The sequence below is a fragment of the Paenibacillus sp. FSL H7-0331 genome, assembly GCF_001956045.1.
Genome location: NZ_MRTH01000018.1, coordinates 1 through 115,343 on the forward strand (window position 1 = coordinate 1; position 115,343 = coordinate 115,343).

Annotated in this window: 104 protein-coding genes, 2 pseudogenes and 1 riboswitch; of the genes and pseudogenes, 27 read left to right on the forward strand and 79 right to left on the reverse strand. The window is 45.7% G+C overall.

Translation table 11 applies throughout. The annotated features are described in order from the left end of the window. The 4 genes and pseudogenes from BK127_RS44870 to zwf all read right to left on the reverse strand — a co-directional run. A pseudogene (locus tag BK127_RS44870) lies at positions 1-75 on the reverse strand (cell wall hydrolase); the annotation flags it as partial. 467 nt (positions 76-542) lie between these two features. Continuing rightward, positions 543-1,205, reverse strand: a complete 663-nt coding sequence (gene fsa, locus BK127_RS24020) for a fructose-6-phosphate aldolase (RefSeq protein ID WP_076234069.1) — start codon at positions 1,203-1,205, stop codon at positions 543-545. A 111-nt stretch (positions 1,206-1,316) separates the two neighbouring features. Continuing rightward, entirely contained in the window at positions 1,317-3,302 is a 1,986-nt protein-coding gene (tkt, locus tag BK127_RS24025) for a transketolase (protein WP_076234191.1), read from the reverse strand. Next, positions 3,286-4,809, reverse strand: coding sequence for a glucose-6-phosphate dehydrogenase (gene zwf / locus BK127_RS24030; protein ID WP_076234070.1), 1,524 nt, complete (start codon positions 4,807-4,809; stop codon positions 3,286-3,288). Before zwf ends, tkt begins: the two co-directional genes overlap by 17 nt. A gap of 125 nt (positions 4,810-4,934) precedes the next feature. On the opposite strand from zwf, the gene BK127_RS24035 reads away from it, so the two are divergent. The 7 genes from BK127_RS24035 to BK127_RS24065 all read left to right on the forward strand — a co-directional run bounded on the left by BK127_RS24035 (position 4,935) and on the right by BK127_RS24065 (position 15,164). Beyond that, positions 4,935-5,810: a LysR family transcriptional regulator gene (locus BK127_RS24035; protein WP_076234071.1), complete on the forward strand. Its 876-nt coding sequence runs from the start codon at positions 4,935-4,937 to the stop codon at positions 5,808-5,810. Positions 5,811-6,140: 330 nt separating this feature from the next. Further along, complete coding sequence (locus tag BK127_RS24040) at positions 6,141-9,761, forward strand: AAA family ATPase (protein ID WP_076234072.1); 3,621 nt, start codon at positions 6,141-6,143, stop codon at positions 9,759-9,761. Next, positions 9,762-10,802, forward strand: coding sequence for a hypothetical protein (locus tag BK127_RS24045; protein WP_076234073.1), 1,041 nt, complete (start codon positions 9,762-9,764; stop codon positions 10,800-10,802). Positions 10,803-10,851: 49 nt separating this feature from the next. Further along, complete coding sequence (locus BK127_RS24050) at positions 10,852-11,898, forward strand: hypothetical protein (RefSeq protein ID WP_076234074.1); 1,047 nt, start codon at positions 10,852-10,854, stop codon at positions 11,896-11,898. Between the two features lie 45 nt (positions 11,899-11,943). Continuing rightward, on the forward strand, positions 11,944-12,615 hold the full coding sequence (locus BK127_RS24055) for a hypothetical protein (protein WP_076234075.1): 672 nt from the start codon (positions 11,944-11,946) through the stop codon (positions 12,613-12,615). Positions 12,616-12,758: 143 nt separating this feature from the next. Continuing rightward, a complete protein-coding gene (locus tag BK127_RS24060) occupies positions 12,759-14,060 on the forward strand; it encodes an FkbM family methyltransferase (RefSeq protein ID WP_076234076.1) in 1,302 nt (433 codons plus the stop codon). Positions 14,061-14,084: 24 nt separating this feature from the next. Further along, positions 14,085-15,164 (forward strand): glycosyltransferase, encoded by a 1,080-nt coding sequence (locus BK127_RS24065; RefSeq protein WP_083689532.1) that lies wholly within the window; start codon positions 14,085-14,087, stop codon positions 15,162-15,164. Here the strand turns inward: BK127_RS24065 and BK127_RS24070 are convergent. The 27 genes and pseudogenes from BK127_RS24070 to BK127_RS24205 all read right to left on the reverse strand — a co-directional run bounded on the left by BK127_RS24070 (position 15,155) and on the right by BK127_RS24205 (position 43,821). After that, complete coding sequence (locus BK127_RS24070; protein WP_083689533.1) at positions 15,155-15,586, reverse strand: GNAT family N-acetyltransferase; 432 nt, start codon at positions 15,584-15,586, stop codon at positions 15,155-15,157. The two genes, BK127_RS24065 and BK127_RS24070, sit on opposite strands and share 10 nt — an antisense overlap. A gap of 75 nt (positions 15,587-15,661) precedes the next feature. Continuing rightward, positions 15,662-16,996, reverse strand: a complete 1,335-nt coding sequence (locus BK127_RS24075; protein WP_076234077.1) for an amidohydrolase family protein — start codon at positions 16,994-16,996, stop codon at positions 15,662-15,664. Beyond that, positions 16,993-18,363: an LLM class flavin-dependent oxidoreductase gene (locus BK127_RS24080; RefSeq protein ID WP_076234078.1), complete on the reverse strand. Its 1,371-nt coding sequence runs from the start codon at positions 18,361-18,363 to the stop codon at positions 16,993-16,995. The genes BK127_RS24075 and BK127_RS24080 overlap by 4 nt, the downstream gene beginning before the upstream one ends. A gap of 52 nt (positions 18,364-18,415) precedes the next feature. Further along, positions 18,416-18,697, reverse strand: a complete 282-nt coding sequence (locus BK127_RS24085; RefSeq protein ID WP_076234079.1) for a YciI family protein — start codon at positions 18,695-18,697, stop codon at positions 18,416-18,418. A gap of 51 nt (positions 18,698-18,748) precedes the next feature. Then, positions 18,749-20,119: an LLM class flavin-dependent oxidoreductase gene (locus BK127_RS24090; RefSeq protein ID WP_076234080.1), complete on the reverse strand. Its 1,371-nt coding sequence runs from the start codon at positions 20,117-20,119 to the stop codon at positions 18,749-18,751. Between the two features lie 59 nt (positions 20,120-20,178). After that, positions 20,179-20,763, reverse strand: a complete 585-nt coding sequence (locus BK127_RS45565; protein ID WP_083689534.1) for a rhodanese-like domain-containing protein — start codon at positions 20,761-20,763, stop codon at positions 20,179-20,181. A 45-nt stretch (positions 20,764-20,808) separates the two neighbouring features. Then, the gene (locus BK127_RS24105; protein ID WP_076234081.1) at positions 20,809-22,182 is read right to left on the reverse strand and encodes an LLM class flavin-dependent oxidoreductase; all 1,374 of its coding nucleotides are present in this window, start codon (positions 22,180-22,182) and stop codon (positions 20,809-20,811) included. 20 nt (positions 22,183-22,202) lie between these two features. Next, positions 22,203-23,279, reverse strand: a complete 1,077-nt coding sequence (locus BK127_RS24110; protein ID WP_076234082.1) for an ABC transporter substrate-binding protein — start codon at positions 23,277-23,279, stop codon at positions 22,203-22,205. Positions 23,280-23,305: 26 nt separating this feature from the next. Then, positions 23,306-24,094 carry an ABC transporter permease gene (locus BK127_RS24115; RefSeq protein ID WP_076234083.1) on the reverse strand — a complete coding sequence of 263 codons (789 nt, stop codon included), beginning with the start codon at positions 24,092-24,094 and terminating at the stop codon, positions 23,306-23,308. Positions 24,095-24,118: 24 nt separating this feature from the next. After that, positions 24,119-24,928 carry an ABC transporter ATP-binding protein gene (locus BK127_RS24120; protein WP_076234084.1) on the reverse strand — a complete coding sequence of 270 codons (810 nt, stop codon included), beginning with the start codon at positions 24,926-24,928 and terminating at the stop codon, positions 24,119-24,121. An 86-nt stretch (positions 24,929-25,014) separates the two neighbouring features. Next, a complete protein-coding gene (locus BK127_RS24125; RefSeq protein ID WP_076234085.1) occupies positions 25,015-26,310 on the reverse strand; it encodes a homocysteine synthase in 1,296 nt (431 codons plus the stop codon). Positions 26,311-26,363: 53 nt separating this feature from the next. After that, on the reverse strand, positions 26,364-27,686 hold the full coding sequence (locus BK127_RS24130) for an LLM class flavin-dependent oxidoreductase (protein ID WP_076234086.1): 1,323 nt from the start codon (positions 27,684-27,686) through the stop codon (positions 26,364-26,366). A gap of 160 nt (positions 27,687-27,846) precedes the next feature. Further along, positions 27,847-29,217 (reverse strand): LLM class flavin-dependent oxidoreductase, encoded by a 1,371-nt coding sequence (locus BK127_RS24135; protein ID WP_076234087.1) that lies wholly within the window; start codon positions 29,215-29,217, stop codon positions 27,847-27,849. 160 nt (positions 29,218-29,377) lie between these two features. Next, a complete protein-coding gene (locus BK127_RS24140; RefSeq protein ID WP_076234088.1) occupies positions 29,378-29,974 on the reverse strand; it encodes a TetR/AcrR family transcriptional regulator in 597 nt (198 codons plus the stop codon). A 163-nt stretch (positions 29,975-30,137) separates the two neighbouring features. Then, complete coding sequence (gene ilvD, locus BK127_RS24145; RefSeq protein ID WP_076234089.1) at positions 30,138-31,829, reverse strand: dihydroxy-acid dehydratase; 1,692 nt, start codon at positions 31,827-31,829, stop codon at positions 30,138-30,140. A gap of 20 nt (positions 31,830-31,849) precedes the next feature. After that, the gene (locus BK127_RS24150) at positions 31,850-32,515 is read right to left on the reverse strand and encodes a GntR family transcriptional regulator (protein ID WP_076234090.1); all 666 of its coding nucleotides are present in this window, start codon (positions 32,513-32,515) and stop codon (positions 31,850-31,852) included. A gap of 149 nt (positions 32,516-32,664) precedes the next feature. Then, positions 32,665-32,909 (reverse strand): annotated as a pseudogene (locus tag BK127_RS24155) (Tn3 family transposase); the annotation flags it as partial. Between the two features lie 321 nt (positions 32,910-33,230). Then, the gene (locus tag BK127_RS24160) at positions 33,231-34,124 is read right to left on the reverse strand and encodes a class I SAM-dependent methyltransferase (protein WP_083689536.1); all 894 of its coding nucleotides are present in this window, start codon (positions 34,122-34,124) and stop codon (positions 33,231-33,233) included. A 70-nt stretch (positions 34,125-34,194) separates the two neighbouring features. Further along, positions 34,195-35,595, reverse strand: coding sequence for an MDR family MFS transporter (locus BK127_RS24165; RefSeq protein WP_372237375.1), 1,401 nt, complete (start codon positions 35,593-35,595; stop codon positions 34,195-34,197). Positions 35,596-35,781: 186 nt separating this feature from the next. After that, positions 35,782-36,708, reverse strand: coding sequence for an NAD(P)/FAD-dependent oxidoreductase (locus BK127_RS24170; RefSeq protein ID WP_076234196.1), 927 nt, complete (start codon positions 36,706-36,708; stop codon positions 35,782-35,784). Between the two features lie 57 nt (positions 36,709-36,765). Next, complete coding sequence (locus BK127_RS24175) at positions 36,766-37,251, reverse strand: RrF2 family transcriptional regulator (RefSeq protein WP_076234092.1); 486 nt, start codon at positions 37,249-37,251, stop codon at positions 36,766-36,768. A gap of 182 nt (positions 37,252-37,433) precedes the next feature. Beyond that, on the reverse strand, positions 37,434-38,441 hold the full coding sequence (locus BK127_RS24180) for an acetylxylan esterase (RefSeq protein ID WP_076234093.1): 1,008 nt from the start codon (positions 38,439-38,441) through the stop codon (positions 37,434-37,436). A 155-nt stretch (positions 38,442-38,596) separates the two neighbouring features. Continuing rightward, a complete protein-coding gene (gene bacA, locus BK127_RS24185; protein ID WP_076234094.1) occupies positions 38,597-39,397 on the reverse strand; it encodes an undecaprenyl-diphosphate phosphatase in 801 nt (266 codons plus the stop codon). A 168-nt stretch (positions 39,398-39,565) separates the two neighbouring features. Then, entirely contained in the window at positions 39,566-40,429 is an 864-nt protein-coding gene (locus tag BK127_RS24190; protein WP_076234095.1) for an aldo/keto reductase, read from the reverse strand. A gap of 159 nt (positions 40,430-40,588) precedes the next feature. After that, positions 40,589-42,421 (reverse strand): UbiD family decarboxylase, encoded by a 1,833-nt coding sequence (locus BK127_RS24195; RefSeq protein WP_076234096.1) that lies wholly within the window; start codon positions 42,419-42,421, stop codon positions 40,589-40,591. Positions 42,422-42,729: 308 nt separating this feature from the next. Continuing rightward, positions 42,730-42,942 carry a hypothetical protein gene (locus tag BK127_RS24200; protein WP_256711425.1) on the reverse strand — a complete coding sequence of 71 codons (213 nt, stop codon included), beginning with the start codon at positions 42,940-42,942 and terminating at the stop codon, positions 42,730-42,732. A 105-nt stretch (positions 42,943-43,047) separates the two neighbouring features. Beyond that, a complete protein-coding gene (locus tag BK127_RS24205) occupies positions 43,048-43,821 on the reverse strand; it encodes an alpha/beta hydrolase family protein (protein WP_076234098.1) in 774 nt (257 codons plus the stop codon). Positions 43,822-44,167: 346 nt separating this feature from the next. Between BK127_RS24205 and BK127_RS24210 the strand changes: the two genes are divergently transcribed. Beyond that, positions 44,168-44,779: a nitroreductase family protein gene (locus tag BK127_RS24210; protein ID WP_076234099.1), complete on the forward strand. Its 612-nt coding sequence runs from the start codon at positions 44,168-44,170 to the stop codon at positions 44,777-44,779. 267 nt (positions 44,780-45,046) lie between these two features. On the opposite strand, the gene BK127_RS24215 is transcribed toward BK127_RS24210, so the two are convergent. Next, entirely contained in the window at positions 45,047-46,426 is a 1,380-nt protein-coding gene (locus BK127_RS24215) for an MFS transporter (protein WP_083689537.1), read from the reverse strand. Positions 46,427-46,538: 112 nt separating this feature from the next. Here BK127_RS24215 and BK127_RS24220 point away from each other — a divergent pair, with 112 nt between their 5' ends. Further along, entirely contained in the window at positions 46,539-46,874 is a 336-nt protein-coding gene (locus tag BK127_RS24220; protein ID WP_076234100.1) for an ArsR/SmtB family transcription factor, read from the forward strand. Positions 46,875-47,101: 227 nt separating this feature from the next. Here BK127_RS24220 and BK127_RS24225 read toward each other — a convergent pair whose 3' ends face one another. Next, the gene (locus BK127_RS24225; protein ID WP_076234101.1) at positions 47,102-48,058 is read right to left on the reverse strand and encodes a 3'-5' exoribonuclease YhaM family protein; all 957 of its coding nucleotides are present in this window, start codon (positions 48,056-48,058) and stop codon (positions 47,102-47,104) included. Between the two features lie 60 nt (positions 48,059-48,118). Next, on the reverse strand, positions 48,119-48,613 hold the full coding sequence (locus BK127_RS24230; protein ID WP_076234102.1) for a CYTH domain-containing protein: 495 nt from the start codon (positions 48,611-48,613) through the stop codon (positions 48,119-48,121). 192 nt (positions 48,614-48,805) lie between these two features. Between BK127_RS24230 and BK127_RS24235 the strand changes: the two genes are divergently transcribed. Next, positions 48,806-49,285, forward strand: coding sequence for a ferritin family protein (locus BK127_RS24235; protein ID WP_076234103.1), 480 nt, complete (start codon positions 48,806-48,808; stop codon positions 49,283-49,285). A gap of 94 nt (positions 49,286-49,379) precedes the next feature. Here the strand turns inward: BK127_RS24235 and BK127_RS24240 are convergent, their stop codons facing one another. The 3 genes from BK127_RS24240 to coaW form a co-directional block, all read right to left on the reverse strand. Continuing rightward, positions 49,380-50,354, reverse strand: a complete 975-nt coding sequence (locus BK127_RS24240; protein ID WP_076234104.1) for a ring-cleaving dioxygenase — start codon at positions 50,352-50,354, stop codon at positions 49,380-49,382. 13 nt (positions 50,355-50,367) lie between these two features. Beyond that, positions 50,368-50,793, reverse strand: coding sequence for a MarR family winged helix-turn-helix transcriptional regulator (locus tag BK127_RS24245; RefSeq protein ID WP_076234198.1), 426 nt, complete (start codon positions 50,791-50,793; stop codon positions 50,368-50,370). Positions 50,794-50,929: 136 nt separating this feature from the next. Next, positions 50,930-51,736: a type II pantothenate kinase gene (gene coaW / locus BK127_RS24250; RefSeq protein WP_076234105.1), complete on the reverse strand. Its 807-nt coding sequence runs from the start codon at positions 51,734-51,736 to the stop codon at positions 50,930-50,932. Between the two features lie 388 nt (positions 51,737-52,124). Between coaW and BK127_RS24255 the strand changes: the two genes are divergently transcribed. The 5 genes from BK127_RS24255 to BK127_RS24275 all read left to right on the forward strand — a co-directional run bounded on the left by BK127_RS24255 (position 52,125) and on the right by BK127_RS24275 (position 57,335). Next, positions 52,125-53,654: an MDR family MFS transporter gene (locus BK127_RS24255; RefSeq protein ID WP_076234199.1), complete on the forward strand. Its 1,530-nt coding sequence runs from the start codon at positions 52,125-52,127 to the stop codon at positions 53,652-53,654. A gap of 86 nt (positions 53,655-53,740) precedes the next feature. Continuing rightward, positions 53,741-54,712, forward strand: coding sequence for a helix-turn-helix transcriptional regulator (locus BK127_RS24260; protein ID WP_083689538.1), 972 nt, complete (start codon positions 53,741-53,743; stop codon positions 54,710-54,712). Positions 54,713-54,757: 45 nt separating this feature from the next. Beyond that, complete coding sequence (locus tag BK127_RS24265) at positions 54,758-55,507, forward strand: SDR family NAD(P)-dependent oxidoreductase (protein WP_076234107.1); 750 nt, start codon at positions 54,758-54,760, stop codon at positions 55,505-55,507. 189 nt (positions 55,508-55,696) lie between these two features. Then, positions 55,697-55,915 carry a hypothetical protein gene (locus tag BK127_RS24270; protein ID WP_256711426.1) on the forward strand — a complete coding sequence of 73 codons (219 nt, stop codon included), beginning with the start codon at positions 55,697-55,699 and terminating at the stop codon, positions 55,913-55,915. A 235-nt stretch (positions 55,916-56,150) separates the two neighbouring features. Continuing rightward, on the forward strand, positions 56,151-57,335 hold the full coding sequence (locus tag BK127_RS24275) for a ParB/RepB/Spo0J family partition protein (protein ID WP_076234109.1): 1,185 nt from the start codon (positions 56,151-56,153) through the stop codon (positions 57,333-57,335). A gap of 100 nt (positions 57,336-57,435) precedes the next feature. Here BK127_RS24275 and BK127_RS24280 read toward each other — a convergent pair whose 3' ends face one another. Further along, positions 57,436-58,191 carry an RNA polymerase sigma factor gene (locus BK127_RS24280; RefSeq protein WP_076234110.1) on the reverse strand — a complete coding sequence of 252 codons (756 nt, stop codon included), beginning with the start codon at positions 58,189-58,191 and terminating at the stop codon, positions 57,436-57,438. Positions 58,192-58,368: 177 nt separating this feature from the next. Between BK127_RS24280 and clpP the strand changes: the two genes are divergently transcribed. Then, a complete protein-coding gene (gene clpP, locus BK127_RS24285; RefSeq protein WP_076234111.1) occupies positions 58,369-58,956 on the forward strand; it encodes an ATP-dependent Clp endopeptidase proteolytic subunit ClpP in 588 nt (195 codons plus the stop codon). A 147-nt stretch (positions 58,957-59,103) separates the two neighbouring features. On the opposite strand, the gene BK127_RS24290 is transcribed toward clpP, so the two are convergent. The 3 genes from BK127_RS24290 to BK127_RS24300 are packed head-to-tail and all read right to left on the reverse strand — an operon-like array spanning position 59,104 to position 61,425. After that, positions 59,104-59,775 (reverse strand): GNAT family acetyltransferase, encoded by a 672-nt coding sequence (locus BK127_RS24290; protein WP_076234112.1) that lies wholly within the window; start codon positions 59,773-59,775, stop codon positions 59,104-59,106. Positions 59,776-59,825: 50 nt separating this feature from the next. Then, entirely contained in the window at positions 59,826-60,512 is a 687-nt protein-coding gene (locus tag BK127_RS24295) for a GNAT family N-acetyltransferase (protein WP_076234200.1), read from the reverse strand. A 55-nt stretch (positions 60,513-60,567) separates the two neighbouring features. Next, on the reverse strand, positions 60,568-61,425 hold the full coding sequence (locus tag BK127_RS24300) for a carbon-nitrogen hydrolase family protein (protein WP_076234201.1): 858 nt from the start codon (positions 61,423-61,425) through the stop codon (positions 60,568-60,570). Positions 61,426-61,636: 211 nt separating this feature from the next. Between BK127_RS24300 and BK127_RS24305 the strand changes: the two genes are divergently transcribed. Further along, entirely contained in the window at positions 61,637-62,323 is a 687-nt protein-coding gene (locus tag BK127_RS24305) for a FadR/GntR family transcriptional regulator (protein WP_076234113.1), read from the forward strand. Continuing rightward, positions 62,324-63,538: a CynX/NimT family MFS transporter gene (locus BK127_RS24310; protein WP_076234114.1), complete on the forward strand. Its 1,215-nt coding sequence runs from the start codon at positions 62,324-62,326 to the stop codon at positions 63,536-63,538. Positions 63,539-63,544: 6 nt separating this feature from the next. Here BK127_RS24310 and BK127_RS24315 read toward each other — a convergent pair whose 3' ends face one another. Both BK127_RS24315 and BK127_RS24320 read right to left on the reverse strand, forming a co-directional pair. Further along, the gene (locus BK127_RS24315; protein ID WP_076234115.1) at positions 63,545-64,477 is read right to left on the reverse strand and encodes a tyrosine-type recombinase/integrase; all 933 of its coding nucleotides are present in this window, start codon (positions 64,475-64,477) and stop codon (positions 63,545-63,547) included. Between the two features lie 143 nt (positions 64,478-64,620). After that, positions 64,621-65,679 carry an MBL fold metallo-hydrolase gene (locus BK127_RS24320; protein WP_076234116.1) on the reverse strand — a complete coding sequence of 353 codons (1,059 nt, stop codon included), beginning with the start codon at positions 65,677-65,679 and terminating at the stop codon, positions 64,621-64,623. Positions 65,680-65,989: 310 nt separating this feature from the next. Between BK127_RS24320 and BK127_RS24325 the strand changes: the two genes are divergently transcribed. Then, the gene (locus BK127_RS24325; RefSeq protein WP_076234117.1) at positions 65,990-66,970 is read left to right on the forward strand and encodes a carbohydrate deacetylase; all 981 of its coding nucleotides are present in this window, start codon (positions 65,990-65,992) and stop codon (positions 66,968-66,970) included. Between the two features lie 144 nt (positions 66,971-67,114). On the opposite strand, the gene BK127_RS24330 is transcribed toward BK127_RS24325, so the two are convergent. The 3 genes from BK127_RS24330 to BK127_RS24340 all read right to left on the reverse strand — a co-directional run bounded on the left by BK127_RS24330 (position 67,115) and on the right by BK127_RS24340 (position 69,164). Next, positions 67,115-67,981: an SDR family oxidoreductase gene (locus tag BK127_RS24330; RefSeq protein WP_076234118.1), complete on the reverse strand. Its 867-nt coding sequence runs from the start codon at positions 67,979-67,981 to the stop codon at positions 67,115-67,117. After that, complete coding sequence (locus tag BK127_RS24335; RefSeq protein WP_305954321.1) at positions 67,978-68,388, reverse strand: hypothetical protein; 411 nt, start codon at positions 68,386-68,388, stop codon at positions 67,978-67,980. The genes BK127_RS24330 and BK127_RS24335 overlap by 4 nt, the downstream gene beginning before the upstream one ends. Before the next feature lie 212 nt (positions 68,389-68,600). Next, positions 68,601-69,164 (reverse strand): MarR family winged helix-turn-helix transcriptional regulator, encoded by a 564-nt coding sequence (locus BK127_RS24340; RefSeq protein ID WP_076234202.1) that lies wholly within the window; start codon positions 69,162-69,164, stop codon positions 68,601-68,603. 200 nt (positions 69,165-69,364) lie between these two features. Between BK127_RS24340 and BK127_RS24345 the strand changes: the two genes are divergently transcribed. Beyond that, entirely contained in the window at positions 69,365-70,354 is a 990-nt protein-coding gene (locus tag BK127_RS24345) for an aldo/keto reductase family protein (RefSeq protein ID WP_076234120.1), read from the forward strand. A 2-nt stretch (positions 70,355-70,356) separates the two neighbouring features. Here BK127_RS24345 and BK127_RS24350 read toward each other — a convergent pair whose 3' ends face one another. From BK127_RS24350 to queF, 10 genes are all read right to left on the reverse strand, one after another. Beyond that, positions 70,357-71,268, reverse strand: coding sequence for a LysR substrate-binding domain-containing protein (locus tag BK127_RS24350; protein ID WP_076234121.1), 912 nt, complete (start codon positions 71,266-71,268; stop codon positions 70,357-70,359). A 214-nt stretch (positions 71,269-71,482) separates the two neighbouring features. Continuing rightward, positions 71,483-72,460: an aldo/keto reductase gene (locus tag BK127_RS24355; protein ID WP_076234122.1), complete on the reverse strand. Its 978-nt coding sequence runs from the start codon at positions 72,458-72,460 to the stop codon at positions 71,483-71,485. Positions 72,461-72,637: 177 nt separating this feature from the next. Then, positions 72,638-73,642, reverse strand: a complete 1,005-nt coding sequence (locus BK127_RS24360) for a glycoside hydrolase family 130 protein (protein WP_076234123.1) — start codon at positions 73,640-73,642, stop codon at positions 72,638-72,640. Positions 73,643-73,679: 37 nt separating this feature from the next. Then, positions 73,680-74,501 (reverse strand): carbohydrate ABC transporter permease, encoded by an 822-nt coding sequence (locus BK127_RS24365; protein WP_076234203.1) that lies wholly within the window; start codon positions 74,499-74,501, stop codon positions 73,680-73,682. A gap of 162 nt (positions 74,502-74,663) precedes the next feature. Beyond that, a complete protein-coding gene (locus BK127_RS24370) occupies positions 74,664-75,560 on the reverse strand; it encodes a carbohydrate ABC transporter permease (RefSeq protein WP_076234124.1) in 897 nt (298 codons plus the stop codon). 81 nt (positions 75,561-75,641) lie between these two features. Then, the gene (locus BK127_RS24375; protein WP_076234125.1) at positions 75,642-77,045 is read right to left on the reverse strand and encodes an ABC transporter substrate-binding protein; all 1,404 of its coding nucleotides are present in this window, start codon (positions 77,043-77,045) and stop codon (positions 75,642-75,644) included. A gap of 124 nt (positions 77,046-77,169) precedes the next feature. Continuing rightward, entirely contained in the window at positions 77,170-78,798 is a 1,629-nt protein-coding gene (locus tag BK127_RS24380) for a response regulator (RefSeq protein ID WP_076234126.1), read from the reverse strand. 1 nt (position 78,799) lies between these two features. After that, the gene (locus BK127_RS24385) at positions 78,800-80,608 is read right to left on the reverse strand and encodes a cache domain-containing sensor histidine kinase (protein ID WP_076234127.1); all 1,809 of its coding nucleotides are present in this window, start codon (positions 80,606-80,608) and stop codon (positions 78,800-78,802) included. Positions 80,609-80,900: 292 nt separating this feature from the next. Further along, positions 80,901-82,250 (reverse strand): NAD(P)/FAD-dependent oxidoreductase, encoded by a 1,350-nt coding sequence (locus BK127_RS24390; protein WP_076234128.1) that lies wholly within the window; start codon positions 82,248-82,250, stop codon positions 80,901-80,903. A gap of 53 nt (positions 82,251-82,303) precedes the next feature. Then, positions 82,304-82,834: a preQ(1) synthase gene (gene queF, locus BK127_RS24395; RefSeq protein ID WP_076234129.1), complete on the reverse strand. Its 531-nt coding sequence runs from the start codon at positions 82,832-82,834 to the stop codon at positions 82,304-82,306. Between the two features lie 158 nt (positions 82,835-82,992). Next, positions 82,993-83,036, forward strand: a riboswitch (PreQ1 riboswitch). Positions 83,037-83,135: 99 nt separating this feature from the next. Between queF and queC the strand changes: the two genes are divergently transcribed. The 3 genes from queC to queE are packed head-to-tail and all read left to right on the forward strand — an operon-like array spanning position 83,136 to position 84,959. Continuing rightward, entirely contained in the window at positions 83,136-83,798 is a 663-nt protein-coding gene (gene queC, locus BK127_RS24400; RefSeq protein WP_076234130.1) for a 7-cyano-7-deazaguanine synthase QueC, read from the forward strand. Next, on the forward strand, positions 83,798-84,241 hold the full coding sequence (gene queD, locus BK127_RS24405; protein ID WP_076234131.1) for a 6-carboxytetrahydropterin synthase QueD: 444 nt from the start codon (positions 83,798-83,800) through the stop codon (positions 84,239-84,241). Before queC ends, queD begins: the two co-directional genes overlap by 1 nt. Further along, complete coding sequence (gene queE, locus BK127_RS24410) at positions 84,231-84,959, forward strand: 7-carboxy-7-deazaguanine synthase QueE (RefSeq protein ID WP_076234132.1); 729 nt, start codon at positions 84,231-84,233, stop codon at positions 84,957-84,959. Before queD ends, queE begins: the two co-directional genes overlap by 11 nt. Before the next feature lie 85 nt (positions 84,960-85,044). Here the strand turns inward: queE and BK127_RS24415 are convergent, their stop codons facing one another. The 6 genes from BK127_RS24415 to BK127_RS24440 all read right to left on the reverse strand — a co-directional run bounded on the left by BK127_RS24415 (position 85,045) and on the right by BK127_RS24440 (position 91,313). Continuing rightward, positions 85,045-85,803, reverse strand: coding sequence for a hypothetical protein (locus BK127_RS24415; RefSeq protein WP_076234133.1), 759 nt, complete (start codon positions 85,801-85,803; stop codon positions 85,045-85,047). Then, the gene (locus tag BK127_RS24420) at positions 85,796-86,371 is read right to left on the reverse strand and encodes a sigma-70 family RNA polymerase sigma factor (protein ID WP_076234204.1); all 576 of its coding nucleotides are present in this window, start codon (positions 86,369-86,371) and stop codon (positions 85,796-85,798) included. The genes BK127_RS24415 and BK127_RS24420 overlap by 8 nt, the downstream gene beginning before the upstream one ends. Before the next feature lie 387 nt (positions 86,372-86,758). Then, a complete protein-coding gene (locus tag BK127_RS24425; RefSeq protein ID WP_256711427.1) occupies positions 86,759-87,394 on the reverse strand; it encodes a metallophosphoesterase in 636 nt (211 codons plus the stop codon). After that, positions 87,381-88,469: an ABC transporter ATP-binding protein gene (locus tag BK127_RS24430; protein ID WP_076234134.1), complete on the reverse strand. Its 1,089-nt coding sequence runs from the start codon at positions 88,467-88,469 to the stop codon at positions 87,381-87,383. Before BK127_RS24430 ends, BK127_RS24425 begins: the two co-directional genes overlap by 14 nt. Before the next feature lie 45 nt (positions 88,470-88,514). Then, positions 88,515-90,224 (reverse strand): ABC transporter permease, encoded by a 1,710-nt coding sequence (locus BK127_RS24435; RefSeq protein ID WP_076234135.1) that lies wholly within the window; start codon positions 90,222-90,224, stop codon positions 88,515-88,517. Positions 90,225-90,236: 12 nt separating this feature from the next. Further along, a complete protein-coding gene (locus tag BK127_RS24440) occupies positions 90,237-91,313 on the reverse strand; it encodes an ABC transporter substrate-binding protein (protein WP_076234136.1) in 1,077 nt (358 codons plus the stop codon). A 171-nt stretch (positions 91,314-91,484) separates the two neighbouring features. Between BK127_RS24440 and BK127_RS24445 the strand changes: the two genes are divergently transcribed. Continuing rightward, positions 91,485-92,393, forward strand: coding sequence for a LysR family transcriptional regulator (locus BK127_RS24445; RefSeq protein ID WP_076234137.1), 909 nt, complete (start codon positions 91,485-91,487; stop codon positions 92,391-92,393). A gap of 83 nt (positions 92,394-92,476) precedes the next feature. On the opposite strand, the gene arsC is transcribed toward BK127_RS24445, so the two are convergent. The 12 genes from arsC to BK127_RS24505 all read right to left on the reverse strand — a co-directional run bounded on the left by arsC (position 92,477) and on the right by BK127_RS24505 (position 108,551). After that, positions 92,477-92,899: an arsenate reductase (thioredoxin) gene (gene arsC, locus BK127_RS24450; RefSeq protein ID WP_076234138.1), complete on the reverse strand. Its 423-nt coding sequence runs from the start codon at positions 92,897-92,899 to the stop codon at positions 92,477-92,479. Between the two features lie 24 nt (positions 92,900-92,923). Next, positions 92,924-94,216 (reverse strand): arsenic transporter, encoded by a 1,293-nt coding sequence (locus tag BK127_RS24455; RefSeq protein ID WP_076234139.1) that lies wholly within the window; start codon positions 94,214-94,216, stop codon positions 92,924-92,926. Between the two features lie 14 nt (positions 94,217-94,230). Then, positions 94,231-94,554, reverse strand: coding sequence for an ArsR/SmtB family transcription factor (locus tag BK127_RS24460; RefSeq protein WP_076234140.1), 324 nt, complete (start codon positions 94,552-94,554; stop codon positions 94,231-94,233). A gap of 53 nt (positions 94,555-94,607) precedes the next feature. After that, positions 94,608-94,718, reverse strand: coding sequence for an arsenate reductase/protein-tyrosine-phosphatase family protein (locus tag BK127_RS45710; protein WP_076234141.1), 111 nt, complete (start codon positions 94,716-94,718; stop codon positions 94,608-94,610). A gap of 189 nt (positions 94,719-94,907) precedes the next feature. Then, the gene (locus tag BK127_RS24470; RefSeq protein ID WP_076234142.1) at positions 94,908-98,612 is read right to left on the reverse strand and encodes a glycoside hydrolase family 2; all 3,705 of its coding nucleotides are present in this window, start codon (positions 98,610-98,612) and stop codon (positions 94,908-94,910) included. A gap of 160 nt (positions 98,613-98,772) precedes the next feature. Continuing rightward, positions 98,773-100,773, reverse strand: a complete 2,001-nt coding sequence (locus BK127_RS24475) for an alginate lyase family protein (RefSeq protein ID WP_076234143.1) — start codon at positions 100,771-100,773, stop codon at positions 98,773-98,775. 62 nt (positions 100,774-100,835) lie between these two features. Continuing rightward, a complete protein-coding gene (locus tag BK127_RS24480) occupies positions 100,836-101,717 on the reverse strand; it encodes a carbohydrate ABC transporter permease (RefSeq protein ID WP_083689541.1) in 882 nt (293 codons plus the stop codon). Between the two features lie 15 nt (positions 101,718-101,732). After that, positions 101,733-102,635, reverse strand: coding sequence for a carbohydrate ABC transporter permease (locus tag BK127_RS24485; RefSeq protein ID WP_076234144.1), 903 nt, complete (start codon positions 102,633-102,635; stop codon positions 101,733-101,735). A gap of 18 nt (positions 102,636-102,653) precedes the next feature. Further along, a complete protein-coding gene (locus tag BK127_RS24490) occupies positions 102,654-104,051 on the reverse strand; it encodes an ABC transporter substrate-binding protein (RefSeq protein WP_076234145.1) in 1,398 nt (465 codons plus the stop codon). A 103-nt stretch (positions 104,052-104,154) separates the two neighbouring features. Beyond that, positions 104,155-105,768, reverse strand: coding sequence for a response regulator (locus BK127_RS24495; protein WP_076234146.1), 1,614 nt, complete (start codon positions 105,766-105,768; stop codon positions 104,155-104,157). Beyond that, positions 105,765-107,555 carry a sensor histidine kinase gene (locus tag BK127_RS24500; protein WP_179097587.1) on the reverse strand — a complete coding sequence of 597 codons (1,791 nt, stop codon included), beginning with the start codon at positions 107,553-107,555 and terminating at the stop codon, positions 105,765-105,767. The genes BK127_RS24495 and BK127_RS24500 overlap by 4 nt, the downstream gene beginning before the upstream one ends. Positions 107,556-107,768: 213 nt before the next feature. Then, a complete protein-coding gene (locus BK127_RS24505; RefSeq protein ID WP_076234147.1) occupies positions 107,769-108,551 on the reverse strand; it encodes a class I SAM-dependent methyltransferase in 783 nt (260 codons plus the stop codon). 270 nt (positions 108,552-108,821) lie between these two features. On the opposite strand from BK127_RS24505, the gene BK127_RS24510 reads away from it, so the two are divergent. Then, positions 108,822-109,703 carry an AraC family transcriptional regulator gene (locus BK127_RS24510; RefSeq protein ID WP_083689544.1) on the forward strand — a complete coding sequence of 294 codons (882 nt, stop codon included), beginning with the start codon at positions 108,822-108,824 and terminating at the stop codon, positions 109,701-109,703. 61 nt (positions 109,704-109,764) lie between these two features. After that, positions 109,765-110,187 carry a VOC family protein gene (locus tag BK127_RS24515; RefSeq protein WP_076234148.1) on the forward strand — a complete coding sequence of 141 codons (423 nt, stop codon included), beginning with the start codon at positions 109,765-109,767 and terminating at the stop codon, positions 110,185-110,187. Between the two features lie 80 nt (positions 110,188-110,267). Here BK127_RS24515 and BK127_RS24520 read toward each other — a convergent pair whose 3' ends face one another. The 5 genes from BK127_RS24520 to BK127_RS24540 form a co-directional block, all read right to left on the reverse strand. Continuing rightward, positions 110,268-111,056 carry a DUF3891 family protein gene (locus tag BK127_RS24520; protein WP_076234149.1) on the reverse strand — a complete coding sequence of 263 codons (789 nt, stop codon included), beginning with the start codon at positions 111,054-111,056 and terminating at the stop codon, positions 110,268-110,270. 22 nt (positions 111,057-111,078) lie between these two features. Next, positions 111,079-111,435, reverse strand: coding sequence for a hypothetical protein (locus tag BK127_RS24525; RefSeq protein ID WP_076234150.1), 357 nt, complete (start codon positions 111,433-111,435; stop codon positions 111,079-111,081). Positions 111,436-111,483: 48 nt separating this feature from the next. Then, positions 111,484-112,011: a helix-turn-helix domain-containing protein gene (locus BK127_RS24530; protein WP_076234151.1), complete on the reverse strand. Its 528-nt coding sequence runs from the start codon at positions 112,009-112,011 to the stop codon at positions 111,484-111,486. 208 nt (positions 112,012-112,219) lie between these two features. Then, complete coding sequence (locus BK127_RS24535; RefSeq protein ID WP_076234152.1) at positions 112,220-113,212, reverse strand: alcohol dehydrogenase catalytic domain-containing protein; 993 nt, start codon at positions 113,210-113,212, stop codon at positions 112,220-112,222. Next, complete coding sequence (locus BK127_RS24540; RefSeq protein WP_076234153.1) at positions 113,209-114,213, reverse strand: zinc-dependent alcohol dehydrogenase; 1,005 nt, start codon at positions 114,211-114,213, stop codon at positions 113,209-113,211. The genes BK127_RS24535 and BK127_RS24540 overlap by 4 nt, the downstream gene beginning before the upstream one ends. A 266-nt stretch (positions 114,214-114,479) precedes the next feature. On the opposite strand from BK127_RS24540, the gene BK127_RS24545 reads away from it, so the two are divergent. Then, positions 114,480-115,316: an AraC family transcriptional regulator gene (locus BK127_RS24545; protein ID WP_076234154.1), complete on the forward strand. Its 837-nt coding sequence runs from the start codon at positions 114,480-114,482 to the stop codon at positions 115,314-115,316. Positions 115,317-115,343 lie beyond the last annotated feature (27 nt).

Consider the following 115,343-nt stretch of genomic DNA (forward strand, 5'->3'; position numbering starts at 1 on the left):
TTCGGTCTCAGCTTCAGCTCGAAGCAACCTTGCCAACATATCAATATCCTGTTTCCTGGCTTTTACGACTGCCATTGGCTCACCTCTTTAGATTCCTATACACATCATATTGTAGGTGAAGCGGATGTGTTACTCTGGCAAAATAGTGAGCGATAATAAATAGCCGTTCCACCACACTCTTCTGCCCAGATAGCTTAACGAGTACAGACAACAAAAGTTTGCATAATAATTATTATGTAAATCTATCGGGAATGTAATAATGTTGTTGACTTCCGACAATGATGCTCGCCGATGGCATAGACGTCAAGGCCGACTTGATCTGACAAATGTATCTCTTCTATCGCTTGGCGCAGCCTCTCGGCGTGGGCACGGTATTATTTTCTTGACTATAGATAATTATTTCCGAGTCACTTTAGGTGTACCGCGGTCAAGTTCAAAGTTAAGAAAGAAAATCATTACCAAGATTTTACGTGTGCAAAACAAAAAGAGAAACCCATGTCCATAATAAGGACCGGGTTTCTCGATAAGCTGAGTGCAACCTATTACACTGATTTTTTCCAATCGGCAGCGAATTTCTCCATGCCTTGATCCGTTAGAGGATGTTTGGTCAATTGTTCAATGACTGAGAAAGGAACGGTTGCGATGTGCGCGCCAGCCATAGCTACACGTGTTACGTGATCCGGGTTACGGACAGATGCCGCGATGATTTGTGCATCCAGCTTATGCGTGCGGAACAATTCAGCGATTTTTGTAACGAGTAGAACGCCATCTTCCGAAATATCATCCAAGCGGCCCAGGAACGGAGATACATAAGTCGCGCCAGCGCGGGCAGCCAATAGTGCTTGGTTCACAGTGAAGATCAGTGTTACGTTTGTTTTTACGCCTTTTTTCGTCAGGTAACGGCATGCTTCTAAACCTGCCAATGTCATCGGAAGCTTAATGGTGATGTTTTTGTCGTTGTTGTTTATTTTGATAAGTTCATTCGCTTGGGCGATCATGTCCTCAGCTGTTTCTGCTTCTGGTGTTACTTCCGCCGAAACGGATTCAACCTCAGGTACTTCGCGCAAAATTTCAGCGATACGATCTTCGAATTTAACGCCTTCTTTGGCAACTAGGGATGGGTTAGTCGTAACACCGGACAAGATGCCTACTTTGTAAGCCTTTTTGATATCTACCAGGTTTGCAGTGTCGATAAAGAATTTCATTGTTATTACCTCCGGTTATATGGTTATATTTTAAATGACTTGCACAATCCGGCATAATCTCCAAAAATATTCCAACTATGCACGGACTGCTGTTCTATTCCTACTATATTACTATAACAACTCTTTCGTCAAACGAACCACGTTATCCACAGAGAATCCAAAGAATTGCAAGACCTCAGCTCCTGGTCCTGAAGCACCGAAGGTATCGATTGATAATATATTGCCACTTGGTCCGGTGTAACGCTCCCAGCCGAGTGAAATACCGGCTTCAATAGCTAAACGCTTCGTGACAGCCGCAGGTAATACCGACTGCTTATAAGCTTCGGATTGGCGGTTGAACAGCTCACGGCTCGGCATGGCCACAACGCGAACAGAGATATTATCCTTCTCAAGCTCAGCTTTGGCGTTCACGGCCAAGGAAACTTCGGAACCGGTAGCGATCAGGATGACATCCGGCTGAGTGTTGGTTTCCGTCAGAACGTACGCTCCTTTGACTACCCCTTCCACATTGCCTTTGGTTGCATCGTAGATAGGCAGGTTCTGTCTGCTCAGAACTAGAGCGACCGGACCTTCATTTTGCTGCAAAGCATAAGCCCATGCACTTGCTGTTTCGTTGGCATCCGTAGGACGAATGACCGTAAGTCCCGGAATAGTACGCAGCGCTGCCAAGTGCTCAACGGGCTCATGCGTAGGTCCATCTTCGCCGACAGCCACTGAATCATGCGTGAATACGTAAATAACAGGCAGCTTCTGCAGTGCAGCCAGTCGAATCGACGGACGCAGGTAATCGCTGAATACGAAGAACGTGCTTACGAATGGTTTAACACCTCCGTGCAGCGCCATACCGTTGCCAGCCGCGCCCATTGCATGCTCGCGGACGCCGAAGTAGATGTTGCGTCCAGCATAGGATTCAACGGCAAATACTTGCTCTCCGCTAATATCCGTCATCGTTGAATGGGACAAGTCCGCGCTGCCGCCAAAAATCGAAGGAACTGATTTAACGAAATGATTGATCGCTTGACCGCTTGCTACACGAGTTGAAATTGTCTTTGAAGAATCGAAGGTCAGGATGTCAGCGGCATCGATCACGACCGAACCATCGATGACTTGTTCAAACTCCGTACCCAGCGCTGGATGCTGATTTTTATATGATGAGACCAATTGGTTCCACGCTGCTTCTTTGGCCTCCCCATTTTGTTTAAGCTGTGCAAAATGGTCTTTGACTTCTGCCGGAACCGTGAATTCTTCCTCGTACTTCCAACCATATGCTTCCTTGGTTGCCTTTGCTTCTTCTTTGCCAAGCGGATTGCCATGCGCCTTATTCGTTCCCGCAACTATACTTCCGTATCCAATAATGGTCCGGATTTCGATAATCGTCGGTTGGGAATCATTTAACTTGGCGGTTTCGATCGCTTTAGCAATTTGCTCGATATCGTTGCCGTCTTCAACTCTTAAATACTGCCAATGAGCGGATTCTGCTCTTTTTTGAATGTTCTCTCCGAAGGAAAGATTGAGGTCCCCATCCAAGGAAATGTCGTTGGAATCGTACAATACAACCAATTTGTTCAGTTTCATATGTCCGGCCATGGACATGGCCTCGTACGAGATCCCTTCCATCAAGCAGCCATCTCCGACTAGCGCATACGTATAATGATCGACGACCGGGAACCCGCTTTGGTTGAATTTCGAAGCCAGATGCGCTTCAGCCATCGCCATACCTACAGCCATAGCAATACCTTGTCCCAGAGGACCGGTTGTAGCATCTACGCCATCTGTGTGGCCAAATTCAGGATGTCCAGGTGTTTTGCTGTTCAGCTTGCGGAACTGCTTCACATCTTCTATAGAAAGATTATAACCAGACAAATGCAAAAGGCTGTACAGCAAAGCAGAGCCGTGCCCTGCAGATAATACGAAACGATCGCGGTTAAACCATTTTGCATGGGCCGGATTGTGATTGAGGTGTTTGCCCCAAAGCGCATACGCCATAGGCGCTGCACCCATCGGCAGTCCTGGATGTCCGGAATTAGCCGCGTTTGTGGCATCTATCGATAACGTACGGATCGTATCGATAGCTAGTTGATCAATTGTTTGTGTGATAGGCATATTGTTCTCCTTTTATGGATTCGATTTCTGTTTCCGACTTGTCATCGAACCACCAGTGATAGCCGTCCTGCTCCAACAGCTCATCGGACTCGGCAGGACCGTAGGTGCCAGCTGCATAAAGACGAAGCGGCACCAGGTTCTCTTTGTATGCATCTAAGATAGGTTGAACCCATTGCCATGACAATTCGACCTCGTCCCAATGGGCGAAGAACGTAGAATCTCCGTGCAAAGCGTCGCGAATCAAATTCTCGTAAGCCTCGGGCACATGATCCCGATTCTCATGAAAGTCGATATGCATGGGCTTGAACTTCCCTTTATTCAAAGGATCTCTTGTATTTAATTGAAGCGAAATGCCTTCGTGGGGACTGATTTCAATTACGAGCAGATTAGGCGTTTTGTTGTCATCATTTGTGCCAGATTGCTTTAACGGTTCTTTGAACTCGATCACGAGTCGTGTTGATTTATCCTTCATTCTTTTACCTGTGCGAATGTAAAATGGAACGCCGCGCCAAAAATAATCGTCGATTTGCAGCTTAGCCGCGATGAATGTATCATTACTTGAGGTTGAGGCAATATTGGGTTCGGATGTATAACCGACGACGGATTTTCCTTGGATTGTTCCTGCTCCGTATTGTCCGCGGACAACATGAGAGCTTACATCCTCTTTTTGCAGCTTCTCCAGGGAATCCATCACCAGCTTCTTTTTGTAACGGATATTCTCAGAAGTACTGTTGTTTGGGAGATGGATCGTCAGCATCATGAGCAATTGCAGCATATGGTTTTGGAACATGTCTCTTACAGCACCAACATGATCGTAATAGCCAGCTCGTTCTTCAACACCGACGATTTCGTTTGCCGTTATTTGAACGTTAGCAATGTAACGGTTGTTCCATAGTGCCTGAAGAACAGGATTGCTCTGCTGCAAAACCTCAAGCTTCTGTACCATTGGCTTGCCAAGATAATGATCAACTCGAAAGATCTCATCTTCTTTAAAAACTTTGCTCAGATTATGATTCAAATCCCGAGCGGATTGCAAATCATGACCGAAAGGCTTTTCGATCACCAAACGCTTCCAGCCATTCGCTGAACCAAGTCCGCTTTCATGGATGTTAGCTGTGATCGGTTCAAAAAATTCAGGCCCTACGGACAAATAAAACATCCGATTTGGCTCCATGCGTTGCTCTTCTTCCTGCTGTTCAATCAGCTTCAGCAGCTTCTGATAATCTTCCTTGCGGCCAACATCGAGAACGCTATAGCGGAATGCCCGCAGGAACTTTTTCATAACATCGGGATCATTCGCCTCGCGCCTGGAAAACATATGGAGTGATTGCTCGACATTTGCTTGAAAGGCTTGATCGGATAGTTCTCGTCTACCCAAACCGATCACAGAGAAGGACTCAGGTAGTTTCTGATCGACGAACAAGTTATACAACGCAGGATAAATTTTTCTTTTGGCTAAATCCCCAGTCGCTCCGAATAAGACGAACGTGGTAGCTTCCATTTCTCTCTCTCCTTCCAGCAGGGCCTTCTTCGTTAGCTCTGGATTCTATTTCCTAAATCCACTATAATACGAATATCACCTATACAGGTAATTAATATATTTTACAGGAGCTATAGACCACGTCTATGATCAATTACGAACTATACAAGGTTTTTTATTGGGCCGCGAAGACAGGTAGCTTATCCAAGGCAGCCAAATCATTGTTCATCACCCAGCCAAGCGTCAGCCACGCTATCAAGCAGCTCGAGGACAGCTTCGGCATCACCTTGTTTTACCGAAATTCCAAAGGCGTTGCCTTAACGCAAGAGGGCGTCACCCTTTATTCCTATATCGAGAAGTCTCAGATCCTAATCGCCTTGGCAGAGGAAAAGATGGCGGCGCTTAAAAATCTGGACAGCGGCGAGCTGCGGATCGGCGGCAGCGATTCGTTGTTCAAGCACTATATGCTTCCTTATCTGGAAACCTATCATCAGAAGCATCCCGGCATCAAATTGCATCTGAATCATGGAACGACACCGGAAACCATCGCTTTTTTGAAAGAGGGAAAAATCGATTTGGGTGTCGTTCGTATGCCCATTGTCGATTCCCAGCTTGAAGTGATGAAGGGTATTCAACTGCAGGATTGCTTTGTAGCGGGAGCTCATTATGCCGAGCTTAAGGACAGAGTACTCTCACTCGAGCTGCTGCTACAGTATCCCATCATCCTGTTCTCGCGTAATAGCCGGGTACGGATGGCCATCACAGAACTATTTGAAAGCTACGGTTATGAGATCAAACCTGAAATTGAGGTAGGAAGCGTGGATCTTCTAATCGAGTTCGCACGGAAGGGACTTGGCATCTCTTATATAACCAAAGAATTCATTTCCAAGGAACTGGAAGACGGCTCTCTCTTTGAAATTCAATTAGATATCAAGATGCCACCTTCCCAGGTGGGATTCATGATTATGCGCAACATGCCACTTTCCAACGCAGCAAGCAAGTTTATTGAGCTCGTGAAATAGCACCAAAGGGAATCATATAAGTAATCAACAAAAGCATCCGCAAATCGGTTGAAACCGGCTGGGATGCTTTTCTTGTTACCACGCTTAGAACATAAGAACAAGGCTCTTGAACAGGTCCTTCGGATTCGAATCGTTAGAAACGGCCGCCCGCAGCAGAGCCTTTTGGTGAGATGCGTATGCAGGCCGCAGCATCTGCACAGAATCTATGGTACTAAGTGAATAAACTCAAAAATCTCTTAACAGCAGGAAAACATTTGTGTAATGTGGAATATCTTTACTATTGATAATACATAATTCGATACGTTTCGAGTTGGCTTGGAGGGCAGCTGAATGAGTTTTAAAAAATGGATAAGGATCGTTTTTCCTGAAATCCAATTGTTTGACTTTTTGAAAGAACACAAAGCAGCCGCTCGTATGAGAAGCTCTGCAAATTTATCCAGTACGAACCGTGGACAAGACGATAGTCCTCCCTCCACTGTAACTCATACTTCAACATCGCTACCCGGTACAGCTCCACTCGGTCCCAATTCTGCTTCTCCGGTCCGTGAGGTATTGGCCGATGTAAAGCGTGGAGTGAAGCAGCTTGGGATTGATCAGTCTCCCCTGGAGTTGGATGACAAATTTGCCGACATCATCAGAGAACTCAATGAGAGGATATGGGCGCAGCACAGCTATATCGAGCAGCTTACAGCTGCCTTTAAGAAAGCTTTTTTTGCCAATGAAAAAGGGAAGGTCAAAAATGTTATCCTCATCTCCGGCCCTGCTGGGACAGGCAAAAAGACATCTCTCGGCTTGCTTATCCAATTACTAAATAAAAAAAATCTAATTCCCTATAAGCGTTACTATGAATTCGATTTAAGCCGCTATAGCGAGGTAGATGTCAAAAGCAACTTTATTGTCGACTGCTCAGCTACCTTCCAAGATGGCTTGGGAACGGTCTGCTTTACCGGAATGAAGAACGCGCATTCTGAGGTTCTGAACTACATCTCCCAGTTGATCAGCACAGGCAGCTTCCGAACACCTGAAGGCACCCAAGTAAATGCTGGCGATTATTTTATCATTTTTGAAATGGATCAATGGGTCAAGGAAAAGCATGTATATAATGCACTGCCAGCCGTTATAGCCTCACAAATTCCGCCAGTTATTCTCAAGAGTATACGATCCTACGCCATATCTGCACCATTAAATGTGGAAACGGTTGAGCGGCTCGTCCAGCAGAAATTCACTAAGGCTGCTACAACACTAGCCTATCAAACCCAGCTGAATATCTTCTATGAAGCAAATGTGTTTCATCGGCTTGCGGAAATCTTTGTGGAAAGTAAGCGTTATGGACAGGCTATCGATGAGTGGAGTCAAAAGGAATTTGTGGATCGTATTCTCGATCTGCGCTCCAAGGGCGAGCTCCAGGCCAAAGAGCAAGTAACCATACGTTGTGTTGATCAGGAGATCGTAGTGGTTACGTCTACTCAAAGCTTTGTCCTTAAACGCATGTCGATTATTAAGGAAGAAACGCTTGAGGATATTATGCTGGAGCTGGATAGGCTAACAGGCTTGAATCAGGTCAAAGCCTTTATCCACGAGCTGCTGGAGACGGTTAACGCACAGAAAAAACGCGAGCAATCGGGACAAAAAAACACGGCGATGTCGCTTCATATGGTTTTCTCCGGTAATCCGGGCACGGGTAAAACAACTGTAGCCAGACTTGTTTCGCGTATTTTGAAAGCATTGGGATTATTAGGTCAAGGGCAGCTCATTGAGGTAACAAGGCAGGACCTGGTTGGCGAATATGTCGGATCAACCGCACCCAAAACCTCTGCGCAGATTGAAGCGGCTATGGGCGGCGTCTTGTTTATCGATGAGGCTTACACATTAGCTCGGAGCCGCAATGATATCTTTGGACTTGAAGCGATCGACACTCTCGTCAAAGGCATGGAGGACAATCGCGAGAACATGGTTGTCGTGCTTGCAGGCTATACGAACGAGATGGAAACCTTTCTGAAATCAAACCCCGGGCTGCGTTCACGCTTTCCTTTTATCGTAGAATTTCCAGACTACACACCCGATGATATGTTGGAAATTATGGAACGGACCGCTTTAAGCCGCGATTATCAGATTGATCCCAGCGCCGGCCCTCGTATGCTTGAGCTATTCAAGACCAAGCAAATTCCCGGTAGAAACGACAGCGGCAATGGACGTTTGGTGAGAAACCTGCTGGAGGAAGCGATCCGCAAGCAATCGGTACGACTAAGCAAACAAGAGCTTGCTACAGCTGTGGATTGGAAGCTCCTTGTTCTTGAGGATTTTGGCTTGGGTCAAAAAGAAGCCTTTAATATTGAAACAGCACTGGTTGGCATTATCGGACTGGACAATGTGAAGACGTTCATCCGAACCTTGGAGAAGCAAATCATCGTTAACCATCGTCGACAGGAAGCCGGGATTATCGTTGACACCAACCAAAGTCTGAATATGGTCTTTTCAGGAAATCCGGGAACCGGCAAAACGACCATTGCCCGCCTGATTGCACAGATGATGAAATCGATGGGGATATTGAAGATGGGGCATCTCGTTGAGGTCGACCGCTCCCATTTGGTCGCTGAATATATGGGCCAAACCGCAACCAAGACCAAGGAGCTGGTAGAGTCAGCTTTGGGCGGTGTTCTATTCATTGACGAGGCGTATGCCCTCGCTGAGGAAGGTATCCAGGGTGGTGGATTTGGCAAGGAAGCCGTAGATACTTTAGTCAGATTGATTGAGCTGCACAAGGACAATTTGATCGTCATTTTGGCAGGCTATACGGGAGAAATGAGGAGCTTCCTGAAAATAAATCCCGGCTTATCCTCCCGCTTTCCATTGATGATCGAGTTTCCTGACTATAGCGCCGAGCAGTTGGAACAGATCACTTTGAAAATGGCAGAGTCTCGTGGCTTCACCATAGAAACGGATATTCGCGAGGGGCTTATGGCTTATTATGAGAAAAAACAGATTCCCGGCAAAAACGACAGCGGCAACGGCCGATTAGCTCGGAATACGCTGGAGGAAGCAATCCGCAACCAATCGATTCGTATCGCTGATCAACCAGACCTGCCTGTGCACCAGCTTAACCTTCTCAATAAAGCGGATTTCAATATTATCCCCGCTTCCGACAAACGTGAGAATCATAATGCGCTGCACGAGCTTGAGGAAGTGATTGGATTAATTGAGGTTAAGGATTTTGTAAAAGGTATCTCTGCGCAAATCGAAATGGGTAATCGCCGCAAAGCAATGGGCTTGCCTGTGGAAGGAACGCAAACGCTACATATGATTTTCAAAGGCAATCCAGGAACAGGTAAAACCAAAATCGCACGTATAATCGCCAAACGGCTCAAGGAGCTGGGCGCGGTTAAATCCGATTCCGTTATTGAAACGGATCGTTCAGGCCTTGTAGCCGGATATTTGGGACAAACTGCACTAAAAACAAAGGATGTTATCGACCAGGCTTTAGGCGGAGTATTGTTCATTGATGAGGCCTATGCTTTGGCTAGCGGCCAGGATGACTTTGGTAAAGAAGCCATTGATACACTTGTTAAAGCAATGGATGATTACAGAGACCGACTGGTCGTCATTCTGGCTGGCTATGAGCAGGATATGGACGATTTCATTGCCAGTAATGCAGGCTTGAAATCTCGTTTTCCGAACATCATCTCGTTTCCCGATTATTCTCCTGAGGAAATGCTGCAGATTAGCCGTTTAATCTTCAAATCCAAAGGCTATCAAGCTGCCGCGGGTGCGGATACGGCATTATTAGGTCTCTTCCTGCAATATATTGGCGATCCTACAGCCGGAAATGGACGATTGGTTAGAAATATATGTGAAAAGGCTATTCGCAATCACGCTGTTAGGCTAAGCGGTAATCCTATGGCAACGGTCGAAGAATTATCTACTATCATTTATGAAGATATTGGAAGGTTATAAATGAAAAATTCCAATTCAAACTCAGCTGCAGGCTTAGGGTGCTTACTGGTGCCTTTAATTATTGTTTTAAGTCCGATATTGTTCTTCATTTATATGATTGATACATACAAGAAAGAGATTTTTTTTGGACCCTTGTACATTATTTATGCTTCGATTAAAGTGTTGGTACTGGAGGTACCAGCCTCTAATTTTCCATATGGCGTCCTATTGTTCTTAGGAGTCATACTTTACGGTTCTATGATGATTCCAAAGATCCGGAGCCTTTATGATGAACTGCCTGTCCTGATTCCTTTTCTTCAAATGTGCTTTCTTATGCTTATTGCTTCGATTATCGGTTTTTATATCCTAAACGCTTGGGCAGATAACCAAACGTACGCAAAAGCAGAAGCTGTTTTATTAACCGTTACCACATTTGTGCTGATGCGTCTGTTCATGTCTTATTGGTACTACAGCTTTCCAATTAGCACCTTGATTACCCGTGAGGAAGAGCAAGATATTCAGGCCATACAGGTAAATGGCGGCTCTGTCAGTCAATCATCGCTTCCCCATGGATCGATGCATAAGAACCTTGTCCTGTTTGCTCTGATATTTGTTTTTTTCCTTACGATGTTTTTTCTTGCTAACATCCCTCCAACTTTAGACACAAATAAGTTGATGAAAGAGCAAATAAGCAGAGAAGCAGCGGCTGGCGCTATATTGTTCTATGGAGAAGAAAAAAATGGTATTCAAGCTAAAAACTTTGAAGTTCCAGGTCTCACCAGGAGCGTCTCTACAAGAATGTTAATATGGGACTATAACTTAGAGGACAACGATAAAGTGCAAATTTTAGTGGATGGAAAGCCTATACATGATTCAATAGTGTTGACCAATACGCCTGTAGCTTTCACTGTTCCTGTTCCAAGCGTAATTACTATTAAAGGCATTCAAGACCAGGGAGGTGGGCTCACATACGCAGTCAAATTTCCGCAAACCAAATATACTTTCTTCAATATCGTCGCTGTGAATGGTGTGAATACGTACACATTGATGCCTACACCTTAGGTAACAACATAAAAGGCTCTTCCCTTTTGAAGATGTTGGGGGGCAGCAGATGAAAAATTCCAATCAAAATTCTGATGCAGGCTTCGGCCTCTTCTTGGTGCCTATCTTAATCTTTATTCTTTTAAGTCTATCTTTGATAATCAAGTATATTCTTAATAATTACCCGGAAAAGGTTATTTTTGGACCCCTATATTTTATTTTTGTATCAATTAAGGTGTTTGTCTTGGAGGTTCCACTCGCGAATTTTACATTTAACATACTCTTTTTGATAGGAATACTATTTTACGCTTCTATGGTCATTCCGAAGATCCGGACCATTTATGATGGGCTACCTGTCCTGATCCCTTTTTTTCAAATGTGTTTTTTAATGCTTATAGCTTCTGTCTTCGGACTCGAATTCCTGAACTCGTGGGCAGATAATCAGATGCTCTCAAAAGCAGGAGCTGTTTTATCTGCGATTATTACGTATGTATTGATACGTCTCTTAATGTCCTACTGGTACTATAAATTCCCAATCAGCTCCATGATCACTCGTGAAGACAAGCTAAATAATCAGACAGTTTCCGCAGTTGCCAGCTCTGCCAATACATTAATGCTGCCCAATGGAAGGATGCATAAGAACCTTGTCCTGTTTGCTCTGATCTTTCTTTTTTTTCTTTTTATTGCTTCTTGTACAAATATCCCCACACCATTAGACAGTAATAAACTTATGAAAGAGCAATTCAGCCGAGAACCAGCAGCTGGCACTAAATTATTCAACAAAGAAGAGCACAATGGTATTCAAGCTAGAGATTTCAATATTTCTGGCTTAACACGGGGTGTCTCAACAAGAATGTTAATATGGGACTTTAACTCAGAGGATCACGATATTGTGCAAATTCTGGTGGATGGAAAAATTATTCAAGATTCAATTGTACTGACCAATACGCCTGTAGCTTTCACTGTTCCGGTCCCTGGTGTAATTACCATTAAGGGCATTCAAGATCAAGGAGGCGGACTCGCGTATGCAGTCAAGTTTCCGCAAACCAGATTCACTTGTTTTAACATCGTCGCTGTGAATGGTGTGAATACATATACCTTATTGCCTAAACTATAAATTACGCTTACCAAACGAGTTAAATTTGAATAGGAGGATATTGCAATGGACCCAAGAAAGAATGTAAGAAATAAAGAGGCCCCTCAATCCGTACCTCAGAGAGCAGGTATCGCTTCTCAAGCTCCATTAGTTCCTCTTGAGGAAGAGTTAAATAGTGAGGAAACCCTGGTTCCGAGTAGCCCTATTCCAAATCCTGCCCCTTCTGAACCCCCAAAAAAACCTAATAAATGGCTGAATTCAATCCTGATCCTGCTTGGAGTAGGTTTGCTTTTTCTTACTATCAACTATGCTTTTAATGAGAGTACCCCCACCTTAGGAAGTAACGTGATTAATAAAGAGCAAATCAGCAGCCAGGTCGCGGCGGGTACCGTATTGTTCAATAAAGAAGAAAATCCGGGACTTCAAGCTAAAGACTTCAAAGTTAATGAATTGAAGCAAGGCGGGCCTGCCAAATTGGTCATATGGGATTTTAACGTACAGGATTACGATGAAGTGCAGATTTTTGTGGATGGCAAGCCTATTCATAATTCTGTTGTATTGACCCATACACCTGCTGAATTCAGTGTCCCGGTACCTAGTGTTGTTACCATAAAAGGTATAAGTGACAAAGGGGGCGGAATTACATATGCAGTTAAGTTTCCAACCAATAATTTAACTTATTTTAATGTCGCCAATGTGAATGAGATCAATACATATACCTTGGTACCAGGTCCTTAAATCCGAGAAAGCTGTTCGAGTTCGATTTGAAAATGACATCTATCACATCAAGGAATACAAATTTGTTTTGCAGCATAAGGATTGTTACGTAGCTCTAATATTTTCCAAATTCTCTGCCTAGCTGGAAAGGTGGTAGTTGAAGTATGTCTGATGAGTTAATCTTACTGGAAAGAACATTAAAAGAAAGCTTGATTTACAATATACATGATGTGGATGTCCTGCTGAAGCTGGGTGAGATCTACCATTCGAGTGGTCGGCAAACCTTAGCAAAACTCTGTTTTTCAGCAATTCTCGGCATTTCCAAAGACATCTCTGTAAAAGAAAAAGCGAGGGCTCTTTTATTCCAATCCGAACGACTTGTTCAAACCTATCCAAATCAGGCTCAAACTACTGAGTTTTTAGATTTACTTATCCAAAAGCTGCTCGCTCATTCAGCGAATGATTATTACTACAATATTGATATGGAACTTTTTGAGCTCATGTCTGTACCGATTCCTCTGGATCCAATTGTAGTTAATACCGAAAGCGAGAAAAAGGAAATTCTTAAACATTTACAAGGAATTATTGAAATGTATGATCATCTGGAAGATCAGCCTTCTCGGGATTTGTTGATAACTGTGTTGGCTTTTCGATTATTGAGCAATAAGAAAATAAAGCTTCCTTTAAATACGAATGAATATTGGAATCAGAGGCAATCCCTACACAATCTTATTCGTGCCACTGAGACCATTAAGACTAAATATCATGGATGGAGCCTTCCCCTTTTTGATTTAAAAGAAATTGGATACGATCTCCGGCTGTTCTGTATTTCCATTGGAGTCAGCGCTACTTTTATGGACCGCCAGTATGAGTACGATAAGCTTGCACCCATTATTAAAGCTAGAGAATCCGACGTTGTTATCGATGCAGGTGGGTGTTTCGGAGACACTGCACTATACTTTGCTCATGAGGTTGGCGAGACTGGGCACGTATACACATTCGAATTCATACCGAGTAATTTGGAGATTATGAGGAAAAATCTGGACCTGAATGAACAACTTAAACAGCATATTACGATTGTTGAACGCCCTCTTTGGCATGTATCCAATGAATTACTGTATTACACGGATCGAGGAGCTGCGAGCTCGGTTTCTTTCTCCAAAACGAACGAATCCAATGATCAAGTCTTAACGATTACTATTGATGATTTGGTCAACGAAAGGAACATAACCCAAATCGATTTCATTAAAATGGATATAGAAGGAGCAGAAATGAATGCGTTGAGAGGCGCTATTCAAGCCATTCAAACCTTTCGTCCGATACTGGCCATTGCTATCTATCATCAAATCGAGGATTTTACTGCTGTCGTAAATTTCATAGCACAATTAAACTTGGACTACACATTTTATTTAGGCCACTACACCATATATGCTCAGGAAACGATTCTTTATGCGGTCCCGAAGTAAGAATGGGAGGAGTTTATATGAGCTATGATAAATGAGCCTTTGGCTGGCAAGACACGTCGCCTTGCGATAATCGATACTACATTTCCATGGAAACAAAGTGGTTTTCGTTATTGGGAAAATATGGAATTTTATAATCAAAAGCCTGATACGCTTTTTTTTGCTACAAACATGTATACAGATGAATTTCCGGCACAAGTTTATCCATTCGAATCATTTGCAGCACTCGCACAAAAAGAGGGAATTACGGATATCTATTGTGTGTTTCTAAATTTGGTTTTGAGTCTGCAAGGGCGGTGTTATCTCCCTGATGGTACCTATATGCCTGGATCTAATCCTGGTTTGAACATCATGCCACTTCTACAAGAGCATGGTATTAACCTCCACACGACACTATACCCGGGAGGTGGCTTGGGTCCCTCCACTTCTGATGAATTTCTCCGTATAGCTTCCCATCATTGCTCAACCATATTTACGAACATTGCTGAAGTATTAAATGTCATTCCCAATAGCATTTATTCTCCGGTAGTGATCAATACAGACTTTTACACTTATACTCCTAAATCCACAGTAAAACCCATACAAATAACTTTTTCCGCTCATCGTGCCGAGCGTAAAGGGTTTCCATTATTGGTACAAGTTTTTAATCAGCTTGATGACCAATATCATCTAAATATCATAGGCGATTGGGAACATGATCTCCATCTACTAACCAATACAAACTATACTTTTTGGGGCCTTCTAAATCCTGAAACGATTAAGATGATTTATGAGCAATCTCATGTATTCATTTACAGTGGTACTTATGATCAGTTTGCTCTTGATGGGTTTCCTACAACAGCAGCTGTTGATGCGATGGCAACTGGTTGTATCTTGGTTTCCACCAATCCTCGTAATGACCACTTTGTACTCGAAAAAAATGTGGACTATCTTGAGGTGGAAGCGGACATAAAATCAATAACAGATACTTTGTTCTGGATTAAGGAAAACTTTCAGCAAGCTTTGGAAATCGGCATTAATGGTGCAACCAAAGTCAAAAATCGATTTGATTCAAAGGTTATTGTGCAATCGAAATTATCACATATGTTCAAAACCTCTCACTCTTGAGATAAGGTCTTCTTGAAATATACCGCGGAATCATCATAACCTATGGCCTTGTAAAAGCTGCCGGCTCTTCTGGTAGCTAGGGCAACCAGTTTTGAATTGCGCTGGTAAGCCTTCTCTTCAACAAGTTCCATTAACTTCTTACCGATCTTCTTTCCCCTGAACTCTTCTATAACAAATAATTCCTCTACCCAGCTTATGACTCCATTTGCATAAAAAGTTGAGTGATGAAATACTAAAACATATCCAATCAATCTGGCATCCGTTTCTGCAATGATGATATCTGCATTTTTATCACTTAAGAGATCTTTGAATATTGTAGAGTAATCTTTCATATTAGGTTTATAGCTTGTCGCAAGACTTGCTGCTAAGCCGAATAGTTCCTCTTCGTCCTGGAGAACGGCTTCTCTGTAATTTATACTCATTGAACCACTCCTCCTATCATTACAGTAAATTATAAACATTTTTCAATATTTTGGAAATGAAAAAGAGGGGTTGATTTAAAAACCAACCTCCTCAGTATGTTGAATCCATTCCGACAATTGACGGCTGTGATATAACCAACGCGTATCGCGATATATCCATCGGTTCGTGGGCAGCTCAGCGAAAAGCTCGAATGGTGATTGTGCATCAAATACGATGAAACGAGCTGGTAAACCGGGCTTTATCCCGTACTGCTTCAGACCGATTAATGACGCTGGGATCGTAGACAGCATACGAAGGAGCGTATGCGCATCATCAGCGCTTCCCATTTGAACGGCGTAGCCGGTTAGCAGCCCAATCTGCAGCAAGTCACCGCTTCCGTAGGGATGAAACGGATCCTGCACATTATCCGATGCGGTCGCAACAGGAATACCTGCGGCCATCAGCTCCTTAACTCGCGTTACACCGCGACGTACTAAACCTTTATCCCCCCTGCCCTGCAGGTATAAATTGGTGGCAGGCAGCGTAATGACCTTCAGCTGAGCCAAAGCCATATTATCGATAATCGCTGCTGCACGACTCTCCTCTATGGCGCTCAATGAGCACAAATGACCGACCACCACTCTGCCCCGATAATCATTACGTATGGTAGCAGCCGCAATCGCTGATACGGTCTGTACCTGAGGGTCATCCGTCTCATCTGCATGCAGATCGACGTCTTTGTTATATTTCCTGGCAATAGCAAAAAGCCGCTCTAGATATGCCTCCGGTTCATCAGCAATGTGCGGCGCACCTCCAACTGCATCCATCCCCGCCTGCATGGCTTCGTCGACAGCTTCCCACATGGCGGGTGTGTGTCCCCGGCTTGGAACGAACAGAACATACTGGATATCGACGATTCCGCTCAAAAGCTCCCTCGCCTCCAGAGCCGCATGAACCAGGCGAAAAGCGGCTTCCCGACCATGCTCGAACGGGAAATGAACATGCGAGCGAATGGCTGTCGCACCACCCGCAGCAGCACGCAAAGCGGCTTTATGGATTCGGGCTACAAGCACCTCACGCGTAAATTGTGGAATTGCAGCACTATAGTTACGAATTGCTTCACCGAGTGTACCTGAGTCATTTCTGACAATTCCTGATGTAAACGCCTTGTCAAGATGCGCGTGAGCCTCAACAAGTCCGGGCAGCAGCATTTTCCCGCCAAGATCTATGGTACGTGAAGCTGAGGTGCTGCAAGCCAGCTGTATATCCTCTAGAGGGATACTGCCATGATCCTGAATTATCCCTTGCTGCTGCTGCGGAGTCACTGACTGCCAGAACCCTTTGGCAGCCCTTAATTCATATAGCTGCGCTGGAGATCCTTCAGCCAAAGGCAATCGTGCATTAATTAGATGCAAGCTGCCCAGACTCATGCTCTGACACCCAGTACTGACCGTGTACGTCCGGGATGCTGGTCAGGCAGATTTGGTCCCTTACCGAATAGCTTGTCACGCAGCACGCCATCGCTGTAATGCTCCTGTACAAGCCCCCTCCGCCTCAGCTCGGGAACAACAAGCTCGACGAAATCGCGAATAGTGCCGGGGCGTGTAATATACGAAATATTGAATCCGTCAGCACCGGTTTGCTCTATATAACGCTCCATGGCATCGGCAATCTGTTCAGGAGAGCCGATTGTCAGCGAAGTTGTTCCGAAAGCATAAATATTCGCCAATTCATCTACAGTCCAATGCTTATCGGGATGATCATTCAAATACTCGATGATCGAACGGTTGTTGCTATTTTTGGCAAACTGCAGAAGCCTCTCAGGTCCATAATCGGCAAAATCGATACCCGACCAGCCACCAAGCAGTGCAAGCAACCCCTCGGTGCTGGAATACTTCAAATAATCCAGATACTTGCGCTGCGCTTCTTCCTCTGTACGCCCGACAATGACAGTCAATTTCGGGAAAAACAGCAGGTCCTCCGGTAGGCGTCCTGCAGCTTGTGCCTTGCTGCGAATATCGTCGATGATGGCCTTCGTCGCCTCGGGTGTAGGCGTATTCAGAAACACACCTTCGGCATGTGCTGCTGCAAATGCCCTCCCCCGCGTCGATGCTCCTGCCTGATAAATGACCGGTGTACGCTGCGGTGAGGGTTCGCATAGATGAATGCCAGGAACCTTGAACCGGGCTCCTTCGTGTCCGATATCATGGACCTTCGATGGGTCCGTATAGATGCGAGCCTCACGGTCCTGAACTACCGCATCCGCCTCCCAACTCGATTCCCACAGCTTATAGCAGACGTCAAGGTATTCCTCGCCAATCTCATAGCGTTCTTCCGCAGTGAGCTGATCCTCCAAGCCATAATTACGGGCTGCGCTTTTCAGAAAGGAGGTAACCACATTCCAGCCTATACGTCCCTTGGTCAAATGATCGAGTGTGGACATTTTGCGAGCTAATGCATAAGGATGCTCATAGGTCGTAGAGCAGGTGACGGCAAAGCCGAGATGCTTCGTCACAGCGGCCATCGCCGGAATTACATACGTCGGATCATTGATCGGGGCCTGGATTGCCTGCTCCAGACATGTATCACGGCTTTTCTTGTACACATCATATTGTCCCAGCACATCAGGGAAAAATACTGTATCAAAGCCTCCGCTTTCCAATAGCTGAGCAAGCTCCGTCCAATAACTAAGGTCCTTATAGCGATGCCCTTCGTCCTCGGGATGAGCCCATAGCCCTGGCGTATCCGTTGGGCAGCTTTTCTCTATTGCATTTAAATAGATTCGTTTTTTAGCCATAACGTACACATCCTCTCAGTTGTTCATGAAATCAGCTGTAGTTGATTTTGATTTAAGCAATCGTCACACCAGGAGCCAGCTTTAGATCCCATTCATGAACTTCAGCGCTTCTGATGCCTTCTATAATAAAGGGATCTTTGTTTACCAGTTCCTGTACCTCATCGATAGATTCAGCTCGATATACCGCTACGCCGCCCCAACCGTCCAGTAATCGACCGTTCGCGATCACCGTTCCTGCTTCTCTTAAAGCAATCATGTAGGCCATATGTGCTGGTGCCACGGTAGGCGCAATTTCCGGTTTGAGCAATTTGGCAAATACGATAAAATAACGCATATCTTCCCGTATCCTCCTCAATTTATTTCAGCCGTTCCTGCATCCGCTGCATCAATCAATCCTCACCTGTGACGCAGGATGATCCGATGGTGTATGCGGACCGTGATTGAATAGATTATCGCGTAAGGTTCCCGGTTTATAGGAGGTTTGTATACTTCCCCGGCGCTGCAGCTCAGGAACGACCTCATCAATAAATTCACAGATGCTTTTTCCGCGAACCGCATAGGCCAAGTTAAATCCATCGACACCGGTGCTTTCAACGAATGCTTCCATATAATCGGCAATCTGCTGGGGTGAGCCGACGGTTACATTACCCGCTCCGCCAAACGCATACAACTCCGCCAGCTCTTCTGTTGTCCAGCGTTTGCCTTCATCTAAACGCCGCAAATAATCCGCTATGTACTGGCTGCCATTGCTTTTCTTTCTGATATAAGCAAGCAGCTCATCCGGGGTATAGGCAGATAAATCAATGCCGGACCATGAGGACAATAGAGCAAGCGTGCCTTCTGTACTGACATAACGTACATATTCAGCAAACTTCGTTTTCGCTTCCGCTTCAGTAGGCGCCACAACAGGTACAAACCGCGGGAAGAAACGAAGCTGCTGTGGGTCACGTCCTGCTGCTTCTGCTTTATTTCGAATATCTTGCACGAGAAAGCGTGTTTCCTCCACCGTCATCGCATTCAGGAAGATGCATTCCGCATGCTGCGCCGCAAACTGACGACCACGGGTCGAAGAACCCGCTTGGAACAGTACAGGCGTTCGCTGCGGCGAAGGCTCGCACAAATGAATGCCTGGTTCCTTGAAGAAAGTGCCTTTATGCCGAATCTCGTGTATTTTGGCTGGATCGGTGTACACCCGGTTTATCCTATCGCGTACAACCGCATCAGACTCCCAGCTGCATTGCCACAGCTTGTAGCATACATTCAGGAATTCGTCCCCACGATCGTAACGCGTATCGTGCTCCATCTGCTCAGTTAAGCTGAAATTCAATGCTGCACTATTTAAATTCGAAGTCACGATGTTCCAGCCAATACGACCGTTCGTTAGATGGTCAAGCGTGGACATCTTACGCGCTAATGCATAAGGATGATCGTAGGTAATTGAAGAGGTGACGACAAAACCCAAATGCTCGGTCACCGCAGCCATCGCCGGGATCAGATAGGAAGGATCGTTGATGGGCAAGCTCATTCCTTCGCTGACCGCCGTATCTCTGCTGTTCTTATAAGTACTGAATGTCCCCAGTGCATCAGCGAAAAATATGGCATCAAACCTGCCCCTCTCCAGCAGCTGTGCAAGCTCAGTCCAATAGGACAGCTCCTTGTAATCGGAGGCTCTGCTGTCGGGATGCGTCCACAATCCGATATTATCGACCGTCGGACAATTTTTTTCAATAAAATTGAGACCGATTCGTTTACTCATGCTGATATCCTACTTTCCATGAGGAATAACAATCTTCATTGGTATAAAAAGGATTGGAACTAACGCAGCTCTTTCCAAGCGGTCATCCCGCCAGCTACGTTCACCAATCCCGTGTAGTCGTTGGACAGCAGCCATTCGCATGCTTTCAGGCTTCTACGGCCGCCTCTGCATACGAAGAATAACTCGCCAGCCGGTTGAATTTCCGTATGTCTATGCTCCAGATCGCCAAGACGGATGTGTATGGCACCTGGTATTGTACCTTCAGCAACCTCATGGTCCTCACGGACATCGAAGATCGTCAGCTTCTCGCCGTTCTCTATGCGTTCCTGCAGGTGAGCGGCAGTAATCTCACGAATACCTCCAAGCCCCGTATGAGGAGCCCATCTGACGTCCCAATGATAAAATTCATATGCTCTAACACCATGTACGACAAATGGATCCTTCTCGATCAGCGCTTGCACTTCGTCTGAGGAATTACCTCGATAAATAACGAGTCCACCCCCAGCCGGGCCGTTTAACAAACGTCCGTTGCCACTTACCTTGCCTTCCAGACGCAGCTGACTTAAATACTCAATATGCGCTTCCAGATAAACCGGTGCCAATTCCTGATTAGCCGGCTTCATCCATACAGCATAATACGCCATCCTATCTCCTCCAAACCTAATATTCAAAACAAGCCCATGCTCAGCTTACTTTTTTGTACCTACAGCTTCAGCAAGTTGCCGACCTGGATGATCGTCTCGCAGGTAAGGTCCTTCGCCGAAAATTTTCTCCCGATACGTCCCATCCCCATACTCCCTCTGCACAAGTCCTCTGCGCTGAAGCTCGGGTACGACCAAATCGACAAATGCATTAATCGTTCCCGGTTGGATAATGTGACCGATATTAAACCCGTCGACACCGGTCTGTGCGATAAAATCCTCAATCGTATCGGCGATTTGCTCCGGGCTCCCGATAGTTAATGAACTCGTACCGAAGGCGAAGAAATTGGCCAGTTCCTCTGCGGACCACTTCTTGTCCGGATCGGACCGTTTCCACGTCTCAATAATACCGCGATTGTCGCGCTTCTCGACAAATTCAAGCAGCTTGTCATCGCCAAGCTTGAAGAAATCGATTCCTGACCATGCCCCTAACAGTGCAAATATGCCCTCAGTGCTGGAATATTGAAGAAAGCTCTCATAACGACTTTGCGCTTCAGTTTCGGTACGTCCTACAATCGGCGTGAGCTTTGGAAAAAACAATACCTTAGCAGGATCGCGTCCCTGCTTCTCAGCCCGTTCACGTATATCCTGCACGATGAAGCGGGTAGCCTCGATCGTAGGCGTATTCAGAAAAATGCATTCCGCATGCTTGGCGGCAAATTCTCTGCCCCTTGCTGAATTACCAGCCTGAAACAACATCGGAGTCCGTTGAGGCGACGGCTCGCTGAGATGAATGCCTTGAACCTGAAAAAACGTTCCTTGATGATTGATATCGTGCACTTTGGAGGGATCGGTATAGATGCGTCGCTCCTTGTCCTGCACGACCGCGTCTTTCTCCCAGCTTGCTTCCCACAGCTTGTAGACGACATCCATATATTCATCCCCGCGATCATAGCGCTCTATCAGACCAAGCTGCTCTTCCAAACCGTAGTTTTTGGCAGCACTGTCCAGATTCGAGGTGACAATATTCCAGCCAACCCTGCCTTTAGTCAAATGATCCAGCGTGGACAGCTTGCGTGCCAATGCATAGGGATGCTCATACGTTGTGGAGAAGGTAGCCGCAAAGCCAAGATGCTTGGTCGCTGCGGCCATCGCCGGGATCAAATAACTGGGGTCATTTAAAGGAACCTGGATCGCTTGACGGATCGCAGTGTCCATATTGCCCTGATAAACATCATACACACCGAGCATATCAGCAAAAAAGATTGCATCGAACTTGCCTCGTTCCAAGGTTTGGGCCAGCTCAACCCAGTACTTCAGACTGGTATATTCATAGCTCCGGTCTTCCGGGTGAGCCCATAAGCCTGGTGATGCGGTTGGACCTGAAATCGTGACAGCGTTCAAATAGATTCTTTTATTCATAGTAGGAAATCCGCCTTTTTTTATTTTTTCGGCAAGAAACTCGTATTGAATGCTTGTTGAACATCTTCATTTTTCTTCAGTTGACCGATATCCTGCAATTGTTTGCTCAGTTCCTGCCACCGTTCCAGCGACATATAGCCTACACCTTTGGTCGCCGCATCTCCACCGTAGATGAAATCTTTTTGCAGCTTTCCTTCATTCACGAGGTAATCGACGGAATTTTCCTTATTGGCTTCATTTAACACTTTAGCAACCTCTTCTATATTATCCTTGTAGTAATCCCAGCCTTTGACTGAAGCTTGTACATAAGCTTTAACGACGTCCGGATGCTCTTTCAAATATTTCTCGGAAGTAATGATAATGCTGTAATAAGGACGGTACCCGGAATCAGCAACGAGCAGGGCATCAACATCAATATTTTGTTGCTTCAGGCTATAGGGAGTATTGGTCGTATAGCCTTGTGTGAGCGCCTTTGGATCGTTAACAAAATTCGTGTATTGGCCAGTAAACTGTACCTCTTTAACACTGTCCAGCTTGTAGGATTTCTTTAAATAAGTCCAATATGCGGCGGTCAAAGCAGCATACACCGTACGACCGTTCAAATCAGAAAAGCTTTTAATATTGTCGCCCTTGTGGAAGAAAATCGCTGATGGGCTTTTCTGCAAAAAGGCTGCTACACCCACGATAGGAATACCCTGCTCCCTCGCAATAAGGATAGAATCCGCACTGGCAAGTCCGAACTCTGCCTGCCCGGCAGCAACGATCTGTACAGCCGATACCTGCGCACCACCTGGTTTAATAGTCACATCCAGGTTGCTATCCTTATAAAAGCCTTTGGCTGAAGCAGCATACAGACCGGCGTGTGTGGATTGGGCGAACCAGTCGAGAACCTGGGTAACCTTCGTTTTTTCTTTTAAAATGGAGTCCGAAGCTGGAGCTGTGCTGCCTGTCGGTGGTGCTGTTGCGGCTGTAGGTGCTTTGGTTGGCTCTGACGGAGCCGTAGGGGCGGCAGCAGGTTTGGGCGTGCTTCCGCAAGCGGCCAATATTTGGACTGATAATAAGGAGACAATGAGCAAGCTTACATTTTTTTTCAACATGGTTATTCCTCCGTAGGTGTAAATGATTAATTTTCTGTCTTCATTTCTGATTCATGCCAAGAGCTTAATAACCTTTTTGCAAGTGCATTGACGAAAAGAAAAAACGAGATGCCAAGCAGTGAAGCGGTGAGGCCGCAAGCAAATAAATAAGGTGTCTGCAGCCGCATGGCTGCAAAAGTAATCGAAAAGCCAAGCCCGCCATTGCTGCCACCGATACCGGCAATGTACTCACCTACAATAGCTCCAATAACGGATAATGTGCATGATATTTTCATCCCACCAACGATATATGGCAAGGCAGCAGGAATACGCAGCTTCCACATCCTCTGCCAGCCATTGGCATTGTAGAGGTAGAACAGGTTTTTCAAATTTTGCTCGGTGGAGTGAAGCCCGATCAGCGTATTGGACAGCATCGGAAAAAATCCAATAAGGAACGCAATAGTAACAATCGCATTGAACCCCGGACCCAACCAGATGACAATAATCGGTACAATCGCAACGATAGGGATCGTTTGCAATACGATTGCATAAGGATACACGCTGCGTTCGATGATTCTTGAGCTGGCTAACAGAATAGCACCGGCAACTCCAATGACCAGACTAAGGACAAACCCAAGCACCGATTCTAAAGCGGTAGTTAATGCCGCATGCCACAAGTCAGCTCCATTATCCAATACGGCTGCAAACACATCAGTCGGTTTGGGTAGTAAAAAAACAGGTGTACCCAGCAGCTGTAGAATGAATTGCCAGCAGGCAATGAATAGGATAAAGGCTAGTAAAGGCGGTAACAATCCGGAACGCAATCGCCCTGACAAATGACACTCCCCCCTCTCTGTAAGTTAATGACGAAGAACTGCGTTGACCCGGGAAGCTAATTCATTGAATTGAGGGCTGGTACGAAAATCCTCCTGTCGTGAAGCCGAGGTGTGTACATCAATTTGACCGACGATTCGGCCTGGTCGGGGTGTCATCACGGCAATTCGCGTTGAAAGATACACAGCTTCGAATACGTTATGTGTTACGAACAATACCGTCATTCGCGGATTGGCTGACCTGATGCCGAGTAATTCCTGCTGCAGCGTCTGTCGGGTAAGTTCGTCCAACGCACCAAACGGTTCATCCATCAATAACAGGTCCGGTTGAGCAACGAGCGAGCGGGCGATAGACACTCTCATCTTCATACCGCCAGACAGCTCCCGGGGTAATGATTTGGAATAGTCCTTCAACCCGACCAACTCCAGCACACGCAGCGATTCCTCGGTCCGCTGTTTGCGTGATATCCCCTTAAGCTCAAGCGGCAGTGCAACATTATCCAGTACATTGCACCAAGGCATAAGCGTTGCATCCTGAAACACGTAAGCAAGGCGTCCGCTCTTTCGCGCTGAATCCGCTGTGCCACCCATCACCTGCAGATTGCCTCCGCTCGGTTCGCTCAAGCCCGCAATCATCCGCAAAATCGTTGATTTGCCGCAGCCGGACGGACCGACAAAGGAAATAAACTCACCTTCTCGCACCAGAAGATTCGCGTCTTGTACGGCAATGGTATGATTAGCATATTTCTTCTCCACTCGTTCCAGTTGGACAAGGGGTTGAGCCAAACTATGCTCAGGATCCTCGATGGTTACATTCACATCCCTGTTATTATGCATGCCGTTTCCCCCCTCTTAAATAACTTAACTTATTGTTATAGTCGGATTTAATGCAATGCAATCCATTACTAATTGAAGCCTTCGTATTACGCGCGCTGGCTGACCTCAATAGCTTGTTGTAAATCATAAAGAATATCCTCGATCCCTTCTGTACCAACCGATAGTCGAACCAGTCCCGGTGAAACGCCAGTCGATAGCTGTTCGGCTTCTTGCAGCTGCTGATGCGTCGTACTTGCAGGATGTATAATTAACGATTTAGAGTCCCCGACATTCGCCAGATGTGAGAATAAGGTCACAGCATTTATCAGCTTTTTGCCTGCTTCAATTCCGCCCTTGATTTCGAACGTAAGGATAGCACCTTGACCGTTAGGCAAATATTTGGCGACAAGTCCATGAGAAGGATGACTCTCTAGTCCTGGATAATTAACCCACTCAACAGCTTCATGCTGTTCCAAATAACGGGCAACCTTCAGCGCGTTCTCGCTGTGACGTTCCAGCCGAAGATGCAGCGTCTCCAAACCCTGCAGCAGCAAAAATGAGTTGAATGGTGAGATCGAAGCTCCTAAATCACGAAGCAGCTGCACACGGGCTTTAATAATATATGCGAGCGGGCCCAGTGCATCTGTGTAGACAAGACCGTGGTAGCTTGGATCCGGCTGTGTCAAGCCAGGAAACTTATTATTAGCCGTCCAATCGAACTTGCCGCTATCCACAATAATTCCACCTATAGAGGTTCCATGACCACCGATGAATTTTGTCGCGGAATGAACTACAATATCGGCTCCGAATTCGATGGGACGAAGCAAGTAAGGACTCGGAAATGTATTGTCTACAATTAGCGGGATACCATGCTCATGTGCAATTTGAGCTACTGCTTCAATGTCGAGAATATCACCTTTGGGATTACCGACTGTTTCGGCAAATATTGCTTTCGTCTTCTCGTTAATAGCCTTTTTAAAATTTTCTGGGTCAGACGGATCAACGAAACGTACGGTGATACCAAGCTTAGGCAATGTCTGGGAAAACAAATTGTAGGTGCCGCCGTATAAGCTTGTTGCCGACACTATCTCATCCCCGGCTCCGGCAATGTTTAGAATGGAAAACGAAATAGCTGCCTGACCGGATGCAGTTGCCAATGCGCCAACGCCACCTTCCAGTGCCGCAATTCGTTTCTCAAATACATCGGTTGTTGGGTTCATCAGGCGTGTATAAATATTGCCAAACTCCTTGAGACCGAACAGATTGGCTGCGTGCTCCGTATCGCGGAACGTATAGGATGTCGTCTGATAGATCGGAACCGCTCGTGAATTCGTTGCCGGATCTACTTCCTGCCCCGCATGGATAGCCAAGGTGCCCAATTGTAATTTTCTTTCCTCTGTCATATTCGTTCATCCTCCTCATAATGGTTAACTTGTGATGACATTCATTTCTTAACCTAGCCCAAGAGCTTGTGGCGAAACACACCTGTAGCATACTCGTTTTGAACACGTCCCCTGTGTTGTAACACCGGAACGACCTTGCTTACGAATTGTTCGAACGTTTCCGATCGGGTCGCATAAGCGATGTTATAGCCATCTACTCCCGTATGATCCATAAACTGTTCCAGCTGATCGGCAATTTGCTCAGGCGTACCGACACGTAATGACCCTACACCGCCAAAGGCAAAATATTTAGACAGCTGTTCAATCCCCCATTCCTCGTCCCCACCATTTCGCTTGAAAAACTCAAACAAATAATTGGTTCCACTACGCTGCTCGCCCTTACGAATAAAAGCCAACAGTTCATCGGAACTGACCGTGGAGAAATCTACGCCAGTCCACACCGATAATAGGGATAACGCACCTTCCGGACTGGAATATGCCAACAAGTTATGTAGTTCTTGCTGAGCCTCTACCTCCGTTGCGCCGATCACCGGGTTGATTTTCGGGAAAAAGAGTACCTCCTCGGGATTACGTCCGTATCGCTCAGCCCTCTGACGAATATCCTGGACAAGAAATTTCGTTTCATTCTCTGTCATTGCATTCAGGAAAATGCACTCGGCATGTTTGGCAGCGAACTCTCGCCCTCTATCGGAGGAGCCTGCCTGGAACAGCACCGGTGTACGCTGTGGAGAAGGCTCGCATAAATGGATCCCCGGTACTTTAAAATATTTACCTTCGTGGCCGATTTCATGTACTTTAGCGGGATCGGCGTAAATGCGGTTGATTCGATCACGCACAACAGCGCCGTCCTCCCAGCTTTCCTCCCATAGCTTATGGCATACTTCCAGGTATTCGTCTCCCCGATTGTACCGCTCATCATGGTCCAGCTGCTCCAAACCGTAATTACGAGCTGTGCTATCCAGATTGGACATCACCATATTCCAGCCCAATCGACCGTCAGTGAGATGGTCAAGCGTCGACATTTTACGTGCCAAAGCGTAGGGATGCTCGTATGATAACGAAGCCGTCAGCACGAACCCCAGATGTTCAGTGGCAGCAGCCATAGCCGGGATCGCATAGGATGGATCATTTATAGGAAAATACATTCCTTCCCGTACCGCTGTATCTCTGCTGCCTTGATAGACATCGTACACCCCAAGTATATCTGCAAAAAACAAAGCGTCGAACTTTCCTCTTTCCAGAGTTTGAGCGAGCTCAATCCAATAATCCAAATCCTTGTAACGTTCTACCCGATTACCGGGGTACAGCCATAGTCCAGCATTATCCTGCACGGGATTGGCCATTTCTACCGCATTTAATCGCATACGCTTTGCCATTCTAATCACCACCATGTCCGCTGATTATGATCAGCTTTCATCGATCTCCTCTCTAATTATTTTTTATTCCAAGTATTTCGATGCGATTTAATTAATATCAATATAAGGGATGCATAAAATTCTGTCAATTAAAATTATACAAACGTATGTATAAGTTAATTTATGGAAATAACTGCACTTGTTTACCGGGATGATCAGCCGGCAATTGACTGCCTGAACCGAACAGCTTATGGCGCAGAGTACCTGTCTGGTACTCGGTTTGAACACGACCGCGATTTTGCAAAATCGGAACAACTTGCTCGGCAAATTCAACAATACCTGATGGTCTGACCATGTAAGAGATGTTAAAGCCGTCCACATCCGTTTCATCGATAAAACGTTCCATGTAATCGGCAATTTGCTCTGGTGTCCCTGCCGTTACACCTCCCAAGCCTCCGAAAGCAAACAGTTTGGCGAGTTCCGATAGTGTCCATTTTTTGTCCTTGTCATACCGGTACAAGGAATCCGCTGTATGCTGGGTTCCGGTCCCTCTTTTTTCCAAAAACTGCAGCAGTTCCTCTTCCTTATAGGCAGACAAATCGATACCGGTCCATGAAGAAACCAGAGCCAGTGTGCCCTCGGTGCTAACATGGGATAAATAATCGGCAAGTCTCGCCTTAGCCTCCTCTTCGGTTGCACCAATAACGGGAAGCAGCCTGGGATAGAACTTGATACCTATCGGATCGCGTCCCAACTGCTCGACACGCCTGCGAATATCAGCGGTCAGGAACTTCGTTTCCTCGGAGGTAATGGCATTCAGAAAAATACATTCTGCATGCTTGGCAGCAAATTCCCTGCCTCGTTCCGACGAGCCAGCTTGAAACAATACCGGAGTCCGCTGCGCAGAAGGCTCACATAGATGAATGCCCGGAACACGGAAAAATTTACCCTCATGCTGAATATCGTGCACCTTCGATGGATCGGTATAAACGCGAGCTTGGCGGTCACGAATTACCGCGTCGTCCTCCCAACTGCGTTCCCATAGCTTGTAGCAGACCTCAAGAAACTCGTCACCCCGGTCATACCTTACATCATGGTCCAGTTGGTCCACCAGGCCAAAGTTTAAAGCAGCGCTCTTCAAATTCGAAGTAACCACGTTCCAGGCGATACGACCATCTGTCAGATGATCAAGCGTCGTCATCTTACGAGCGAGTGAATAAGGATGATCGTAAGTAATGGAACAAGTTACGGTAAAACCCAAATGACTTGTAACAGAAGCCATCGCCGGAATGAAATAGGTCGGATCGTTTTTCGGTACACTCATTGCCTCACGCACAGCTACGTCCTTGCTGTTCTGATAGGTGGTCAGGACGCCGAGTGCATCCGGAAAAAACACCGTATCGAATTTGGCACGTTCGAGTAATTGAGCCAGCTCAACCCAATACGATAAATCCTTATATCGTTCCGTATGATCATCCGGATGTGTCCACAAATAAGTTGCCCCAGTCGGGGAACTATGCTCGATTAAATTCAATCCAATTCGTTTGCCCATACAGTGCCTGCCCTTCTTATCCATTAATATCATACTATTCCGCTATGATTAATAATTAATAGAATACAGCCATCTCCAATAGCTGTCAACAAAATTATACATACGTTTGTATAAATAAAAAAAACGTATGTTATATTGTGAAAATACAGGATCAAATCATTTATTTCATATCGGTATTCACGCCCAGACCTCTCAACACATAACAGGTAAGTTCAGCCAGTAAATCCTCATAAGATAGCTCATCCTCCGTTGCAACAGTGGCAATGTTCCTACGGCTTGAATGTGCAAATATCGAACCCATAACAAAAAGCAGAGTCGTATCCAATGAATGAAAGCTAAACAGCCCTTGATCATGGCCTCTTTTCAGGATATCACGAATTTTCTCGTACATTGGCAAAATATGCTTCTGAACAATCAGGAAACGGGCTGTAATCAAATGAGTCTCATGCCGTAATATACTGATGATCTCCGGGTCCCTTAGTCGGAAAGCAAGCACTTCTCTCAAAATGCTGCGCAGCTCTACCGCTGGATCGTCCTTCTCGGCATCTACCATCTTGTCAACGCGGTCCATAGGCATAAAGGTCTCGAACAAAGCTTCGAAGATTTGATCCTTACCACCAAAATAATAGGAAATCATGCCGAGATTGGTACCCGCCTCCTTACAGATTTGTCTCACACTGGTTCCATCAAAACCTTGCTTGGCAAACAACTCCTTGGCCGTCAATAATATTCTTAATTTTGCATCTTGCTGGTTCATTGGCAGACTGGCTCCTAACATCGAGACCTTTATACGGTTCGGTTCATATTTTGGATATCCATCCAGTATACATGATGCTTCTCATGTTTGGCGAGTATTTGAGTATTTAGTCTATAAAAAAAAGGCCTAAGTCATGTAAATTTGACTTAGGTCCTGCTTACATTTAATCTAACAAATCCGTGACCGCACCAAGTGAAGCCGAAGAAACGAGCCGCGCATATTTCACAAGAACTCCGGAAGAGACTTTAAGTGGTGGTTGAATCCACGCTTGTCGACGTTTCTCCAGCTCCTCTGGACTGATATCGAAGGTCATCTCCTGTGTTTCGCTATCGATCGTCACAATATCCCCTTCTTCCAGCAGAGCAATAGGTCCGCCTACCTGCGCTTCAGGGGTAATATGGCCAACCACAAAGCCATGAGAGCCTCCCGAGAACCTGCCATCCGTTAACAACGCCACTTCCCCGCCGAGGCCCTTGCCTACGATCAACGCTGTGACAGAAAGCATCTCAGGCATCCCCGGTCCACCCTTGGGTCCCGCGTATCGAATGACGAGTACATCCCCTTTGCGTATTTCATCGTTCACGATAGCCTCTGTAGCCTCTTCCTCACCATTGTAGACACGCGCAGGCCCGGAAAACCGCAGCTTTTTAAGGCCTGACATTTTGGCTACTGCACCATCCGGTGCCAGGTTGCCACGGAGCACGACCAACGGACCATTCGGCTTCAATGGATTATCGAAAGGACGAATAATCGTCTGATCGACATTCAAATGTGCGGCTTCAGCCAAATTTTCGGCCAAGGTTTTGCCTGTAACGGTTATACAATCCCCATGGAGAAGACCTTGCTCCAGCAGCAGCTTCATGACTCCGGCAACACCGCCGATATCGTTCAGATCCTGCATGACAAACGTACCACTCGGCTTCAGGTCAGCAAGATGCGGCACCCGTAACCGGATTCGCTCAAAATCGTCCAACGTTAAATCGACCTGTACGGAATGGGCAATCGCCAATAGATGCAGAATTGCATTGGTAGAGCCGCCCAGCGCCATTACAACCGTTATCGCATTTTCGAATGCTGGCTTGGTCATAATATCTCGCGGGGTAATTCCCTTTTCCAGCAGCTCGATCACGGTTTTCCCGGCCTTCGCACACTCCAGCGCTTTATCTGGAGAAATAGCCGGTGTAGAGGATGATCCGGGTAAGCTCATTCCTAAAGCTTCGGCGGCGGCAGCCATCGTATTCGCTGTATACATGCCTCCACAAGCTCCGGGACCTGGACAAGCGTTACACTCCACGGCATGCAGCTGTTCATCATTGATCTTGCCCTCGTGATATTGCCCAACCGCTTCAAATGCGCTGACAATATCAATGTCTTTGCCATCCAGCTTCCCAGGCTGAATCGTTCCTCCGTATACATAGACGGCGGGTACATTAATGCGGCCAATAGCCATTAGGCAGGCAGGGGTGTTTTTATCGCATCCTCCCACCGCAATAAGTCCGTCAAAACGCTCGGCGTTCGTAACAATTTCAATAGAATCGGCGATGACCTCACGACTCGGCAGTGAGAACAGCATACCCTCATGTCCCATCGAAATACCGTCCGATACCGTGATCGTATTAAAAATCAAAGGCGCTCCGCCATGCGCCTGCACTCCCTTTTTGGCTTGAACAGCTAATTGATCGATGTGCATGTTACAGGGAGTTACCTCGCTCCACGTACTGGCTACGCCGATCATCGGCTTCTTGAAATCCTCATCCGTAAAGCCAACAGCACGCAGCATGGCGCGGTTTGGTGCCCGATTAACGCCCTCACTGATCACCTTACTGCGAATTCTCAAATCTTTTTTGTCAGACATAACCTTTCACCCTTTCCAAATTAAATGATTGCGTACAGTTCCTGCATAGGTCTTATCAAATTTTGCTTCATCATCGCGGAGGCGGCTGCTGAATCGCGCTTTTCCAACGCTTCGATTATAGCTGCATGCTCCTTGACGGAAGCCATGGTTGCCGTGATGGGCTGCTTCAGGAATACATACTTAAACCTTCTAATATGAATTTGAAGCGATGCGCTAAAGGAAGAAATGTAGACATTGTCCGATAATTCCACAATCAGATTATGAAACTGTTCATCCAGCTCCATCGCCTGATACGGCTGCCCCTGCTCGATCGCCTGAGCAAATTGTTGATTCAATTGTTTAAGTTGCTCAATATGCTGCGGTAATATGAGTGCCGATGTAAATTCCGCGGCTAGAGCGTGAAGCGCTGCCAGCGTTGGATACATTTTCAAAATATCGTCCTTTTCAATGATCGTTACTTTCGTTTCCTTTCCGGGATGCATCTCAACAAGCCCCTGCACTTCCAGCAGCTGAAAGGCTTCCCGAATCGGCGTTCTGCTGACGGCAAGAGATTCTGCCAACTCAGCGTCCAGCAGCTTTTCACCAGGGAGAAGTGTCCCTTCGATAATCCATCTTTGAATTTGGGATAACGCGCGTTCTTTGGCTGACATGCGAATAGGTGAAGAAAAATTTTGAGGTACCGGCATAGATATCATCCTCTGACTTTTGTTATATGCAATATATCGCATACATATATCAATTGCAACTATTATTTGCAGTTAGGGGTAGCGCCAACATTTTAACGAAAATATACACTAAGCGTTCGAACGTGACCAGGTTGGTGTTTTTTCTTACTCTAAGCCAAATAGTCCGGGCGGTGTGACCCGGACGAACGGTTATTCAACTTCATGTGTTTAAGCGTTTGCAATGAATTTAGAGACGTATTTTGCTTGAATTTGAATTTGTATTCACCCAAATAATTGATATGTTCCCATCCCAGAGGCGAAATATGATTTAAAAGTTCTTCTTGGAGCTTACTTTGTTCTTGCGGTGTTCTGTTGCTTGTTGAAGATAGACGGTATTCCAAACGCTAATCGCATCTGCGTGATGCGCCGAAACTGCTTTATGGAAACACCTAATGACCGCTAATGTTACTTAGCGGTCGGCACAAAATAAGGAGGGATCCATATGTTAGTAAGGTAAGAGGATATTCATCATTTGGTAGATCGTCTTCCACACGGAAAAACTCGTCTACATACATACATGCGCACAGCGGTATCTAAAAATGAAAAGTAGGCTATAGACCGATTCGGACAACACATGATACAGCTTAATTGGAAAAATATGAAATTTACCATTGACAAGCTCCACCCATCATTACGGCAAAACGCAGCACGTCCCTTTCTGGTCCCCTTCGCTATTTTACAGATCTTCGCTGGTGTGCATGTTCTGATCCTTCAATCGAATCAATACCTTGCCAAAACGGCCGCTCTGCCGGACAACCACTTTGCCGGACGGATACGTTCGCTCCAAATAGTCAGATACCGTTTTCAAATTACGATCATCTGCAGGCTGACCTTGACTGCGGAGCCAGTTCATTATTTCTTGCAACGCCGCTTCTCTGGAGAGTTCCATCGTTTTCGTTTCTCGCGTTATCAGCGACTCATAGGAGTAGCCTTTGAGATAAAGCAAATGGAGCAAATAACCCATTTCCATAGGTTTCTTTTTAAAGGTCGAACTGGTGATGAGAGGCCAGATTTCATTAAACAGACTATACTCTATGGAATCCGCCGGCATACTGATATAACAAAAATTACGCGAGCAACTGATAATTTTTTCCACATTACCCCAATTATAAATGACCGGACACATCGAGACAAAGACTAGATCAAAAGCATGACCCCAGCCTTTGGCCTGCACGTCAATATCCTCAAAAGGTTCCGGTACAATTTCCACCTTGTTATCGGTAAATTTTGCAGTGTTTTCACCCAGCAGATCGACCAGCGGAAGAGAGGACTCTACGGCGGTTACACGGGCCCCCCGCTTCGCAAATGGCACTGAAAATACTCCTGATGCGGCACCAATATCTAACACAGAGACGTTTTCGAATCGAACCCCTTGACCTTCAAGCCACTTAATGATTCGTGTGGTTCGTTTCCTCCCCTCTTCATTAAATGATTGCTCATTAAAAGACTTGGCTTTATGATCAAAAGCTTTGGCCGGTGTAATTCCGGACTTGTTCATCTTGTTCATGATGGTATCGCCATGGTCTTTCCATGCTTTTTCCCATATGTCTTCATTAAAGAAATCGTTCATGATCGTTCCTCACTTTTCATTATGGATTATGACTCTCTGCCCTGGACTGGACCAACGTCTATCTTCATCATCATGCCGACCGTTCATTTTTTGTTTCCGGAGATTTCGCTTTGCGGAGGAACAAACCGAGAATGAGCGCACCGAGCGCGATGACAACGCCGACCCAGAACGCGTTATTTATGCCTTTTGCCAGCGCTTTGACTATTTCCCCTGGAGATTGCGAGTCGCTCGAACCACTCAAGTAATTTTTTTGTCCATTTGACATGATACTGATGTACAGGGCAGTGCCGATCGCACCGGCTACCTGCAACAGCGTGTTTAAGATCGCCGTCCCATGAGGATACAGTTGGCGCGGCAACTGGTTGAGCCCAGCCGTCTGTGCGGGCATCATCACCAGCGAGACACCGATCATCATCGCGATGTACACGGCGACTAGAAAACCGGTGCTAGACGCTTCGTCGAACTGGGTTAACAGCCACAAAGAGACGACCACAATGACAAGTCCGGGAATGACAAGAACGCGCAGTCCGAATTTATCGAACAGCTTTCCAGCGACCGGAGCCATGATCCCGTTCACTATCCCTCCGGGAAGCAGGATCAAACCAGATTTGAACGCCGTCAACAGCAGCACTCCCTGCATAAACAACGGAAGCATGATCGCCGTCGAGAAAAACGTCATCATAAGCATGACGAGCAGTACTGCGACAAGCGAAAATAACGGATACCGGAATGCCCGTAAATCCATCACGGGCACCTTTAACAACAGCTGTCGCCAGACGAACAGTATCAAAGCGGCACCGCTCGCCACAACCGTCCAGATCACCTCCGGCTCTGACCAACCGTGTTCCCCAGCCTTGCTGAACCCATATACGATTCCACCGAAGCCGATCGTCGAAAGCCCGATGGATAACAGATCCACTCGCGGTTTCGTGATGTCCGACACATTCTTCAGGACGGCGGCTCCGACGATAATTGAGATCAGTGCCAATGGCAAAACAAGATAGAACAGCCAGCGCCACGATAGCCCGTCAACGATCAAACCCGAAATAGTCGGGCCAATCGCCGGAGCGAACATGATGACGAGTCCGAACATCCCCATCGCGCCTCCCCGCTTTTCAGGAGGATACATAACCATGATAGTGTTCATCGTAAGCGGCATCAGCATGCCAGTGCCTATCGCCTGAATAATCCGTCCGACGAGCAATACGCCGAATTCCGGCGCAAGCGCCGAGGTGACCGTACCGACCAAGAACAAGCTCATCGCCGAAAGAAACATTTGCCGGGTTGTGAACCATTGCTGCAATACCGCCGTCACCGGAACAAGCACACCGACGACGAGCATGTAGCCGGTAGCCAGCCACTGAGCTGTCGCCGCAGACACTCCGAAAGATTTCATCAGTTCGGGGAGGGCATTTCCCATTAGCGTCTCGTTTAAAGCGGCAACGAACATTCCGAGTATAAGGGCAAACATGATCGGACCGCGCTTGAGGTTTTTCAAATCGATCGATGTTGACGTCGTGTTTGTATCTGATGTATTCATCGTTTCATCAACTCCTGACATTTTGTAATAGTAATCCGGGATTGCTGCAGCTCGCAATTTGGAAAACCGACCCATAATTTGGTGAATATATGGCAACTACAGCTTGTAACTCCTGCCTCAAAAATGTTCATCCGTTATCCTCCAAGCCTCTACATTCAGTTCATTGTTTATGGCTGCGGCGGCCAATGCGCCCATAGAGGCGGCTGCAATAGCCTGATGCATTCGCGACGCTGCATCCCCGGCGCTATAGACACCCTTAATGTTCGTCTTCCCCAAGATATCGATAAAAACCTTTCCCATTTCCGCGATGTCGCATCCGATGGCTCTCGGTAAGTCAGATCCTATAACCAGATCTGGCTTGAAAAAGATCCCCCTACATGGAATGGTCGTGCCGTCTTCAAGAACTACTTGCCGCACGATCCCATCGCTTGCGTCGATATACTGAATCGGCGAGTCGAACATAGGTACTTGATTAAGCTGTAGCTCCTCGCGCTGAGCATCCGTCAGCTCATCAGGACCGTTCGTACAGATGGTAAAGCGGTTCGTCCAACCGGATATCAATGGAGCGAAGTGCATGAGCTCTTCTCCTTTGTTAATGACGACAAGCGGCTCGTCTCTTAATTCCCAGCCATCGCAATACGGGCAAACAAATGCGCTTTTCCCATAAACCTCCGCCAGTCCAGGAATGTCCAGTGGCCGATCTCTCATTCCGACGGCAAATAACAGCTTTTTGCATGCATAAGTATTTCCAAGCGCAGTCGCAATTTGAAAATGTCCGTCCGTTCCCGCAATCGCCACGGCTGTATCCGCCACGAAAAACACGGAGGGATAGGCGCTAATCTCTTCCTTCGCAATTTGCCGGAATTCATTGGGGCTTATTCCGTCGCGGGTGAGAAATCCGTGGGTCTCGCGAGTTACCGCGTTGCGAGGACGGCCTTCATCGATCACCGCTACATTTTTCCTCGCCCTACCCAGCACGAGAGCGGCGTTCAACCCTGCGGGGCCTCCGCCAATAATCACTACATCGAGATGTTGGTTTTTCATCATCATTACCATCCTTTATAGATCTATGATATCCATAATTAGAGTGCAAGAAGCGCATCACTTCTTGTTCACCTCATGTTTGCAGCGCTTGAAAGCTTCATCCATTACCGACTGGATAGAGTGCTCCCTCAAGTATTGGTGCAGATGCTGTTCCGCGCCATCCATCACCTTCTCAACCAAACATCCGCTCTTTTTAGGGCATTCATGCTCCCGTGGTACATCCCCAGCTTCCGCTAACAACCGATGCTGCTGCGAATTCGAATTCGAGCATTCAAACAATTGTTGTCTTCCTTCAATTACTTGAATCACATCAAAAAAAGTAATCTGATCGGCCGGTCGTGCCAGCTCGTAACCGCCGTTCACCCCCGGTACCGCACGCACGATTCCATCCTGCCTCAACTTGGACATGATTTTGGATAAATAGCTTTCAGAAACGCCAAGTGTCACAGATAATTCTTTGATTCCAACATGGTTACGACGATCCGAGTGACCCAAATGAATTAAGGCGTGTAGAGCGTAATCTGTACTTTTAGAGTACTGCATGGTCCCCTCCTCCCTTCTAAGACCCTTGTTAATATGGATCTACGATATCTATAATAAATGATTCAATTTCAATTTGCAATGACTTTTTTAGTCAACAATCTGCTATTGGCGGTACCCCAGTTACCATTCAAAAAAAGCTCCAAACCCTTTGTTCTCGCCAAAGGTCTGGAGCTTTCATGTCATTAATGATTAGTATCGTTAAGTAATTTTTCTTCTATAAAATTGAGCATGAGACGATTATGCCCTGCTACTACGTTATGTCCGGTGAATGGATACGTATGGAGATGCTTTTCACTGCGTATCCGGTTGTATACAGGGAATATCGTTTCCGGCAAACAAACGGTGTCCTTGAGTCCAACCGAGATCATAATCGGGATCTTGATCTGGTGCGCCATATTTAACATATCAAAATAGCTGAGTGTTTCCAGCACCTGATTTAATTTGTCCGGGAATTGGGCGATGAATGCGGCGGCTTCAGTGAGGGAGCCTGTTGAATGCAGCAAGCCATGATCCATATGGCACATGTTTGGAATATTGGCAATTGCCGCCGCTGGCTTATCACTTAAAGCCGCTGTAATGAGTACCAATCCGCCTCCTTGGCTGCCTCCGGTGATGGCAATTCTGGTGGAGTCAATTTCCGGCTGCTCACTCACCCAATCTACAGCCTTCAGACTATCAATCGTAATCGCTTTGTAATAACTCGTGTCCTTGTCCAAAATGCCTTGTGTGATCCAGCCCTTGGTCATCCCGAACGATTGTGGAAGCTGGTTGCCCGTTTCCCCCCCTTGCCCACGGACATCGACAGCAAATACGGCGATTCCCATCAGCAACCATTGACTGTAAGCCTCCGGATAACCGCTTCCTCCGGAGTAGCCCTGATAGATAACGACACAAGGAAGCTTTGCCTGATGATCCTGTCGTGCAAACTTCGGTATCAGGTACCAGCCATGAATCGATGTGTCATCAAAGCCCTCATAAGTAACCCGATAGGTGTCAATATAAGGCTGGGGGCTTGGCCGTTGTTCACGCTGCCCCTTCAATGGTTTCGCTTTAAACGTGTCTAAGGTTGTTTGCCAAAAGCTTTGCAGGTCATCTCGTGCGGTTAGTGGCGGATTGAGCTGCAGCAACTCATCCACACGCTTTTGAATTGCACTGGGATATTCATAATGGCTAGGGTCGTTATGATTCATTAGCTTGCCTCTTTTCTCCAAATGGTCAAAACAAAGAAAACCAATATAGCTATGTTCTACTATAGCTGATTTTGAATCCGGTGGGGAGTCCTAAAATAACCGAAAATAGGAAAAACCGCCCTCGAAAAAGGACGGTCCCTCCATTGCCTGATGAACTACCTAATAACGAACCAATAAAACAAAATGGCCAACGCAAAACGATAGTAAGCAAACCAGGTCAATTGAAGTCTTTTGATCAAATTTAGAAAGGTTACGATTGCACCCAATGCCACAATAAATGCGGTTACTAACCCGATTGCAAACATTCCGAAGTCATCCATCGACAAAAACTCTCTGCTTTTATATAAATCAAGTCCTGTCGCAGCGAACATCATCGGGACGGAAACGAGAAAAGTGAATTCAGCTGCCGCCTTTTTGCTCGTACCAAGCAGCATTCCTCCAGATATGGTAGAGCCTGAACGGGAGAAGCCCGGCCAGAGAGCCAAGCATTGAAAAAAACCTATCCCTAATGCCTGCTTGTAGGTAATCTGATCAACCGTATCTGCGGTAATGGCACGCTTTACTTTTTCAGCAACGATTAACAGAAGTCCTCCGACAATGAGACTAATGAGCACAGTTGAGGGTCCGAACAAATATTTTTTGATCGTACTGTGCAACGCCAAGCCAATAACAACGGCTGGGAGCATAGCCAAGCCAATGTGGATGAGGTTCAATCGGGACTGTGACCCCCGTCGTCCAAAGCCCACACGCAGGATGTCTATTAATTTGCGCCAATACAAGACCACGACTGCCAGCACAGCTCCTAATTGTACGACAATCTCAAAGGTTTTTGCTTTTTCTCCGACGAAATTCAGGAGATCTGCTGTTAAAATCATGTGCCCTGTAGAAGATACAGGTAAAAATTCAGTAAGCCCTTCAACAATTCCAAGAATAATAGCAATCCAGGTACTTTCCAGTTTAGTTCAGCTCCTTTTCTTTATGTACAACCTTTTATAGTTTAAAGGTTACCGGCGGCCAGATCAAATTCTGACTATGATGGCTGCAGAACACAGCAAAAAGTCCCGACAGAGAATAAACGGGACTTCGTGTTTTATGCTAAGATGCGAACGTTTATCTGAAGTGGATTAGAGACGTTCAGCCCACTCTTCCTTATTGCTCCAATCCTTGGCCTTCCAACGCAGCACATCCGGGTTGGCCATATGGATGATTTCTTTAAAAAATTCAAGCCGCTCCAAGTCGGTCATCGGCACAAAGCTCTTGGCGACTTTTAAGTTGTTTTCCAACTGCTCCATCGATTCCATACCGATGATAGCTGTCGAGATAGGCAGCGACCATGTGTAACGCAATGCTTTTTCGTACCACTGAGCAAGTCTTCCGAGACCGATAACTTTCATCCCGATAATGGCCATGCCTTTTTTGTTCGCTTTTGGTAAAAATTCCTCAGCAAAGCTGTAGATAAAATGATCCGCGGCAGACAAAGCAACCAGTGCGCTATCAAACGGGAATCGTTCAATCGCTTCGAGCTGTACATTCGGATTCGTATGTCCACTTATGCTAATATGCTTGATGATTCCTTGATCCTTCGCCTCAATTAAAGCCTGCAAGGCACCGTCCTTGGCAAAACACTGCTCAAGCTGCTCCATCGTTCTTACATCATGCAGACGCCATTCCTCGACATGATCCGTTTGCAGCCGTTTCAAACTGGCTTCGATGGAGCGCAAGGAACCGTCGCGGGTTCTGTCGATCGTCTTCGTTGCAATCCAAACCTTGGATCTACGGCTTCCCAGAGCTAACCCAAGTCTCTCCTCGGATTGTCCTTTAGAATAAATCGGAGCGGTATCAAAGTAGGTAATGCCTTCATCGATGGCTCTGTTTACAATCTGGATCGCTTCCTCTTCGGTACAATTGTGCTCATCGACAATACGTTGGGCCCCAAAGCTAAGAATGGGAAATTGTTGTCCGGTTTGTCCAAATTTACGATTTTCCATAAATGCAATCCTCCTTTTGATTTGCCAAGTAAATCGAGCTTCGTAGTCATCTACTTGAATGGGGTTGATAACGCGTACAAGCTTTCTCATTTCTATATCAGTATAAACCATCTGAACGTTTCTCAAAAGCCGAGAATGGTCAAGTATATGAGCTTAGCGTTATTTGAATTGAGCCAAACTGGCACCTTGGGCAAAAAAACGCTCGATGTTTTTCTCAATCGTTGGATCGGCTATGAGCGGCGGTGCATGATGTGGCTTGATTCGGGCATCAATAATCATATTGTCACAAGCCCAATGCTTATTCTCATAATAGCTGTTCACACCATAAATGTCCTTGGCAGGATTGCTGCGTGTGAAGGTAGCCCATAGAAAATTGTTGATGGTCGCGCTCATAAACGGACTATCGTCACACAAAATAATCATGGGGCAAGACGGAACAGCTCCCTTTGCCTGAATAGCCTCACACAATTGTTGCATGTACAACTGCTCATTAGCATAATCGATAAATGCAGAACCTTGAAGCGCTACGATACCTGGCATCACCAAGTGTGCCTGCCCTCCCCCATTTAATTGCTTTAGAGCTTCGGGGACCTCTGTGCATAATTCCCTTTTTACATCTCCATATGCTGCGATAACGACCTTACTGCCGCTATTTAACCCGGTGCCTGAATAATCAAGAGTATCGATAGTTGTATTCGTGTGAAAATGAATGTCTCGCTGTAGATCAATTCGTTCCAGGATATACGTTAAAAAATCCACTTCATGATGCGTATCCACAGGCTGCTGCTCTTCAGCTGTAATGAATAAATACTTGGCCAGGCTCAGCTGTCCGGTTCCCAGAATACGATTGGCGATAGTCAATATCTCGGTAGGCTGCTTCACCGATTGATATGGCGTATACCTCTCACTGCCTATTGCAAAAAGCAAGGGATGAACGCCGGCGGCATCAACAGCATGAACTTCTTTCACACCAGGGATTTCCTGCTTGATTGCATCACCAGTTAACTGATGGATCAGCTCCCCGAATGCCGTATCCTCCTGCGGCGGACGACCAACGACAGTGAACGGCCAGATCGCATTGGTCTTCGCATACACTTTATGTACTCTCATTAGCGGAAATGGATGGGTCAGACTGTAATAACCCAAATGATCGCCAAAAGGACCCTCTGGCTTCGTTTCATCCGGATGAATTTCTCCGGTTATGACAAAATCAGCATCAAGACTGATACAATGTCCTTCGGCATAGCTGTAGCGAAACCGGCGCCCTCCAAGCAATCCGGCGAAGGTCATCTCACTTAACCCTTCCGGCAAGGGCATGACAGCCGACAAGGTATGTGCCGGAGGTCCACCAATAAAGATGCTTACTTTTAAAGGGACTCCTTGTTTGTTCGCCTTGTCCTGATGGATGCCAATACCGCGATGAATCTGATAATGCAAACCAACTTCCTTGTTCATCTCATATTCATTGCCGCTCAGCTGCACACGGTACATACCCAGATTGGAATTCATAATACCTGACTTTTCCGGGTCCTCCGTATACACTTGAGGCAAGGTGATAAAAGCACCGCCATCCATCGGCCAGTGTTGTATGAGCGGCAGGTCAGATATATTGATTTCTTGAAAGCCAGTTGGTAAACTTTCGGATTTTTTCATAGGAAGAGCTTTCCAGGCTGCCAGCCCGGTATTAAAGTGGGCAAGTGGGTTTTTTAATGCTTTTATAGGATCATTACGTAGAGTCATTACGTTCTGTACAGCTTCCCACGTATCCCGGAAAATAAACTTGCTGCGCTCTAGGGTACCAAAAAGGTTGGATACCGCCCGGAATTTCGAGCCCTTCACATTTTCAAACAACAATGCAGGGCCGCCCGCCTCATATACTTTCATATGAATCGCAGCCATTTCCAGATAAGGATCGACTTCCTCTTGAATACGGATCAAATGTCCGTTCTTTTCTAAATCGATGATGCAATCTTCCAAATTGCTATAACTCATGAAACGGCTCCAATCTCTGATTATTGTGAGGGAACCTCAAGCTGTTTGAGATTCATGCTGTTTAAAATATACAGCTAGCCTATACGGATTTCAACTGCCTGGTCCGTTTATTACAAGCGCTACTACTACCATACCATAGATGTCCATAGATTCCTTCATACGAACTAAAATAGAACAAAAAAAGATTACATAATAAATATTATGTAATCTTTTTTTGTTTTGTTCTTATTGCTTAGCAAGCTTTATAACAATATTTCCTGATTCCACATGAACAGTGGCCTGGAAGCTCATCTATCAAAAGCCGGCTTTCAAAATATAGGAATACGATACTTGTTTCCATCGAGAGAATAAAGAAAAGCTTCTGAGTCAAATAAATCAATTTTCACAAGAGGTTTTTCTATATTGGATACAGTTAATGTGTTCTTCTTAAGCGCATTAAGTAAAAAAGGTATTTGCTTCTGGTCGGTTCCCATCAAATTAACATTCACCAAGGCATCATCAAATGTAATATCTGCTTTCATCATTTAATCCTTCCTCTCGTTATAACATAAAATTAGCATGGACTTAAAGCCCATGCTTCTGGTGTTCCAGTCAGCTATTTTATAAATACCAACTAATTCAACATTTTAGTAATGTTTTGTTATAAAGCTATGTGTAACTTCTAATGCTTCCTCCAGATACGGGGTTGTGTGATGAAATGGATGCTCTCCTCCAAAAGAATGATCCGCATCGGGTATGCTGACATAGGTTTGATTTGGAGCCGCTTCCTTCAATAGTCGCTGACCCTCAAGCAAAGCTTCCCGATCCTTGCCTCCTTGGATAATAAGCACTGGAACCGTAAGAGAAGCAAGAAGACGAGCTGTGTCGAATCTCTGCTTGTTATGCTCCACATCATCATTAATAAAGGGGTTCGGGTTTCCGGCAGCTGCCTTAGGAGAAGGTCCGCCGTTCCAGGCGATAACTGAGCCAATATATGAATGCTCGGCGGCGAAGATGATGTTGCTTCCACCTGCCCTACTGTGCCCCAGCAGGGTGATACGTTCTGTTTCGGCTTGCTCAGCCAGAGGCAGCTTGTGCTCTCTTAGATGAGCCAATACAGCATCCAAATCAGATAATTCTCTGGACACTGTACTCAGTTTTTGAACGGAAGCCTCATCGGCTCCGCTGTTCAGGGCACCCACACGTGAAAAGTCAAAATGTACTACGTAGAATCCGCGTTCTGCAAACCAAGTTGCAACATAAGGCCAGAATCCCCAATCTTTATATCCTCTAAACCCGTGGCTGATCACCAAAACCGGTTTTTTGATCTGTTCCTCAACAAGCGTAACCTCTCCTCGAATAAATAATTCGTTTTCCAGATCAATCCGAAAATCCTTCTTCACAACAACGGCATTTCCCATACAGCTCACTCCTTCTTTTAAAAGAATTTGAAATAAAAATAATAAAAAGGATATCTATGTCTCCGTTTTAACGGTGTCCAAACATGTTATGAAATACCAAAAAATTTTTCAAATAGGATGATAAATAATTATTCCGATATGAATAATAAGAATATAGCAATCCATTAATGAACTGTCAATTAAAAATTCCATTGACATTTTCAATTCCGATTGATACCATTAAAACACTAATCGCATGTGTTTACTATGATTTAAGCGCAATAGTCGACCGTATTTTCGGAGACTTCCTTATACAGGAGGTCTCTTTTTAAATTACATGGAATGAGAGAAAGGGCTGGGATCAAGTATGACTACATCTGTATTTGTAGAAAGTATTTTACCTGAAGTTGACGCTACCCGTAAGGCTGATTACCCGGTTTATCCATTGTTTTTAAATCGCTGGTCCTCGCGTTCTTATGAAACTCGAAGTGTGCCGGACGATGTGCTGTATACAATTCTGGAGGCTGCCCGTTGGGCTCCATCGTCGAGTAATTTGCAGCCATGGCGTTTTATTGTCGCCAGGACTCCAGAGCAGCGGAAACGATTTGAGGAGTTTATCAGACCGAACAACAGACTTTGGACTGACTTTACCCCGGTGCTTCTATTGTTGGCCTCCGATAAGCTTCGAGCTGATGGAGAGCCGAATCGTTCGCATGCTTTTGATACCGGGGCAGCTTGGGCATCTATTGCTTTGCAGGCACGAATACTGGGTCTTACGACGCGTGCGGTGGGTGGCTATGATAAAGACAAGGCCCGTATTGTTTTGGATGTGCCGGATGAAATCGAACTGCATGCGGTAATTGCACTCGGCTATCCTGGAACGAAGGAAGCCCTTCATGAGAGCTTTCAGGATAAAGAACAACCGAATGGCCGTAGGCCCTTGAGTGAAAGTATTGTAGATGGGAAGTTCAATCCATAATCAGATGCAGAAAGTCTGAAATTCTCGCTGCCGCTGAAAAAAGGTATAATTCCCTCAATTTATGAGGTATTTAACTACCGTTTATCCAACTTGAAATAGTCGTAAATTATAAAATGGATTACTTCTGTCTTATTTATCTACGTATTCCTGAATACGAACAAAAATAGAACAACAAAAAAAGATTACATAATATATATTATGTAATCTTTTTTTGTTTACGTTTATTGGTTAGCGAACTTTATAAGCAGTTTTGTGTAACATCCACATTTATCCAGATTCCTGCACTGAGTGCAAGCTATAACGACGATACAGGTAAGAACAACCGATTGAAGCAAGCACAATGATCGTCAATCCCCAATAAATATTGCCGTAAGCGATGGATAGCGGTAATTGTTTCTGCCATACTAAAGCACTAGCCGTTATAGCCACCCCGAATGCCCCGCTGAAGAACTGAAGCAATTGGAACAGCCCAAGACCCGAACCCAACTGTGATTTCGGTAATATTCGCGACATTTCATTGGAAATGGCACTTGACAGGAAAGTAAAACCAACGCTGAGCAGCATATAAATAAACATGACAGCGATATATGAGGTGCTGGCAAATAAAGCGAACAGTACAACAGAAACGAGTACTAACAGGGGTACATAACGTATAATAGCACCATTGCCGTAGCTATCGATAATTCGACCCACTCGACGGGATAAAATCATAGCGAGCAAGGAACCAGGGAAAATGATAAGTCCGGAGACGCTCGCACTAAGCTCGAACCGGTGAACCAGAATTTGCGGCATCAGAAACAGTGTTGCAAAGCTGCACAGATACGTCACGACTCCGACTGCGCCTAACGTCAAGTACGCACGATTACGGAACAATATCGGCTGCACAAAAGGATCTGCTGCCCGATTGATCCGGATAATAAACAGAGCAAGCGCGGCTAATCCTGCTGCCAGTGCTGTCCAGGATTGATTCGTTAGAAATAACAGCAGTCCTGTAGTCCCTACCGCCACGAAAAACGCGCCTAACGCGTCAAAGGAGCCTTTAGCTGGCTGCTCTTTCGGAAGAAGCATCCAGTAAAATGGAATCAAAACGAGCACAACTGCAGTAACTACAAATAAATAGTGCCAGCCTAAGTACTCCACGATTCCCCCACCAACTACGGGACCAAGACCCAGACCCAGTGCGGCAGCAGACATCACGGTTGCCATGGCTTTGCCGCGCCGCTCCAAAGGAATATAACGCGTTACCAGAACAAGCGAGAGAGCTGGAATAGAGCCTGCTCCAGATGCCTGCACAATGCGAACGATCAGTAGCGGTATAAAGCTACTGCTGAAAAATCCACCGACCGCGGCGACTCCAAGCAAGACAAGTCCGATAATAAATAAACGGCGAATCGGAATGAAATCAGACAGTCGGCTGAACGTAATCGTTGAAATCGCAAATATGATCGAGTAGCCGGTTACGATCCATGAGGTTGAAGCCGTCGAGATCCCGAATGCGCGCGATACATCCGGCAGCGCCAAGTTAAACATCATCGTGTTCATGATGACAAGAACAATCGAAAATCCAAGCAGTAATGTCACCTTGCCTTCCTTCAGGAAGGGCTTAGCAGCTTCTGTGGCTGATGACGGAATAGATGTTGTTGACATCGGGAACCCTCTTTCGTATTTGATAGTTCTATTACAATCGAACAATTGAAATATAGCATGAGATATGATAAAATGCAATCATCAGTTTTTGTAGAATAAAGGAGGATCTCAAATGAAAATTTTATTTCATCCAGACCGAGCCGATATCCATCTGTCTTCCGTCCTTTATGCCCTAAGTGATCCAATCCGTCTTTATCTTGTCGATACGATATATAAATCCGGCGAACGGACCTGTGGGGATATTGATGTTCCCGTCGTGAAGTCAACGGTTTCCCATCATGCCCGTACACTGCGTGAAGCCGGGATTGTTCATGTCCGTATGCAAGGAACACAGCGCTTCCTTTCGATTCGCACCGAAGATCTCGAAGCCCGTTTTCCAGGGCTGCTTGCTGCCATACTTCAGGCCCATCAAACCTCGGGAGAATTAATTCCGTTCGCAACAACCTGATAGACCTTACATTTTATTCCACTTGATCGAAATCAATTAACACAACAAATAGCAGCCTATCTGGGCTGCTATTGCTATTTGCATATCATGGAGGACAGTTCTTTTACTTCGATTTTATTATAACCATCTCATCGATTTTATAAAGGTTCGTTTTGTTAGTTTACATAATATTTGTTATGTAATCTTATTGATGAAAGAAATATTCTGAATAGTCTAAATTCATCTTTTTATAATTTCATCCTGTAGATGGCTTTATTTTCTAATCCACGGATCGATTGAGTCCAATTCTCGGCTTCCGGGGTTGTATCCAGTGCATCCTCAACCATCTGAAGCTTGGCATCTATGGTGTCAATATGATGAAGAGCAATCGCTTCTGGAATTTGAGGCTGCACAGGACTGCCCCACTCACCAGAGTTATGATGTGACAAGACCATATGCTGAAGCGCCAGAACACGATCCGAATTTAAATCTATGTTAGAAAGAATAGCTGCTTCTGTAATCCAGTTTGAAGCCATTGAAATATGACCTAACAGCTTGCCATGGACGCTGTATTCGGATACGATCCCGAGTTGAGCGGTCATTTCCTCCGGCTTGGCAATGTCATGAAGGATTATTCCAGCAGTAAGCAGATCCGGGTTCAAAAATGGCCGCTGCTTGCAAATAAAATCACCCAGTTCGAGCATGCGAACCATATGATAGGCCAAGCCCGCAAAATAGGCATGGTGATGGGTTTTGGCAGCTGGGTAATGCATCAGCCTCTCTTCAACCTTTTTCACACAAAATGAAACTATAGTATGCATTTCTTTGTCTTGAATACTGTCCATGGCCTGCTTGATCGTATAAATCAGATCAACGGGACGGATCGGTGCCGAACGGATAAAATCAGTCAAGAATACACCGTCATCATCGGTAGCTTTGCGTATTTTGATGATTTTGATCTGCAGCTTTTCTCTATAGGTTTGCACCAATCCCTGTACACGAACCAGTCCCATAGGAAAAAAAGTCTCCTTATCGGTCGTACTGGCATCCCAGTATTTTGCCGGAAGCTGTCCGGTCGCATCACACAGAACAATATCCAGATAATCCTTTGCGGGCGTGGAATTGGTTTGTTTGATTTCCAGCTCCTTGATGAGATAAAACCCAACGAATTCATCTTGGGAATTTAAGGTTTTGATTAAAGACATCGTTATTCCTCCTCAGGACTTTTCGTAGAAAAGTCAACTTCTCGATAATCAGCTCGATCCTTAGATGGATGTCTGAAGCTGGATCCACAGCGTTTTGTTGCGGAATTCTTCCTCTTGTCCAAGCTCCTTACCAAACCAATCCGGTGCTTCGAACCTTTGCGCTGCATGGAGATCCGGAAACTCGACCTCTACAACCACAAGCGCTATTTGCTTGTATTCGTCTATTTCATATAAAGTACCTTGATGATCCACCGAAGTACGCACTTTTTCCAAAGGAACCAACCCTGAACGAGACAATAATTGCTGATAAATAGCCTCTGAAATGGTATATTCGATTTCTTCTCTAACCATGCCATGTCCTGACTTAAATGTATGCGTATAGTGGCAGGTTCCGTCAACATCTATCAGCTGGCGTACCCTGATTTCCTCATCCTTGGAAAAAGCCAGGTAAGTTTGATAAATCGTTTGCTTTGAAATCAACGTAACATTCGCCTGATCCAGCTCAGCCTGCGGGAACGCTGGTAATAAAAATTTTTTTTCGATTTCGATACCCATTAGCGACCCCCCTCTTCTAATTTATGCACGAATTACATTATAAATTTAAAACCTGTGCTTGTCGATACTGATTGACTGGCATGATCCTTAATCGCTGACAATGGAATCGCATAGCGAGAGACCTGTAACCCAATTAGGCATTTACACATAATCTGTTATCAATCATAAAATGAACAACTGGAGGTTTATTGTATGTATGTGATCAATCCTTATTGGAGTAGATCCACGTTTAAGCCAGTCTGGTCCGTATCTACCTCGCAAGCACTAAATTTAATAAGAGAAGCCGTCCAAGGTGAGCGAAATGATGAGTTATTTTATGATGAACTTATCAAAATGGCCCCAAACTCAGAGCAATCATCGATAATTGCTTCAATACGTGATGATGAACGCGGTCATAATCGTATGTTCCGGGGTATGTATAAAGAGATAACCGGTCATGAAATAACAGGCATCAGCAATGAAAAATATGAGCGGGTAGAATCCTATATCGAAGGATTACAGAGGGCTCTTCGAGGTGAATTGTCTGCAGTCGAGAAATATCGAAAAATATGGTTTGGTCTGCCAGCTGGTATTTATCGAGACACCGTATTTGGGATCATCTTAGATGAATTGAAGCATGCAAGTCTATACAATTATTTGTTTACTTTGAATCATACGAACCGTTCCCGTTAATAATAAAGCATCACTCGTAAGTTCAATCGCATTAAGGGTAAATAAAAACCCCTGAAGCTTATATTCAGGGGTCTGCATCTTCAGCCTATTGTGCTTAAACTGTGCGCTTGGTAGAAAGTGGCCTCAGGTTAGCTTCAATCGATTGGCGTTGATCCTCCAGGAACGGCGGTAAAGCTAGAGATTCACCCAAGGTTTCAAAAGGCTCATCTGTATCAAATCCGGGACCGTCTGTTGCGAGCTCAAATAAAATACCGTTAGGTTCACGGAAGTACAAGGAACGGAAATAATATCTTTCCACGAATCCGGAATTACGTAATCCCGCTTTATTCAGCACCTCAATCCAGCTAAGCAATTCTTCCTTGTCATCCACGCGAAAAGCCACATGATGCACACCACCCTTGCCAAGCGCGGCGACTGACAGATCACTACGTGGCTCAACCTGCACTTCTGAACCTGATCCCCCTGCCCCTACCTGCATAACGATTATATCTTCTTGCCCTTTAACCAATGCAGGGATTCGATTCTTCTCCGTAAAGCCGATCAACTTGAGAGCGGCCAGTGTAGAATCGGGCTTGCGAACTGTAAGCTTTACTGGTCCGAGTCCAATAATACCGAATTCGGCAGGTACCGGACTTTGATCCCATGGAATACCACCCTTCACGCCTGAATTTGTCTCATCAGAAACAAGTAAGAGCTGCTGACCTTCCGGATCCTCGAAGAAAATAACGTTACGGCCTGCAAATTCTGTAATGGCTGTATGCTTGACGCCATGCTCTGCAAAACGGTCCAGCCAATATTTCAGCGCCGTGTCACTCGGTACCCGCAAGGAAGTACCCGAAATGCTGCTTGCTCCCGCACGAGTCGGCCCGATACCGGGAAAGTCAAAGAACGTTAGCTCGGTTCCTGGATTGCCCCGTTCGTCCCCATAGAATAGATGATAAGCGGATGTATCATCCTGGTTGACGGTTTTTTTGATCAATCGCATACCTAGAACTTCGGTATAGAACTTGAAATTGCCGGGTGCATCCCCAGTCATAGCCGATAAATGATGAATTCCTTTAACGTTCATGTTGATCCATCCTTTACGATTTTAGTTTTTTTAACAAATCCAGCAGTTGCTTCTGTTCCGAAGGATTCAGATTGTTAAATTGAGCCGCCTGGAATTGCTCCTGCATAGGAACAACATCATCGAATAAGGCCTTACCCTCTGCTGTTAATGATACATACTTGGTTTTCCAATCCTGTTCACGCGTAATCCACCCAAGCTCTTCAACCTTTTGAATGATCTGGGCAATATTGCCTTTGGTTACGACGAGCTTGTCGGCCAAATCCTGCTGACTGATACGTCCCGCCGCGCCCACTTGGGCCAACACATCAAACTGCGCTGCGGTTATGTCCCATTTTTTCAAATGCGAATTGGTTTCACGAATGCTTTGGTTATAGAAGCGGGATAGCCGAAACCACAGCAATATGCCTAACCGCTTTTCCTGTTTGCTTAAAGCGTGCATTTCATTGTCTGCCACAATAGCATCATCCCTCTTGTATAACGGTAATCATATATTGGTTTAGCACTAAACTCATTATCAGTATATATCTAAACTAATAAAAAAGCAATCCTGTACCTTTCTACGTGTGGATCCATCCTTAATCCTCATGCAGCCAAGCGCCTATAGCTCCCGCATACTCACCATTTTCAATAAACAAAGGCGCTGCCCCTCTTAGCTTCGTATAACGCTGCACCACATCTTTAAGCAGATTATTCCCAATAAACGAGGAACCAATAAAAATAACGGTGGTCGCCCCCGACTGCCCGGCAGCAAGTACGCTAACCGTAGCAACCGTTTCTCCTACTAAACCGACTACAGACGCTAACAGCTCTTCTCTGGAAAAAGGAGGATGGGAAGCCCCTTGCAAAATACGTCCAAAATTGCTTGCTGTCAGGTCACCAGGGATTGGCGGCTCAACTCCCTCATAAATATGACTGACCTTTAGATCGATTCGATCACGTGATCCTTTGGCTGCCGCTAGTATAATTTCTTCGTAATTTGTTAACCCTGTTAACAATTGAGATAAGCCTATCAAGGTCCCGCCTCCAACTCCTGTACCGCCAAGCCGCCGGTGTTGGCCGCTGTCTATCAAGTGGATCGAAGTGCCCGTGCCAACATTGGTGACCACATACTGGCTCTCCGTTACACCGAGCTTTTCCAAAAAATATTCCACCCCTCTACAGGTAGCATCAAATTCAACCAGTTCCGCAGCTTTAAGGTGGATGAGAGACTGCAGCGTAGAAGCCTTTCCACCGGTCATACAAATTCGGGCATTGTCCCTCCCATTAATCCAATCTGCTACATGATCCAGCTCGGAAACCGGAAATTTGTTTAAAATAAGCGAATTGTGCTCCATATAGGCGATTTTGATCAGTGTTCCTCCGGCATCAATTCCAATATTCATAGTTCGTTCCTCCCAATGTTAACGACCTAACAGCCATTTAGTTAACATTATTAATATTATGTATCATTAATTGATATTCTCATCCCTTGATTAAAAGATATAATCATCATTTTACCAGATTTGCTGCATTTCATGTAAGATTACATCCGATTTGGGCCTACAAAAAAGCAACCTCTCGACTACTCTAATCAAATAACGATATTTAGTTTACATAATAATAGTTATGTAATCAAATTCCTCCCCCCTGCTTGTGAAAGTTCGAAAAATGCATCACTTATTTTCACTTGATAACTCGTTCCTGACATACTGTTGTCAACAAGGATGGTTTATGATTGCTTCAAGTACGGCTTCACCATTCAACTTGATAACAGAAAGGAACGGGATTCAAATGAAACAAGTGCAGAACAAAATGGGGGTTATCATTACAGGACTAATGCTCGCTATCCTGATGGCCTCGATGGATAACACGATTGTGGCGACGGCGATGGGAACAATTGTTGGTGAGATTGGCGGTCTCGATAAATTTGTCTGGGCCACTTCGGCCTATATGGTGGCGGAGATGGCGGGCATGCCGATATTTGGCAAACTGTCCGATATGTATGGACGCAAACGTTTTTTTGTATTCGGTATCGTCGTATTTATGATTGGATCTGCTTTATGCGGATTGGCGGAATCGATCGTTCAGCTTAGTGCTTATAGAGCGATACAAGGTATCGGTGCGGGCGCGATGGTATCGATAGCGTTCACGATCATGTTCGATGTCGTTCCACCTGAGAATAGAGGAAAAATGACAGGCATGTTCGGTGCTTTGTTCGGCATGTCGAGTGTTGCCGCTCCGCTGCTCGGCGGTTATATAACCGACTATTTGAATTGGGTTTGGATATTTTACATCAATTTACCGCTCGGTTTGATTGCGTTCGTCTTGATTGTGTTTTTCTACAAAGAATCGACAGAGCATTCCAAGCAGAAAATCGATTTTCTTGGCGGCTTCCTGTTGGTTGGAGCGATCATCTGCCTCATGTTCGGTGTTGAGCTCGGCGGCAAAGCGTATGCATGGGGATCACCGCAAATTTTGGGCTTGTTTGCAGGCTTCGCGATTCTTACTATTTTGCTTGTCTTTGTAGAAAAAAAGGCAGCTGAGCCCATCATTTCATTCCGCATGTTCCGTAATCGGCTCTATGCGACAAGCAATCTGGTTGCGATGCTCGGCGGAGCGACGTTCATAACCGCATCCATGTTCATACCCATCTACATTCAAGGCGTACTAGGCGGCACTGCGACGAACGCCGGACTTATACTGCTTCCGATGATGGTCGGGTCAGTCGTAACTGCAACTGTGGGTGGATTCTTAATGTCTAAGCTGCCCTATCGGACCATCCTGATTCCTACACTTATCATCCTGATCGCCGGAATGGCACTTCTAACCACACTGTCAACGGAATCTTCGCGTTTACTAATCACAGTGTATATGATCCTCGTAGGTCTGGGCATCGGTGCTTCCTTCTCGGTACTCAGCAGCGCTGCCATTCATTCGTTCCCTGCTGCACAGCGAGGAGCGGCTACTTCTACACAGAACTTCAATCGTTCGCTCGGCATGACACTTGGTATTACGATATTCGGCATCATTCAGAGTCACTCACTAACAGATAAGCTGACGCAGGCATTTGGTAGTAGCGGAACGAATATACCGAAGAATATCAACTTTAGCGACCCCTATGTTCTGATGAATCCCGCAATCCGCCAATCGATGGACGGAAACACACTGAATACGATTACGGAGGGGCTATCGTCTTCCATCGTCGGCACCTTTGCATGGAGCCTCATCCCGGCAGTATTGGCACTAAGCGCTGCCTTCATTATGAGTCGAGAGAAATTGGCTCAAGCGACAGATACGGATGGTTACTCCGCTTCACATTAACATTTGTAAATTGGATCTGGACTCACAGTTGTCGGGAATTATGGTATATGATTAATGTAATATTGCCCGAAATTGGAGGTGCATCAATGAAACTCGAACGGCTAATGGCCATCACGATTCTTTTATTAAACCGCAGACGTGTGCAAGCGCAAGAGCTGGCTGATCGGCTTGAAGTATCTTTACGGACGATTTACCGCGATTTGGAGTCATTGAGCCTGGCTGGAATCCCGATTGTATCGTATACAGGTACAGAAGGCGGCTATGAAATTATGGACAGCTTTCGTATGGACCGACAGATGTTATCTTTTGATGACCTACTTGCCCTCTTTACAGCGCTGCGCGGTCTCCAGTCGACACAAGCGTTGAATCATACCCATGTAGACCGGCTGCTTGATAAAGTAGGGGCACTGGTCTCACAAGCAGAACAAGGACGTTTAGCTGAACGCGATCAGGTTCTAATCGATTTTACCCCATGGAGAAACAGTGAGACCGAACGAAGCAAATATGAGTCTCTGCAAAAATCCGTAAATGACAAAAAGTTAATCCGTTTTACCTATACAGACGGCCAAGGTGAAGAATCAGAACGTTGTGTCGAGCCGATGGGACTTGTGCTCAAAAAATATTCCTGGTATTTGCACGGTTACTGTTTGAACCGCACGGATTACCGGATTTTCAAGCTTTCACGTCTTCGGGATATGCAGGTCCTGGATGAATCCTTCAATCGCCGGGCTATGACACTTACTAAACTGAATGAACGATGGGGAACGCCCCAACATCAACAGACGGTCGATCTTGTCCTTCGATTCACAGGTGAGGCTAAAGTGTCCGCTGCGGATCGGTTTGATGAAAATGAGATCGAAAGGATGCCGGATGGTTCACTTCTTGTGCGGACCACATTTCCTGATGGGAAATGGATCATTGGCTTTTTGCTTCATTATAAAACCGATTTGATTATTCTGGAGCCTGCCCATATTGCTGCTGAGGTCAGAAAAATGGCTTTGGACATATCCGCTTTGTATCTCGATTCCGGACACGCTGTTCTCAATAAGAATGGATAATGGTCTGAATGGTAAATAAATAATCTGACAAAGGTGGTAATAACAATGAATCTTCAAGGAAAAGTGGCAATCGTTACTGGCGGTGCTAGAGGTATCGGACGTGCAGTCTCGATTCTATTATCCTCACGGGGCGCAAAAGTGGTTGTGAATTATTTATCGAATATGGATGCTGCTGAAGAAGTAGTATCCCATATTCGAGCAAATAACGGTGAGGCTATTGCACTGCAAGCCGATGTTCGTGAACCGGACCAGGTGTTAAAGCTTGTCGCGGCGGCAAAGAAGTCTTTGGGACGCATCGATATATTGGTAAGCAATGCAAATATGTCTTTCCAAGCAAAGCCGTTTGCCGAGATGTCGTGGGAGGCATTCTCGCAAAAACTAAATGATGAATTAAAAGCCGCTTTTCAGATGACAAAAGCAGTTATCCCATTCATGATCGAGAAGCAGTTTGGACGTATTATTTATATTTCAAGCACGCTGGGTAAGGATCCTTCCCATCATATGATCGCTCATGGTACGGCAAAGGGTGCACTTGATACGTTCTCTACATACATCGCACAGGAATTCGGTCCACAGGGCATTCATGCCAATGTGGTCGCACCTGGATTGGTGCAAACAGATGCAACAGCCTATTTGTCAGAACAAGAAAAAATGATGATTAGTAATTTCACGCCACTTGGCCGTGTAGCCGAACCTGAAGATATTGCAGGAGTTATCGCTTTTCTGGCAAGTGACGATGCTCGTTTTATGACAGGGACGTATACACCTGTTGCGGGTGGACTTTCGATGGGATAACAGAAATAGCCCCAAATGCGGCTTATACGAGATGCGCCGCTAATGGCAGTTTTTGAGGAAGACTACATAATTGTCCCTACCTTCCACTTGGTTCAGTCCAGATTTCCCTCAAAAATGCCTCTATCTACTGTTTCACTTCCCTCCAACATGTGTAATAAATAACATGTCAAATTAAGGAGGCTGTTATCGGTGGTAACTACTAACATTTCATTCCAGGAAAATTCGGTACCGGTATTTTTATTCGGGGCGGATTCACACATAATTCCTTCTTTACTGTCTGCGCTGCAGAAGAATCGATTAACGATATCTAACCTGAAGGAGTCTTTAGTGCGTATCGACCTGTTCCGCTCCCAAGCACTGCTGTATTCCGCACAAGGTGACAAGTATTCGATACCTATTTTCCCTTAAAGCAAGAATGAGAACCTATCAGGTCTCGTACTTATCCATAGATGTATAGGAAAGGAATGGAGCCTCCGCTTCGTTCCTTTTTTGCTGCTGGGAGAGCTTATTTTTCCGACCTCGTTCGAGCCTTGGCAGGCAACCCATTTTCACAGCTCGAACCATGTTATATAATGGTAGGTATAACGCTAACCCCACCGGACTCACGATCCGGCGAATTAACTGAACGAATAGGAGTAATCGAATGGACATTGTGCAAATACCTACATATTTAATTGATGAAGATACGGATCAGCCCCGCTATCAATTTGACGAGGATTCCTTGCAGGAGTTGATGAACAGCATCGCAGAGCTTGGCCTTTTATCTCCAATCAAGGTAAGAACGACTAAGGATGGCCGATATAAAATTATTTATGGGAACCGCCGTTATAAAGCATGCAGTACCTTGGGTAAGCCCACCATCCCCTGCATTGTTTCGGAAGTGACCGATGAGCTGGAAATTTATCTGGAGCAGATCGCCGAGAATTTGACGCGGGAAGGCTTTTCACCAATTGAAGAGGCGGATGCCTTTAATAAGCTGCTCAAGGACCCGAAGTTCAGCAGTTCAACCAAATATCTTTCCAGTAAGCTGGGTAAGCCAGAAAGCTATATCAAGAACAAATGTGACCTGCTTAAATTCAGCAATGCTGTCAAAAAGCTGATAGTAAGCGGAACTGAAATCAGGAAGGACAAGCTCACCGAGCTACAGGTGCTGCCTCTCAAGGATTTGCCGATTGAATACCGGGACTCGTTGGCACTGATGGTCGCCAGGGATGAGCTGTCAGTAAGTGATGTCAAGAAAATCGCCAAGCTGTTCAAGGATAAAGATATTTCCGACAATACGAAAGCGAAGCTGCTCTATAAATCCGGCTATGAGCTTATAGAAACATGGTCCGTATTTGAACAAAATAGAGCGGAAAGATCGAAGCAAGCTGAGGCCAAAGCCGCGACGAAGGCCGATAAATCGGATAAACGGACTCCCGAACAACCTCCAACCGAGGCCAATCCAGCCGCAGCGGCAAGCTTGACGGAACCCGCAAAAGGACTCAATTCCGATCCCGAGCATAAATCGGGTAATGAATCCGAGCATCAATCTGCTTCACGATTAGTAAACGAACCCGTAAAGGAAGCAACGTCGAATGCAGTGACAGAGGTTCTTATCGATAGTACACTGCAGCGATTACTTGCCACTCTTCCCTCCTACAGCCCGCTATCTGATGAGGTGCTCCGTTCCTATGAGGATATATATGACAACGATAAAGAAAGCTTTCATGCCAGCGTGAAGCTGCTTGTCGACAATCTGGAAAAACACCTGGAGCAATGGAAAAAAGTGCAGGAGCTTACGCAGGACCAGGACCAAATAGCCGCAGCTGAAGCGGTTGATCATTAAAAAGAGGCTGTTCCCCACCATGCTTTCGGGGAATCAGCCTCTTTGTGCTGTACACATGCACAGAGGCTTCCAGAGCCTTCTATTTGCTTGCATAAACTGATTATGCGGCCATCTTGACACAATGTGAAGTGTGCGAAGGCAGCTTGGCATAACGCTTGGAGGCAGATGTTTGTCTGGACTGAAGATGATTGCGAGCAATTCCAATTGCCACAGCAGGTTCAAGCTGATCCCGCTGAACAAGTTCTACCAGCACCGCAATATCCCCCATTTGATAAGCCGCTACCAGCATCTGCAGCAATGCCTTGGAGCTCTCTTCATCAGGTAAAACAAGCACATCTTGCTCCAGATCCGATCTGACGGCTTTCAATGATTGACGAGCTCGGTGAAGCGCCGCTTTGATCGCACCTTCTGTCGTTTGCAGCAACTGTGCCGCCTCTATGATCGAATAGCCAAGTACATCCCGCAATAAAAAAACCGTTCTTTGCAAAGCAGACATATGCTTGATGAGCGCCAGAAAAGCAGTCTCCAATTCCATAGCAACACCATGATCCGGCATAATCGTCTGCCGCTGCTCCTGTTGGAGGATTAAGGACAGGCTGCTGTTTCTTCGCAATCGATCGATCCACGTGTTCTTTGCTATCCTCAACATGTAAGCCTCTGGATTCGCATGTCCCGTCACTTGAAGTACGCGTGTAGCTTTCAGCCACGTATCCTGAGCCAAATCCTCTGCATCCCAACTGGACCCCGTAATCGACAAACAGTACCTTTTAACGGTCATTTGCAGTTTTGCCCAATTCGTACCGTTAGCCTCTTCTATTGTTGGTTCCTTGCTTTCTATGGTACCAGCTAAGATCATACAGCTCTCTCCTTTGCCTGGTTAATGACAATACATAGCTTCAATATGATAACGAATGAACCCTGAATAAGGATACGCAGCTTCTAAAAAAATTAACACCGTATCCTTTTCCTTATTGAATTCGTTTGCTGATGGAAAGCAGATAACCAAACCAATATTCATAATGGAGGTAAGCAAATGAACAACAATTATGTGCCTTATGTGGTGGAGCAAACCGGTCGCGGCGAACGTTCTTACGATATTTATTCAAGGCTGCTCAAGGACCGAATCGTATTTCTTGGCGCCGCAATTGATGACCAGATGGCCAATAGTATTACAGCTCAATTGCTATTTCTGGCTGCGGAGGATCCTGAGAAAGAAATTAGTCTCTATATTAACAGCCCTGGCGGTTCTACCTCAGCAGGATTTGCCATCTATGATACCATGCAGTTCGTGAAGCCTCCGGTACACACCATATGCACAGGCTTTGCAGCTTCATTCGCAGCCATTCTGCTGCTCGCAGGAGCCAAAGGCAAACGATTTGCACTCCCGAACAGCGAGATCATGATTCATCAACCGCATGGTGGAACGCAAGGTCAAGCCAGTGATATTGCTATCAGTGCCAAGCGGATTATCGGTATTCGAGAACGATTAAACCGGATTACTTCCGAAAGAACCGGTCAGCCGCTTGAAAAGGTGGAAAAAGATATGGATCGCGATTACTTCATGTCCTCGGAAGAGGCACAGGAATATGGTATTATCGATCAAGTGGTGACCTCATTGTAACACAAATAACTCGAATTTTCGTTTCCAAACACACCAAGCCCGCCGCCCAGAATCGATAATTCAGGCGGCGGGCATTTTTTTTTAATTCAATGAAAGTCCTAATGCAGCACCTTACAAATACATGCTCTTGGCGCCTCTACTACCGTTTTATAGAGGAAATAAAGCTACCGTATCCCGCTGCTTCAAGCCTTCAATCATTTTCTGCCATTGTGACGGCTTATCGGGCAGAACCGAATAATAGCGTGTCAGAAACTGCACAATCAACGAGGCAGATACCTCCGTGCAGCTATCGTCGATCGGCATGAAGCATAAATCCAGCACTTCAACCGCTTCGCCATTGTTCTCCCAGGAAGGATGTACATAATCCAATTCCAGGCGTTGGTAGCCCAAATGAGACAGAACCTCGCGGCGCACATACGGATCCATCGGCTTAATACCGCCAAATTCATGGCCTTCAATACGGTAAGGATCGTAAATTTCAGCAAACATGCCAAGCATCGAACGACCGGATAACGCAGCCTGCTGCTGCAAATCTGCCATCCGTTTAGCTGCCATGAACCGTCCGATACCAAGACCTGCCTGACCAATAATCGTGAAATCCGTCATCGCAACCTGCAAATCATCATAGTAACGGTATTCAGTCGCGCCAACCACTACCCCTTCATGAATGGCTACAAATACACGAATACCCGGATCCTCGAGCGGTTCCTTCCATAGCGAATATTCATAAACTTCCTCAGGCGGAAATACCTTTTTCATCAGCTCATGCATTAATAAAAAATTCGGGTCCTCGATACTTGTAATTCGTACAAAATCCATCCTCAACACTCCCTGCTATTGATGTAATTCATTTCCCACATTCATGTCTATCACTTGCGTTTAAAAGGATTCCGCCACTCCATCAGCAGCCCGTAGTTGCAGGATTCCTCATCCTCCAAATAGTTCGCAACGATATCCACCGGAGTACGGCCGCAGCGCATCAAAAAACTGATAACCGGGTCCTTGCATCGTCCATCCAATATCGCTTGCACATATTGCTGTACCGTAAGCTCACTGGCAACCTTATGATATCCCGGCATACGACCCCCACCCAGCAGTCGGTCTAAACCCAGCTGTACCGTAACCTCATACATCGATTGCATCAACCATTTGCCCAAACCAAGCTTGCGGCTATTTGGATGAATACAAACATCAACAACATACAGTGTGCCGCCACCAGGAACATGCGTTCGTATATACCCGTTATCTGTAACTTCTGCCCAACTGTGACCCGTCTGCTCCGTATGCGTATCTATTCGAAGACTCGTCATCGACCCGACAATCTCCCCTTCTACCTCCATACACAAGGCACCCTCGGGAAATCTGCTCACATGTTCGTTCAACTGCTCCTTGTTCCACCAGAGCTCTGATGGAAAAGGCGGAGGAAAGCTTTCCTGTTGAATATGAATCAACGCATCAAAATCTTCATGTGAATAGTTTCGGATCAGCGCTCGTAGCGGCTTGTCACCATGATAAACAAATAACTCTTTGAAATAACGATCCTTGTGATTATCCATTAATTCAGCTGTTTCCTTACCCTCGCTCAATTCAAATGGCCTCCTTGTCTACGGTCTACGACCAATCCGTATACAGGTCGGTTCTGCGATCCCGCCATGTCGTCACCGAACCCCGTTCTCTCACTTCTGCAAGCAGCTGCAAATCCAGATCAGCGGTGATCACCATATCATCATTTAACTCGCCTTGAGCCATAATACCCCCCGGAGGAAACGGAACATCATTAGGCGTCAATACCGCAGCCTGACCAAAATTGCTGCGCATAAAGTCAACCGTAGGTAGTGCACCTACAGTTCCCGTGGTAACAACATAAATCTGATTTTCGATCGTACGTGCGTGACATGTATACCGTACCCGATGATAGCCGTGACGGTCATACGTGCAAGACGGACAGAATAATACATCAGCGCCGCGAGCTCGGGCCATCCGAACAATCTCCGGAAATTCCACATCATAGCATACCAGAATAGCAATACGTCCCTTATCCGTATCAAATACCTGAAGCAAATCTCCTGCACCCATATTCCATTCCTTGATTTCCGCAGGTGTAATGTGCAGCTTGTTCTGTGTGGCGATACGTCCATCCGGATAAAATAAATAGGCCGTGTTAAACAGCTTTCCCTGCTCGGAGGTAACATGTGTTCCCCCTATCAAATGCATGCCCGTTTTCATAGCCAGCCCCTTGAACAAGTCCACATAAGACTCAGTATAACCAGGCAGTGCTTCAATTGGCAGCGGTTGTCCGTTCTCGTCACCTATGGACATTAATTGGGTCGTGAACAGCTCAGGAAACAACACAAATTCCGACTCGTACTCCTCAGCTATGTGGACATAATGTTCTACTTGTTTGGCAAACTCTTCAAAACTATTAATGGTGTGCAGATGATATTGTACAGCGGATACCCTCATTTTCATCGTTTCTGATACCTCAATTTCTATGATTGACATATGAATAAGTTCCTAATAATTACGCTACTAATTGTAGTATTTTACCCCATTCGTGAACATTGTTCAATTGATTTTGTAATTAGTCATCGCGGTAATTTACTGTCTATGGGTTTTCAAAACAAATATAATATGTTAAGATACAATTCATCAAATCATCCTACGTTTGGAGGTTTTAAATTTGCTGCAAAAAACGACACGACTTACCCTTGTTGATCAAGTCATTATTCAAATTGAAGCCATGATTGAATCCGGAGTCTGGCCGCTTGGGACCAAAATTCCGCCGGAACCGGATCTGGTTCTTGATCTGAATGTCAGCCGCAATACATTACGTGAAGGTATAAAAGCATTGTGTCATGCCGGCGTGCTAGTGACGAAGCAGGGTGATGGTACCTATGTATCTTCTAGCAGCACGCTTGGTGCGGCTATTCAACGACGTGTCCAAAAATCCGGCTTATTGGATACGCTGGAGGTTCGAAATGCTCTGGAGCAAGAAGCTGCCAAGCTATCAGCTGAAAGGCGTACTGATGAGGATTTAGCGAAAATCCGCTTCTATCAACAGGAATGCCAGACATTGTACAACCAACACGATTTGGAACGATATGTGGACGCGGATATGAAGCTGCATCAGACCATTGTTGAATCAACCGGTAATCGTATGCTGATTGACCTGTATGAGCATATTACGGAAGCAATTCAGGATTCAATTACCGTTATTTTAAAGAAGCAAGTCTCGGATAACCTACCGCTGGATAAACACGATCAGCTGGTAGAAGCCATATTCGCGCAAGATCCCGATGCGGCGGCCAAGCAGGTGCAGCAGTTTATTAAAGAAGTTAGACACTTCATCGAGCAGGAGGACCTATAAATGAAAGCTCAACCACATACACTCCATGCTCAAGCGGCTTCAGCCTCTACTGGATGGCTGCTTTTACTTGGAATTATATTAATCGCGGCCAATTTACGCGCCCCGATCACTTCGGTAGGACCGTTGATTGGGACAATTCGACATGATTTGGGCTTATCGAATACATTAGCAGGCATGATCACGACACTACCGTTAATTGCTTTTGCCTTGTTGTCACCGCTGGCGCCGAGGTTGGCTCGCCGGTTTGGCATGTCCCCTGTATTGTTGGGATCATTAATTTTGTTGGTTATTGGTATTGTTGTCCGTTCATCATCGAATATCGGTTTACTACTGCTCGGAACGGTTCTATTGGGCCTTGCCATATCCATTTGCAATGTACTGATGCCAAGTCTGATTAAAGAAAAGTACCCTTTACAAATTGGAGTCATGATCGGCGTTTATGCCGTTGCGATGAATCTTAGCGGTGCAATTGCTTCGGGAATCAGTGTTCCGATAGCTACTCATACAGGATTAGGCTGGAAGGGGGCATTGGGTCTGTGGGGTGTGTTAGCTGTTATAGCCATTCTTATCTGGATACCCCAGCTAGGGCGTCAGCAGCATAAAGCACTTATTACGAAGTCGAGCGAAAAACGCACGAATGTATGGAAGTCATCACTCGCTTGGCACGTGACGATCTATATGGGACTACAGTCGATGCTTTTTTATGTCGTCATTTCCTGGCTGCCAGATATTTTGAAAAGCCAAGGGTTGAGCTCGGATTCCGCAGGCTGGGTGCTTTCCTTGATGCAGCTCGCAATACTTCCGCTTACCTTTATCGTGCCCATCCTGGCTGGACGCATGAAAAATCAAATCGCGCTTACCGTTGCGACAGCATTGTGTTTCTTCATCGGTATTGGAGGACTGCTTTCAGGGAATCATCTGGTTCTGCTGTGGTCGATCTTGATCGGGATCGGAGCGGGTTGTTCTTTCAGCTTGGCGATGACCTTTTTCGGACTACGAACAGCCAATGCGCATGACGCAGCCGAGTTATCTGGTATGGCTCAATCAGTCGGTTATTTGTTAGCTGCGCTCGGCCCTACTCTATTCGGTTATCTGCATGATGTGACCAACGGATGGTATGTACCTCTTATCTTGCTGCTGGTCATCACCTTCTTGCTGCTTATTTTCGGAATTGCCGCCAGTCGTAATCGAGTCATCGGAGCTCCCAAAGCATGATCATGCTCAACCGCCAGTCCCTCTCAGCACAGATTTCGGCAGCTTAGGCACAACCCGATTCATCGCTTCCTGCTTTTGTTTGTCTCCCACATGCGTATAAATTTGTGTGGTTTGTATACTGGCATGCCCGAGCAGCTCTTGCAGAGTTCGTATATCTGTTCCTGCGATCACCTGCATAGTAGCAAAGGTATGCCTGAGCTTGTGGCTGGAGAATGACTTTCCTTGCAGCTCACTAAATTCGGTCTTCAATTGGGCAAAATTCGCTTCCGCGATTTTTTGGATCATACGGGTGGAAATGCGGCGGCCAAATTGGGATACGAAAAACGCCTGCTCGACCGTTTTTCTCGGATCAATTCGTTCGGTCAAGGCCATGATCAAAATTTGAACCAAGGATTCCGGCAGCGGAACGGATCTCCATTTGCGCCCTTTTCCATATACCTGCAGCATGTGCGAGGAACGGTTAAAATCTGCTATATTCAATCGATGCAGTTCACTTACTCGTAAACCCGCATAACTCATCAGCAAAAACATCGCGACATTCCGAATCTGGTATTTTCCTTCGATCGATTCCAAAAATGCGGACAGCACGTGCTCATCCAAATATGAAGGCAGCGAGTTTCTCTCGACCTTTGATTTTTTTAAATGCAGCGCCGGATTGTTGTCCGCATATTTATGCTCAATTAATGCATTGAAAAAAGTTCGAATCGAGGATAGATAACGATTACGTGTCGAATCCCCTGCTCCTCCCTGACGCATCTGCGTGAGAAACCGCATCACATCCAAAGCTTCCAGCTTACCCAGTGATTTAGGAGCTACAGCAGCCAAAAATAATCGCACGTCACCCAAATAGGCTTTTTGCGTTTGAGCGGTAAATCCTTGGTCCTTCATCCAAATATCAAACAGCTCCAGGAGCTCTTCATCGGGGTATATACGGTCCATACTAATTATCTCCGTTCGTTTAAAGAGTAATTACGCTAAATATCAATTTAGCGTAATTTTATTGGTGAAAAAAACACTGCAAAATCTACGTTTTGCAGCAGGTAAAGCTCAAATTTTGTATACGAATGTCGAGTATATGGATGTTATATGTATGATTTCCACCAAATAGCAGCTGGATATTGAGAAGTATTTACGTCAACGACTTCACCGATTCTTGGTGTGGCTATGGCTACTCCTCGTTCTTTGGCCGCCTGGATCACACGTTCAATCGGATCCGTCCAATCATGGAAGGCCAGCTTGAAAGCTCCCCAATGGATCGGAATCATCACTTTACCTTGCACATCGAGCTGCGCCTGAACGGTTTGCTCTGGCAGCATATGTATGGCTGGCCATCTCTCATCATACTGACCACATTCCATCATTGTCAAGTGAAAAGGTCCATAGGTGTCCCCTATCTTTTTGAAATGGGGTCCGTAACCACTGTCTCCACTGAAAAACAGCTTATGCTCAGAACTGGCAATAACCCACGAACACCATAAGGTCGAGTTATTGTCCAATAAGTATCTTCCAGAAAAATGAATCGCAGGGGTACATACGAACTTTAAGCCCGCGACCTCCGTTTCTTCCCACCAGTTGAATTCATGGATTTTACTCCGATCCACACCCCATCTTGCCAAATGTCTTCCTACTCCACGCGGCGTATAAAAGCTGCCAACCTTATGCTTCAGTTTTTGGATGGAGCCGTAATCCAGATGGTCATAATGATCATGTGACAGTAGGACAGCATCAATCGGTGGAAGCTGGTCAATATCGATCGGAAGCTGCTTGCTGTACCTCTGATTACCAAACCAGGGAAATGGCGTAGGTGCTTTACCGAACATAGGGTCCAGCAGCAATGTCTTGCCATCGATTTCAATGAGAAAAGCCGAATGTCCAAACCAGACAACTCGTGTCCCCGATTCCTGACTTCGTCCAAGATCAGCAGGAAATATCGAGATAGGCTGGCTTGGCTTACTATTCGGATTTCCTCTGATAAAATCCTTCAGGATGGACAGGGTTGTTCCCGGTATCGTGTTAGATCCAATATCCACCTCATTGACAACCTTATCCCCAGACCACTTTGCTCCGAAAGCAGGATAATAACGTAAAAACAATAACAATGATAAGATACTTACTCCAAGTATAATAGCTGCAATCTGCATCCTCTATCTCCTATTCGTCAAATTCGTCGCAATCAAGAATATGGTAGCACAGTCCGTTTTAAAGTACAATTTTGCTCGCTGTGTACGACTGTCGACAAAAATACGAATCCGTCTGGAAACCAACCAAACCTACGGTGCAAAATGGACAGTCAAGTAGGTTGATACCCTTCCCTGATAGTAGCGTAATACATAGCATAATAAATACGAAACCGAGCTTGTAGGCTCCGAATGCCTGCTTCAGGAATTGCAAAATAATCAATTAATCAGATAAATCATTAATACTATTAATTATATGGAGGGAGGATTCGTTGTGACTAAATATCTCATTATCAATGCAGATGACTTTGGACTTTCCCAAAGTATCAATCAAGGTATTATCGAAGCCTATCATGCGGGTACTGTATCCAGTACAACCTTAATGTGCAACATGCCTGGGTTCCAAGATGCCGTTACCCTTGCGAAGAAAACAACCTCATTGGGAGTTGGTTTACATTTTAATCTGACCTATGGTAAACCGCTTGCTAATCAACAAAAGGTTTCTTCTCTAGTTAATCCTAAAGGTGTTTTTTCGAAGGATAGAAGTAAATGGACTGAAGCGCATATCATTACCGAATTGGAAGCTCAATTTAAACGATTCATTGCCAGTGGTTTATATCCTACCCATCTGGACTCCCATCATCATATCCATATCGATTCGGAGCTCGTGTATCGCGCTCTGAAAGACCTTTCAATTCGTCTGCAAATTCCGATGCGTCTCCATCCATTGATCATAGAAGACAGACAAATCTTTCGCAGCTCGGATTACTTGATTCTCGATACTTACGATACAAATGACGGTGTTGACCGTTTAATCCGCTATCTGGATCATCTTCCTGATGGTATCACTGAGCTGATGTGTCACCCTGGCTATGTGGACGATGATGTCAGAGCTTATTCAGTATGGACGGATGGGAGAGCTAAGGAGCTGCATGTTTTTACGAATCAACGAATTGTCGAGAAGCTGTCAGAGCTGGATATTCAATTGGTAAACTTCGGTTTCATCCCAGAACCAGAAAAGCCCGAGTGTTCAGAACCGTTTGAGCAAACTTTAGCTGAAGTTATACCTCAATCTATACCTCAACCTATACCTCAACCCATACGTAAACGTAAAACAAAAAAGAAGATGGTAAACCGAAGAAAGAAACGTGGCATTCGCGTGCTGAATAAAGTTAAAGTAATGAAGCTCAAGAAGAAAATCATCCTAAAAAAGAAGAAACGATACACGAAGCTAAACAGCAAAAAAGTCAGCTGATGATATAGATTCCTTCTAATGTGCACCAGTTGTAAAAACAAGTCTTGGAGCTAATCGCAGACTGTAGTTACCCCCAAAAGGAAGAAGATTAGATAATTTGGGGGTATTGTAAATTCATGATTTGATGGCTGTGAGGCGGAACCCCTACCGGAAATTTTCTACATACTCATACAGAAAAGCGTCTAGTCTGCGGGCATCTCTACCGAGCAAGCGCTTTACAGTGTCCGTAGGCTTTTCCGGTATCACCGTAGACATGGTTTGAATTTCCACAACGTGGTTCGCTAGCCAAGGAGGCATATGTCCGTGTTCGATCAGATTGCTGAGTAGTACTTGTGGGTCCAAGTTGATGTAGCTTATCGGCCGATTAAGCAGGGTAGATAGTTGACCGGCGATCTGGGAATAGCTAAAAATCTCTGAACCCGTAAGCGTATATATTTGGCCTGATACTTCGCGATTGGTTAGAACTTCTGCAGCTACATCTGCGATATCGCGACAGTCAATGAAGTTACAGAGAGAATCTCCCATGGATCCGAAGAAAACATTTTGGGTTGTGATCGTTGGTGCAAAGCGCAGTAAGTTTTGCATGAACGCATAGGGGCGCAGCACAGTGTGGGTTAGGCCCGATTCACACAAGGTTTTCTCGATTTCGTAATGCCAGCCCGCCACTGCCACTGGAGAGGTCTTCTCAAAGGCAGGACTGGATATTTTGACGATGTGTTCGATTCCTGATTCGGAAGCAATCTGGATGATCGAAGTCTCCAATTCGATTTGTCTTGGACTGTTTGACATGGCAAGGAAGAGCTGGCTAGCTCCTGCAAACGCCTGGCGCAGCGATTCGGGGTCGGAAGCATCGGCCGATGCGACCTCGATTGTCGATCGGCCTTTATCCCCGATCAGATCACGCAACTTCTCAGGCTCTCTGCTCAGCGCTCTGGCGGGCACACCAAGATCTATCAAACGTTTCAAAAGTGCACTACCTATCGTACCTGTTGCTCCAATAATAACTATCATTTTTTATCTTCTCCTTTGGATGAACAATTTGTTGTTACGGCAAGACGCCATCGCCATGTTACTATCGTGCTGGCAATCACTCCGGATAACGGGAAATCAATCCAGACACGATCGACCCAGGTCAAGTTATCCATCGGAATAATAATCCCCAGTAAATTAGTTGTCGTCCAAGCGGCGAATAGGCCAAATGCTGCCCCCATCAACGCAAACATCCCAACCACAACCAAGTGAGGTGTGCAGATGATCCACCGTACATGGCCTCCCCGGCTGCGTAACCAAAGGCCAAGCATCAAGGCTATGAAGGCTGACATTCCGCCGATTGTGGTCAAGGCCCCTATTTGGAGCCCCTTGTCGGCAGTGACCAATCCCCCGATGCCCGCCATAATGGCAGGAGATGCATAAGCCATTACAATCTCACGCCATAGTACAAAAGTCTTTGCGCCAGAATCAGCTGTCTTGATGTCGTAAAGACCTTCTGTCTTACTCGGGTATTCTGTCTTGTTCATTCAGTTACATCCATCCTTTCTTCTTTTAAATTGATCAGCAATTGCTGTTAGCTCCATGTAATTAGGAAGCTAACTATATAAGAGTGAAAATGGGCTAGCTTAACTAGCCCGTTCTACTCCTTACTGATGTTTTCTTTTGGCACGCTTGGTTCGTCTGTAAGCGCTGAAATGCCTTGTGTAACTCGGCCAAGCAGGTCCAGAAATACACTGCGTTCCGCTATACTGAGCAAGCTCACCATAGCTTCCAGCCGTGCAAAATGCTCGCTAGCCATTTCGCGGAGCTTCTTCGCTCCTTGCTCTGTCAATTTGACCGCTTTCTGACGGCCATCGACTGAACTTGATCGCCGGGAAACGAGGCCATCTCGCTCCAGTGTGTCGATAAGACCGGTCACTGTAGCACGTGTAACACCTAGATGCTCTGCCAATTGCGAGGGTAACACTTCTCCTTCGTTATCTTCAAGATCAGCTAGTAAACGATACCGCCCTGTTGATAAACCGAATCTGGCGAAATGAATCTCCGAAGCATGTCCAAGCTTGGCACCCGCTGCCATCAACCTAGACGCGACGAGCACAGCCTGTGCGTCTATGTCTAGATTATAGCGATCAATCTGACGCTTGGATTGTACAAGCGAGGGAATAGCGTTAATGTCATTTGTTACTTTAATATCGTTGTTCATACACATAGTATGGCACCTAATTACTTTTGTGTCAACACATGTTTGTAGCACAGCTTTAAACTTGTATACCTTTTGATTCATTTAATAGTAATTCATTTAATAGTAATTCATATATCGAATTAATAACGCGACATTTATATATTTTTAATATTGAAAGGCACTTGTTATAATGTGATTTATGTTGAAGGGAGGAATTAAGAATGAATTATCGGAAGCTTGGCAAAAGCGGCTTATGGGTAAGCGAGATCGCATTGGGAAACTGGATAACTCATGGCGCACAAGTAGATGATACCACGGCGCAAGCATGTGTACACGCTGCTTTGGAATGCGGGATTACGACTTTTGATACGGCTGATGTATATTCGGAAACGAGAGCAGAATCGGTATTAGGAGTGTCATTAAAGGGGATACGTCGTGAAGGGATCGAGCTGTGCACGAAGGTGTTTCATCCAACAGGCAGCGGACATAACAATAAAGGATTATCTCGTAAACATATTATCGAGGCTTGCCATGCTTCGCTTCAACGATTGCAAACGGATTACATCGATGTTTATTATGCACACCGGTTTGATGCGACCACACCACTTGAAGAAACTTTTTTGGCCTTATCCGATTTGGTGCGGCAGGGAAAGGTTCTGTATGTCGGGGTCAGTGAATGGTCTGCAGAACAGATCAAGCTTGGAGCGGCTTTGGCCAAGGAACTCAAGGTTCCCTTCATTGCAAGTCAACCTCAATATTCCATGCTATGGCGTGTTATTGAAGCCGAAGTGATTCCCGCATGTGAGCGTGAAGGCATCGGTCAGGTGGTCTGGTCCCCTCTGGCACAAGGTATTCTTTCCGGTAAATATGCACCAGACAAGCCACTACCGGAGGGCTCCCGCGCTTCTACCACAGCGGGTTCACCATTCTTCGAACGTTTGGCCGGACAATGGCTGCGTAAAGAAGTTCTGCAGACTGTTGAGCGAATCCGACCGATTGCCGAAGAATGTGGGTTAACGCTGCCACAGCTTGCGATTGCTTGGGTGCTACAAAACCCGCAAGTATCCTCCGCTATTATTGGCGCCTCCAAGCCCGAGCAGGTCAAGGAAAATGTAAAAGCTGCTGGTGTCTCTCTTGATCCTGAGGTCATGAGGCAAATAAATCACATTTTAAATAACGTTGTTGAGCTTGATCCCAGCAAAACCGGATAAGATCATACGGTGCTTACCAGTTTACTTGTGTGACTATCAGCCATTTCTTCCACCACTTGCAAAAAATGAACCAGAACGGTTTCAAGGTTAGCTGTTTTCCAGGCTGCATAGAGAGGGACCGGCGGTGTATCTTCGTTAAATGATCGGAATACGACACCACTACGTTGGAAGACACAAACCGATGAGGGTACAATTGAAATGCCGATACCGGCAGCGACCAGATTTACAATGGTATACATTTGAACAGCTTCCTGTACGATATTAGGCTGAAATCCATGCTGCTCGCATACCTCCAGGATGAGATCATGAAAAGAAGCCCCCATATGATGCGGAGACAGAATAAAAGGTTCATTCGCTAAAGAAGATAAGGAAAGAGTTGGATGTATCGCTAATGGATGCATTTCAGGTAATACGGCAACGAGTGATTCGTTAGTGCAGAGTCGAGAGGTAATACTTGGAGACGGATCTGCCCAACGAAGGAAACCTACATGAATTTTCCCATTATGTAATGCTTTCAGTTGTTGGGCAGATGTCATTTCAGTTAGAGTAAGCTGCACATCAGGATAATGTTCCCGGAATTTCTTGACAACGTTGACCATCATACCGCCAGCTGCCGAATCTACAAATGCTATAGACAACTGTCCCACTTTTCCCTGACTCGCAAGCTGTGTCATTTTAATAGATCGCTCCAATTGAGCAACAATATTTCTGGATTCCTCCAAAAATATCGCCCCTGCTGACGTAAGTTGAACCTGTCTCTTGGTTCGCTCAAAGAGCTTCACTCCGAGATCTTCTTCAAGACCTTGAATTTGTTGACTCAAGGGTGGTTGGGTTATGTTCAGCTTTTGCGCAGCACGGTTGAAATGCAGTTCTTCCGCCACTGCTATAAAATAACGCAGTTTTTTCAAATCCATAGATACGATTTCCCTTCTTGCTTGATAAGGAGATGATGTCCCCTACTGCCATCGTACCTTATGAGGTTACTCTCAGCAAATTTTTATTAAATAATCGATTAGGTGTCCCTTGATAATCAAAAACAGAGTCTACACAGTATGTCGTGTAAGACTCCTTGGATGAATACCATATTGCTGGATAACGAACCATTAACGGTAATTGGTTAACATGAATTCACCATGCGTAAGCTTCAGGCGCAGGCTTGCCGGGGCCGGGAAAAATTTGATTGAGCTCGACCATCGTGTCCTCAGTCAATACGATGTCCACAGCTCTAAGGGCATTTTCAAGCTGCTCCTGAGTTCTTGGACCAATGATCGGCGCAGTTAATGCTGGATTCGCCAGAATCCATGCCAAGCCCACATTCGATTCGCTTTCTCCCAGCTCCGCACAAAGTGCTGCATAACGCTCCAATTGCGTCCGTTTAGCCTCTATCGCATTGCTTTCGTGGGATGATCTGGAGCCCTTCTGCGGATTAAGCGCATTTCCGCCAAGCAGGCCTCCTGCAAGCGGGCTCCATGCCACAACCCCGATACCGTGATGCTGTGCCGAAGGTAATACCTCAAGCTCCGGTTCTCTACATAATAAGCTGTATTTATGCTGCTCAGAAACCAGACCGAGAATGTGCTGTGCCTTAGCTTCGGCTTGCGCCAATGCAAGATGCCAACCTGCAAAGTTACTAGAGCCGATATAATCGACGGTTCCTTGTTGAACCAACGATTGAAACACTTCCCACAGCTCATCCCATGTAGCATTGCGTTCTATATGATGCATTTGATACAGCTCAATATGATCGGTCTGCAGCCTTTTTAAAGAGCCTGCCAGATGCCGACGAATTTTATAGGCAGACAATCCGCTCTCTGTATTGGGTCCATCGTTCGGGTCTTCCATATTGCCGTACACTTTGGTGGCCAGAACAACGCGTTCACGCCTACTGCCACCCTGGGCGAACCATCGGCCAATGATTTCTTCTGTGAATCCGCGTTTCTCGCCGCCGTATCCATTCGCCGTATCAAAAAAGTTGACTCCCGCGTCCAGTGCAGCATCCATAATACGAAACGCTTCTTTCTCTTCCGTGTTTTGACCGAAATTCATTGTACCCAAGCAAAGTCTACTTACTTTTAAACCCGTCCGTCCCAAATTTACATATTTCACTTTTTTGCCGCCTCAAATTCGTATTTTACAATAAATTAGACAATATCCATTAATTAGATATGCATCTTGACTTATTACCCTTATCATCCAGATTCTAAACACCTTAATCGAAAAATAGGAGAAAGGCGAATGATAAGCATTCTCCTTCTCCTCTTCTATAGCTTTTCCCTTGTAACTCTAGCGTGGCGACAGACATAATTGAAGTAGATCATCGACATGCGCGGTAGCCAGACAGACCACAGTATCGGCCGCACCATAATAAATCTTTACCTCACCGGTATCTTCAAGAATCATACCACCGGGGAAAATGACATTATTGCGGAAGCCACCTTCGACCTCATAGCTGGCTTCCGGTGCAAGCAGCGGCTCCTTGTACATACCGAGGATTTTCCGGGGATTGTTGAGATCCAGCAGCATGATACCAGCACAATATCTTTTTTTCCAGGTCGGCTCCCAGCCATTTTTCCCTCTTGTCGTGTCAAGATCGACCGAATGGAACGTAGTCAGCCATCCTTTATCAGTTTTGATCGGAGGTGCAGCAGGACCTGTCTTATCATTAGCGAAAGCTACATCCTCTACAGCCAGCAGCAAATCGGAATTTCCCCAATATTTTAAATCCGGAGACTCCGAAATCCAGGTGTCAAAGCGGTCGACCCCACCCCTGCTGTATACGGTAAATGGCCTTTCCAAACGAACATATTTATTATTGATTTTCTCGGGAAACAGCACCATATTACGCAGATCGGGAGTTGATAAGCTTAAGATTTCAAAGTTTACAAAATCATCGGTTACAGCGATACCGCCTCGAATTCCATGCTCGGTATCCACTGCAAAGCACATGTAGCAGCGGCCATCAATAACTGTAAGGCGCGGATCATAGGCACGAATGATTTCTTGATCACGCAGTTTAAAGCAAGGCTTCGGTCCGACCTCCCAATGAATCCCGTCATCACTATAAGCTATCCCAAGATCTGTAGTAGAAGCAGGTTCAATCGTTTGCTCACTTATAGAGCCATAATCATTGCGGAAAATCATCACGTATTTGCCATTGAACTTCGTCACTCCGGCATTAAACACAAGTGCGGTTGGATACGGAACACGTGCAGCATCGAGAATCGGATTAGCCGGGTGACGTTGAATGAGCTTGCTGGACGTTAAAATGCTGGATTGAGTATTGGACATAAGTTGTGCCTCCATATGGGAATTATTGTGATGAACATTAACCTTTAAGCGAGCCCGATGTCATTTGCATAAAGGACTTGTTAGCAAAGATATAGACAACCAGGATAGGAAGAATCGACAGACAAGCGCCAGCCATCATAAAGTGGGTTTGTGAGGCTGCGGCTACTCCGTATTTTAAATTCGCCAAACCTACGGTTAATGTTTGCAGGTTGGGTTTGCTCATCGTAAAGACCAAGGGCAATAAATATTCATTCCAAGCGGCTCGGAAAGTAAATAGAGCACATACAGCAAGACCCGGTCTTAACAAAGGCAAAATTACCCTCCAATAGGTTCCACCCAGGGAACAACCGTCGATTGTGGCAGCTTCATCCAATTCTCGCGGTATACCATTCATAAAGCTGAGCAGAATAAAAAAGATGTACGCATGCGCACTAATCAAAATAAGTACAACTGCCCAAAGCGATGTGTGTAAATTCAAGCTAATCATCAATTCAAATTGCGGTCTCAATACAACTGCACCCACGGAAACAAATAAGGTGCATCCTTGTATGGCAATGTACAGCTTTTTACCCGGAAACCCCAAACGATCAATGACATACGCAGCCATCGAAGCGACAATGAGAGTTCCGACGGTTGTGCTAATACTGACAAACATGCTGTTCCAGGTGAAGGTAGAGAAATTGGCCTGCTTCCAGGCTTGCACATAATTTTCGAACATCCAATTCGAAGGGAATATAGTGGCCCCTGTAGTCAATTCCAGATTGGTTTTGAAGGAACCGAGGATCGCGATTAATACAGGAAATATCGTTAGGAATGCAATAGCCAGCAAAAAAATCCATAAAACGATTTGCCCAAGCATGCGGGACAATGTGGATGGGTTAACGGTCGTATTCGGCCTGACAGCTGCCTGCATGTTCATGATTGGACCTCCTAAAAGTTTTCGTTAGAAAACTGACTTCGTAAGCATTATCTTTGTTTTCGCAAGAAAACTAACTTCGTAAGCATATGCTTTGTTTTCGTATCAGAAATTTTTATTAACACGTTTGGACGTATAAAAGTAAGCGAGCGTAATCACGCCGACGATCAGAGCTGTCACGAAACCGACGGCACTGCCATAGCCGATGTCCTGTATGGCCTGAGCCTCACCCACAACAGGGAAGAACAGCTTATACACATACAAATACATAACTTCCGTTTTCCCTATCGGTCCCCCGCCGGTTAAGACCATGATACTTTCATAACCTTTAAGGGCATTAATTATCGCCAACATAATAATAATTTGCAGAACAGGTCCAAGCATCGGGATGGTGATATACCAGAACTGTTGAATTTTATTGGCGCCGTCCAGTGCCGAGCTTTCGTAAATATCATGGGGAATATTTTGCAGACCGGCCAGAAATAGCAGCATATAATTGCCGATAGCTCCCCACACAGCAACAAGAATAATCGTCAGCAGTGCATAGTCGGGACCGAGCCATTCGATATTTTTCGCAATGATCTGGTACTTCATGAGAAATTGATTCAGAATACCATTATAGGAATTAAAGATCGCAAAAAATACGACTGCCATAACAGCAGAGCTAATAATCGTAGGCATAAAATAAATCGCTCGCAGGAAATGCCTGCCCCGTAATCCCCTGTTAAGTACAACTGCCAGAATCAGAGCCAGAGGAAGCGACAGCAGCACCTTCCCACCTGCAAAAATAAATGTGGTGACAACTGAATCCCAAAACTGCGTATCTCCCATAATTTGTGAAAAGTTATCGAAACCGATAAATCTTTCATTGCCATAGCCTTTATAATCGTAGAACATATATCTCATTGCCCAGCCAATCGGATACAATCCCAATACCACAGTCAGAATAAAGCTTGGCATCAAAAAACTATAGGCAAACCCGTACTTCCCTGCTTTATTCATGAAAATATCAACTCCTATAGCATAAATTCGGATAGAGAAGGATGGGGTGAGAACCCCATCCAAATTGGTCCCTGCATGAAATTATTTGGCGAATTGTCCCCCAAGCTTCGCTGGATCAAAGTCAGCCATAGGGCTTACTTTAAATTCACCCGCTTGAACACCGGCAGCCAGTGCTTCATTATAGCGCTTGTTCAAATCTGTGATCACTTCATTTAAATCGCCACCGCTGAGCATGTATTTGAAAAAGGCGTCGCTGTATTTGATTCCTTTGACATTGACGATTGGCTGGATTGGCCATACGCCATCCACTTTGTTAGGCAGGAAGCCTTCAATTCCTCCAATATCAGGTTTTTTGGCTTTTGCAATAACGGATGGAACCATTGAGATGCCAAAACCCTTTTCATGATACGTTTGTAATACTTCCTCTTGATACATGAAGTTGATGAATTTCCACGCTTGGTCCTTCTTGGTCGATTTGGAGCTGATCGATAGCCATTGTCCACCCAGAAAACCTGAAGCGCCTTTGATACTGCCATCTATGCTTGGTACTGGGGCTGCTGCCCATTTGATCTTCGCAGGGAACTGGCTTTTGTAAACACCCGGCTCCGAAGAGAAGGACATGTACATGCCAATCTTGCCTTCAGCAAACTGTGCACGAAGCGGGTCGATGTCGAGAGATTCCATTCCCGGTAGCGTACTGCCATCATCCTTCATTTGCTTGAAGGCTTCGATGATGGGCTTAAAGCCACTGAAATCAAATTTGGCCGTTTTGAAATCATAGCCAAAGCCTCCATATCCGCTGACCTCAGCGATAACGCGAGCGGAACGGCCCAACGCACTCTCCGGGCTTTTGAAGTTTTGTGCAAATCCGTATGAGCCCGTTGCTTTACCGGCTTCTGTAAGCTTTTTAGCGGTATCAACCATTTCCTTCAGCGTTGTCGGCGGATTTTTGATCCCGGCCTTTTCAAACAAATCGACATTGTATATTAAGCGCATCGTCGTTCCATAGTTCGGCAAGCTGTACATTTTACCATCAAAGCTGTTCAAATCAATCATTGCCGGGAAATTTTTCTTCTGCTCAGCTGTTAAATAGCTATCGATTGGCGCCAGGTATTGCTTCTTGTAAAAGGTTTGAATCGTATTTTCTTTGACACGAATAATATCCGGTGTCTCCGCTGATGAAAACGACAAGTCGATCGCCTGGTTGAAGTCTTCCGTTTTAACAACGAGTTCGACCTCAATGTTATCTTTATTCGTTGTATTGAACTTTTCAATCACTTCTTTAATATAGTCCGCATCATGGCGATCTCCGGTCCAGTAGGTCAGCTTGGTTTTGGCTGCCGGCTTGGTCGCGGTATCCTTGTTGTCTGCAGGTGCAGCTCCCGGTTTATCGGCTGCCGGAGTGGTGCTGCATGCCGTCAATCCTGTTACCAGAAACAAACAAAATGCAGACAGTGCCAGTTTTTGATTCAGCTTTGTATTCATATTGATCTCCCCTTATCTATTTCGTTGTTTTAGCTTACAAATTGATTATAAGTGTTTCATGCCTGTTACATAAGGCGGTTAACCCAACATTAAGGGCAGGTTTTCATACAAAAAGGGAAGAAATTCATGATTGAATTCTTCCCTGGGATGATATTTTAAATTCAGAGGGTGTCATGCCCGTATGTTTTTTGAAAATATCACTAAAATAACGCCGATGCTCATAACCAAGCTCTTGCGCGATTTCCTGAACCTGAAAATCATCAATCAGCATGTTTTTGGCTTTTTCCATCTTTTCCTGAATCACAAATTGCTGGAACGAAACACCGAGTACCTTTTTGAACAGGTTAGAAAAATAGCCTTGGCTGAGATTAATTTGCCTGGAACAATGCTCCAACGACAAATCCATGTGCAGATTGGCCCGGATGTAATCCTTGACCTGATGAATGATCTTGATCGATTCATGCGAACGTTCTTTCTCGATCCATGCGCAGCCTTCCAGACAGAGCTCTTTCAATAAGGCTCGAAACTCCTGAAGCGACGGCTGGCTTTTACTTTTAAACTCATTCATTTTCGTTTCCATCTGATGGACCGTCTCATAGGGGAACTTTTCCAGCATCAGCCTGAAAATTTTGGAGGACAGCTCATAGCATACATTTTCCACGTATTGTGGCTCAGGAAGCGGAACAATATCAACCAGATCGTTGAATATTTCTTCAAGCAAATGTTGGCTTTTGTCGCTGTTACCCGAGCGTAGGGCGAATAGGAAGTCCTGCTCCTTCGAAATTGAATAGCTCGGTATGCCTCTCTGCCCGATAGCCATATTCACACAGCTGAATACACCGTTGCCTTCGGTATAAAAATGATAAGATAATGCATTCAAAGCCTGTCGGTATGAATGAGGCAGTTCATGAATGCCGTGTACACCGAGCCCTACTCCGATAGAAACCGTAAATCGCGTATAACGGGCAATGTTCAAACAGCAGGCTTCGGCAATTTCAGATGCTATCTGATCATCCTTACAGTTCATGACAACCACATAACGGTTGATAGCTTCACGAAAAATAATACCAGTCGTCATCGAGGTTATCGTTTCTTCCATAATATTTTGCAGACTGAACCGGATCAATTCAATTTCCTGAACAGGCAGCGCCTGATACTTGTCCATAAATTGATCGATTTCAACAATGAAAATGACGAAGTCCTTCGGCTCCAAATCGACCCCGAGAAACTCCCAGCGCTGTCTGGCACTAGCCTCACTCGTCTGGTGATGCAGCAGCAGCGTCAAATATTCTTGCCTCAGGATCGGCAAGCTTTCCTTGATTTTCTGCTCCATTTCCTTAAGTCTGATCTGCTCTTTGTGCTCCATTTCACAAGCCAGCTTGGCTTTCAATACAACACTGACAATTTCATCGATAGCAAACGGCTTTTTCACAAAATCAAAGGCTCCTAGTCGAATGGCCTGTTGAGCATAAGAAAAATCGGAGTACGCACTCAAAATAATAATTTTGGTTCGTGGTGATGCTTCCAATATTGCCTGAGTCATCTCAAGTCCATCCATACGAGGCATGCGAATATCGGTTAAAATAATGTCGGGCTTCATCTGCTGTGCCAGACGCAGTCCAGCTTCTCCGTCCAATGCTGTACCGACGATCTCTATCTGGTGATCGAGCCAAGCTATTTTTTGTGAAATCATATCGACAACCATCTTCATATCGTCAATGACACATAATTTAATAAGGGTATGCGATTCCATCTTATTCATGGTCTCCTTTATTCATCGGAATCCACAAAGCTACTGTAGTTCCGTTCTTGTCATTATTCGTCAGCTTCATGCGACTCTCATTCCCATAGTACAGCTGCAGCCGATTCCTAATATTTCGTAACGCATAGCCTTTTTTGGTATTGCCACCAGCTGCCATTCCTTGCTTGACCTTATCCATATCAATACCTGTGCCGTTGTCTTCAACCAGGAGATGCAGCATCTGATCGTCCTCTGAGATCTGTATGCGGATCCTGCCTTCGGAAGCTTTGTCCTTAAACCCATGTAAAATACTGTTCTCAACCAGTGGTTGAAGCACAATTTTGGGTACATAATAGGCGAGCAACTGATCATCCTCAACAATCAACTCGTACTCAAACAAACCTTCATAGCATTTCTGCTGAATGGCACAATATTGCTTGACATGCGATAATTCATCCTCCAGAGTCATCATATCCTTGCCGCCGCTCAAGCCCAACTGAAACATTTGAGATAAGGCCAGAATCAGCTCATTCACGTCGTTGTTTTCTCCCAAAACCGACTTGCAATAAATCGCATTTAACGTATTGTACAAAAAATGAGGCTCCATCTGAGCTGTTAAAGCTTTGATCTCTGCCTTTCGTTTCTCCTGCTCGCTGAATTTGACGTTACCAATCAATTGATTGATCTCATCCAGCATCCGGTTGAATTGAAATCCGACCTGAGCCACTTCATCTGTATAGCGGCTTTCAAAACGAACCGAGAGCTGGTTGTCCTCGACCTTTCTCATCAACCCCTGCAGCTTAAACAAAGGTCTCAAGAGCAAAGCCGTCAAGTAATTAGACAACAGCCAGGATGTCAGCACGAAGCCCACAATGATATATAAGGTCGTCCGCTTAATACCGTTCACCTGCTGCAGCAGCAGATCCTTGGACTGTGTACCTATGAGAACCCAATCATCGGCAATTTCCAGCTTCGTATAGTTAACCAAATAATCGGCATTATGGAATTCATGAAAAAAAGAACCCTGCAGCCCAGACCTCATTTGCTGTAAAAACAAGGCATCCTGGTTGAATTGGTAAGTGTTCGGGATATCGTCTTGAATCACGTCCTCGCCTTTGGCATCAACTAATACATAATTACGGTCCTTACTTGGCGATTTTTGGTTAATTAAGCGAACAAACTCTCTTTCCTTAATATTCACGACAACGAATACATTCAGCGGGTCACTGGACACACGTTCATGCATCCCTTTAGTAACAAAAGAGAGCACACGCTGGTTTCCTGAAAAAAAGAGATCGGCATGTCCTTTATACCAAACGCCTTTAGGGCTATTTTTGATCTTATCATACAAGTCGGAATCGTAAAATGATTGTGCTGGGTTCCGATTCTCGGATGTTGAATAAAAATCACCGATTGGCGTCGCTATCAATACATTTTGAATCAAAGGCTCGTTATAGCTGATTTGGGAAAATACAAACTGCAATGCGGATAAATGCTTATAATAATTGAGAAAATCGTTATTCTGAACATCTCGCAGCATTTGTTCGAAAGCATCGCTGAACATCAGCGATTGAATCGATGTAGAAATATTTTTCAATCGGGTATCCATGATTTGCGCGGTCTTATTGACGGTTTCCTGGCTCGATTCAAACGCATTGTTCTGAATTTCCTTGGATGCGATCAAATATGAAATCGTTCCTGCCGCGCTAATAGCCAATGTGATCAAGATGACGAAGGAAATCAGGATTCTTTGTTTAAATGGTAGACTATGGAAAAAATCATTGAACTGGGTTGTAATGCGGTTGAACCGTCTCCCCCTCATAAGCACCTTCCTCGAATTTTAAGTAGCTAAAGTATAAACGGTACGGAGACATTATGTCTATAATGAGGACAATGGATGAAAAAAGATTACATAATAAATATTATGTAATCTTTGTGCGAGACTTCTACTCAAGTTCCAGCTGTGCCTGCCTCGCTAGTTTTTAGGTTAAATACAACTAATAAATCTGTCATTCACAACCTTGCACTTGGTATTGGAATAGGTGTTGCCATTGGGTCGGAGTCGGGGGAATTATAGCAAGTAATAAGAAGTAGCCTTATTCATTTACTGTCAGTTACTCCTGATATTGAATAAGCTTTCTGCCGACATAGATTCCGCTTGCAGCTGCTTGAGATAATGAATGTGTTATTCCGGAGCAATCACCTATCACGTATAAATCACGAACCTCCGTCTCAAAATGGGTATCCGTCTCTATTCTCGGCGAATAGAACTTCCCATCTATCGCATACAGAAGCGTATCCTCATCAATTGGTTTTTCTAATAGCCTTTCCAAAGACTCAAGGAATAAAACCACAGCTTGAATATAAAGCTCCGGAACCTCCTGCTTCAAGCTGCCATAGTCTACAGATAACGTCGGCTTGACTGTATTGCGAGACATCGTAGAAGCAAAGGTTGCCCTATCATTCTTCAAATCTCCCAAGCGCTGCACCAATATGCGGTCCCTATTGTGATTAATAGCCCCAATAATCGAATGAGCATATTGGTTGGCTTCCTGCAGGGTTGAAAAGTACCGTGGAACAAACAAAGTAAAATTCAGATTAGAGGAGCCCTCATCTTGTTCCCGGTAATTCTGCCCGTCTGCCATGACAAGTCCGTCCTGAAATTTACGAATGATTCTTCCCTTCGGATTCATACAATACGTGGTGGCATGAAAGCCAACCCCCCGATATTGCAGCTTGGTTTCAAATGATCCCTGGAGTATAGGATCGAGCTGGTTGGCCGGCATCTCTACACGAATGCCAAGATCCACTCTCGTATGGTTCTGAGGGATACCTAAGGAAACACATTGATCAGACAACCAGTCGTTACCACTGCGACCCGTGGCGATAATGACTTTTTTTGAATAAATGGGGGGTTCCCCTGATATATCCAACTCAAAGCCGTCTGTTCCTTTACGAATCAACGCTACTTCGGTATCAAATTTAAAATCCATTCGGCTGTTCAGCGCAACGAACATTTGTTGCAGCACGGATTCCGACAGACGCGTTCCCAAATGACGGACTTTCGTGGATAGAACCTCAAAACCAGCTTTTTTGGCCTTTTGAACAAGGGAGGGATTTTCTGTGCTATACATCCCCACCTGGTGTCCACCAAATCGGCACAGCACATGATCTACCTCCTCCATGAGCTTCAATGCATAGTCATATCCTACCTTGGACTCCAGCTCGCCACCAAAATCGTTCGTATAGTTATATTTCCCTTCGGATTTACCTAATCCGCCAAAGCCGATGTATTTTGCACAGGAAACACAATGACAGCTTTCTTCTCCGCGTTCCAAAGGACAATCTCGTTCCTCCAGCCGCTTCCCTTTGTCAATCATCAAAACACGCAAGTTCCCCTGCAATAAGGTATGGGCAGCAAAAATTCCGCTTACCCCTGCCCCAATAATTGTAATATCATGCATCGTCTTTCTCCTTTTGATATCAAGGTCAATCACGAGTTAAGCTTGCACTCGAATTAGCCGCGATTGTTGATATTTTCAGGGTACATGTCATGAGCGAACAAGCGATCTTTGGCCATTTTGGCATATTCGGTTCCTGGACGGCCATAGTTGGCGAAAGGATCGATGCTAATGCCACCTCGTGGTGTAAATTTTGCCCACACCTGAATATATTTGGGGTTCATTAATCGGATCAGATCTTTCATGATGATATTAACGCAGTCTTCATGAAAGTCGCCGTGGTTTCTGAAGCTGAACAAATACAGCTTGAGCGATTTGCTTTCGACCATATCAACATCAGGCATATATTGGATGTAGATGGTGGCAAAGTCAGGCTGGCCTGTCATCGGACAAAGGCTTGTAAATTCGGGACAGTTGAATTTCACGAAGTAATCATTTTCCTGGTGTTTGTTCACAAAGGTTTCGAGGATGCCGGGGTTGTAGCTATTCGGGTATTCAACATTTTGATTACCTAACAAGCTTACACCTTTCAGCTCGCTTTCTTTTCTTCCAAATTCCGGTTGTATGCCATCTTGTTGTGTACTCATAGTTAGAATTCCTCCATTAATTGTAGGTTACCAAATAAACAATCTGCTTATGCTAGATTAACTCTCGACTCGATACAAATCAATACCTGTGGTATAGTAATGAATGAAAACGGATGTCCATTCGTTATTCTGCACGTGCGTTTGCTTGTCTGACAGAGGCAAGAGAGGTTCGAAAACTCCCTCTATAAAAAACTAAAGAACTGATATCCAATGCTGATATTAGTTATGATCTTTGTTTGTATAGTTATTTTTGAATCTCTCTTTTTATCTCAATTTTGTAGAAAAGAGAGGAATACGACTAATGAAAAAAGAAAAAGCCATAGTAGTCTTTAGCGGCGGACAAGATAGTACCACCTGCTTATTTTGGGCTAAAGCCCGATACAGCGAGGTAGAAGCGGTTACGTTTAATTACGGACAGCGCCACAAGCTGGAGTTGGAATGTGCGGCTAATATCGCTCAGGATCTGGGTATCAAGCATCATATTCTGGATATGTCATTATTGAATCAGCTGGCTCCGAGTGCTTTGACACGGGACGATATCGATATCCAAGAAGAAGACGGGAAGCTCCCCAATACGTTTGTAGACGGCAGGAACCATTTATTCCTCTCCTTTGCGGCGGTTTTAGCCAAGCAGGTGGGCGCGCGGCATATTATTACCGGTGTCTGTGAGACGGATTTCAGCGGTTACCCCGATTGCCGAGATATATTTATTAAATCGCTCAATGTCACCTTGAATTTGTCTATGGATTACCCTTTTGTTATTGAAACACCATTAATGTGGTTAAATAAAGCAGAAACGTGGGCGTTATCAGACGAACTGGGTGCTTTTGATTATGTCCGCAGCCAAACACTTACTTGTTACAATGGAATTATCGCGGAGGGCTGTGGGGAATGTCCAGCATGCCGCCTTCGCCAACGTGGACTTGATGATTACCTGTCATTAAGAAATGATCGGGTATTGTGATGATACAACAAATATATCCCTCAGTCACCCATCCCTTCCAATTTGAACTTAATAAAGACTTCCACTTTGCAGCGGCCCATTATATACCCGCGGAAGCTGCTGGACAATGCTCACAAATGCATGGGCACACTTATTTTGCCAATATTACGATAGCTGGTAATGAACTGGACGAAACAGGTTTCCTTGTCAATTTTTCATTAATTAAGAAGCTCATACACGACCGTTTCGATCATACGCTGCTCAACAACGACAGTCAATTTGATCAGCATGATGCCTCGAGATTTCCAACAAGTGAAATCATAGCGAGAACCATATGTAATCTTGTACAAGAATATTTGGATACAACCGCGAACCGCCCTGCCTGTATTCAAGTGTTTTTGCGGGAGACACCTACAAGCTATGTCATATTCCGTCCGAAGGCAGGCGTATCCTATGAATGCTAAAGGCATACCCGTTCTTGAAATATTTGGTCCTACCATACAAGGTGAGGGAATGGTCATTGGGCAAAAGACGATGTTTGTTCGTACAGCGGGCTGCGACTATTCTTGTTCATGGTGTGATTCTTCCTTTACTTGGGATGGCTCTGCTAAACAGGACATTCGATGGATGTCAGCACGAGAGATTGAACAAGAGCTCGATGAATTAGGTACAGCTACCTGTAGTCACGTCACCATATCTGGCGGTAATCCGGCCCTGATCAAACAGCTGGGCGAATTAATCGAGGTTCTTCATGCGCGGGGAATCGAGATTGCCCTGGAGACACAAGGAAGTCGTTGGCAGGATTGGTTTATGGATGTTGACGAATTAACGCTGTCACCTAAGCCTCCAAGCTCCACAATGATCACGGACTGGACTCAATTGGATCCTATTGTGGAGAAATTAACCATAGGACAAAAAAAATTCAGTTTGAAGGTCGTTATCTTCGACGATGTTGATTTGGACTACGCACGGACTGTCCATCGCCGTTATCCGCATGTTGATTTATATTTACAAGTAGGAAATCACGATGTTAGCGAGATCAACCAGGATGTGCTGCAGCAGCAACTAATGGAACGATATGTTTGGCTGATACAAACTGTGATGGCTTCAACTGATTTTAAAAAAGTGAGGGTTTTACCACAGCTGCATGCCTGGATTTGGGGAAATAAGCGCGGGGTTTAAGGGTTTTAGTCACATAAATGAAGCAAAGGAGCTGCTCAGGCAGCTCCTTTATTATTTGGCGAACAAGTATCGAACGAAGTGGAAATCATTTTCCCAATGAATTAATGATTTTACCGATGGTATCCACATCAAAATTGTTGTCTGCCATTTGATACAATTCGCAGGTGAAGCCTTCATGCTCCCATAGCACGATGCCATTGGCAAAATAGACTGTTTTTCCGCCAATGGTTTCGGTTTTAACCTCATCTTGGGTGCTGATACCGTTCTTGGTATTACTTGATATCAACAAGGAAATAAACTCTCCCGTTTTTTCATATTGCAGCTCAACCATCTGGGTGCCATGGACTACACTGTTTTTGAATTCATAATGATCTGACAACCATTTGGGAGCTGGAAAGTTGATTCCCGTAGCTGCACGAACTTCTTCCAACGTCATGTGCTTGGGCATTTCTCTCTGGATTGGTCTTGATTCGTTCGCTTGTGCTTTGTCGGCTGTACGGTTTAATTCCGGTTTGGGCAGCTCTTTGTCATATTGTGTGATTTCCATATTTCCAACTTGAAAACGTGCCAATATCGATTGAAGCATTTCCTGCGCATAGGATGTCGTCGAAAATACACCACATAAACAAATCATAGCACCTGCAATGACAACGATAGATTTCCACTTGCTCTGCTTCATATAAATACCATCCTTTGTTATATCATTGTGTTGAATTGTTCCTGTTTCCAGCTTATATTTTAAACGATTGAAAATACGGTCTTTATAGGGGTTAACCTCTATTTGTGTATCAGCAAGCAGGTTGGTCAAATTGCTAAATTCCTCTATATCCTGTTTTTTAGTCATAGGTGAAACCTCCTATATGTAATACTTTATGAAGTTTTTTTAAGCTTCTATAGAGCACAACGCCAATATTGGAATCACTTACACCTAATAAGTCTGCAATTTCCGAGTTTTTTAGACCCGCCGCGTACTTCATGGCAATAATATGACGTTCCTTGTCACTCAGCTTAGCAAGTGCCGTAAATAATGCTCGATTATTGTCATCCCGAATGACGATCTCTTCTGGAGACGACTTGGATACAACCCTATCCAAAATCGAATCGAGTGAAAAAAAAGCTCTTTTTTTCTGTGAGCGGAAGTAATCCGTCACGGCGTTTCTCGCAATTGCAAACAACCATACCTCAAATTTGGATTTTTCCGATGAGAAGCTGTCGTATTTTGAAATGACAACCTCAAACACATGACTGCATATGTCCTCTGCCGCATAGTGGTTATTAATTCGATAGCAAATATATTTATAAACTCGTCTATAATACAGATCATAGATTTGAGTGAATTGTTCGGTAGGCATGAGGCCTACCTGGATATGACTTTTTTGGTTTTGGTAGACTGCTGTGTTCGCTGGGGCCATCTCCAACTGCACTTCCTCCCTTCGTTTTTTTTATAAAAATAAAGTGTTAAACAAATTGCGCAATTTGTTTGTTAAATGTTACACAGGTTAATACGTAAAACGGAGTAAATCATTAACAAGTTTATGTACTTTATTTTCGAAGCTATATCCCAAGTAACATATATTAAAAAGTAATCCATATCTACTGTATATTATTGGATATATCGTGGAGTAAAGTTGAAAATGCACCCCTCGAAACTCATTGGCTTCCCAAATGGGTAGGTTCAATGTTAATCGTAAGGGTGCATTTCCGGTTGTGATGGTTATGCATATATGCAGCGCATTATAAAGCGCCTTTTATTCATAAGATCAGACAATCGTATTGGATTTAAGGGAAGGCACTTCCGTTCATTGGCTCAGCAAGGCAACTTCAATGATTTGGGGCTGCTTCACGGATATGTACCACTGAATGCCATTGGTCAGGTCAACCAAGCTAACAAAATAACCATGTCCAGCTCCGGTGTCGATACCGATCTTGCCGTTCCCCAACCAGACCCGCTCAGGACTGAGGCCAAACCGGAAGGTCGAGGTATGACCAAATACGACAATCCTGCCAGCCTCAGGCGAGCTTGCATGGAACAGCTCCCTGATTTCCGTTAAATCCTCAGCGGTCTGATCAATCATCGGAACTCCAGGACGTAGTCCCGCATGTACAAAAAGAAATGGTTCATATTCCGCCCAAAGCGGCAAATTGCTCAAAAACTCAGCATATCCCCCAATCCCGTCCGAACCATCGTGAGCAGACAAAGAAGCAGAACGAAGCCATTTGCGTTCATTGTTGCCTTGAATCGCAAGTGCTCCGGCTTGGGTCAGCTTACGGACGAGACTTAACGTACCTAGCGAGTCGGGGCCTTTATTTACATAATCTCCCAACAAAAATAAACGGTCTTTACAAGCATCATAGCCAGCATGCTCCAGCAATCTTTCCAGCAAATGTCCGTAACCATGAATATCCGAGACTGCCAGCACCCTAATCATCAGCATCGCTGGGGCTATCGGCGTAAATCATCGTTCGTTCAGGAGGGAGAAACACGTTCAATACGCTCCCCGGCTCGATCCTCCCTTCATTAAATACATGCAAAGCCTGGTTATCAGCCGTTTCCGTGATCAGCCTCCAACGGGCACCCTCATAAATCGACTGACGAACCGTAACCTCAATATGGTTAGTTTCTTCATAATCCGTACGATTGCGAATGACCAGAGATTCGGCCTGCAGCATAATGACGGCTGCTTTCCCGTCTGATCCAGGTGTCATCAATTGACCGTTGATCGGCTTATCCTGCAGCATGACCGACCCTGCTTGCTCCTTCGTAAAACGGACCTGCAGCCTGTTATGGTAACCCATCAGGCGGGCTACCCACGGGGTTGCGGGACGTTCAAACAGTTCCTGAGGCGCAGCCAATTGATCGATTCGACCTTCACGAAGCACAAGAATGCGATCCGCCAAGGTGAAGGCTTCCATCATATCATGTGTCACATACAGAGTCGCAATTGATAGATTACCCAGTAAATTAGCCAATTCATTGCGCATATCGGTTCGAAGCTTAACATCAAGATTAGACAAAGGCTCGTCCATCAGCAATACCTTTGGCTCTGTTGCCAGCGCTCTGGCGATGCCAACACGCTGCTGCTGTCCCCCAGACAACTGAGCAGGCAGCCGTTCCAGAAGCCCTTCGAGCTGAAGAAGTGCTTGCAATTGGGTAAGCCGTTCCTTGCGGGCCCCGAGATCTACCTTCCTGCGTTTCATGCCGTATTCAATATTTTCCCGCACCGACATGTGCGGCCATAATGCATAGTCCTGAAAAACCATATTAAGAGGTCGTTTCTCTGGCGGTACGTACTGGGCTCCATTTTCTACCATTCTTCCATCCATTTCTACCTCACCGCTGTCGGCACGCAGCAAACCAGCCACAATTTGAAGAAGCGTGGACTTGCCGCAGCCCGATGGCCCGAGAATACATACCCGCTCTCCTTGCTTCAGCTGAAAGGAAATAGGATGAAGTACTTGCTGTGCTCCAAAAGCTTTGGCAACGCCCCTCAACTGCAAGACAAAACTCAAAATGACAACCTCCCTGTATAATTTCGATTTTAATTCAACTACCCATTACCGACGGTCGCCGTCCATTCGGCGAAATATCCAGTTGCCAGCTGCCTGCAGTACCACAATCAGCAGCACAACCATCCCTCCACTAACGACTGTTGCAGCCGTTGCATAGCCATAGCGGCCGAATTCAAAGGCCCGATCAATGACTAGGGGCATTAGAACATAATTGGGCGGCTGCAGCATAGACGCGAGCGCCAGATCGAAAATACTTGTTCCAAAAGCTGTCAGAGTCGCGATCAGCAGCGATTGGCGAACGAGCGGCATTACGATCTGTGTCATGCGGTCGAACACCCCCGCTCCCTGAATAGACGCAGCTTTGAGCATGGAACCGGACACGGATGCGAACGCTCCCAGCTGCATCCTTACTGCATAAGGAATCGAGCCGGCAACAGCTGATAGTACCAATAATGAAGGTGAGCCGTACAAATGCAAGCCTATGGGCTCCAGCCACTTTTGATTCCAGATGAAAATATACCCAATACCAAGGACGACACCCGGTACAGCCAGCGATACAATGGAAAACAGCTGTATGGCCGACTTAAAGCGAGATTCTGTGAATGCGAGCACATAAGCAACAACAAAACCGATGATCATGCTGAGCACCGCCGCAATCGCCGCTATGAGGAGAGAATGCAGCAATCCCTCTTTGTAGCCCAATAATCGATGGTCTCCTCCATTTTGCCCGAATAGTGAAAAGTAGTGCTCCAATGTCAAATTCCCAATGGACAATCCTTCACCAGCATGCCTCATGAAAGAGAATAAGGTACTGGTCCCGATCGGAATCCCCAGACAAATGAGCAGAAAAACGCCTACTATCGTATTGAGCACCCAGGCATGACGGGGCTTGCGCTTTATGGTCTTGATTGCCCGGGCATTCAAGAAGTCAAACCGCGAGCGCCGCATCGCCAGCATCAGCAGGGCCATGGCCACGGTCAGGATCAACACCAGGTAAAAGGCTAGTACTCCAGCCATATCAAAACGCACAGGTGATTGATAGATTGCCGAATATATCGAATACGTCAGCGTCGGAAATTTGTATACCGTAGATAAAGCAGCAGGCAGACCGAAATCGCCGACGGTGTCCATAAATACAAGCGTCCAGCCTGCTATGAAGGATGGCGCCAGCAGCGGCAGCTGTACCGTCCTCCAGACGGTGAACGGTCCTGCCCCACACAGCTGCGCTGCCTGTCCGAATTGTTTGACGTTCCATTCCATCGCTGCCACAATCGCCAAATAGGCCAATGGAAATTTGCTAAGCGCCATTACCACAACCAGACCTGATGGCTGGAAAACGGCGGTTGTCAGCCACTCCCACCCCAGCCATTGATTCATCAGGCCGTCCCGGCTGGCAAACAGTACCCAGCCTTGAGCCAGCATGAAGGAAGGAACAATCAACAACGCCCAGGCCGTTACATCCAGCAATCGACCGACTGTAAAGTCCCACTGCGCCCGTATCATCGCAAGAGCGCCACCAAGAACAGTACCAAGCGTTGCCACTCCAAAAGCCAGCGATACAGAGTTCCATAGCGATTGGCGCCATAACGGACGTACGAAGATATCACCCAGCAGATTCAAGCCCTGGAACTCCACTCGTCCGAAGAAAATCCCAGGGATAACGACATTCGCCAAGACGGCAACCAGCGGTAAAAAGATCAGAATGAACAGAAGAAGGGTAACCCCTCCTCCCCAGCGAGCCTCCGATGAATTCATTTCCATTTCCCCTTATTTAACATTCTGATCAGCAAACCAAGTTTTTATCGGTGCTTCCTGTTGAGCTGCCCATTCCGCTGGTGGCAGCAGAAAGCTGCCGTCCTGTCTACGTTCCTTACGCATCTGCACACCTTGAGCCAATGGAGTGAACAAGCTTTCTGTAGAAGGCAGGGACGTTAACATCGCTTGCATTTCCGGCTTCATCATATATTCGACGAAGGCTTGGGCCGCAGCCGAATTTTTTGTTTTTTTACTTATGGCGATAACGCGGAGACTTCCGGGTGCACCTTCATCCGGCCAGATCACTTCTACAGGCTCGCCCGCCAGCTTTAATTCATAAGCATTGTGCTCCTGCAGCGCAGCCACATGAATCTCACCACTCACCAAAGCTTTCCCGACCGGTCCATTTTTGGGATAAACCCGCATACCAGCTTCAAACCGCTGCTTGTATTTCTTTTTCGTTTCCTCCACTCCCCACTTCTGGAAGAAGGCAGAAACTAAGGGGTAGGCAGGTGCTGCCACCGCAGGATCAGCATGTCCAACAGGACCTGAATAAGCAAAAAATTGCTCCCAGGTTTTGGGGGCTTTATCGGCTGGTACCAGCTTCGTATTGTAAGCAATGACCGCAGCAGCATGAATACCTACCGGATAATAGGCGTAGTCCTTCGGCACGAGTGAAGTGCCATACTCGCTTAGCTTAGAGAGATTGGCAGGCTTCCAGCCCTTCATCAGAAAGTCACGGTCAGCCAGACTGCGCACCGATCCATGCCCATCCATCATCAGTACGTCCCACTGCGGATTACCTTGCTCTGCCTCAATTTTTGCCAAAGCTTCTCCACCGCCATAATGAACGGCTTCCATTTTGAATCCTGTTTCACTCGTAAATTTAGGCGCTACCAGGTCGACAAAATCATTGCCGTACAAGTAAATCGTTTTGCCAGTGTCTTCAGCCGGCTTGGGCTCGCTCTGAGACGAAACTTCCGCTCCTTTGCCTGCCAAAGACGACGAAACTTCCGTTCCACAGCCTGTCAGCAGCATTCCCACAGCTACACTCATTCCCAGAGCCATTCGCATCCAATTCCTGTTCATATGTACCTCCCTTGTTTCAGGTATCCGTCCTGGACCCTGTTACTTAAGTGTAAGCGACCATATTCATCAGAGGGTTAGCTGCGTGTTAACACAAAATTAAATAATATTAATGATATTTTTGATAAAATAGATAATATGAATGATAGCTTATATAAGAAAAGAGGTTAATTAATGAATTTGCAGCAATTAAAAGTATTCGTGCTCGCTGTTGATTTGCAAAAACTGTACCTGGTGGCCGAGAAGTTGCAAATTACACAGCCTACTGTTACTTTTCATTTAAATAAACTACAGGACGATCTGGGGGTATCTTTGTTCAAAACCAAATCTTACCATGTCATCAAGCTGACGGAAGCAGGTAAAGATCTATATCATTATGCTTTACAGGTAAACGCCCTCTCTGTGGAAATACATAGTCTGATGGATGAACATAAAGGAATGAAGGCCGGGCGGTTATCCATCGGCAGCACACATACGCCTGCTACTTATATGATTCCCCCGCTGCTGCGTGAATGGCGACAGACTTATCCCGATCTCAGCTTGTATCTTGATGTCAGGCCGGCACCTTACATTCTGGAGCAGCTGAAAAACTTTGAAATCGATATTGGTATCATTTCACACATACATATGGAGGATCCCGATCTGATCAGCGAGCCTTTAGTCAAGGACGATCTGGTCATTATCCTCGCTGCTGATCACCCTCTTGCACTTGTAGAGGAAATTACACCGGATCAACTTACTGGTTATCCCTTCGTATCTCACGAGGAAGGATCGATTAGCAGGAAGCTCGTGAATGATTGGGTGCAGCAGCAAGACATCGTATTGGATATTGTCATGGAGGTGTCCAGCTCAGAGGCATTAAAAGCGGCAGTACGTCATGGAATCGGTTATGGAATGGTTTCAGAAACATCTGTTAAAGCAGAAGAACAGGAAGGTAGTCTAGTCGTAAAACCGATCCCATACTGGTTGCCCAAACGATATATTTACGCTGTGAAGCATAAGAAAAAGCTGATTGGTCCTGCTCAACATCTATTCTGGAGAAAACTGGAGCATGCATTCCGCTCACAGGTGCCCACTTATTAAACCTCATATCCTAAACAAAAAAGAACCCTCCATGATGATAGAGGGTTCTAGCTTTTTCCGTCTAAACCTACTTTCTAATATTCTTACTTTCCTTCGGCTACGAACGTCTCGATCCGCGACTTGATCGCATCCCGAACTTCACGGAATTTATCCATGATTTCTTCTTCTGTACCTGTCGCTTTGGCAGGATCATCAAAGCCCCAATGCCATTTCACTACGTTTTTATTGGGAATCACCGGACAATGCTCATCTGCATGTCCACACAAGGTTATCACATAATCAGCACGGTTTAATAAGTCAGATTCAATGACCTTGGATATGTTTTTACTAATGTCCACACCAGCTTCATTCATGACCTGAACAGCACGCGGATTAAGACCATGAGCCTCTAAGCCCGCACTTTTGACTTCATATTGCTCACTACCTAATTCATTTAAAAATCCATCGGCAATCTGGCTTCGACAAGAATTTCCTGTGCACAAAAAATAAACAAGTTTCTTTTCCATGTGTCCTATCCCCATCCTCATTTTTTATGATATCAACTTCAGCCACAAGTAGAGGCCAGTCAATGTAATCAATAGTGTAGGTATCGTAAGCACTATACCGATTTTGAAATAAGCTCCCCATGTAATAACTACACCTTTTCGAGATAAGACATGGAGCCATAATAGGGTAGCCAGTGATCCGATCGGCGTGATTTTCGGACCCAGATCAGACCCGATCACATTGGCATATATTAAAGCTTCGCGAATAACCCACTCTGTATGCGTTCCTTGAATAGCCAGAGCATCTATCATGACCGTGGGCATGTTGTTCATAATCGAAGATAATATCGCCGCGATGAACCCCATACCTATCGTTGCCGTGAACAAACCCTGATCCGCGACAGTCTGAATGATTGCACCCAATTGATCTGTCAGTCCGACATTGCGAAGACCATAAACTACCACATACATACCGATGGAAAATACAACTACCGCCCAAGGAGCTTCCTTGATGATCCGTTTCGTTTCAATAGCGTGGCTTCTGCGTGCAGCCAGAATAAAGAATAGGGCCGCGATACCCGCGATAATTGAAACAGGGACCTTTATAAACTCGCTTAACAGGTAAGCCACAAGAAGAACCGCCAGGATCACCCAGGATAACCGAAATAATCGGAGGTCTTTAATAGCTTCACTGGGTGGTTTGAGCTGCTGAATATCATAATTCTTTGGAATGCTTTTTCGGAAGAATAGATAGAGAACAAGAATACTTGCCCCAAGAGAAAAGAAATTGGGAACGATCATACGGCTTGCATACTCCACGAATCCAATACCGAAATAGTCTGCAGAAACGATATTGACCAGATTACTTACAACAAAAGGCAAGGAGGTGGTATCCGCAATAAATCCACTCGCCATAATAAAGGGAAGGATCATCCGGTCATCGAACTTCAGCGCGCGTACCATGGCAAGCACGATCGGAGTTAAAATGAGCGCCGCACCATCATTAGCGAAAAGTGCAGCTACCGCGGCCCCGAGCAGGATCACATAGATAAACATCATCGTACCGTTGCCCTTCGCTATTAGTGCCATGTGAAGTGCTGCCCACTCGAAAAATCCGATCTCATCCAGAATCAGCGAAATCAGAATAATCGCTACAAAAGCAAGCGTTGCATTCCAGACGATTAGTGTGACATCCCGAACATCTCCCAAGCTCACTACCTGGCAGATTAAGGCCAGTACCGCGCCACCCATGGCAGACCAACCAATGTTTAATCCCTTGGGCTGCCAGATCACAAAAACTAATGTTACTACAAAAATAAGAAAAGCAGCGTAAGCCATAAAACCCTCCTGAGTTAAGTACAGCAGTCGTTTTCTACACAAACAAGCGAATCCATTTTCTCCTTTTGTGAAGGAAGCTGTTTAAGAATTTCAGCAATATAAGGTTTGTCTTGCACCGTTAGGGAATAATAAACCCATTGACCCCTTTTGGTTTCTTTCACAAGACCACCATCTTTCAATTTGCGCATGTGCTGACTGATATTCGGCTGACTGGTCTGTAAAATATCCACGATCTCGCACACACATAACTCTTTTTCATTAAGTAGGGCGACAATCGTCAATCTGTTCTTATCTCCAAGCAGTTTGAGCACATCCGCTATTTCTGCGATTTGATTCATGCCTTTATCCTCCTTTTAAGCGATGAGGATATTCATCCCCTTTAGTAGGTCAATCACTTTTTGCCGAATTTCGTCGCCAGCCTTTCTAAAAAGCCTTCAGCCATTTGGCTGCGACAACGGTTTTGATAGCAAAGAAAGTAAATACGGGTTACTTTTCTATTCATTCTCTCACACTCCCTTTCAATTGTATATGATTATATAATGATATGATTATATATTTAAGTTAAGAAATTGTTAAGATTATGGGTTAAGATTTTGTATGGCATGTAACGTTCTGATTATCGTATTAAATCACAAAAAAATCCGCCTGAGCATGCGCTCAAGCAGATTTTATCAAGCCGTACGATAAATGCTTATTGAACTGTCACATCATCAAATTTGGCATTGGCGCGATGGGCATTCAATCCTACCTTCCCTGACGAAAAGCTGCTATCAGTGGTTGTAAGCTCCTTTGTCCCGTTAACCCAGAACTCCAGCGTGCTTCCATTTAGGACTGCCTTCATCGTATACCAGGTACCTGTGTTAAAGGTATAGCTCTTGGAGACCAGCGTTGTCCATGTGCCTCCGACCTTCTTCTGAATTTTGATTTCTCCGCTTTGCTTGTAGTACTGGAAGTTGTACAGATTGTTGCTGTCCTGATATCTTGCGTCCAAGCCGATACCGGCAAAGGTCCCGCTATCAAAGACGTCTGCCTTGACTTTGGCGCTTATGGCATAGTTGGTCCATGTGGCGCTGCCATTTAATGAATGAGTGTCCGCGGCTGTGGAATCGCTTTGCTGATACACCTTCGTTCCATCCGTTACGACAGCCCACGTTCCCGTTGTCGCTGTCCAACCTGTCGCTGTCCCCGATTCAAAGCTTTCGCTCAGCAGAACCAGGCTTTGCACGCTGACATCATCGAATTTAACATTTGCACGATGGGCATTTAAGCCGATTTTCCCGCTTGTCAGACTGCTATCAACCGCTGTGAGCTCTAGTACGCCATTGACCCAGAATTCCAGATTGCTGCCATTCATAACGGCCTTCATCGTATACCAGGTACCCGTATTGAAGGTGTAGCTTTTGGCTGCAAGGGAAGTAATGGTTCCCGCCACCTTCTTTTGAATTTTAATTTGTCCCGTCTGTTTATAATATTGAAAACTGTACGAGTTGTTACTATCCTGATACCTCGCATCCAGGCCCACACCTGCATAGCCTCCACTGTCAAAAGCATCCGCTTTCACTTTGGCGCTTACTTCATAGTTGGACCAGACCGTGCTGCCGTTCAGTGCATGCGTATCGACTGCTGTGGAGTCGCTTTGCTGGTATACCTTGGTTCCATCCGTTACGATGCTCCAGTTACCTGCTGTCGGTGTCCATCCAGAAGCAGTTCCGGACTCGAAATTATCGCTTAGAGTGGGAAGTGTACTCAATAAGCTGCCGGTCTTGAAGGACACGATCACGCTGGCCGATGTGCCTCCAGCCTCGGTGAAGGTCAAGGTTTTGCTGTAATTCGTATTGCTGTTCAGTCCTGTTGTATCGATGGTATAAAAGATTTCCTGCTCACCGCGCAGATTGCCGGAGGCTGTTACCAGATTGAGCCAGCCACCTTGACCGCTGACCGTCCAGTTCGTGCTCAAGCCACCGCCTTTGTTGATCAGCTTGATTTTACGCAGCTGACCCTGATTGCCTTCACTCACCGTACCTGCATTGATAACAGGAGCCGTATACAGTTTCGGTGCCGGGATGCTGTTGATGGCGGCAATCGTGTTCGTTTCCTGAAACTTCGTCACGCTGCCCTTCGAGGTCGTCAGCTTCAACTGCAGCCACCTTGAGCCAGTCAGACCGGTGGGCACTGTAAAAGTAATCGCCTGCTCGGCCTTACTGCCATAAGGCACGCTGCTGACGAAAGAGCCGGTTTGAAAGCTCGTGTACGAATTGTCTGCAGGATTCAAATACCCGGCCTCCCAGGCAACGTTCACATCCGTCCCATTCTGCTGCTCGTCATTGTAGACAACAATTGTCCGCGACTGGGCACTGCCTGCGCTGACCAGCGGCAAATTAACTCCGATGCGGTTATCCTTGTCACCGTTCTTATCAAAGGCGGCGACAGGCGCAAATGTATTTTTCCAATAGTCATAAGAATCCGATTTGATAAAGGATGGACGGCTCGTATCGAATACATTGAACATCGGACGGTCGATAATCGTCGGCTTCAGACCCGGAGCTGTCGGGTCAGCCCATATCGGATACAGCGTATCCTCAAGTACCTCATAGGAGTAGCGCCAGTTGGCATAGGAACGAATATCCGCCAGACCGGCATACCTCATGGCTCTTGTCATCCGCCCTACCGCGCGATGGCGAACAGCTTGTGAGACTATGTTCGCATCCGCGTAATTATTGCCTCCGGTCGTATTGGACAATGTACCGTCCGCATTCATCAAGGGCCAGCCCTGAGACGGTGTATAGGACTCTCCTTCGCCCTTCGGCTTGGTCGTACCGTTCGTGTAAAGTCCGTACATCGTGCCGTTGTTGAGCCAGGAACCCGGATATCCGCCTGTGTAATGAACGTTATCCTCGTCAGCGGCATTATTGCCATCGTGCATGATTGGTCTGCTGCTGTCCACAGAGCTGATCGCGTTGTTAATGGTCGGCATGTAGACACTGGCACAATTCGTATCCCAGCATTCATTGCTGCCGCTCCACATAATGACCGACGGATGATTTTTATAGCTGTTGATCCAGCGCTGCACCCATTCCGTCAAATACGTATTCGCCGGGGTGGTGATACTGTTATGCGGCTGCCATAACGGAGTCTCATCAATCACCAGCAGGCCGATTTCATCGGCATAATCATACAGCTCCTTGATGGCACCGCCGACATGAGTACGGAAAGCGTTCATATTCGTGTTCTTCCACTCATCCATCAACAGCTTTACCTGCTTAATATTAGCGTCCTTATTCGTCTGCGAAGCACTGGTAGTCGGCCCGTGCGTATGGAATGCATGCCAGCCGAACTGGAGCGCATCGCCTCTCAGATTCGTTTTGACTCCGTTAAGCTGAAAATAATTCGTATTTACGTTGAACTGTCTGAATCCAAAACGTGTAACGTACGAATCGATGGTCAAGGCACCCTGCACAAGCGAAGAATTCAAATTGTACAGCTTCGGATCATCGGTCCACCAATATTTGGCGTTTGTCCAGGCCACATCGGTAAGGCTGACCGTCTGGCTCGAATTGGCACCAATGGTTACCGTCTGATCGGCAAAAGATTTTTCCAGACTTCCGCCAACTAAGGTTGCGTTATTTTTCAAAGTAACCGTCTGGCTGCTGCTCGTGCTGTTGGTTACTGTAACTTTTAATGTAATCGTATCGTCTGAAGGGTCTGTATTTTTTTTTAAATCCGGGGTAACAAACGTATCGGAAATAAACACCTTAGGTGCGGCTGTAAGGAATACATCACCGGAGATGCCCCGCCCCTGTCCCCATGACTGGTCGTCAACGCCATACACAAACAACGATCTGCCTCCGCTGTCTACCGCATCAGCTGGGAGCGCATATTTCCCCCAAGTCCGAATTTCGAGTGTGTTGCTGCTGCCAGCAGTCACAAGTGCGGTAATATCCAGCTTATATGGCAGGGACATCATCACATAGCCACCCGTCGTTTCACCACCCACCTGAACGCCATTTACGAATACCTTTCCGATCACCGATATCCGGTCCAGATTCAGAAAAATCTCTTTACCGCTCATGCTGCTTGGAACGGTAAAGCTTCTTTTGTAAACGCCAAAGTTGAGAGTCTGCCAAGCAGCTGGATACCCGAAATCCGTCTCGTCCCAATAGGAAGGAACCGTAATATTCGACGCAGTTGTACCATTGTTGGGATAAAAATCCCATACACCGTTCAAGGAAACCTGCTCCCTGCTGTAATCAACGGCCAGTACGGCTGTCGGCACAGGCAATAAGGAGAGCAGCAGACTAAGCAGCAGCAACGCCGCCATTCCCTGCTTTTTGAAATTGAAGCTGAGCATAACAATGACCTCCATTTCATTAATATGAAGCTTTAGCGGACCCTGCATATGCAACAGAAGGGTCCAACGGATCTCCGATTCAGGTGTGCATCACCTCCTTTTCATTTCCATCTCACAGACGGTTGATAGCGCTTACAAATGGTGAAAAATGACACTATTTGTTAGAGGGACCGACGACGGATATAGCTCCGTCGTACGGTACTGTCGTTTAAATATCGATGCTGACACTATGGGTATCGATCCGAATCGGCTGCATGGGCAGTCCCCCGCAGCTCCATTCCACCTCCATCGATCGTTGGTCCAGATCCAGACGCATTCGTTGCATAACCACTGCTGACACTGCTGCCTCCTTCTGCCTAAGCTGCTTTTCCCGCGCACATGACTCCGGTATGCAGATGACGGCGATTGCCCCCATTTCTGTAAAGGACCCGCTGCAGCCGAGCACAGGAATCGGTTCCTTGAAGCCATATCTGGGCGAAATCCAGCCTGATTTCATAGAAAGCTCTGCGTGGGAAATTCCTTCCATTGACCATAACATCTGGAGTGTTACCTGATCTCCATAGCCGATGGTAGCCTGCTGATTCGACTTGTCCAGAATAGGTTTGGCTGATGGAGAAAGCTGAAAATTCTGCTCCAGCCGGTGTGATCCCTCCCCTTCAAGCCAATCCACGATGAGCAGCATCGGCTGTTTTTTGCAGAGCAGCAGCCATCGACGGTGGGTGACGGGCTGGTCCAACCGCATGTATCCGTTATGCGAAGCATCGATAAAATCGTACTCGCTATTCGTCAACCAGCGGTGTACGGTCGGCTCAGCTGCCCGTTCTCCCCATTGCTGGGTCGACACGTAAGTGGATTGATCGCATTGATCAATCGTTACCGTGTTATGCGCCGAAGTGCCCTTAAAGTACCTCCGCCATTGGCCTTCTTCGTAGGTGTATCTGCCAGGATCGGAGAATAGCAGGCACTGCTTGAACATCCATTCAAAATGCAGCACATCAGCATGACCATGCGCACCTCCCATCGGTGCAGCGTCGAAGAACAAATGGTTGTTTCTGTCACGCATCAGGTAGTAGCCGCTGTGTGGAAACACAACCGTTTGAGGATCCGTCCCAACCTGCTGCTGAGCCAGGTAGGTTTCGGTGGCAGCTATCGTCAAGCCATTCGGCTGCTGCGATATCCGCCTCCGTTCAACCTCGCTCTGTCGCAATTGCTTGAATCTCTCTGCGCCTATCTGCCAGAGAGTCTTGTCATCAATACGACCCAATGCGACAATCGACTCGTCCTCCAGAATAGCTCCCAGGAAGCCGATCCAACCGGGGATGTCATAGCTTACATCAGAATCGGATAGTGGACTCGTGCCCCCATCCGGTCGGACAGTCGCACAGCTGAACGCAGCCATCGATCTCAGCTTCTCCGTATAGGTACGGGAAAAGGGTCGTCCCATCTGCTTCGCCAATCCGTATGGCGTACCGAACATATGAATGCTGGCGTTGTGATAAGATGGGGTTAATTCCTCCTGAACCCCATCTTCACGAATCTGCTTGTGCAGGCACAGCTCTAGCCGCTCAGTAGCCAGCTGCAGCCAGTAAGGCGCCTCCGGGTTCTCTTCCATTATCGTGCCGATCATATGCAGACCCTGCATATGCATCGTTGCGTGATTGATCGAGCAATCACCCAAGTATGAGGACAAATATCGGGCATGCTCGACCAGCCCTTCCTTGAGCTCCGCGACGAACACAGCATCCAGAACTGGACTATCGTACAGCAGCAGCCAGCCCCATATCCATGCCTGTACTCGCAATCCAACTTCAAGCAGTCGCCACGGACCCGGTTTTTGGAAGTAGACGGATTGCTCATAAGACAAGTTAATCGGAACGGGATTTTGCATTCGCCAAGACCTGATATGCCTTACGAACGTTTCCGGGTACTTCTTGTCACCGGTTCCTGTATATGCTTTGCCCAATTCGTAAAAGTGACCATGACGGTTCAAAAGCCAGGTGTATTCCAAGTCCTCAGTCGGATTGTGGAGCCAGTCCGGTGTGACCCCATGCTCAACCCAGCGGTCGGCAGCCATTGTTGAGGCCAGCCTGAATCTTCCTTCGCTGCTCTCATTCGCCACTTTCCGCGTAAAGGCCTCCTGCTCCGGGAACTCCTCCCGGTACACGTCAGCCGTTTTCTGCCACTCATCACGTGTCAATAACAAACGCATAACTTGATCCCTCTCCGTTTCGTGCCTGCAATCCTACAATCGCTAAAATCCTCTCAAACATATTATCCCTTAACCGACCCCGCTGTGACCTGCATGAACGACTTGTTCGCAAATATATACACGATCAGAATCGGCAATATCGATAGGCAGGCGCCCGCCATAATCAAATGATTTTGTGCTGCTCCTCCTGAACCGTAACGCAGGTTTGCCAGTCCCACTGTCAACGGCTGAAGCTTGGGACTCGATAGGGTGAATACAAATGGTAAAATATATTCGTTCCAGGCCCCTTTAAAGGTGAACAGTGCCGCTACACCAAGTCCGGGCCGCAGCAGGGGCAGTATAATCCGCCAATAAATAGAGTAAAAATTGCAGCCGTCTATTAACGCCGCTTCGTCGAGCTCCCGCGGAATTCCCTTGAAAAAACCGATTAGAATAAAAAATATCGAGGCGTGAGCACTAATCAGTATAATGATGACGCCCCAAAGCGATTTTTGCAGATGAAACTGCACCATCAGATCGAACTGAGGACGCAGCACAACGGCACCGATTGAAATAAACAGCGTTGACGCTTGAATGGCTATATACACTTTTTTCAAAAGAAACTCTCTGCGATCTACCGCATAAGCCGCTGTCGAAGCGATGATCAAGGTACCGATGGTTACCGTTAATCCAAGAAATAAACTGTTCACGGAGAAGGTCGAAAAATTCCCTTTCTGCCAAGCTTCAACATAGTTCGCAAAATGCCATGTAGTCGGAAGCAGGGTGCCTCCTCCGGTAATTTCAGCATTCGTCTTAAATGAATCGAGTAACGTAATAGCCACAGGAAACAGCAGCAGTGCTGCCGTAATCAATAAGAACAACCACTGGCACACGTCTGCCAGCTTCCTGCGAATCCCCAAGGATTGCTGCGTCACGGCAGGATTCAAGCTTTTATCTATTTGCATTCCGTTTCGCCCTCTTTAATAAATTTTACTCATCCGTCTCGAAGCATAAAAGTAGACACCCGTGATGAGCCCAACAATCAACGCAGCAGCAAACCCAGTTGCACTGCCGTATCCAAAATCCTGCATAATCTGACCACCGCCCGACGTCGAAATCGGGAAAAAGAATTGATACACATACAAATACATAACGTTGGTTTTCCCGAAAGGACCGCCTTCGGTGATAAGCAGGATGCTTTCATAGCCCTTGAGCGAAACGGTAATCGCCAGCATAATGATCATCTGCATAACCGGACCGAGCAGCGGCAGCGTAATTCTTGTGAATTGCTGGTATCGGTTCGCCCCGTCAATCATCGCACTCTCATATATATCCCGCGGTATATTTTGCAATCCGGCCAGAAACAGCAGCATGTAGTTGCCGATCGCTCCCCAGGCCGCAACCATAATCATCGTCAACATCGCATATCGTGGTCCAAGCCATTCCACGCTTTCCGACACCACGCCATACTTTATGAGCAGCTGGTTTAAAATTCCGTTGTATGAGTTGAAAACGACATAAAACACAACCGACATCACAGCCGTACTAATAATGGTGGGCAGGAAGAAAATCGCCCTGAATATGTGGCGGCCCCTAAGGGCCCCATTCAACATAACCGCCAGAACAAGCGAAAGCGGGATCGTCAGCAGCAGCTTACCAGCGGCATATACGAATGTATTTCCTACCGAGGACCAGAACATTTCGTCATGGATGAGCCTCTCAAAGTTAGCCAGCCCGACGAATTGCTCCTGACCAAACCCATGGTATTCGTAAAACATATAACGAATGGCCCACAGGATCGGATAAACGCCCAGCACGAGCGTCAGCAGCAGGCTCGGAAGCGTCATGGTGTAAGGCTCGAGTCGAAGCTTGATTTTGTCCATCTGTGTCACCTCAGCTTTTTATTTCGTAAGCTGCCCCTGGTAGCTTTTGAAATCGAACTTCGGATCACCGGCAATTTTGGTAAGTCCCGACTGTTTGGCTTTATCGAGTGCTGTGTTGTAGCGTGTGTTCAGATCTTTGATGATGGCGTCCGCATCTCCGCCTTCAAGCAAATATTTGGTGAATATGCTGTCTACACTCATGCCTTCCGGAGCTACAGCGGGCGCAGCAGGCAGTAAAGCATCATATTTCGTAGGCAGGAACAGCTCAAAATTGGTTACGTTGGTTTTCGGCGATTGCTTTAATACGGATGGAACTGCGGACACACCTACTGCATCCTCCTGATACGATTTAAGAATTTCATCGCTGTACATGTATTCAAGGAATTTCCAGGCTTTGTCCTTATGCGCCGATTTGCTGCCCAAACCAAGGAAGGTATAGGCATTACCGAAAGCAACAGCTCCATTGATCGTTCCGTCGATAGTGGGCACCTGAGCGGCCGCCCATTTAATTTTGGCGGGGAATTGCGATTTGAATACGATCGGCTCACCTGCGTGGTTGATATACATCCCGATTTTCCCTTCAGCGAATTGAGCCCGCAGTGGATCGATATCCAGCATTTCTGATCCAGGAATAATACTTCCATCCTGTTTCATTTGTCTGAGTGCTTCCATAATCGGTTTCAGTCCAGTAAAGTCAAATTTCCCTGTTTTGTAATCAAACTGATTCGTTCCGCTTAAATTACCGATCGGAAGCGCAACCCGTGAGAAGCCGTTGCCCTTGAAATTTTCGGCAAAACCGTAAGCACCGCTGGCCTTGCCTACCTCCGTAATTTTCTTGGCAGCTTCAACCATTTCTTTAAGCGTTGTCGGCGGCGATTTAATGCCCGCTTTCTCAAACAGCTCAACATTGTAAATCAATCTTTGCGTTAAGCCATAGTTGGGCAAGGAATAAATTTTGCCGTCAATCATATTTCCATCTTCAAAGGTTAAGCCGTTGAACCGTTTCTTCAAATCTTCCGTTAAATAGGTGTTAAGCGGCTCCAGATATCCTTTTTTGGTGTAGCTGGTAAAGTTGTTGACCCGGATAATATCTGGGGCCTGGTTGCTGGCATAGGCAATTTCGAGCGACTGCTCATAATTTTCGGCCATAATATTCACTTCAACCTCGATATTATCTTTGTTCGTTTCGTTGAACTTCTTAACCTCCGCTTTAATATGGTCCGAAGCGCCACGGTCCGGTGTCCAGAATAACAGCTTCGTTTTTTCGCCGCTTTTTTCAGTGCTTTTATCACTGCTTTTCTCATTGCTTTTCGTGACGCTGTCTGATGCAGGCTTCGTTGCCGTTGTCTCCCCGCATGCGCTTAAAGATGCCGCCATTACAATGCTGATTCCTATTATTGGCCATTTTTTCAACATACTTGTTGCCCCCTGAGGATTGTTTTGGATTTCTATCCTTACTGTAACCGATTGCATTCCAAATGGGAGCGAGAGAAAACGACTGAACAAGGGGAGAGAATCACTATTTGATATAGGCGGACCGAAATTCGGTTGGCGTAACTCCTGTATGCTTTTTAAACAATTCGCTGAAATACCGTCGATCCTCGTACCCTACAGCAGCAGATACCTCTTGAACCTGGGCACCGGCGACAATCATCGCTTTAGCCTTCTCCATCCGCTCCATAATAAGAAATTGGGTGAACGTCATACCCGTTGTTTTCTTGAATAATCCGGCAAAATAACTTGCGCTGATGTGAACCGTTTTGGCACACTCCTGAACCGTGATATTGTCATGAAGGTGTGCTTTGATGTAATCAATCGCTTGATCGATGAACGATTGTGTGCTCGTTGCCTGGAGCTGAGTAACCAGCTTGCATCCCTCACGACACAGCTCCTTCAGCAAAAGGCGCATATCCTGCAAGGAAACCTTGCCATCGATCAATGAATCCTTAACCTTTCGGTCCAAAACAGACAGCTTGTCGTAGGGCACCTTCTCCATGAAAGCACGCAAAATCATCAGCGCCAGCTCGTAATGTACACTTTTCATATACTGGGGTTCCAGCATCGTCTCGGAATCAGCAAATTCCTGCAAAATCAATTCCAGTGCTTCTACAGCCTTATCTCCGTTACCCGAATACATCGACAGGAACAGCTCCTTCTCCTTATCCAGTGAGTATTTGAGCGTCTGCCCATGAGTGGATTCAAAATCTCGAAAGCGCAGCAGCGTGTTTCCCTGCGAATAAAAGCGAAAGGAAAGCGCCGAAAGCGCCTGCTCATAAGCTGACGGCAGCTGCTCTATTCGTTCTGCCATCAGCCCCAAACCAACCGACACCGAATATTTGGAATACTGCGTAATGTTGTCCCTGCACAAATCGGCAAGTACACTTGCTTCTTCCTCTCCATTGGCATTAATAACAGCGACGAACCGATCTATCCCGTCACGAAACACAAGTCCCTTAGTGAGAGGGGCTATCGACTCCTCTAAAATGTTTTGTATCGTAAAGCGGATTAATTCAACCTCATGAATCGGCAGCGAGCTGCATCGCTCGGTGAAATCGTCAATCTCGATGACCATCACGGCAAAATGCGCAGCCTCCATCTCGACCTGCAGGAAATCCCACCGCTGCTTCGCACGTTCGGAGCTGGTTGGGTAACGCAGCAGCAGCTGAAAATATTCCTGTCGCAGAATAGGCAGGCTATGCCGTATTTTGCTTTCCATCTCCCGATAATGCTCCTGGATACGATGCTGCTCCAGCAGCTCTTTTTGGGCTTGTAACACAACTTGAAGCACGGTACTCGTTGAGAAAGGCTTCGTAATGAGATCAAAAGCTCCCAGCTTGAGTGCCTGCTGCGCATATTCAAAATCGGTGTAGCCGGTTATGAAAATAATTTGGCAAGCCTCGGCTTGCTCCAGAACAGCTCTGCTCATTTCCAGCCCGTCCATCATCGGCATGCGAATATCGGTAATCACAATATCCGGACGTAAGCTGCGAATGAGCTCAAGGCCCGCCATGCCATCCGTCGCTGTTCCGCAGACGTCTATACCGTGATCACCCCAAGGAATCGCTGTAGCGATTCCGGTTACTACATCGTCCGTATCGTCAATGATACATAAGGTAAGCCTTGCTTCTGTCATCGTATCCATGCTCCTTTTAATCCCGTCGGGATCGATTCGGTAATTTCAAGCGGGATCGTCAGCGTAATCCTCGTTGCCTGGTTCGGTACGCTCGTCAATTGCAGCTGAGCCTCATTGTGGTAATAAAGCAGCAGCCGGTGGTATACATTGCGCAGTGCGTAGCTCGTGCGGGTCTGTGTAGGATCAGTCACCCCGCGGTACACCAATTCTGCATCCATTCCAGCTCCATTATCAGTCACGATGATCACCAGCTTATCATCCTGCTGAGTAACCCTGATTGCGATTGTGCCCCCACCCTGTCTGTTTTTAAAGCCATGGAGAATCGAATTTTCCACCAAAGGCTGGAGCAGCAGCTTTAGAACGGGAAGGCGCAGTAATCCATTATCCTCGCATTCAACTGAATAATCGAAGGTCCCTGGGTAGCACTTGGTTTGCAGCCGCAAATATTCGGTCACATGATTAAGTTCCTTCTCCAGCGTCGTAATCTCCATGCCATTGTTAAGACCCAGCTTGAACAAGCTTGATAACGACAAAATCATTTCCTTCACATCGTCATTCTTATTCAGCTCTGCCTTCCAAAACATCGTATTCAGTGTATTGTATAAAAAATGCGGATCAATTTGCGCTTGTAGCGCTTTCACTTCTGCTTTGCGGCGTTCATTGCCCACTTCCTCCACCTCATGAATAAGCCCGCCAATTTCATCGAGCATCCGATTGAACTGGTAACCTACATGGGACACTTCATCCTGATATGGACTATGGAAACGGACAGATAAATTATTTTGTCCCACCTGCTTGATCACTGCTTGCAGCATACGTAAAGGCTTCAACAAAAATCCGGTAAGCGCATTCGATAAAACCAACGCAATCACGGCACATCCCGCAATAATCAACAGGACGACCCACTTGATCGCGTTGATGTTAGAAAGTAAATCGTCCTTCGACTGGACTCCAACCACCATCCAATCCGTCATGACCGACAATTTGGCGTAGGTGACCAAATAATCCTTGTCGTTTGCCGTATAATCAAAGTAACCCGATTTGCTTGCATTCAATTGATTCAAAAATAAAGGATCAGTCTGCCACGGAAGCTCCAACTGACTGCCGACAATCGGTTTCCCCTCGTTCGTAATCAATTCATAATGCGTAAAAGAGCGCTTTATATCTTTGGTCAGATAGTCCATAATGACGCTGTCTTTAATATTGATCACAATATACATATTGCTGGCGGTCACATCGATATACGGTAAAGCCCTGATGACCATCGAAATAACCCTTTCATTTTCCATAAATAACGGATCCTCGTGGCTTTCTACAAATAGCACACCTTCCTTCTCCTGCAGACGTTTGTACAGAGACGTATCCGTAAAAGGAGTTGTCGTACGATGCTGATTTGTAGGGTAGAAATCCCCTATCGGTGTTGAAAAAAGTACAGAATCGATAATTGGCTCGTTCATTTTCATTTGGTCAAACACATTTTGCAAGGCATTCAGATCAAAGTAATAGTTCCCCTGCTGTGCCAGGTTGGCATCCTTGACCGTGTTCTTGAACGAATCATTGAACATAAGCGCCAGTACGACCACCAAAATATTTTTGAGCTTCTCGTCTACGGCCTGCGACGATTTACTGATCGTGGTCTGGCTGTTTTCAAAAGCGTTTTTTTGCATGGCCGAAGCTGCGATATAGTAGGTTGCAATCCCTGTAGCCATGATCGACAGCACAATCAGACACACGAACGAAACCCAAATCCGCTTGCGAAACGATTGTTTATACATCAGTTGCTTCACACAAGTGCCCCTTCCAGATGGATATCCCAACAAGTCAATCAGCTGCTTTCCGAGCGTTCGGCCCATTACCTTTCCTTATCTTACCAAAATGGCAAGTACCTTGGTATATTCCCTACATAAAAAAGAGCCTCGCATTGGAGGCCCAGACTGTTGAGATCCTGTGAGATCACAAATCGATGCTGGCTTTAGCTGGAACAACAGATATTTTCATATTTACAATGGACGAATCGCTTGAAAATAAACAGCTTCACCTGTAAAACTCGATAGCCCGCCTGATTCATCGGTTTGAATGGAAAAGAACTCCTGGAAATCCTGCGGAACTTGCAGCATCTTTGCCTCTAACGAAGCTATTTCCTCTTTTGGAAGCCCGGATCGTTCGCACCAGTCTTGAAACTGGAAAGGTTTGGGGAAACAAACGAGCATCTCTATGCGGAAACCTATGGTTTCCAGGAGATTGATCCATTCTGACTTTTTCCACACCCGAACATGGCTGGGGTCTCTTTGCTTTTCTATCTCATTGTAAAATTGATCGTATTGATCTAGTTGGGGAGCTACATTGTCAATTAGCAGCAGCTTGCCACCCGGCTTGACGACTCGGAACGCTTCTTCAGCGAAAGCAGGGATATTTGGAAAATGATGCGCCGCAATCCTGCACGTAACGAGCTCGAAGGAAGCATCAAGAAAAGGAAGCTGCTCGGCATCTCCCTTAACAAATTCGACATTTGAATGACCGTTCCCACGGATAAATTCGGCGGCATTCGTTAACATTTCTTCGGTCAAATCATAGGCTGTCACACGATGAACCAAAGGGGCAAGAGCGTTGGCTACGTGCCCACCACCCGTCGCAATGTCAAGCACATCCATATTCGTATCGGCTTTGGATAATGAGACGAGCAACGACAAATCTTCGCCTTTGGCATGACGATTACTTGTGACATATTTACTGGCGTTTTTAGCAAATTGCTTCTGCACTTGATCTTTAATCGAATCTTCCATCGTAGTTTCCTCCTAGTTTACAGTTCAGAGATTCCGAATTGCATGTGTTTCATTTAATGAAACATGATATCGTATTGTGAAACTAAATTAAATTTACCATACATTCTTGGAGCTGTAAATAGGAGGAGACCGTGCATCCGTCGCCCTCCCTTCCTTCTCCACAATCGGATGCGGGGATGGTTATTAGGTTTGTGGAGAAGCTAAGCCAATCTCTTCTTATCCTGAAATATGATATCATTAGATCATACTGCTCAGATGGGGGGACGTTGGGTGCAAGTTCAATTGCATACTCTTTTTCGGCCAAAACAAGCAAGCGGCAGAGTGGCAACCAACCGATATATGGAAATCTCGCCTTCCCTGCTGCTAGCTCCTTATGTGTCCTGCTATTGGTTGTCCGAACCGCTAAGGCAAGATCAGGATTGGTACCATCCATTCAAATTACAGCATGAAGAAGCAATCGACAGGGTTTTGCCGGATGGCTGCAATGATATTATATTTGAGCACGATCTTAAGCGTAATCAATTTAGAACTCGGTATTCGGGATTCTTTGAGGGGTCCTTTACAATTACCTATGATCAGCAGCATCCCGTTCGAAAGTTCGGCGTACGATTTTTTCCAGGTGGGGCCCATGCATTGTTAGGCGTTCCACTGCATGAATTTGCTAATTCTCTAGTGGATATAGACTTGGTTTGGCCCGGGATGCATAATGAAATCGGATACCGGATGTTCGAAGAACCATCTCTCTATAAAAGGGTTCAGATCATGGAACAATACCTGCTCTCTTGCATGCAGACCCATAAATCGATGAACGACAGCCTTATCCATAATTTGCTTCATCACATATTTGTAACCAAAGGAAAAACGAGTGTACAGGAATTAGCCAACAAAGAAGTGATTAGTGCACGGCAAATGAACCGCATCTTTTATCAATGGATCGGAACCAGCCCAAAGAAATTTTGCGATGTAGTACGGTTTCAAGCAATTATTGATGCCATACAGAGCCCGCGAAAGATAGATGGAGCTTCGCTTGCCTTAAACCACGGGCATTTCGATCAAGCGCATATGATACGAGATTTCAAACGATTTTACGGTGAATCACCACTTGTTGCGGCCAGAGAGTTTGGAAGCATGTCCGATTTTTACAATCCTTAGTGCTTAAAGAACGTTAAAATAATAAAGTGAGCTGTGAATAAACGAAAAAGGAGGCATTATTTTGAAACCACGTATTACGGTGCTTACACTGGGTGTAGATGATCTGGAAAGATCGTTAAAATTTTATCGCGATGGTCTCGGGCTACCGACAAAAGGGATTATCGGCACAGAGTTTGAGCATGGGGCTGTTGCTTTTTTTGACTTGGAATCAGGGCTAAAGCTTGCAATTTGGAATCGCAAGGATCTCGCACATGACGCTAGTATTACTCAGACTGGATCAAGCGCTACTGAATTTACTATCGGACACAATGTAAGCAGTAAAGAAGAAGTGGATACGGTGATGGAGGAGATCAAAAAGGCTGGTGCTACAATAACAGTCCCTGCACATGACACTTTTTGGGGAGGGTACTCCGGCTACTTTCAAGACCCGGATGGTCATTTGTGGGAAGTCGTCTGGAATCCAGAGTGGGAAGTTACCGGATAAGAACTAATCATTTTAAAAGAAGAACTCTCCACATCGGAGGGTTCTTTGTCACTTTAACAAATTCGACACGGAACACGATGTTAAATGCTGCCGCTGTCTTCTTGAGAGGCTGCCATGCTCTTGTAAAATACATTAAATTCTTGCCAAGATGTTTTATGGTACGCTTCTAATACGCCATACAAGACAATGTCCTCTTTATCGACTTCTTTATAAGGAAGCAATATTTCAACGTCCGAATGAAAAGGAAAATAGGTTAATTCGATGGTATCCTTCGTTCTCCATCTGACTTGTGATTTATTATTAGGGTCGATTGTATAATTGAGGCCCTGTGAAAACCATTCGTATTGATCTGTTGGTGTTCCCGGTTGCTGCATACACAAAAATAAGGATAGTTCATCACAAATAAGCAGCGCTCTTAAGTGCTTTTGTAATGGCAACGATAGCTCGTCATCAATATTCAGAAGTTTCTTAAGTGTCTTTTGTCTTAAATATTCCATGTTTAAATATTCCTGAACGTCCTTTTGTTTGATTCTTTCAAATAAAGTCGTATATAAGAGACTGCATAACAAAGCCGAATATTGGCTTACTTCTTGAATTTCATCAATTCCCTTTTTGTAAAATACAAACCTTGGTTTAAGCGGAAAATCACGAAACGAATACGGTTTATGTTCGGCATCATTCCAAAATGGTGCAGAATCTAAATCAATCCAGCCTCTATCGTGTTGATAAGCCGCATAAATAAACTCATCATGTTGTGCTTTATCAATAATAAAATCGTTTTTGAATTCGGATGCAAGCTTCCCGGAAACATGCGCATGATCATGTTGGGTAATCATGACAAAAGCATTTTGTTTTTCATAGACGATCATCGTAGGAAACCATCCTTTCTGTTTATAAATAACTACAATTTTTTGAAATAAGATCTACCAGTTCTTCGGGAGCTTGGCTCTGTATGACCACTTTGTCAAATTCACTATCTTTCAAATCGAGCATGACTACTTGAGTAGAATCGTGAAAGGATAAAAAATATTTTTGTCCCTTATGCAGGAAATTACCCGCTTTGTAACCGTATGGAACAGAAATACCGGCTCTTTTTACAGCTCCCCACGGAAAATCAAAATTTCCGGTTTGTACGTTTTTAATTGAAGCGTAAGGAATCTTTATCTCTTTTCTTAAACTGGCAAGCGCCGTCCAGCCTGTAATTTTCAATACGACCTCGTGGTTCTCTAAAATAACTTGAACACTCATCTTATATTCTCTCCTCTTTATCATGTTGAGATTTGTGATTGTCTAAGATTACTTTTGTGGAACAAACATGCCGGCAAAAATTCTGGTGGTGCGTTCGGGCGTCTTTTCATGCTGATAGACTTTCTCCATACAACTATTAATAGTCAGAACCAACTCCTGAAATTCTTCATCTGTCAGATGCAACGGTGTTTGCCAATAAGCAAAGCCTTCTTGCTTATACTGACCCGGCGGCGTTTCCAGCAAATAAGAGGTCACTTGCTGAAGCAGATTCGTATGATATACCGAAAAGTGATGCATATGGTCTTCCTGTGACGTCATTTCAACTTCGTTTTCTGGAATATCTAAGGTTTCTTTCTTAACGGAAAATATACGTTCCTCCGTGCCTGAAACTTTTTGGGTATCGACGACCTCAACATGATTCTCCTCAAGTAAAAGTCTCATATGTCGATATAAAGTGGCTTGAGGGATATCGCCCAGTGCTTCAGCAAGCTGTGCAATTGTCAAAGGTTTGCCGAGCAGTAATTTCTGTACAATCCGCATACGAATCGGGTGAAGAAGCAAATTCATTTTATTCATTTTGACTTCCTCCAATAAATCATTATCATTTTATATAATGATAATAATATACTTTTCACAATAACACAAGTTTTATGTGCCCATAGGAACAACACCTCCTTTATCATGCAAAAACATCCAAAATTAACCTAAAACAGGCTGCCTGTTTTACAATTAGCGGCAGCCTGCGTCTTAATTTTGTCCCTAAGGCACCTTATTTTACGAGCTTCTACCATTCTAGGATAACTCCCAGACTCGGCTCGCTCTTGTCAACAATCAACTGCCATGCTTCGTCAGCACGATTCACGGGAAAGCGATGTGTTACGAGGGAACCCGTCTGCAGCCATTGGTCACGAATCCCATCGCGAGTTGCGTCCATACGCTCCTTAGTCCATCCAGCAGGTGCGTGCAGTGTTATTTCTTTGTCGCGGAGCTTCTGGATATCAATCTTTCCTGAAGATCCGTAAAAACCTGCCGAAACAAAATGAGCGTTACGTCTAAAGTGCGGCAAACATCCCTCGACGGCATTCAAATCACCTACTGTATCCACCAGTACAGCGATTCGGTCAGTACCAGTAAAATCGCTTACAGCATCCATGGGTGAGTGGGATCTCGTATTAACGCCAACTGTCTTTTCCGGCAAATACCGCAGACGATCATCGTGACGCCCCAAGACCAACACCCGAGCTCCGCGATTCAGCAGCGTTTGCGCTGTCCAATGGCCTACGAGGCCATCCCCGATAACGATGGCACAGTCGCCATCCCTTACAGGTGCCCGCATACCGCAGTTATACCCGACCTGGGTCAGAACAAGACCGCTATAATCGATGGAGCTCGCCCCTTCAGGCAGCTTCCACACCTGATCCGCAGCAGTCACTGCTGGGCTAATATGGCCACCGTATGGGTTAAACATGCCTGACACTCTACTAATGGTAGCAAATACACGGTCACCGACCTGAAATCCCGACACCTCGGAACCCACTTGCCGGATTACACCTACCTTCTGATATCCGGCAACAATCGGGAAGGGCCAGGCTGCATTCGAATGGTAAGGTGTATCCCCGGCGATGCGTTCCCCGCGCAGATAGGACGATTCGGTCCCATTACTGATCCAGGAAAGCTCCACATCGATGACAATCTCATCATGACGCGGTTCCGGAATTTCCACCTCCTGAACAGATACCTTCAATCGATCCGTAAAAACAACTGCTTTTCCTATCATTGGTCTACCCCTCTCTGGTTGCCATCCCCAAGTCCATCGGAGACAAAGTCAGTACCCGGATAAAAATGCACTTTAATCGCGGTTTGTGATTTCAACAATTCAACCGCTTCCTGATACTGTGTGAATGGAACATGATGCGTTTGAATACACTCCATGTTCAGGCCTTTACTGGCCACAGCATCGATCAACAATTCCCGATCACGCTCATTGAAACGACGGTATTGATAAGATTCTAGCTTCATGCCTTTGAACCACAAATGATCCTCGTACTGCACCGTACCTTTCAAAACGCCGAAAACAACGACATGTTGATCGACGATACGAAGCAGATTTTGCACGGACGGAGCCGCGCCCACGCAGTCGTATCCAAGATCAAAACGCCGACTGCCAAGCTCGTCGGGGTGCACAGCTTCACCGATTCCAAGTTCGTTCACATACCGGATGCGCTGTTCGTTCAGATCGACACCAATGATTTCAGAGGCACCCCAGATTCGCACCATTTGCAACGCAAGAATACCGGCTGGCCCGAGACCAGAGACAACTATCGATTTGCCGCGCAAATCGCCGAGTTGCAAGAGCCCGATCATAACGCATTTCAGCAGTTCGAACGATACAGCCTGTTTGAACGAGATCGAATCCGGCAGCTTGATCAGCTCATGTTCACGGTAACATAAATATTCGGCATAAGCACCATTTCCTGCTATATGCTCAAGCGACGCGACGCGGTCACCCACTTGATAGCCTACCACACCGCTGCCTACCGCTTTTACAATACCTGCCGCTTCATGTCCCGGCCATCCAGGTGGAAGAGGATACTCGAGAGCTTTGGAGGCATCAAACATATGCTTTCCACCCAACATACTCAAGTCCCAACGTGGACACGTAGCTACGATTTCAATTTCCACCAATATTTCATGATCCTTGACTTGAGGCACATCCGCATTAATGATTGTATACTCAACGGGGCCGACAATTTGCAGCATTTTCATTTTCGTTCTCATTGGTAGCATCTCCCTCTCTTATCGCTTGGATATGATACCAGCTTATAGGGAAACGCTGTCATTGTCTTTGCATAATGTATTTGACTTCCTGACTATTAGTATGAATTATTCCGTTATCTGATCGGTCTTCCCAGCTAGGGTTTGCACAAAATCGACTTTTCCACCTGTCAAGGTGATTCAAAGACGCTTTTTATATGGTAAAATTTAAGGAGATTACATCATGAGCCATGGGGAATCAACTGGGCTCATGTTCAAGGAGAGCTGCCATGTATTTGCGCAAAATCGATAAGGTAGATTTATCAGGGGTTCTGAGCAAGGAAAACGGAGGGGGCATTCATCCCTATCATGAAATTCTCTTCATCTCAGATGGCGTGGTCGCGTTTCAATGGATGGGCCAAACCTACCTGACAGCCGCACCGGCTCTCTTCCTGCTGCCACCGAATACTCCACATATATTAGTCAAGCAATCAGAAGTCTGCCGTTTTGGATACATCGAACTGGACATGCAGGGCTCCACAGAATTTCCGAGTCTTGTACATGCAAGTTCATGGAATGGGAAGCAGTCCAATAAAGACCCGCAGCTCTCTGCATTCGTCCCGATTTATCAGACCGCCTCCAGGATGTGGGATAGCTACGATCCTCAGAGCCCTTATCAATCTATTGCCGAAGACCTCATGCTATTGGACATTCGTCGGCTGCTTCTACTTATTACATGTTTTCTAGAGGCTCACGGGCTTCGGGCGATATCCACGCCTTCAGAGGCCTTCCGGGATATCGAAGATGCTAACCAACGTATTCAGAAGATCATGCGCTACATGGAATCCAACTATCAGAATACGATGACAGTCAGTCTATTAGCCTCCCATGCCTACCTAGACGTTTCCTACTTTATTCGTTCATTTCACAAAATCGCCGGCAGAACACCGCTTCAATACCTTCATGACCTGCGCTTGAATGCAGCAGCCTGTTTTTTATCTACGACACAAATGCCCGTACAGGCAATTAGTGATGCCGTTGGCTTTCAAAGCATCCATTACTTCAGTCGGCTATTTAAGCAAAGATACGAAGTAAGTCCCTCCTTGTGGAGAAAACAAAACACTTGAAACCATAAATGAGGAAAGAGGAAACCA

What these genes read in the sequence shown, in the direction of transcription:
- BK127_RS24190 (WP_076234095.1), bottom strand. Translation starts at nt 40,429, where the DNA reads ATGGAAAATCGTAAATTTGGACAAACCGGACAACAATTTCCCATTCTT.
- BK127_RS24345 (WP_076234120.1), top strand. Translation starts at nt 69,365, where the DNA reads ATGAATTATCGGAAGCTTGGCAAAAGCGGCTTATGGGTAAGCGAGATC.
- fsa (WP_076234069.1), bottom strand. Translation starts at nt 1,205, where the DNA reads ATGAAATTCTTTATCGACACTGCAAACCTGGTAGATATCAAAAAGGCT.
- BK127_RS24140 (WP_076234088.1), bottom strand. Translation starts at nt 29,974, where the DNA reads ATGAACCAGCAAGATGCAAAATTAAGAATATTATTGACGGCCAAGGAG.
- BK127_RS24040 (WP_076234072.1), top strand. Translation starts at nt 6,141, where the DNA reads ATGAGTTTTAAAAAATGGATAAGGATCGTTTTTCCTGAAATCCAATTG.
- BK127_RS24255 (WP_076234199.1), top strand. Translation starts at nt 52,125, where the DNA reads ATGAAACAAGTGCAGAACAAAATGGGGGTTATCATTACAGGACTAATG.
- BK127_RS24415 (WP_076234133.1), bottom strand. Translation starts at nt 85,803, where the DNA reads ATGACTAAAAAACAGGATATAGAGGAATTTAGCAATTTGACCAACCTG.
- queC (WP_076234130.1), top strand. Translation starts at nt 83,136, where the DNA reads ATGAAAAAAGAAAAAGCCATAGTAGTCTTTAGCGGCGGACAAGATAGT.
- BK127_RS24120 (WP_076234084.1), bottom strand. Translation starts at nt 24,928, where the DNA reads ATGCATAATAACAGGGATGTGAATGTAACCATCGAGGATCCTGAGCAT.
- BK127_RS24070 (WP_083689533.1), bottom strand. Translation starts at nt 15,586, where the DNA reads ATGAGTATAAATTACAGAGAAGCCGTTCTCCAGGACGAAGAGGAACTA.
- BK127_RS24360 (WP_076234123.1), bottom strand. Translation starts at nt 73,642, where the DNA reads ATGTCCAATACTCAATCCAGCATTTTAACGTCCAGCAAGCTCATTCAA.
- BK127_RS24315 (WP_076234115.1), bottom strand. Translation starts at nt 64,477, where the DNA reads ATGGACCGTATATACCCCGATGAAGAGCTCCTGGAGCTGTTTGATATT.
- BK127_RS24265 (WP_076234107.1), top strand. Translation starts at nt 54,758, where the DNA reads ATGAATCTTCAAGGAAAAGTGGCAATCGTTACTGGCGGTGCTAGAGGT.
- BK127_RS24275 (WP_076234109.1), top strand. Translation starts at nt 56,151, where the DNA reads ATGGACATTGTGCAAATACCTACATATTTAATTGATGAAGATACGGAT.
- BK127_RS24545 (WP_076234154.1), top strand. Translation starts at nt 114,480, where the DNA reads ATGTATTTGCGCAAAATCGATAAGGTAGATTTATCAGGGGTTCTGAGC.
- BK127_RS24220 (WP_076234100.1), top strand. Translation starts at nt 46,539, where the DNA reads ATGAAAATTTTATTTCATCCAGACCGAGCCGATATCCATCTGTCTTCC.
- BK127_RS24235 (WP_076234103.1), top strand. Translation starts at nt 48,806, where the DNA reads ATGTATGTGATCAATCCTTATTGGAGTAGATCCACGTTTAAGCCAGTC.
- BK127_RS24050 (WP_076234074.1), top strand. Translation starts at nt 10,852, where the DNA reads ATGAAAAATTCCAATCAAAATTCTGATGCAGGCTTCGGCCTCTTCTTG.
- BK127_RS24280 (WP_076234110.1), bottom strand. Translation starts at nt 58,191, where the DNA reads ATGATCTTAGCTGGTACCATAGAAAGCAAGGAACCAACAATAGAAGAG.
- BK127_RS24075 (WP_076234077.1), bottom strand. Translation starts at nt 16,996, where the DNA reads ATGAGTCTGGGCAGCTTGCATCTAATTAATGCACGATTGCCTTTGGCT.
- BK127_RS24300 (WP_076234201.1), bottom strand. Translation starts at nt 61,425, where the DNA reads ATGAAAATGAGGGTATCCGCTGTACAATATCATCTGCACACCATTAAT.
- BK127_RS24180 (WP_076234093.1), bottom strand. Translation starts at nt 38,441, where the DNA reads ATGAATCATAACGACCCTAGCCATTATGAATATCCCAGTGCAATTCAA.
- BK127_RS24165 (WP_372237375.1), bottom strand. Translation starts at nt 35,595, where the DNA reads ATGTTTGCCCTTATACTCGGAATGTTCGTTGCCGCTTTAAACGAGACG.
- BK127_RS24065 (WP_083689532.1), top strand. Translation starts at nt 14,085, where the DNA reads ATGATAAATGAGCCTTTGGCTGGCAAGACACGTCGCCTTGCGATAATC.
- zwf (WP_076234070.1), bottom strand. Translation starts at nt 4,809, where the DNA reads ATGGAAGCTACCACGTTCGTCTTATTCGGAGCGACTGGGGATTTAGCC.
- BK127_RS24480 (WP_083689541.1), bottom strand. Translation starts at nt 101,717, where the DNA reads ATGCAAATAGATAAAAGCTTGAATCCTGCCGTGACGCAGCAATCCTTG.
- arsC (WP_076234138.1), bottom strand. Translation starts at nt 92,899, where the DNA reads ATGGAAAAGAAACTTGTTTATTTTTTGTGCACAGGAAATTCTTGTCGA.
- BK127_RS24365 (WP_076234203.1), bottom strand. Translation starts at nt 74,501, where the DNA reads ATGCTTGGGCAAATCGTTTTATGGATTTTTTTGCTGGCTATTGCATTC.
- BK127_RS24245 (WP_076234198.1), bottom strand. Translation starts at nt 50,793, where the DNA reads ATGCACGCTTTAAGCAAACAGGAAAAGCGGTTAGGCATATTGCTGTGG.
- BK127_RS24195 (WP_076234096.1), bottom strand. Translation starts at nt 42,421, where the DNA reads ATGAGTTATAGCAATTTGGAAGATTGCATCATCGATTTAGAAAAGAAC.
- BK127_RS24205 (WP_076234098.1), bottom strand. Translation starts at nt 43,821, where the DNA reads ATGGGAAATGCCGTTGTTGTGAAGAAGGATTTTCGGATTGATCTGGAA.
- BK127_RS24535 (WP_076234152.1), bottom strand. Translation starts at nt 113,212, where the DNA reads ATGATAGGAAAAGCAGTTGTTTTTACGGATCGATTGAAGGTATCTGTT.
- BK127_RS24135 (WP_076234087.1), bottom strand. Translation starts at nt 29,217, where the DNA reads ATGGGCAAACGAATTGGATTGAATTTAATCGAGCATAGTTCCCCGACT.
- BK127_RS24290 (WP_076234112.1), bottom strand. Translation starts at nt 59,775, where the DNA reads ATGGATTTTGTACGAATTACAAGTATCGAGGACCCGAATTTTTTATTA.
- BK127_RS24035 (WP_076234071.1), top strand. Translation starts at nt 4,935, where the DNA reads ATGATCAATTACGAACTATACAAGGTTTTTTATTGGGCCGCGAAGACA.
- ilvD (WP_076234089.1), bottom strand. Translation starts at nt 31,829, where the DNA reads ATGTCTGACAAAAAAGATTTGAGAATTCGCAGTAAGGTGATCAGTGAG.
- BK127_RS24260 (WP_083689538.1), top strand. Translation starts at nt 53,741, where the DNA reads ATGAAACTCGAACGGCTAATGGCCATCACGATTCTTTTATTAAACCGC.
- coaW (WP_076234105.1), bottom strand. Translation starts at nt 51,736, where the DNA reads ATGAATATTGGAATTGATGCCGGAGGAACACTGATCAAAATCGCCTAT.
- queD (WP_076234131.1), top strand. Translation starts at nt 83,798, where the DNA reads ATGATACAACAAATATATCCCTCAGTCACCCATCCCTTCCAATTTGAA.
- BK127_RS24425 (WP_256711427.1), bottom strand. Translation starts at nt 87,394, where the DNA reads ATGCTGATGATTAGGGTGCTGGCAGTCTCGGATATTCATGGTTACGGA.
- BK127_RS24340 (WP_076234202.1), bottom strand. Translation starts at nt 69,164, where the DNA reads ATGAACAACGATATTAAAGTAACAAATGACATTAACGCTATTCCCTCG.
- BK127_RS24520 (WP_076234149.1), bottom strand. Translation starts at nt 111,056, where the DNA reads ATGATCGTCTATGAAAAACAAAATGCTTTTGTCATGATTACCCAACAT.
- BK127_RS24310 (WP_076234114.1), top strand. Translation starts at nt 62,324, where the DNA reads ATGAAAGCTCAACCACATACACTCCATGCTCAAGCGGCTTCAGCCTCT.
- BK127_RS24375 (WP_076234125.1), bottom strand. Translation starts at nt 77,045, where the DNA reads ATGAATACAAAGCTGAATCAAAAACTGGCACTGTCTGCATTTTGTTTG.
- BK127_RS24485 (WP_076234144.1), bottom strand. Translation starts at nt 102,635, where the DNA reads ATGGACAAAATCAAGCTTCGACTCGAGCCTTACACCATGACGCTTCCG.
- BK127_RS24045 (WP_076234073.1), top strand. Translation starts at nt 9,762, where the DNA reads ATGAAAAATTCCAATTCAAACTCAGCTGCAGGCTTAGGGTGCTTACTG.
- BK127_RS24525 (WP_076234150.1), bottom strand. Translation starts at nt 111,435, where the DNA reads ATGAGTGTTCAAGTTATTTTAGAGAACCACGAGGTCGTATTGAAAATT.
- BK127_RS24110 (WP_076234082.1), bottom strand. Translation starts at nt 23,279, where the DNA reads ATGTTGAAAAAAAATGTAAGCTTGCTCATTGTCTCCTTATTATCAGTC.
- BK127_RS24440 (WP_076234136.1), bottom strand. Translation starts at nt 91,313, where the DNA reads ATGAACAGGAATTGGATGCGAATGGCTCTGGGAATGAGTGTAGCTGTG.
- BK127_RS24080 (WP_076234078.1), bottom strand. Translation starts at nt 18,363, where the DNA reads ATGGCTAAAAAACGAATCTATTTAAATGCAATAGAGAAAAGCTGCCCA.
- BK127_RS24175 (WP_076234092.1), bottom strand. Translation starts at nt 37,251, where the DNA reads ATGCAGTACTCTAAAAGTACAGATTACGCTCTACACGCCTTAATTCAT.
- BK127_RS24230 (WP_076234102.1), bottom strand. Translation starts at nt 48,613, where the DNA reads ATGGGTATCGAAATCGAAAAAAAATTTTTATTACCAGCGTTCCCGCAG.
- BK127_RS24060 (WP_076234076.1), top strand. Translation starts at nt 12,759, where the DNA reads ATGTCTGATGAGTTAATCTTACTGGAAAGAACATTAAAAGAAAGCTTG.
- BK127_RS24150 (WP_076234090.1), bottom strand. Translation starts at nt 32,515, where the DNA reads ATGCCGGTACCTCAAAATTTTTCTTCACCTATTCGCATGTCAGCCAAA.
- BK127_RS24295 (WP_076234200.1), bottom strand. Translation starts at nt 60,512, where the DNA reads ATGGATAATCACAAGGATCGTTATTTCAAAGAGTTATTTGTTTATCAT.
- BK127_RS24455 (WP_076234139.1), bottom strand. Translation starts at nt 94,216, where the DNA reads ATGGCTTACGCTGCTTTTCTTATTTTTGTAGTAACATTAGTTTTTGTG.
- BK127_RS24160 (WP_083689536.1), bottom strand. Translation starts at nt 34,124, where the DNA reads ATGAACGATTTCTTTAATGAAGACATATGGGAAAAAGCATGGAAAGAC.
- BK127_RS24420 (WP_076234204.1), bottom strand. Translation starts at nt 86,371, where the DNA reads ATGGCCCCAGCGAACACAGCAGTCTACCAAAACCAAAAAAGTCATATC.
- clpP (WP_076234111.1), top strand. Translation starts at nt 58,369, where the DNA reads ATGAACAACAATTATGTGCCTTATGTGGTGGAGCAAACCGGTCGCGGC.
- BK127_RS24470 (WP_076234142.1), bottom strand. Translation starts at nt 98,612, where the DNA reads ATGCAGGGTCCGCTAAAGCTTCATATTAATGAAATGGAGGTCATTGTT.
- BK127_RS24330 (WP_076234118.1), bottom strand. Translation starts at nt 67,981, where the DNA reads ATGATAGTTATTATTGGAGCAACAGGTACGATAGGTAGTGCACTTTTG.
- BK127_RS24445 (WP_076234137.1), top strand. Translation starts at nt 91,485, where the DNA reads ATGAATTTGCAGCAATTAAAAGTATTCGTGCTCGCTGTTGATTTGCAA.
- queF (WP_076234129.1), bottom strand. Translation starts at nt 82,834, where the DNA reads ATGAGTACACAACAAGATGGCATACAACCGGAATTTGGAAGAAAAGAA.
- queE (WP_076234132.1), top strand. Translation starts at nt 84,231, where the DNA reads ATGAATGCTAAAGGCATACCCGTTCTTGAAATATTTGGTCCTACCATA.
- BK127_RS24540 (WP_076234153.1), bottom strand. Translation starts at nt 114,213, where the DNA reads ATGAGAACGAAAATGAAAATGCTGCAAATTGTCGGCCCCGTTGAGTAT.
- BK127_RS24380 (WP_076234126.1), bottom strand. Translation starts at nt 78,798, where the DNA reads ATGGAATCGCATACCCTTATTAAATTATGTGTCATTGACGATATGAAG.
- BK127_RS24495 (WP_076234146.1), bottom strand. Translation starts at nt 105,768, where the DNA reads ATGACAGAAGCAAGGCTTACCTTATGTATCATTGACGATACGGACGAT.
- BK127_RS24215 (WP_083689537.1), bottom strand. Translation starts at nt 46,426, where the DNA reads ATGTCAACAACATCTATTCCGTCATCAGCCACAGAAGCTGCTAAGCCC.
- BK127_RS24320 (WP_076234116.1), bottom strand. Translation starts at nt 65,679, where the DNA reads ATGCAGATTGCAGCTATTATACTTGGAGTAAGTATCTTATCATTGTTA.
- BK127_RS24240 (WP_076234104.1), bottom strand. Translation starts at nt 50,354, where the DNA reads ATGAACGTTAAAGGAATTCATCATTTATCGGCTATGACTGGGGATGCA.
- BK127_RS24390 (WP_076234128.1), bottom strand. Translation starts at nt 82,250, where the DNA reads ATGCATGATATTACAATTATTGGGGCAGGGGTAAGCGGAATTTTTGCT.
- BK127_RS24490 (WP_076234145.1), bottom strand. Translation starts at nt 104,051, where the DNA reads ATGTTGAAAAAATGGCCAATAATAGGAATCAGCATTGTAATGGCGGCA.
- BK127_RS24225 (WP_076234101.1), bottom strand. Translation starts at nt 48,058, where the DNA reads ATGTCTTTAATCAAAACCTTAAATTCCCAAGATGAATTCGTTGGGTTT.
- BK127_RS24460 (WP_076234140.1), bottom strand. Translation starts at nt 94,554, where the DNA reads ATGAATCAAATCGCAGAAATAGCGGATGTGCTCAAACTGCTTGGAGAT.
- BK127_RS24055 (WP_076234075.1), top strand. Translation starts at nt 11,944, where the DNA reads ATGGACCCAAGAAAGAATGTAAGAAATAAAGAGGCCCCTCAATCCGTA.
- BK127_RS24435 (WP_076234135.1), bottom strand. Translation starts at nt 90,224, where the DNA reads ATGAATTCATCGGAGGCTCGCTGGGGAGGAGGGGTTACCCTTCTTCTG.
- BK127_RS24385 (WP_076234127.1), bottom strand. Translation starts at nt 80,608, where the DNA reads ATGAGGGGGAGACGGTTCAACCGCATTACAACCCAGTTCAATGATTTT.
- BK127_RS24125 (WP_076234085.1), bottom strand. Translation starts at nt 26,310, where the DNA reads ATGACAGAGGAAAGAAAATTACAATTGGGCACCTTGGCTATCCATGCG.
- BK127_RS24130 (WP_076234086.1), bottom strand. Translation starts at nt 27,686, where the DNA reads ATGGCAAAGCGTATGCGATTAAATGCGGTAGAAATGGCCAATCCCGTG.
- BK127_RS24505 (WP_076234147.1), bottom strand. Translation starts at nt 108,551, where the DNA reads ATGGAAGATTCGATTAAAGATCAAGTGCAGAAGCAATTTGCTAAAAAC.
- BK127_RS24370 (WP_076234124.1), bottom strand. Translation starts at nt 75,560, where the DNA reads ATGAATAAAGCAGGGAAGTACGGGTTTGCCTATAGTTTTTTGATGCCA.
- BK127_RS24090 (WP_076234080.1), bottom strand. Translation starts at nt 20,119, where the DNA reads ATGAGTAAACGAATCGGTCTCAATTTTATTGAAAAAAATTGTCCGACG.
- BK127_RS24475 (WP_076234143.1), bottom strand. Translation starts at nt 100,773, where the DNA reads ATGCGTTTGTTATTGACACGTGATGAGTGGCAGAAAACGGCTGACGTG.
- BK127_RS24200 (WP_256711425.1), bottom strand. Translation starts at nt 42,942, where the DNA reads ATGAAAGCAGATATTACATTTGATGATGCCTTGGTGAATGTTAATTTG.
- BK127_RS24085 (WP_076234079.1), bottom strand. Translation starts at nt 18,697, where the DNA reads ATGCGTTATTTTATCGTATTTGCCAAATTGCTCAAACCGGAAATTGCG.
- BK127_RS24170 (WP_076234196.1), bottom strand. Translation starts at nt 36,708, where the DNA reads ATGAAAAACCAACATCTCGATGTAGTGATTATTGGCGGAGGCCCCGCA.
- BK127_RS24105 (WP_076234081.1), bottom strand. Translation starts at nt 22,182, where the DNA reads ATGAATAAAAGAATCTATTTGAACGCTGTCACGATTTCAGGTCCAACC.
- BK127_RS24350 (WP_076234121.1), bottom strand. Translation starts at nt 71,268, where the DNA reads ATGGATTTGAAAAAACTGCGTTATTTTATAGCAGTGGCGGAAGAACTG.
- BK127_RS45565 (WP_083689534.1), bottom strand. Translation starts at nt 20,763, where the DNA reads ATGGCGTATTATGCTGTATGGATGAAGCCGGCTAATCAGGAATTGGCA.
- BK127_RS45710 (WP_076234141.1), bottom strand. Translation starts at nt 94,718, where the DNA reads ATGAATAGAAAAGTAACCCGTATTTACTTTCTTTGCTATCAAAACCGT.
- BK127_RS24210 (WP_076234099.1), top strand. Translation starts at nt 44,168, where the DNA reads ATGACTACATCTGTATTTGTAGAAAGTATTTTACCTGAAGTTGACGCT.
- BK127_RS24335 (WP_305954321.1), bottom strand. Translation starts at nt 68,388, where the DNA reads ATGGCTTATGCATCTCCTGCCATTATGGCGGGCATCGGGGGATTGGTC.
- BK127_RS24530 (WP_076234151.1), bottom strand. Translation starts at nt 112,011, where the DNA reads ATGAATAAAATGAATTTGCTTCTTCACCCGATTCGTATGCGGATTGTA.